General features: G+C 44.5%; 111 protein-coding genes, 8 tRNA genes, 1 rRNA gene, 1 pseudogene and 2 riboswitches (1 of these 123 running past the window's edge). Of the genes and pseudogenes, 25 read left to right on the top strand and 96 right to left on the bottom strand.

Going from position 1 to position 115343, the window contains the following annotated elements; translation table 11 throughout:
- The 5 genes from B5F53_RS08545 to B5F53_RS08525 form a co-directional block, all read right to left on the bottom strand.
- A protein-coding gene (locus tag B5F53_RS08545; protein ID WP_087222355.1) for a uroporphyrinogen decarboxylase family protein crosses the window boundary here: on the bottom strand, positions 1 to 780 show its 5' portion. Its footprint begins 408 nt before the window's first position; the window shows 780 of its 1188 coding nt (coding positions 1–780); its start codon is at positions 778 to 780; its stop codon lies beyond the left edge, outside the window.
- 62 nt (positions 781 to 842) lie between these two features.
- Positions 843 to 2117, bottom strand: coding sequence for a TRAP transporter large permease (locus B5F53_RS08540; RefSeq protein ID WP_087222353.1), 1275 nt, complete (start codon positions 2115 to 2117; stop codon positions 843 to 845).
- The gene (locus B5F53_RS08535) at positions 2114 to 2638 is read right to left on the bottom strand and encodes a TRAP transporter small permease (protein ID WP_087222351.1); all 525 of its coding nucleotides are present in this window, start codon (positions 2636 to 2638) and stop codon (positions 2114 to 2116) included. Before B5F53_RS08535 ends, B5F53_RS08540 begins: the two co-directional genes overlap by 4 nt.
- Positions 2639 to 2673: 35 nt before the next feature.
- Positions 2674 to 3726 (bottom strand): TRAP transporter substrate-binding protein, encoded by a 1053-nt coding sequence (locus B5F53_RS08530; RefSeq protein ID WP_087222349.1) that lies wholly within the window; start codon positions 3724 to 3726, stop codon positions 2674 to 2676.
- A 49-nt stretch (positions 3727 to 3775) separates the two neighbouring features.
- On the bottom strand, positions 3776 to 4897 hold the full coding sequence (locus tag B5F53_RS08525) for a tyramine oxidase subunit B (RefSeq protein ID WP_087222347.1): 1122 nt from the start codon (positions 4895 to 4897) through the stop codon (positions 3776 to 3778).
- 313 nt (positions 4898 to 5210) lie between these two features.
- Here B5F53_RS08525 and B5F53_RS08520 point away from each other — a divergent pair, with 313 nt between their 5' ends.
- Both B5F53_RS08520 and eno read left to right on the top strand, forming a co-directional pair.
- Positions 5211 to 6641 carry a glycerate kinase type-2 family protein gene (locus B5F53_RS08520; protein WP_087222345.1) on the top strand — a complete coding sequence of 477 codons (1431 nt, stop codon included), beginning with the start codon at positions 5211 to 5213 and terminating at the stop codon, positions 6639 to 6641.
- Positions 6638 to 7915 (top strand): phosphopyruvate hydratase, encoded by a 1278-nt coding sequence (eno, locus tag B5F53_RS08515; RefSeq protein WP_087222343.1) that lies wholly within the window; start codon positions 6638 to 6640, stop codon positions 7913 to 7915. Before B5F53_RS08520 ends, eno begins: the two co-directional genes overlap by 4 nt.
- A 56-nt stretch (positions 7916 to 7971) precedes the next feature.
- On the opposite strand, the gene B5F53_RS08510 is transcribed toward eno, so the two are convergent.
- Positions 7972 to 9555, bottom strand: a complete 1584-nt coding sequence (locus B5F53_RS08510; protein ID WP_087222341.1) for an ASKHA domain-containing protein — start codon at positions 9553 to 9555, stop codon at positions 7972 to 7974.
- Between the two features lie 73 nt (positions 9556 to 9628).
- On the bottom strand, positions 9629 to 11782 hold the full coding sequence (locus B5F53_RS08505; protein WP_087222339.1) for a Tex family protein: 2154 nt from the start codon (positions 11780 to 11782) through the stop codon (positions 9629 to 9631).
- 156 nt (positions 11783 to 11938) lie between these two features.
- Between B5F53_RS08505 and B5F53_RS08500 the strand changes: the two genes are divergently transcribed.
- Positions 11939 to 12502 (top strand): DUF4190 domain-containing protein, encoded by a 564-nt coding sequence (locus B5F53_RS08500; RefSeq protein ID WP_087222337.1) that lies wholly within the window; start codon positions 11939 to 11941, stop codon positions 12500 to 12502.
- Between the two features lie 28 nt (positions 12503 to 12530).
- On the opposite strand, the gene B5F53_RS08495 is transcribed toward B5F53_RS08500, so the two are convergent.
- Both B5F53_RS08495 and B5F53_RS08490 read right to left on the bottom strand, forming a co-directional pair.
- The gene (locus tag B5F53_RS08495) at positions 12531 to 12989 is read right to left on the bottom strand and encodes a GNAT family N-acetyltransferase (RefSeq protein WP_087222335.1); all 459 of its coding nucleotides are present in this window, start codon (positions 12987 to 12989) and stop codon (positions 12531 to 12533) included.
- Between the two features lie 18 nt (positions 12990 to 13007).
- Positions 13008 to 13415, bottom strand: coding sequence for a DUF2752 domain-containing protein (locus B5F53_RS08490; protein ID WP_087222333.1), 408 nt, complete (start codon positions 13413 to 13415; stop codon positions 13008 to 13010).
- Positions 13416 to 13501: 86 nt separating this feature from the next.
- On the opposite strand from B5F53_RS08490, the gene B5F53_RS08485 reads away from it, so the two are divergent.
- On the top strand, positions 13502 to 14287 hold the full coding sequence (locus tag B5F53_RS08485; protein ID WP_087222331.1) for a DUF975 family protein: 786 nt from the start codon (positions 13502 to 13504) through the stop codon (positions 14285 to 14287).
- Positions 14288 to 14350: 63 nt separating this feature from the next.
- Here B5F53_RS08485 and B5F53_RS08480 read toward each other — a convergent pair.
- The 6 genes and pseudogenes from B5F53_RS08480 to prfB all read right to left on the bottom strand — a co-directional run.
- A pseudogene (locus B5F53_RS08480) lies at positions 14351 to 14860 on the bottom strand (shikimate kinase); the annotation flags it as partial.
- A 9-nt stretch (positions 14861 to 14869) separates the two neighbouring features.
- Positions 14870 to 16078 (bottom strand): aspartate kinase, encoded by a 1209-nt coding sequence (locus tag B5F53_RS08475; RefSeq protein WP_087222447.1) that lies wholly within the window; start codon positions 16076 to 16078, stop codon positions 14870 to 14872.
- Between the two features lie 75 nt (positions 16079 to 16153).
- Positions 16154 to 17359 carry a cofactor-independent phosphoglycerate mutase gene (locus B5F53_RS08470; RefSeq protein WP_087222326.1) on the bottom strand — a complete coding sequence of 402 codons (1206 nt, stop codon included), beginning with the start codon at positions 17357 to 17359 and terminating at the stop codon, positions 16154 to 16156.
- Between the two features lie 9 nt (positions 17360 to 17368).
- Positions 17369 to 18586 (bottom strand): homoserine dehydrogenase, encoded by a 1218-nt coding sequence (locus tag B5F53_RS08465; RefSeq protein ID WP_087222324.1) that lies wholly within the window; start codon positions 18584 to 18586, stop codon positions 17369 to 17371.
- A gap of 25 nt (positions 18587 to 18611) precedes the next feature.
- On the bottom strand, positions 18612 to 19055 hold the full coding sequence (locus B5F53_RS08460; RefSeq protein ID WP_204246919.1) for an ACT domain-containing protein: 444 nt from the start codon (positions 19053 to 19055) through the stop codon (positions 18612 to 18614).
- A gap of 78 nt (positions 19056 to 19133) precedes the next feature.
- Positions 19134 to 20259 (bottom strand): peptide chain release factor 2 gene (gene prfB, locus B5F53_RS08455; protein WP_140398231.1). Its coding sequence is split into 2 segments (ribosomal slippage): positions 19134 to 20183 and positions 20185 to 20259, totalling 1125 coding nucleotides; the frame shifts between segments, so codons are not numbered across the junction.
- A gap of 149 nt (positions 20260 to 20408) precedes the next feature.
- Between prfB and B5F53_RS20565 the strand changes: the two genes are divergently transcribed.
- Positions 20409 to 21302, top strand: coding sequence for a DnaJ domain-containing protein (locus B5F53_RS20565; protein WP_162610562.1), 894 nt, complete (start codon positions 20409 to 20411; stop codon positions 21300 to 21302).
- Between the two features lie 89 nt (positions 21303 to 21391).
- Here B5F53_RS20565 and secA read toward each other — a convergent pair whose 3' ends face one another.
- Positions 21392 to 23959, bottom strand: coding sequence for a preprotein translocase subunit SecA (secA, locus tag B5F53_RS08445; RefSeq protein WP_087222316.1), 2568 nt, complete (start codon positions 23957 to 23959; stop codon positions 21392 to 21394).
- Positions 23960 to 24157: 198 nt separating this feature from the next.
- Here secA and B5F53_RS08440 point away from each other — a divergent pair, with 198 nt between their 5' ends.
- Complete coding sequence (locus B5F53_RS08440) at positions 24158 to 24865, top strand: YoaK family protein (RefSeq protein WP_087222314.1); 708 nt, start codon at positions 24158 to 24160, stop codon at positions 24863 to 24865.
- A gap of 72 nt (positions 24866 to 24937) precedes the next feature.
- On the opposite strand, the gene hpf is transcribed toward B5F53_RS08440, so the two are convergent.
- The 7 genes from hpf to B5F53_RS08405 form a co-directional block, all read right to left on the bottom strand.
- Positions 24938 to 25465, bottom strand: coding sequence for a ribosome hibernation-promoting factor, HPF/YfiA family (hpf, locus tag B5F53_RS08435; protein WP_087222312.1), 528 nt, complete (start codon positions 25463 to 25465; stop codon positions 24938 to 24940).
- A gap of 89 nt (positions 25466 to 25554) precedes the next feature.
- Positions 25555 to 26331: a phosphoribosylformimino-5-aminoimidazole carboxamide ribotide isomerase gene (hisA, locus tag B5F53_RS08430; RefSeq protein ID WP_087222310.1), complete on the bottom strand. Its 777-nt coding sequence runs from the start codon at positions 26329 to 26331 to the stop codon at positions 25555 to 25557.
- Positions 26332 to 26455: 124 nt separating this feature from the next.
- Positions 26456 to 26878 (bottom strand): hypothetical protein, encoded by a 423-nt coding sequence (locus tag B5F53_RS08425; protein WP_204246918.1) that lies wholly within the window; start codon positions 26876 to 26878, stop codon positions 26456 to 26458.
- A 151-nt stretch (positions 26879 to 27029) separates the two neighbouring features.
- The gene (gene dapB, locus B5F53_RS08420) at positions 27030 to 27785 is read right to left on the bottom strand and encodes a 4-hydroxy-tetrahydrodipicolinate reductase (RefSeq protein ID WP_087222309.1); all 756 of its coding nucleotides are present in this window, start codon (positions 27783 to 27785) and stop codon (positions 27030 to 27032) included.
- Positions 27786 to 27827: 42 nt separating this feature from the next.
- On the bottom strand, positions 27828 to 28718 hold the full coding sequence (dapA, locus tag B5F53_RS08415; protein WP_087222307.1) for a 4-hydroxy-tetrahydrodipicolinate synthase: 891 nt from the start codon (positions 28716 to 28718) through the stop codon (positions 27828 to 27830).
- Positions 28719 to 28826: 108 nt separating this feature from the next.
- A riboswitch (Lysine riboswitch) is annotated at positions 28827 to 28999 on the bottom strand.
- A 40-nt stretch (positions 29000 to 29039) separates the two neighbouring features.
- Positions 29040 to 29552 carry a cob(I)yrinic acid a,c-diamide adenosyltransferase gene (locus B5F53_RS08410; protein WP_087222305.1) on the bottom strand — a complete coding sequence of 171 codons (513 nt, stop codon included), beginning with the start codon at positions 29550 to 29552 and terminating at the stop codon, positions 29040 to 29042.
- A 104-nt stretch (positions 29553 to 29656) separates the two neighbouring features.
- Complete coding sequence (locus B5F53_RS08405; RefSeq protein WP_087222303.1) at positions 29657 to 30283, bottom strand: single-stranded DNA-binding protein; 627 nt, start codon at positions 30281 to 30283, stop codon at positions 29657 to 29659.
- Between the two features lie 189 nt (positions 30284 to 30472).
- On the opposite strand from B5F53_RS08405, the gene typA reads away from it, so the two are divergent.
- Together typA and adhE are read left to right on the top strand one after the other, a co-directional pair.
- A complete protein-coding gene (gene typA / locus B5F53_RS08400) occupies positions 30473 to 32302 on the top strand; it encodes a translational GTPase TypA (RefSeq protein WP_087222301.1) in 1830 nt (609 codons plus the stop codon).
- A gap of 353 nt (positions 32303 to 32655) precedes the next feature.
- Complete coding sequence (adhE, locus tag B5F53_RS08395; RefSeq protein ID WP_087222299.1) at positions 32656 to 35268, top strand: bifunctional acetaldehyde-CoA/alcohol dehydrogenase; 2613 nt, start codon at positions 32656 to 32658, stop codon at positions 35266 to 35268.
- A 90-nt stretch (positions 35269 to 35358) separates the two neighbouring features.
- On the opposite strand, the gene B5F53_RS08390 is transcribed toward adhE, so the two are convergent.
- The 20 genes from B5F53_RS08390 to B5F53_RS08295 form a co-directional block, all read right to left on the bottom strand.
- Positions 35359 to 36804, bottom strand: a complete 1446-nt coding sequence (locus B5F53_RS08390) for a sodium:solute symporter family protein (RefSeq protein ID WP_087222297.1) — start codon at positions 36802 to 36804, stop codon at positions 35359 to 35361.
- A 14-nt stretch (positions 36805 to 36818) separates the two neighbouring features.
- Entirely contained in the window at positions 36819 to 38132 is a 1314-nt protein-coding gene (locus tag B5F53_RS08385) for an MFS transporter (protein WP_140398230.1), read from the bottom strand.
- A 25-nt stretch (positions 38133 to 38157) separates the two neighbouring features.
- On the bottom strand, positions 38158 to 39570 hold the full coding sequence (locus B5F53_RS08380) for a trimethylamine methyltransferase family protein (RefSeq protein WP_087222293.1): 1413 nt from the start codon (positions 39568 to 39570) through the stop codon (positions 38158 to 38160).
- A 5-nt stretch (positions 39571 to 39575) separates the two neighbouring features.
- Positions 39576 to 40520, bottom strand: coding sequence for a sugar phosphate isomerase/epimerase family protein (locus B5F53_RS08375; protein ID WP_087222291.1), 945 nt, complete (start codon positions 40518 to 40520; stop codon positions 39576 to 39578).
- A 189-nt stretch (positions 40521 to 40709) separates the two neighbouring features.
- On the bottom strand, positions 40710 to 41372 hold the full coding sequence (locus tag B5F53_RS08370; protein ID WP_140398229.1) for a TetR/AcrR family transcriptional regulator: 663 nt from the start codon (positions 41370 to 41372) through the stop codon (positions 40710 to 40712).
- Positions 41373 to 41456: 84 nt separating this feature from the next.
- Positions 41457 to 42128: a V-type ATP synthase subunit D gene (locus tag B5F53_RS08365; protein ID WP_087222287.1), complete on the bottom strand. Its 672-nt coding sequence runs from the start codon at positions 42126 to 42128 to the stop codon at positions 41457 to 41459.
- Positions 42129 to 42159: 31 nt separating this feature from the next.
- On the bottom strand, positions 42160 to 43530 hold the full coding sequence (locus tag B5F53_RS08360) for a V-type ATP synthase subunit B (RefSeq protein WP_087222285.1): 1371 nt from the start codon (positions 43528 to 43530) through the stop codon (positions 42160 to 42162).
- 1 nt (position 43531) lies between these two features.
- Positions 43532 to 45301 (bottom strand): V-type ATP synthase subunit A, encoded by a 1770-nt coding sequence (locus tag B5F53_RS08355; RefSeq protein ID WP_087222283.1) that lies wholly within the window; start codon positions 45299 to 45301, stop codon positions 43532 to 43534.
- 24 nt (positions 45302 to 45325) lie between these two features.
- On the bottom strand, positions 45326 to 45646 hold the full coding sequence (locus B5F53_RS08350; RefSeq protein ID WP_087222281.1) for a V-type ATP synthase subunit F: 321 nt from the start codon (positions 45644 to 45646) through the stop codon (positions 45326 to 45328).
- A complete protein-coding gene (locus B5F53_RS08345; protein WP_087222279.1) occupies positions 45639 to 46610 on the bottom strand; it encodes a V0D/AC39 family V-type ATPase subunit in 972 nt (323 codons plus the stop codon). Before B5F53_RS08345 ends, B5F53_RS08350 begins: the two co-directional genes overlap by 8 nt.
- A gap of 33 nt (positions 46611 to 46643) precedes the next feature.
- Positions 46644 to 47237 carry a V-type ATP synthase subunit E gene (locus B5F53_RS08340; protein WP_087222277.1) on the bottom strand — a complete coding sequence of 198 codons (594 nt, stop codon included), beginning with the start codon at positions 47235 to 47237 and terminating at the stop codon, positions 46644 to 46646.
- A gap of 36 nt (positions 47238 to 47273) precedes the next feature.
- Complete coding sequence (locus B5F53_RS08335; RefSeq protein ID WP_087222275.1) at positions 47274 to 47750, bottom strand: V-type ATP synthase subunit K; 477 nt, start codon at positions 47748 to 47750, stop codon at positions 47274 to 47276.
- Positions 47747 to 49768, bottom strand: a complete 2022-nt coding sequence (locus tag B5F53_RS08330) for a V-type ATP synthase subunit I (RefSeq protein WP_087222273.1) — start codon at positions 49766 to 49768, stop codon at positions 47747 to 47749. Before B5F53_RS08330 ends, B5F53_RS08335 begins: the two co-directional genes overlap by 4 nt.
- Before the next feature lie 37 nt (positions 49769 to 49805).
- A complete protein-coding gene (locus B5F53_RS08325) occupies positions 49806 to 50207 on the bottom strand; it encodes an ATP synthase F0 subunit B (RefSeq protein WP_140398228.1) in 402 nt (133 codons plus the stop codon).
- A 102-nt stretch (positions 50208 to 50309) separates the two neighbouring features.
- Entirely contained in the window at positions 50310 to 51437 is a 1128-nt protein-coding gene (locus tag B5F53_RS08320; RefSeq protein ID WP_087222269.1) for a substrate-binding domain-containing protein, read from the bottom strand.
- A gap of 135 nt (positions 51438 to 51572) precedes the next feature.
- Entirely contained in the window at positions 51573 to 52610 is a 1038-nt protein-coding gene (locus B5F53_RS08315) for an AI-2E family transporter (protein ID WP_087222267.1), read from the bottom strand.
- Between the two features lie 48 nt (positions 52611 to 52658).
- Positions 52659 to 53339, bottom strand: a complete 681-nt coding sequence (locus tag B5F53_RS08310) for an RluA family pseudouridine synthase (protein ID WP_087222265.1) — start codon at positions 53337 to 53339, stop codon at positions 52659 to 52661.
- 1214 nt (positions 53340 to 54553) lie between these two features.
- Complete coding sequence (locus B5F53_RS08305) at positions 54554 to 57112, bottom strand: YfhO family protein (RefSeq protein ID WP_087222263.1); 2559 nt, start codon at positions 57110 to 57112, stop codon at positions 54554 to 54556.
- A 14-nt stretch (positions 57113 to 57126) separates the two neighbouring features.
- Positions 57127 to 59385, bottom strand: coding sequence for a hydratase (locus B5F53_RS08300; RefSeq protein WP_087222261.1), 2259 nt, complete (start codon positions 59383 to 59385; stop codon positions 57127 to 57129).
- A 103-nt stretch (positions 59386 to 59488) separates the two neighbouring features.
- Positions 59489 to 60151: a B3/B4 domain-containing protein gene (locus B5F53_RS08295; protein WP_087222259.1), complete on the bottom strand. Its 663-nt coding sequence runs from the start codon at positions 60149 to 60151 to the stop codon at positions 59489 to 59491.
- Between the two features lie 87 nt (positions 60152 to 60238).
- Here B5F53_RS08295 and B5F53_RS08290 point away from each other — a divergent pair, with 87 nt between their 5' ends.
- Positions 60239 to 60505 carry a hypothetical protein gene (locus B5F53_RS08290; RefSeq protein WP_087222257.1) on the top strand — a complete coding sequence of 89 codons (267 nt, stop codon included), beginning with the start codon at positions 60239 to 60241 and terminating at the stop codon, positions 60503 to 60505.
- A gap of 84 nt (positions 60506 to 60589) precedes the next feature.
- On the opposite strand, the gene B5F53_RS08285 is transcribed toward B5F53_RS08290, so the two are convergent.
- The 5 genes from B5F53_RS08285 to B5F53_RS08265 form a co-directional block, all read right to left on the bottom strand.
- Complete coding sequence (locus B5F53_RS08285) at positions 60590 to 61939, bottom strand: glucose-6-phosphate isomerase (RefSeq protein WP_087222255.1); 1350 nt, start codon at positions 61937 to 61939, stop codon at positions 60590 to 60592.
- Positions 61940 to 62054: 115 nt separating this feature from the next.
- On the bottom strand, positions 62055 to 62645 hold the full coding sequence (locus B5F53_RS08280; protein WP_087222253.1) for a hypothetical protein: 591 nt from the start codon (positions 62643 to 62645) through the stop codon (positions 62055 to 62057).
- A 134-nt stretch (positions 62646 to 62779) separates the two neighbouring features.
- Entirely contained in the window at positions 62780 to 63478 is a 699-nt protein-coding gene (locus B5F53_RS08275; RefSeq protein WP_087222252.1) for a 5'-methylthioadenosine/adenosylhomocysteine nucleosidase, read from the bottom strand.
- A gap of 81 nt (positions 63479 to 63559) precedes the next feature.
- Positions 63560 to 65140, bottom strand: a complete 1581-nt coding sequence (hcp, locus tag B5F53_RS08270) for a hydroxylamine reductase (RefSeq protein ID WP_087222445.1) — start codon at positions 65138 to 65140, stop codon at positions 63560 to 63562.
- 10 nt (positions 65141 to 65150) lie between these two features.
- Positions 65151 to 65801: an ATP-binding protein gene (locus B5F53_RS08265; protein ID WP_087222249.1), complete on the bottom strand. Its 651-nt coding sequence runs from the start codon at positions 65799 to 65801 to the stop codon at positions 65151 to 65153.
- Between the two features lie 100 nt (positions 65802 to 65901).
- Here B5F53_RS08265 and B5F53_RS08260 point away from each other — a divergent pair, with 100 nt between their 5' ends.
- A complete protein-coding gene (locus B5F53_RS08260; RefSeq protein WP_242970275.1) occupies positions 65902 to 66555 on the top strand; it encodes a Crp/Fnr family transcriptional regulator in 654 nt (217 codons plus the stop codon).
- An 8-nt stretch (positions 66556 to 66563) separates the two neighbouring features.
- On the opposite strand, the gene B5F53_RS08255 is transcribed toward B5F53_RS08260, so the two are convergent.
- Positions 66564 to 66815 (bottom strand): hypothetical protein, encoded by a 252-nt coding sequence (locus tag B5F53_RS08255; RefSeq protein ID WP_087222247.1) that lies wholly within the window; start codon positions 66813 to 66815, stop codon positions 66564 to 66566.
- A 103-nt stretch (positions 66816 to 66918) separates the two neighbouring features.
- Here B5F53_RS08255 and B5F53_RS08250 point away from each other — a divergent pair, with 103 nt between their 5' ends.
- Positions 66919 to 67164 (top strand): TIGR03905 family TSCPD domain-containing protein, encoded by a 246-nt coding sequence (locus B5F53_RS08250; protein ID WP_087222245.1) that lies wholly within the window; start codon positions 66919 to 66921, stop codon positions 67162 to 67164.
- A 70-nt stretch (positions 67165 to 67234) separates the two neighbouring features.
- Here B5F53_RS08250 and B5F53_RS08245 read toward each other — a convergent pair whose 3' ends face one another.
- The 3 genes from B5F53_RS08245 to B5F53_RS08235 form a co-directional block, all read right to left on the bottom strand.
- Positions 67235 to 68848: an MBL fold metallo-hydrolase RNA specificity domain-containing protein gene (locus tag B5F53_RS08245; RefSeq protein WP_087222243.1), complete on the bottom strand. Its 1614-nt coding sequence runs from the start codon at positions 68846 to 68848 to the stop codon at positions 67235 to 67237.
- A gap of 653 nt (positions 68849 to 69501) precedes the next feature.
- Entirely contained in the window at positions 69502 to 69999 is a 498-nt protein-coding gene (locus B5F53_RS08240) for a DUF6147 family protein (RefSeq protein ID WP_087222241.1), read from the bottom strand.
- 140 nt (positions 70000 to 70139) lie between these two features.
- Positions 70140 to 70976, bottom strand: coding sequence for a DUF4367 domain-containing protein (locus B5F53_RS08235; RefSeq protein ID WP_087222239.1), 837 nt, complete (start codon positions 70974 to 70976; stop codon positions 70140 to 70142).
- 93 nt (positions 70977 to 71069) lie between these two features.
- Between B5F53_RS08235 and B5F53_RS08230 the strand changes: the two genes are divergently transcribed.
- Positions 71070 to 72143: an undecaprenyldiphospho-muramoylpentapeptide beta-N-acetylglucosaminyltransferase gene (locus tag B5F53_RS08230; protein ID WP_087222237.1), complete on the top strand. Its 1074-nt coding sequence runs from the start codon at positions 71070 to 71072 to the stop codon at positions 72141 to 72143.
- Between the two features lie 5 nt (positions 72144 to 72148).
- On the opposite strand, the gene B5F53_RS08225 is transcribed toward B5F53_RS08230, so the two are convergent.
- From B5F53_RS08225 to B5F53_RS08215, 3 genes are all read right to left on the bottom strand, one after another.
- Complete coding sequence (locus B5F53_RS08225; RefSeq protein WP_087222235.1) at positions 72149 to 72673, bottom strand: RNA polymerase sigma factor; 525 nt, start codon at positions 72671 to 72673, stop codon at positions 72149 to 72151.
- A gap of 78 nt (positions 72674 to 72751) precedes the next feature.
- On the bottom strand, positions 72752 to 73273 hold the full coding sequence (locus tag B5F53_RS08220) for an RNA polymerase sigma factor (RefSeq protein ID WP_140398227.1): 522 nt from the start codon (positions 73271 to 73273) through the stop codon (positions 72752 to 72754).
- Between the two features lie 33 nt (positions 73274 to 73306).
- Complete coding sequence (locus B5F53_RS08215; protein ID WP_087222231.1) at positions 73307 to 73708, bottom strand: HIT family protein; 402 nt, start codon at positions 73706 to 73708, stop codon at positions 73307 to 73309.
- Between the two features lie 119 nt (positions 73709 to 73827).
- Between B5F53_RS08215 and B5F53_RS08210 the strand changes: the two genes are divergently transcribed.
- Positions 73828 to 74502 (top strand): sensor histidine kinase, encoded by a 675-nt coding sequence (locus B5F53_RS08210; RefSeq protein ID WP_087222229.1) that lies wholly within the window; start codon positions 73828 to 73830, stop codon positions 74500 to 74502.
- On the opposite strand, the gene B5F53_RS08205 is transcribed toward B5F53_RS08210, so the two are convergent.
- The 12 genes from B5F53_RS08205 to B5F53_RS08150 form a co-directional block, all read right to left on the bottom strand.
- Entirely contained in the window at positions 74483 to 75100 is a 618-nt protein-coding gene (locus B5F53_RS08205; protein WP_087222227.1) for a rhomboid family intramembrane serine protease, read from the bottom strand. The two genes, B5F53_RS08210 and B5F53_RS08205, sit on opposite strands and share 20 nt — an antisense overlap.
- 69 nt (positions 75101 to 75169) lie before the next feature.
- On the bottom strand, positions 75170 to 76459 hold the full coding sequence (locus B5F53_RS08200) for a DUF6382 domain-containing protein (RefSeq protein ID WP_162610561.1): 1290 nt from the start codon (positions 76457 to 76459) through the stop codon (positions 75170 to 75172).
- Between the two features lie 11 nt (positions 76460 to 76470).
- Positions 76471 to 76881, bottom strand: a complete 411-nt coding sequence (locus B5F53_RS08195; protein WP_162610560.1) for a TadE family protein — start codon at positions 76879 to 76881, stop codon at positions 76471 to 76473.
- On the bottom strand, positions 76869 to 77303 hold the full coding sequence (locus B5F53_RS08190; protein ID WP_087222220.1) for a hypothetical protein: 435 nt from the start codon (positions 77301 to 77303) through the stop codon (positions 76869 to 76871). The genes B5F53_RS08195 and B5F53_RS08190 overlap by 13 nt, the downstream gene beginning before the upstream one ends.
- 3 nt (positions 77304 to 77306) lie before the next feature.
- Complete coding sequence (locus B5F53_RS08185; protein WP_140398226.1) at positions 77307 to 78068, bottom strand: hypothetical protein; 762 nt, start codon at positions 78066 to 78068, stop codon at positions 77307 to 77309.
- Positions 78058 to 79482, bottom strand: a complete 1425-nt coding sequence (locus B5F53_RS08180; protein WP_087222216.1) for a DUF5702 domain-containing protein — start codon at positions 79480 to 79482, stop codon at positions 78058 to 78060. The genes B5F53_RS08185 and B5F53_RS08180 overlap by 11 nt, the downstream gene beginning before the upstream one ends.
- Positions 79483 to 79494: 12 nt before the next feature.
- Positions 79495 to 79671, bottom strand: a complete 177-nt coding sequence (locus tag B5F53_RS08175; RefSeq protein WP_204246917.1) for a Flp1 family type IVb pilin — start codon at positions 79669 to 79671, stop codon at positions 79495 to 79497.
- Positions 79672 to 79688: 17 nt separating this feature from the next.
- Positions 79689 to 80708: a type II secretion system F family protein gene (locus tag B5F53_RS08170; protein ID WP_162610559.1), complete on the bottom strand. Its 1020-nt coding sequence runs from the start codon at positions 80706 to 80708 to the stop codon at positions 79689 to 79691.
- Positions 80709 to 80740: 32 nt separating this feature from the next.
- The gene (locus B5F53_RS08165) at positions 80741 to 81484 is read right to left on the bottom strand and encodes a type II secretion system F family protein (protein WP_087222212.1); all 744 of its coding nucleotides are present in this window, start codon (positions 81482 to 81484) and stop codon (positions 80741 to 80743) included.
- Positions 81468 to 82667 (bottom strand): CpaF family protein, encoded by a 1200-nt coding sequence (locus tag B5F53_RS08160; RefSeq protein ID WP_087222210.1) that lies wholly within the window; start codon positions 82665 to 82667, stop codon positions 81468 to 81470. Before B5F53_RS08160 ends, B5F53_RS08165 begins: the two co-directional genes overlap by 17 nt.
- On the bottom strand, positions 82664 to 83674 hold the full coding sequence (locus tag B5F53_RS08155) for a hypothetical protein (RefSeq protein WP_087222208.1): 1011 nt from the start codon (positions 83672 to 83674) through the stop codon (positions 82664 to 82666). The genes B5F53_RS08160 and B5F53_RS08155 overlap by 4 nt, the downstream gene beginning before the upstream one ends.
- The gene (locus B5F53_RS08150) at positions 83671 to 84180 is read right to left on the bottom strand and encodes an A24 family peptidase (RefSeq protein WP_087222206.1); all 510 of its coding nucleotides are present in this window, start codon (positions 84178 to 84180) and stop codon (positions 83671 to 83673) included. The genes B5F53_RS08155 and B5F53_RS08150 overlap by 4 nt, the downstream gene beginning before the upstream one ends.
- A gap of 261 nt (positions 84181 to 84441) precedes the next feature.
- On the opposite strand from B5F53_RS08150, the gene B5F53_RS08145 reads away from it, so the two are divergent.
- A complete protein-coding gene (locus tag B5F53_RS08145) occupies positions 84442 to 84867 on the top strand; it encodes an Hsp20/alpha crystallin family protein (RefSeq protein WP_204246921.1) in 426 nt (141 codons plus the stop codon).
- A gap of 161 nt (positions 84868 to 85028) precedes the next feature.
- Positions 85029 to 85646, top strand: a complete 618-nt coding sequence (locus tag B5F53_RS08140) for an SGNH/GDSL hydrolase family protein (RefSeq protein WP_162610558.1) — start codon at positions 85029 to 85031, stop codon at positions 85644 to 85646.
- A 35-nt stretch (positions 85647 to 85681) separates the two neighbouring features.
- Here B5F53_RS08140 and B5F53_RS08135 read toward each other — a convergent pair whose 3' ends face one another.
- On the bottom strand, positions 85682 to 86251 hold the full coding sequence (locus B5F53_RS08135; RefSeq protein ID WP_087222199.1) for a folate family ECF transporter S component: 570 nt from the start codon (positions 86249 to 86251) through the stop codon (positions 85682 to 85684).
- Between the two features lie 88 nt (positions 86252 to 86339).
- Positions 86340 to 86447: riboswitch (THF riboswitch) on the bottom strand.
- 159 nt (positions 86448 to 86606) lie between these two features.
- On the opposite strand from B5F53_RS08135, the gene B5F53_RS08130 reads away from it, so the two are divergent.
- Positions 86607 to 86786, top strand: coding sequence for a hypothetical protein (locus B5F53_RS08130; RefSeq protein WP_087222197.1), 180 nt, complete (start codon positions 86607 to 86609; stop codon positions 86784 to 86786).
- A 30-nt stretch (positions 86787 to 86816) separates the two neighbouring features.
- Positions 86817 to 87959 (top strand): hypothetical protein, encoded by a 1143-nt coding sequence (locus B5F53_RS08125; protein ID WP_087222195.1) that lies wholly within the window; start codon positions 86817 to 86819, stop codon positions 87957 to 87959.
- A 17-nt stretch (positions 87960 to 87976) separates the two neighbouring features.
- Here the strand turns inward: B5F53_RS08125 and B5F53_RS08120 are convergent, their stop codons facing one another.
- From B5F53_RS08120 to B5F53_RS08085, 8 genes are all read right to left on the bottom strand, one after another.
- Positions 87977 to 88849, bottom strand: coding sequence for an amidohydrolase family protein (locus B5F53_RS08120; RefSeq protein WP_087222193.1), 873 nt, complete (start codon positions 88847 to 88849; stop codon positions 87977 to 87979).
- A 177-nt stretch (positions 88850 to 89026) separates the two neighbouring features.
- Positions 89027 to 89100 (bottom strand) — tRNA-Arg (locus tag B5F53_RS08115).
- A gap of 90 nt (positions 89101 to 89190) precedes the next feature.
- Positions 89191 to 90423 carry an ABC transporter permease gene (locus B5F53_RS08110; RefSeq protein ID WP_087222191.1) on the bottom strand — a complete coding sequence of 411 codons (1233 nt, stop codon included), beginning with the start codon at positions 90421 to 90423 and terminating at the stop codon, positions 89191 to 89193.
- A gap of 28 nt (positions 90424 to 90451) precedes the next feature.
- Complete coding sequence (locus B5F53_RS08105; protein ID WP_087222189.1) at positions 90452 to 92194, bottom strand: efflux RND transporter periplasmic adaptor subunit; 1743 nt, start codon at positions 92192 to 92194, stop codon at positions 90452 to 90454.
- Positions 92195 to 92226: 32 nt separating this feature from the next.
- The gene (locus tag B5F53_RS08100; RefSeq protein ID WP_087222438.1) at positions 92227 to 92925 is read right to left on the bottom strand and encodes an ABC transporter ATP-binding protein; all 699 of its coding nucleotides are present in this window, start codon (positions 92923 to 92925) and stop codon (positions 92227 to 92229) included.
- Between the two features lie 134 nt (positions 92926 to 93059).
- Complete coding sequence (locus B5F53_RS08095) at positions 93060 to 93548, bottom strand: hypothetical protein (protein WP_087222187.1); 489 nt, start codon at positions 93546 to 93548, stop codon at positions 93060 to 93062.
- Between the two features lie 182 nt (positions 93549 to 93730).
- Positions 93731 to 95110: an aminopeptidase gene (locus tag B5F53_RS08090; protein WP_087222185.1), complete on the bottom strand. Its 1380-nt coding sequence runs from the start codon at positions 95108 to 95110 to the stop codon at positions 93731 to 93733.
- 79 nt (positions 95111 to 95189) lie between these two features.
- On the bottom strand, positions 95190 to 96143 hold the full coding sequence (locus B5F53_RS08085; protein WP_242970274.1) for a carbohydrate kinase family protein: 954 nt from the start codon (positions 96141 to 96143) through the stop codon (positions 95190 to 95192).
- A gap of 69 nt (positions 96144 to 96212) precedes the next feature.
- On the opposite strand from B5F53_RS08085, the gene B5F53_RS08080 reads away from it, so the two are divergent.
- The 3 genes from B5F53_RS08080 (at position 96213) to B5F53_RS08075 (ending at position 98716) form a co-directional block, all read left to right on the top strand.
- Positions 96213 to 97031 (top strand): Cof-type HAD-IIB family hydrolase, encoded by an 819-nt coding sequence (locus B5F53_RS08080; RefSeq protein WP_087222183.1) that lies wholly within the window; start codon positions 96213 to 96215, stop codon positions 97029 to 97031.
- Between the two features lie 143 nt (positions 97032 to 97174).
- Complete coding sequence (locus B5F53_RS20560; RefSeq protein WP_275532199.1) at positions 97175 to 97309, top strand: hypothetical protein; 135 nt, start codon at positions 97175 to 97177, stop codon at positions 97307 to 97309.
- Positions 97310 to 97324: 15 nt separating this feature from the next.
- Positions 97325 to 98716 (top strand): glutamate synthase-related protein, encoded by a 1392-nt coding sequence (locus B5F53_RS08075; protein WP_087222181.1) that lies wholly within the window; start codon positions 97325 to 97327, stop codon positions 98714 to 98716.
- Positions 98717 to 98757: 41 nt separating this feature from the next.
- Here the strand turns inward: B5F53_RS08075 and B5F53_RS08070 are convergent, their stop codons facing one another.
- Positions 98758 to 99639, bottom strand: coding sequence for a DMT family transporter (locus B5F53_RS08070; protein ID WP_087222179.1), 882 nt, complete (start codon positions 99637 to 99639; stop codon positions 98758 to 98760).
- A 171-nt stretch (positions 99640 to 99810) separates the two neighbouring features.
- On the opposite strand from B5F53_RS08070, the gene B5F53_RS08065 reads away from it, so the two are divergent.
- The gene (locus tag B5F53_RS08065; protein WP_087222177.1) at positions 99811 to 100362 is read left to right on the top strand and encodes a TetR/AcrR family transcriptional regulator; all 552 of its coding nucleotides are present in this window, start codon (positions 99811 to 99813) and stop codon (positions 100360 to 100362) included.
- A gap of 3 nt (positions 100363 to 100365) precedes the next feature.
- On the opposite strand, the gene B5F53_RS08060 is transcribed toward B5F53_RS08065, so the two are convergent.
- Positions 100366 to 102093, bottom strand: coding sequence for a DUF4234 domain-containing protein (locus tag B5F53_RS08060; protein ID WP_087222175.1), 1728 nt, complete (start codon positions 102091 to 102093; stop codon positions 100366 to 100368).
- A gap of 179 nt (positions 102094 to 102272) precedes the next feature.
- On the opposite strand from B5F53_RS08060, the gene B5F53_RS08055 reads away from it, so the two are divergent.
- Positions 102273 to 102593: a helix-turn-helix domain-containing protein gene (locus tag B5F53_RS08055; protein WP_087222173.1), complete on the top strand. Its 321-nt coding sequence runs from the start codon at positions 102273 to 102275 to the stop codon at positions 102591 to 102593.
- A 2-nt stretch (positions 102594 to 102595) separates the two neighbouring features.
- Here the strand turns inward: B5F53_RS08055 and B5F53_RS08050 are convergent, their stop codons facing one another.
- The 10 genes from B5F53_RS08050 to B5F53_RS08010 form a co-directional block, all read right to left on the bottom strand.
- The gene (locus B5F53_RS08050; RefSeq protein ID WP_087222171.1) at positions 102596 to 102838 is read right to left on the bottom strand and encodes a hypothetical protein; all 243 of its coding nucleotides are present in this window, start codon (positions 102836 to 102838) and stop codon (positions 102596 to 102598) included.
- Between the two features lie 12 nt (positions 102839 to 102850).
- On the bottom strand, positions 102851 to 103156 hold the full coding sequence (locus tag B5F53_RS08045) for a hypothetical protein (protein WP_087222169.1): 306 nt from the start codon (positions 103154 to 103156) through the stop codon (positions 102851 to 102853).
- A gap of 91 nt (positions 103157 to 103247) precedes the next feature.
- Positions 103248 to 104207 (bottom strand): helix-turn-helix transcriptional regulator, encoded by a 960-nt coding sequence (locus B5F53_RS08040; RefSeq protein ID WP_087222167.1) that lies wholly within the window; start codon positions 104205 to 104207, stop codon positions 103248 to 103250.
- Between the two features lie 84 nt (positions 104208 to 104291).
- Positions 104292 to 104990: a gamma-glutamyl-gamma-aminobutyrate hydrolase family protein gene (locus tag B5F53_RS08035; RefSeq protein WP_242970273.1), complete on the bottom strand. Its 699-nt coding sequence runs from the start codon at positions 104988 to 104990 to the stop codon at positions 104292 to 104294.
- A gap of 49 nt (positions 104991 to 105039) precedes the next feature.
- Entirely contained in the window at positions 105040 to 105720 is a 681-nt protein-coding gene (locus tag B5F53_RS08030; protein WP_087222163.1) for a hypothetical protein, read from the bottom strand.
- Positions 105721 to 106125: 405 nt separating this feature from the next.
- Positions 106126 to 106707 (bottom strand): helix-turn-helix domain-containing protein, encoded by a 582-nt coding sequence (locus B5F53_RS08025; protein ID WP_087222161.1) that lies wholly within the window; start codon positions 106705 to 106707, stop codon positions 106126 to 106128.
- Positions 106708 to 106803: 96 nt separating this feature from the next.
- Positions 106804 to 107589: a helix-turn-helix domain-containing protein gene (locus tag B5F53_RS08020; protein WP_087222159.1), complete on the bottom strand. Its 786-nt coding sequence runs from the start codon at positions 107587 to 107589 to the stop codon at positions 106804 to 106806.
- 350 nt (positions 107590 to 107939) lie between these two features.
- Positions 107940 to 108113 carry a hypothetical protein gene (locus B5F53_RS20095; RefSeq protein ID WP_204246916.1) on the bottom strand — a complete coding sequence of 58 codons (174 nt, stop codon included), beginning with the start codon at positions 108111 to 108113 and terminating at the stop codon, positions 107940 to 107942.
- An 86-nt stretch (positions 108114 to 108199) separates the two neighbouring features.
- Positions 108200 to 108760, bottom strand: coding sequence for a GrpB family protein (locus B5F53_RS08015; RefSeq protein ID WP_087222157.1), 561 nt, complete (start codon positions 108758 to 108760; stop codon positions 108200 to 108202).
- Positions 108761 to 108786: 26 nt separating this feature from the next.
- Positions 108787 to 109242, bottom strand: coding sequence for a GNAT family N-acetyltransferase (locus B5F53_RS08010; RefSeq protein ID WP_087222155.1), 456 nt, complete (start codon positions 109240 to 109242; stop codon positions 108787 to 108789).
- A gap of 268 nt (positions 109243 to 109510) precedes the next feature.
- Here B5F53_RS08010 and B5F53_RS08000 point away from each other — a divergent pair, with 268 nt between their 5' ends.
- The 3 genes from B5F53_RS08000 to B5F53_RS07995 all read left to right on the top strand — a co-directional run bounded on the left by B5F53_RS08000 (position 109511) and on the right by B5F53_RS07995 (position 111442).
- Positions 109511 to 110194 carry a rolling circle replication-associated protein gene (locus tag B5F53_RS08000; protein WP_242970272.1) on the top strand — a complete coding sequence of 228 codons (684 nt, stop codon included), beginning with the start codon at positions 109511 to 109513 and terminating at the stop codon, positions 110192 to 110194.
- On the top strand, positions 110187 to 110543 hold the full coding sequence (locus tag B5F53_RS20305; protein WP_242970271.1) for a hypothetical protein: 357 nt from the start codon (positions 110187 to 110189) through the stop codon (positions 110541 to 110543). Before B5F53_RS08000 ends, B5F53_RS20305 begins: the two co-directional genes overlap by 8 nt.
- A gap of 68 nt (positions 110544 to 110611) precedes the next feature.
- Positions 110612 to 111442, top strand: a complete 831-nt coding sequence (locus B5F53_RS07995) for a tyrosine-type recombinase/integrase (RefSeq protein WP_242970270.1) — start codon at positions 110612 to 110614, stop codon at positions 111440 to 111442.
- 83 nt (positions 111443 to 111525) lie between these two features.
- On the opposite strand, the gene B5F53_RS07990 is transcribed toward B5F53_RS07995, so the two are convergent.
- The 8 genes from B5F53_RS07990 to B5F53_RS07955 all read right to left on the bottom strand — a co-directional run bounded on the left by B5F53_RS07990 (position 111526) and on the right by B5F53_RS07955 (position 115195).
- A tRNA-Leu gene (locus B5F53_RS07990) sits at positions 111526 to 111611 on the bottom strand.
- A gap of 15 nt (positions 111612 to 111626) precedes the next feature.
- Positions 111627 to 111699, bottom strand: a tRNA-Val gene (locus B5F53_RS07985).
- A 27-nt stretch (positions 111700 to 111726) separates the two neighbouring features.
- Positions 111727 to 111800 (bottom strand) — tRNA-Asp (locus B5F53_RS07980).
- 25 nt (positions 111801 to 111825) lie between these two features.
- Positions 111826 to 111899, bottom strand: a tRNA-Ile gene (locus B5F53_RS07975).
- 4 nt (positions 111900 to 111903) lie between these two features.
- Positions 111904 to 111976, bottom strand: a tRNA-Thr gene (locus B5F53_RS07970).
- Between the two features lie 69 nt (positions 111977 to 112045).
- Positions 112046 to 112117: transfer RNA gene (locus B5F53_RS07965), tRNA-Glu, on the bottom strand.
- A gap of 39 nt (positions 112118 to 112156) precedes the next feature.
- Positions 112157 to 112229 (bottom strand) — tRNA-Asn (locus tag B5F53_RS07960).
- Positions 112230 to 112310: 81 nt separating this feature from the next.
- Positions 112311 to 115195 (bottom strand): 23S ribosomal RNA (locus B5F53_RS07955).
- Positions 115196 to 115343 lie beyond the last annotated feature (148 nt).

The raw sequence follows: 115343 nt of genomic DNA, 5'->3' as shown, positions 1-115343 counted from the left end.
AAAGTCCCGGAAAAACCTGGGGTTGGTAGACATAGAATCGTAATTTGCCCCCACATATAAAATCTCACAGGGAGAGTCGGCCATCACCATCAGAATCTCCCTTAACAGTTTCCGGATGCTCTCACAGGCGCCCTCCATAAGCTCCGGACAGTCCACTGTATTGTACCAGAAGGTTTCAAAGGGCGTCATCTCCTTTAACAGCGCGTGCATGGGGGAACCTCCCTCGTACTGGAATCCCACCACAGGCCCCCGGTCACCGATTTTCTCTTTCAGCCGGTCGTAGTATTCATATCTGGGTTTCACCCTTCCCCGTTCAAAAATATAGGCCAGCTTTTGGTAATCCTCTTCCTCCTGAATAGCAAACTTAGTCACCAGAGGCTGGGTAATTCCCGAAAGCCGCATTTGTTCGTCATAGTGAATCTGGGTCGTTAAATCTCCGTAAGGGGTGTGATAAACGGTGTTGATTTTCGGTCCGTCCTGTTCCACTTTTCTTTCCACATCAAATTCCACTGTGTAAAACACAGATTGGGTCCGGTGAATCCCCAGTCCCACATCTGCATAGTCTTCCAGGGACTCTACCGTACTGAAATCAGGTACCACACAGTGATAACCCAGTCCCAAATCATCCAGAATTTCCACTAAAGAGGCATTTTTATATTTGTCCGGGAGGGTATTCTGCAGTTTATTTCCCTGATACCACAAATCCAGTCTCGGTACGAAGGGCAACTCCTTTAAGTCTTCTCCCCGAATCGCCCGGTAAATCATTTCCTCATGCGTCATATCCGCTCTCCTTTCCTTTCCTTATTTCTGCCCAATGGCATCCAGGCCCTTAGGGTATTTCCTTATCCGTGAATAACGGAAGGCAGCAGGGTTACCATCTGGGGAACCAGCCCCATCACAAGGGCAATCAGCGCCAGCGTCACCGCAAAGGGTACAATGGTTTTATACAGTTTTGCCAGTTTAATCTCCGCAATGGAACTTGTAATAAACAACAGCATTCCCACCGGAGGAGTCACGCATCCAATGAGCAGAGTCACAACGGTAAAGACGCCGAAATGAACAGGATCAAAGCCATAGGATGCGGCGATAGGCGCCAGAACCGGCGTTAAAATAATCATTGCCGCCGTATCCTCCATAAAGCAGCCGATGAACAGATAAAAGGCCCAGATAATCAGAATAAAAATACAGGGGTTGGTGGTAATGGAACTTAAAAGATTTCCGGCCATTACCGGGAAATTATTGCGGGCCAGTATCCATCCGAAAACCGAAGAGATTCCTATCAGAAACATGGGCGTTGTGGTGGCGTAAGCCGCCCGTATTACAATGGGTTTTATATCTTTCAGTTTAATGGTTCTGCTTATGAGTCCCACCGCAAGGGCATAAACCACAGCCATAACTCCTGACTCCGTAGGAGTGAACATTCCTGATAAAATTCCGCCCACAATAATCACCGGAGTCAGCAGCGCCCAGATCGCCTTTCGGAAAGCTGCCCAGATTTCTTTCAGGGTGGCACGTTTTTTCTTCGGAATATTTCTCTTTCTGGAAATCAGATAGGTAATCACCATCAGGGCAAGACCGAAGCAGATTCCCGGAACTACGCCTCCCACAAACATATCTCCAATGGAGACGCTGGTCATGGAACCATAGATAATCATCATAATACTGGGCGGAATAATGGGGCCGATTACATTGGAGGAGGCAATCACTGCCGCCGCAAAATCATCATCATACCCTTCGTCCTTCATAGCCGGAATCAACATTCCCCCGAGAGCAGAGGCATCGGCCGCTGCGGAGCCGGAAATCCCGGCCATCAGCATGGCTCCCAGAATACTGGTCTGAGCCAGGCCGGCCGTTAAATGACCTACCAGGGAAGAAGCAAATTCTACAATTTTCTTGGTAATTCCGGCAGAGGCCATTACCTCTCCTGCCAGAATGAAAATCGGCACCGCCATCAGAGAAAAGGCGTCCAACTGCACAAACGTCCGCTGGGATAAAAGGATCCCCGGCAGATCTGCCGACAAAAGAGATAAAATGGAAGAAATGCCAAGGGCAGCTCCAATGGGCATTCCCAGGAACAGAAAAACAAAAAATACAATTACCAGAATTGCTATGGTCACCTGGTATCCCCTCCTTCCTCTTCTGCCTCAGATTTTGGGTAAAAATAATATTTCACTGCCGAATAAAGCAGAAATACAATAGAAAAAATCCCGCACAAAACCAGACAGAGATAAATAATTCCCATAGGCACTCCCAACGCAGGAGATGGCGTTGTTCCCGTCCCCTGTATCATGACAATGGTGTAGTAAGAAAACCATCCCATAGTAAAAATCATAACCACATAGTTTACCAGCATAATGCACTTCTGGACTTTTTCCGGAAATTTCAGAAGAAAATAGTCCAGACAAATATGAGAATCACTCCCGAAAAGCACAGCGGTTCCCAGCATAACAAGCCAGACCCCGGCATAACGGCACAGTTCTTCGCTCCAGATAAACGACTTGTGAAGAAACTCCCGGCCGATTACCTGCACAAAACCGGAAAGTACCACAACAATAAAAAGCAAGAAAATTATCCACTCTATGGCCTGCTTCAGCCTGAGCATGCCTTTATCAATCCTTTTCATGGCAGCTTCACTCAACAGACATCCCTCCTAACTACCGTCTTCGTTCTTTCTCAGGCATCCAGTTTCTCCAGTAAATCCTTCGCGTCGTATTTCTCTGCATATTCCTCTTTCATAGACGCACATGCATCCATAAACTCCTGACGTTCCGGATAGGTAATCTCAATTCCTTCCGCCTCCATCTCTTTTAACGCTTCCGCATCCGCTTCCATAAAGTACTCCCATTCCCAGTCAGTGGCTTCACTCATGGCCTGATCCAGGATTTCTCTTTGCTCTTCCGTCAGCCCCTGATAAACATCCTCATTAATGACCGGAATCTGGGAACTGAAGATATGATTGGTAACTGCTATGTATTTTCCAACCTCATAAAACTTCATGGTATACATTTCTTCCGCACATACCTCTACGCCGTCAACGACTCCTGTCTGTATGGAAGTATAAACCTCGCCAAAGGGTATGGGTGTGGCGTTTGCTCCCAGAGCCTTAAACATATCCACATAAACATCTACTTCCGGGGCTCTCATATTTCTTCCTTTTAAATCGGAGGCTGAATGAATAGGGGCGCTTTTGGTCATCATCACACGGAACCCGGAATTCCAGTAATCCAGGACACGAATCCCCTGTTCCTCAACCATTTTTTCCTTCAGTTCTTCTCCCGGTTCCCCTTCCAGTTTTGCTCTGACATCCTCATAATCTTCATATAAAAATGGAAGATCCAGCATACCGAACTGAGGAACCAGATTAGAAAGGTAGGCGGAAGTATTCATAGCCATATCAATGGTTCCAAGCTGCACGCCTTCAATTAAGTCCCTCTCATTTCCAAGCTGACCGCTTCCGTATACTACAATTTCCATTTTTCCGTCTGACAGTTCCTTTACCCGGTCTGCAAAACGGGCAATGGCCTGGTCTTCCGCACCGCCTACCGCCACATTATGGGCAAAACTCAGAGATACTTCCGCATCGGACGAAGTTTCCGTTTCACCAACAGCAGCCGTTTCTTCGCCTTCCTCACTTCTTTCAACCCCACAGCCGGCCAGGCCGGATGCCAGAATACAGAAGATAAGCAGTCCTCCTGTTATGATCTTGTTTTTCAACTTTTTCTTCATAGGTCCTCCTCCTTTTCCTTTCCGTTAACCTTCTTTCCAGACTCTTTCCTTATGCCTGGAAAGGGGAATCCCAGAGTAATAATTTCGTTCCGATTCCTTTCTCCAGAGCTTTCTGATACAGGGCATATCCAAGCCCAACATCGAAAGCAGCCATTCCGCATGCCACAAAAGTCACTCTTTCTTTTTCTGATTTCCTCCCTTCCTTCTGTCCCAGGATCACATCCCCGAGACTTACGGAATCCTGCAGTTTCGGCATTTTTCCGGCGTCAATGAGACGATATATAGGCCCTCCGATAACCCCGTCATAATACTGTTCCTTATCGCCGGACTCCACCGCTTCCTGCACATAGGTTTCATGAAGCTTTGTATTGTCATAAATTAAATTGGTGCTCATCCAGTAAGAAGCATCGGTCTGCACCGGACCGGTAATCAGAAGCGTCACCCCTTCTTTCAGCCACTCATCTTTTATATAAAGAGGTTTCAGGCGGGAGGCAGCCACTGTAACCACATCCGCGTCCTTTAAAGCGTCCTGCACGTCCATTGTGGTACGGCCATCCACCTTCAGCTCCTCCCTGGCCCAGTCCAGATACTTTTTGGATGCAGTTTCAAAAATATCGTAGCAGACAATATTCTTCACCTTCGGAAGCTGGGACAGGATATTTCTCAGACAGGAGCGATTGATCTGTCCGCACCCCAGAACCGCCACCGTCTCAGAATCTTTTCTGGCCAAATACCGGGCCGCTACTCCCGGAACAGCTCCTGTCCTTGCCGCGCTCAGCAGATTCGCTGACAGAAAGGCCAGAGGTTCTCCTGTATCCTTATCATTTAAATTCAGAGTCAGTACAGAACGCGGGAGACCCTTTTTCGGATTGGCGGCGTTGGATCCATACCATTTGTTTCCGCAGACATCAAAGTCGCCTCCCAGATACGCCGGCATGGCCACAAAGCGGCGATCCGGACCTGCCAGAGGCATATTGGGGAAGGGAGACTCTTTCGGAAAAACCAGCCCTAACCCATGACTGTTATGGCTGCTTCCTCCCATGAGATAATCGCCAATGCTTAACAGCTTAAATACTTCCTGAGCATTGTCGATACACATTTCCACATCCAGAACCCCGGCTTCTATGGTATCTTTCTCTGACAAATATAAAAATTCCGTTCTTTTCCCCATGGGCATTCTCTCCTTTTCGTATTTTTTCATTCTTCTTCTGTACGTTATGTATTATTTAATACATTTTTAATCTTATAATATATTAGAATACTCGTCAAGTATTCTTTTTATTTTTTACTTATCGCACAATTTTATAACTATTTTTCGTTTATAATGCTATTTTTTTATTATTTTTCGCTCATCCATTGACTTAAGCAATATATTACAATATACTAAACTCACATTTTTGTATCAAATAATACACATTGTACAATCATTCTTCTTTTCTGTATATTTCTACTGTGCACTATTTGCTGAGAATGGAGCGTAAAAAATGAGAAAAATACGTAATTATGAGGAACTGCTCTCACACGGAGACGTGAAATCCAGAAAAATTGTATTAGATATTACAGAAAAAACACTGGAAAGGCTGGATGCCTCCCTGAGAATCAAAAGCATCATGTCCATGGAAGGCTCCTGCCTTCATATCGGAACGAAAACCTGGGATCTTTCCAAAAAACGCCACGTGTATCTGCTGGGGGCCGGCAAAGCCTGCAATCATATGGCCATGGCAGTGGATGAAATCCTGGGAGACTACCTGACAAAAGGTATCGTTATTGTAAAAGTTCCGGAGGAAACGGATGTTTTCCATCATACGGACGTGTATGTGGGAGGACATCCTCTTCCTAATCAGGAAGGCTACCGGGCCTGTCAGAAAATACTGGAACTGGTGGATCAGGCCGGGCCGGAGGATCTGTTCCTGGTGGTTATCAGCGGAGGCAGTTCTGCCTTAATGAGTTGTCCTATAGAGGGTATTACTCTGGAAGATGAAATCCAGACCACTGACGTTATGTTAAAATCCGGCGCCAATATTTACGAAATCAACGCGATCCGCCGCCATATTTCCGCTATGAACGGCGGTATGCTGGCTAAGCGGATTCAGTCTGTGGGGGCAGAACTGATTGGTTTTGGCATCAGCGATGCCGTGGGGACTCCCGCCACCGGAAATATCGGAATCCCTTATGAACATTACGCCAGCACTCCCATGGGGCCGGATAAAACCACCCTGGAGGACGCACGCAGAGTCATAAAAGATTATCACGTGGCTGACAGGCTTCCGAAACGGGTGGTGGAATACTTAATGCAGGCAGGCCCGGAGTGCGAAACTCCCAAGGAATTTCCGGAAAACACCTATTTTCTATTAAACACTTTACTGGATTCCTGCATTTACGCAAAAGAAATTGCCGAAAGCATGGGGATTCCTGCCTTCATCCTCACTTCTTTTCTGGAAGGAGAGAGCAGGGATGCCGGTACTTTCTTCGCTTCTGTCGCCCGGGAGATACAGGCCTACGGAAATCCTTTTCCGGCCCCCTGTGTTCTTTTAAGTTCCGGAGAGGTTACGACCCGGATTTTGGACAACCGCCTGATAACCGGCCACGGAGGCCCCTCCCAGGAGCTGACCGCCGCCTTTGCCATTCTGGCGGCCAAAACAAAGGGCGCCTGTATGCTCTCCATCGACTCTGAGGGAACAGACGGTACCACTCCCGTTGCCGGCGGGCTCACAGACTCAGCCAGCCTCCAGAGGGCTCTTCAAAAAGGGGTGGATCTGTATGCCGCTCTTCGCGGACATTCCTGCTATGAAGCATTAAAAGAAATAAACGATACGGTTTTCACCGGAAATACAGGAACCAATTTATGCGACTTTAATATTTTATACGTTCCTGCAATAGAAAGCGAAAACCAACGGAAAGGAGAATTCCTATGAATTCCAGAATACAGGCAATCCATGCGCGGCAGATCATCGACTGTAAATGCCGTCCCATGGTGGAAGTAGACGTTATCACAGAAGGGGGATTTTCAGGTACCGGCTGCGCTCCCACCGGTTCTTCCGTAGGGATGTATGAATCTTTTGTGCTGAGGGATCACAACCCAAAAGAGTATCACGGAATGAGCGTACATAAAGCCGTGGAAAATGTAAACCGGCGGCTGGCTCCGGCTTTAATCGGAATGGATGTGCTGGATCTTCCTGCCATTGACCACAGAATGATAGAACTGGACGGAACAGAAAATAAAAAAAATCTGGGCGGCAATGCCATCTACTCTGTTTCTATCGCCGCTTTTCGGGCCGCCGCGGCCTGCTGCCGTCAGCCCTTATATTCCTATATCGCTCAGAAAGAAATTGAAACTGTCCCCATCCCCAGCTTTAACATCATAAACGGAGGCCGCTATTCGGATCTGGTACAGCCTTTCAACGAATTTCTGATTCTCCCTTACGGAGCCTGCGATATTTACGAGGCTGTGGAAATGGGGGTAAACACGTTCCAGGAACTAAAGTCCGTCCTCACCCGCTTTCTGGGAGGAAAGAGTCCGGAAATTGCTCCCTCTTACGGCTATGCGGCTCCTTCAGAAGATCCGGAAATCGTCCTGGAACTGATGCAGGAAGCCGTTGCAAGGTGCGGCTACTCGGAAAAAATGGCCTTTGCCCTGGACTGTGCTTCCAGCGAAATGTACAATCCAGTTTCCAGAACCTATCTGCTGAAAGGAGATCAGGTTTCCTCCGGGCAGCTAATCCGGTATGTAAAAAATCTCACAGAGAAATTTCCCTTCGTCTTCATCGAGGATTTATTAGACGAAAACGACTGGGACGGCTGGCAGAAAGCCCACCAGGAGATTACAGGCGCTTTGCTTCTGGGAGACGATCTCATTGCCACCAATCCGAAACGCCTGCAGAAGGCCTGCCGCCTTGCTGCCATCGATGGTTTTATCCTGAAACCCAATCAGGTGGGAACCATCACCGAGGCTCTAAAAGCCTATGACTTTGCCAGGAAAAACCACCTGCTCGCCACCCCGTCCGGACGTTCCGGAGGCGTAGTTGGCGATGTGGTTATGGATCTGGCCGTGGGACTTTCTGTTCCTTTTATTAAAAACGGAGCTCCCCGCTCCGGCGAGCGCATCGACAAACTCAATTTTCTGATGAGGGTCTGTGATGCCAGCCCCGGCTGCAGACTCTCAGATATATCCCCTCTGCTGCGATTTTAAGACAATCGCAGAAAGAAAAAGGGCTTTCAAAGCTTCCGCTTCGAAAACCCTTTTTCTCATTCTTCTTCATAATCAGGAAATTCCAGTTCGTCCACAAACACATCCTGAAAATCTTTCTCTGCAGCCAGTTCCAGGAAATCCACCTTTTCATAAATGGAAGCGGCATGCTGAAATTCTTCCCTGTTTATCACGGCCAGTTTGGCCCCTTCGCCTGCCGCGTTTCCCACCGGGCGCACCCTCTTTAGCAGAACCTGGGGAATCAGTCCTATGGCGCAGGCGCTTTTGGGATCCATATAATTTCCAAAGGCTCCCGCCACCAGCACCTCCTGAATTTCTTCCTTCTGAATTCCCAGATACCGACACATCAGGGTAATTCCCGCCGCCATCGCACCTTTGGCAAGCTGCACTTCCCGGATGTCTTTCTGGGTCAGAAATACCTGGCCTCCCAGAAAGAAAGCTGGTTTCCCCTCCACCTCTGTTAAGCGGTCTGCCTGCTTGCGCGCGAACTCCGTTTCCAGCTCCTCCCGATCGTAGAAACGGCCGGAGGATTCTACAATTTCTTCTTTTAAGAGCAGAGCCACCGCATCCATCAGACCGGAACCGCAGATTCCTTTGGCCTCTCCTTTTCCAATAACCGAATATCTCAGTTCTCCATTCTCTTTCCAGACATGATCAATGGCTCCTTTTGCACCCCGCATCCCACAGTGAATCTTCGCTCCCTCAAAAGCCGGACCGGCGGCGGTGGAACAGGCCACCATTCTCTCTTTGTTCCCCAGAACCAGCTCCCCGTTGGTTCCTATATCAATCATTAAAGCAATCTTTTCCCGGTGATCAAAATCCGTAGCCAGCAGACAGCCTACCGTATCCGCTCCTACAAATCCTCCGATGTTTGGCAGAACCAACAGCCGTCCCCGGGGGTGGATTTCAATTCCGTATTCTCCGGCTTCTGCTGTTACAGGCTCTTTCATGGCCGGCACGTAGGGCGCCTTCACCACAGAATCGGGGCTCAGCTCCAGAAACAGATGATGCATACAGGTGTTTCCCACAAAGGAAACCTGGCTGATCTGTTTCTTATCAATGGATGCATCTTTCGCCAGCCGTTCCAGAAGCTGATTCATAGCTGTTCGAATGGCATGACTTAAAGCCTCTTTCCCCTTTTCGTTCTGGAGCACGTAATTGCAGCGCATAATTACATCAGCTCCATACTGAGACTGAGGATTCAGCATACTGGCATGGGCAATCTGTTTTCCGCTCTCTCCGTCCAACAGATAGCCCACCACTGTTGTCGTCCCTACGTCAAAGGCAGCCAGATACCGGTTGTCAAGCCCCTCTGCTTTCATAGGATCAGCCGGCACCAGACGACTCTCCCCGTTTTCCAGAATTGCTACCCCTTCTTCCCGCACCGAGGAATCCACGGTCAGATCTTCTGTCACCTTCACACAGCAGGCTTTCTGAATCCCCGGATGGCTCCCGTTGAGAATGTGGACTTTACATTTACCGCAGGTTCCCATCCCTCCGCAGGGTGCATCCGGCTGAAGCCCTCCTTCAATTTCCGCCTGCAGCACCGTTGTGCCTTCTTCCACAGTTACACTGCAGTTTTCTCTCAGAAAGGAAACCTGAAATTTTCTTTTTTCTCCCATTACAGCACCTTCTCTTCCCATTTTCTGTCTTTTATTCTCAGTATAAAGAAAAATCGGGAAAAAGGCAACATTCTCAGGAAATTCCCCGCATACTCAGGCCAATTCTCTTCTTCCTTACATCCACGCTGAGAACTCTTACCTCTACCACATCCCCCACGCTTACAACTTCCAGAGGATGTTTCACAAATTTGTCAGAAAGCTCGGAAATATGTACCAGTCCGTCCTGATGAACGCCTATATCCACAAAGGCGCCGAAATCAATCACATTTCGCACTGTGCCTTTGAGAATCATTCCCTCTTTCAAATCTTCCATCTCCATAACATCTGTCCTCAGGATGGGTTTGGGCATCTCATCTCTGGGATCTCTGGCAGGCTTTTCCATTTCCTTCACAATGTCCTGCAGGGTAATTTCTCCGATTCCCAGTTCCTCAGCCAGTTTTTTCTCATTCTTAATCTGTCTGGAAATCCCTGTGAGTTTGCCGCCGGTAATGTCTTCTTTCGTATAGCCCAGCCTCTCCAGAAGTTTCTCTGCCGCTTCGTAGCTTTCCGGATGGACGCTGGTTGCATCGAGGGGATTGTCGCCCTGCAGAATCCGCATAAACCCGGCGCACTGTTCAAAGGCCTTCGGTCCCAGTTTTCCTACTTTCAACAGCTCTCTGCGGCTGCGGAAACGGCCGTTTTCTTCCCGGTAAGCCACTATGTTTTTAGCAATCGTTTTGGAAACGCCGGAAATATATTCCAGCAGAGAAGCAGAAGCCGTATTTAAATCAACTCCCACCTTATTTACACAGTCTTCCACCACGCCTTCCAGGGCCGCCCCCAGTTTTTTCTGGTTCATATCATGCTGATACTGGCCTACTCCGATGGATTTGGGATCAATTTTCACCAGCTCCGCTAGGGGATCCTGAAGTCTTCTGGCAATAGAAGCTGCGCTTCTCTGTCCCACATCAAAGTTGGGAAATTCTTCTGTGGCCAGTTTGCTGGCGGAATAAACGGAAGCTCCCGCCTCATTGGTAATCACATACTGGACTTTCTGGGGGATTTCTTTTAAAAGTTCAATAATAATCTGTTCTGACTCCCGGCTGGCCGTTCCGTTCCCCACGGAAATCAATGTAATCTTATAGGTTTCAATCCACTCTTTCAGCTTTGCCTTGGCCGCCTGAATTTTTTTCTCTGTTGTGGGCGCTGTGGGATAAATTACGGTGGTATCCAGAACCTTTCCTGTGGCGTCTACCACGGCCAGCTTACATCCGGTCCGAAAAGCCGGATCCCATCCCAGAACCACCTGTCCCACAATAGGAGGCTGCATCAGAAGCTGTTCCAGATTCTTTCCAAATACGGAGATTGCTCCGTCTTCCGCATTCTCCGTCAGTTCGCTGCGAATCTCCCTTTCAATGGCCGGGGCAATTAAACGGCGGTAACTGTCTTCCGCCACCGCTTCCAGAACAGGGCCTGTATAATGATTTTCTCTGCTGATCACCTTACTCTTTAAGTAGCGGAGAATTTCCTCTTCCGGAGCCTGAATTTTCACCGTCAGAATTTTTTCCTTTTCCCCTCTGTTTAAAGCAAGCACCCGGTATCCTGCTATCCTGGAAATTTTTTCTTCAAACTCATAATACATCTCATAGACAGAAGATTCCTCCGGCTTTTTCGCCGAAGAAACAATCGTCCCCTTTTTCATAGTTAATTTGCGGATATAAATGCGGAAATCTGCCTCGTCTGAAATTCCTTCGGCCAGAATATCTCTGGCCCCTGCCAGAGCTTCTTCTGTGGTTTCCACCCCTTTTTCCGCAGATAGATAGGCCTTCGCCTCCTCTTCTAAGGGCTTCTCCGTTCTCTGAAGCAGAATCAGAGCAGCCAGCCCTTCCAGCCCTTTCTCCCTGGCAATGGTGGCCCGTGTCCGCCGTTTGGGGCGATACGGACGGTATAAATCTTCTACCACCACAAGGGTCTGAGCCTTCTCAATCTGCTTTCTCAGTTCTTCTGTCAGCTTTCCCTGTTCTTCAATACTGGAAAGTACCTGATTTTTCTTCTCCTCCAGATTCCGGAGGTACTGCAGACGTTCGTGCAGTTTACGAAGCTGTTCATCATTTAAAGATCCGGTTGCCTCTTTTCTGTATCTGGAAATAAAAGGAATGGTATTCCCCTCGTCAATTAATCCAACGGCAGCCTCTACCTGCCATTTCTGCACCTTTAGCTCTTCTGTCAAAGCTTCAATAATTTGCATGTGTTTGTCTCCTTTATGAAAGTTCTTACGTGTGTTTAAATGTATCAATCCCCCTTCTATTTGTCAAGTAAGGACCTTTTGTTTGGAATCTGCTTGTCTCCTGCATGAGAACGTGGTACAATAAAATTCAGAATTTTAAGAAAGGAAGGAACTGTTATGGAAAACAATAACTTTGAAGACACAACCAGCAATTCCGGCAGCTCTCCTGTACCGGAAACTTCTGCAGATACATATAACAGCCAGACAACTCCGGAGCAGAATACAGCAGATACCTATCAGAACGACGGCAGCCAGAACTATTCCCAGGCCAACACCTATTCCTACGGACAGAACGGCTATTCCTCCTACGGACAGGCAAACAACGGTTATAGTTCATCCGGCGGCTATCAGCCTCAGAACGGAAAGACCCCTGCAAGTCCTATGGCAATCGCTTCTCTGGTAATGGGTATCCTTTCCCTGGTACTTTGCTGCTGCATCGGAATCGGCGGCATCGTTTTAGGCGCCTTAGGTATTATTTTTGCTATTCTTTCCAGAAAAGGCAAATCCATGGAGACCATGGCCAAAGTCGGACTGGGTCTCTCCATCGCAGGCGTGGTCTTAGGCCTCATTACCGCTGTTTTCTTCTTTATAGGCATGCTTGCCAACGATGAAGCACAGTCAGACTACGGATTCCCGGGCGAAAGCAGCCTGGAATATTATCTGTACGATTATTACGATTAATCCATACAAAAGACGGATGAAGCACCCCTCATCCGTCTTTTTCCTTTCTCATGCAGTAGTTGGTCAGAAAAACACCCTGCCTTTGTACCTGCTGTTCTTTTATTACCCGGTATCCCATTTTTTCAAAAAAGGGTTTTGCCGTGATGGAGGCTTCTGTTGTCACCAGCTGCTCCTTCACCGTCTCTTCCAGCCTCTGACACAGAGCCCTTCCCACGCCTTTGTTTTGATAATCCTTATGGACAAACAGACGATCCAGGTATCCGTTCTCATCTATATCCCCGAAACCTGTGATTTTTCCGTCCTCTTCTGCCACCAGTGCATAATGTTCCAGTAAAGAACGGTTCCATTTCTTTAAATCTGAACCTCCGGCTGACCAGGCATCCCGTTGTTCTTTCGTATAATCTCCGGCATTTATCGTATGTATGGTTTCATAAAAAAGTTTTCTCGTCTCTTCACAGTCTGAAGGTTTGTATTTCCGGATTTTCACAATTGTCTCCTCCCTTTCTTACAGTGTAATACCCCAGACAGCCAGCAGCAGATTTTTCACCACCCAGTTTCCCATAACCAGAATCACACAGAGATACAAATAAATATTCCGGTACTTCATTCCCATCTTCCATTTTCCCCGTGAAAGGTACTCAATGGTATGGCTGAACAGATACCAGGCCGAAAGGACGCATACATAAGGTACCAGGGGATGGTACCAGAGGGATTTCAGCAAATGCCCGTGACACAGTTCCCAGAAGGCTCGTGTCCCTCCGCAGCCCGGACAGTAAAAACCAGTGACCCTGTAAAAAAGACAGGGCATGTAGGAAAGGGCTTTTATATTTTTCAGACTGAAATACGCCGCTGTCCCGAGAGCCGCCAGCGCCCAGAGCATTCCATATATGACTTTCTCCATCTTCTTTCTCATGGCTCGTCCTTTCTCTTTCCATTATCTTGTATATTCTTTCCAATGTTGCTATAATATTTGTATTTATTAAATCAGGAGGTTTTTCTATGCGTCGTAAATCCAAAGACTTAAAAATTCTGGCCCTCTCAGCTTTGCGCGGCAATTATATGATTCCCATTCTGGCATCTTTAACCATAAATATTCTGGTAGGTATGCTGACTACCCTTTCCACCTATCTCTTCGGCGGAACTTCTTTGTTTGCAGTCCTTGCAGACCATGCTTTCAGCTTTATCCTGTCCCTGATTCTCACTGTATTTACCGCAGGACTGAATCTGATTTTCTTAAATATTGCGCGGAAACAGCCCTATTCTTTCAGCAACCTGACGGCTATGTTTTCCCGGAAGCCTGACCGGATTATCATTGCAGGTTTTTTCCTGACTCTGATTAATCTGATCACTTCCATTCCTTACTATATCATCCTGTACCGTATGCCGGAACAGCTCACCATCGAGGAACTGGCCGAATACAGCCTGCCCCTGTTACTGACTCTGGAACTTAGCGTACTGCTGGATTTCCTGATTACGCTTCCTCTGTGCCAGGTTTACCTGCTGTTAATCGACTACCCGGATCTGGAAGCCATGGCCGCTTTCCGGGAGAGCGCCCGTCTGATGAAAGGAAATAAGGGACGCTACATCTTCCTGCGCCTCAGCTTCCTTCCCCTTGTGTTTCTCTCTGTCCTGACCTGCGGAATCGCCCTTATATGGGTAACTCCCTATATACAGATGGCAAATACCATGTTTTATCTGGACATCACCGGAGAACTGGACGCTGTGAGAGAGAATCCGCCCATGGATTCCCCATACCCACAGGACGATTATAATGCAGAAGCTTAAATTTCTTATCACCGTGTAAAACGGGCTGACCGGGACAATTCCCGGCAGCCCGTCTTTCTTTTCTCAGAGATTTTCCAGAATCTCCTTCCCTATCTGTTCTATGGTTTTTCCATCGGTAGCTATCAGAATGTCTGACGCACTTTCATACTTCTCTCTGCGCGACTCCATTAACCGGGCAATACCTTCCACACTCATTCTGTCTTTCAAAAGGGGACGGTTCTGATCTTCTTTCACCCGTTCATAAATGGTTTCTGCAGAAGCAGTCAGCCAGATAACGGTCCCGTTTTTCTTCATTTCCTGCACGTTTTGTTCCCGTAAAGGAACACCGCCGCCGCAGGAAATCACCACATTGGTTTTCTCCTGCAGTTCTTTAAGCAGTTCCGTTTCCAGATCCCGGAAGTACTCCTCCCCGTATTTCCCGAAGATTTCCGGAATACTCATCTGCTGCCTTAGGGAAATCACCTGATCCATTTCCACAACCTCCATTTCCAGAAGGCCGTGCAGATATTCTGCGACAGTAGTTTTTCCGCTTCCCATAAAGCCAATCAGAACCAGATTAAAATCTAATTTTTTCATATGCCTTTATTCTCCCAGGCCGAAGGCATCATGCACGGCACGAAGGGCTCTCTCTGCATCATTGACGTCAATCAGTACGGTTACGCGAATCTCAGAAGTGGCAATCATGTTAATATTCACCCGTTCGTTATAAAGGCTTTCAAACATCTTGGCAGCTACGCCCGGATTGCTCATCATTCCTGCGCCCACAATAGAAACCTTGGCCACATTGGTCTCAGATAAAAGTTCCTGGTATCCGAGACGGGACTGATTCTCTTTTAAAACACGAACCGCTTCATCCAGTTCCGTGTGATCCACCGTAAAGGTTATATCTTTGGAACCGTGGCGTCCAATGGACTGGATAATCATATCCACATTAATATTCTTCGCAGCCAGGGTGTCAAATAAAGCAAAGGCAACTCCCGGCTCATCCTTTAATCCGATTACAGAAATTCTGTCTGCATCTTTATCCAGCGCTACTCCGCTGATTAACATTCTCTCCACTTTTACTTCCTCCTTCACAACGGTTCCTTCTGATTCATTTAAACTGGAGCGCACCACAAGGGGTACATTGTATTTCTTTGCCATTTCCACAGAACGGTTATGGAGCACGCCGGCTCCCAGGGTAGCCAGATCCAGCATCTCATCATAAGTAATTTCTTTCAGTTTTCTGGCATTGGGAACCAGGCGGGGATCCGCTGTATAGACTCCGTCCACATCTGTATAAATCTCACAGGCATCCGCCCTGAGCGCAGCAGCCAGGGCCACCGCCGTGGTATCGGATCCTCCTCTTCCCAGGGTAGTGTAATCATCGTATTTGTTGACTCCCTGGAAACCGGTAATAATTACAATTTTACGGTTTTCCAGTTCTGTCTGAATCCGCTCCGTATCAATTCTTTTCAGTCGTGCATTTCCATATGCGCTTGTGGTATGCATAGCCACCTGAAAAGCATTCAGGGATACAGCCGGAACTCCCAGCTTATTCATAGCCATGGCCATCAGGGCCACGGACATCTGCTCTCCGATGGTAAACAGCATATCCATCTCTCTCTTCGGCGGTTTCTCATGAATGTCCTTCGCCATACGAATGAGCTCATCCGTATATTTTCCCATAGCGGACAATACCACCACCACATCGTTTCCCTTTTTATATTCCTCAATGCAGCGTCTGGCCACATTGAAAATTCTTTCTTTATTGGCCACTGACGTGCCGCCAAATTTCTTTACTATCAGCATATTTTCCTCCCCCGGCAAAAAACAGCCTCTTTTCATTTTATGAAAATCGCGCTGTTTTTGCCTGGTATTTCTCTTTTATTTCTGTTGTAACAAATGATTCATCAAATCCCATCCGCAGACCGTTTCGCCGGAAGCCGCCCGCACTTCTCTCTCATTATAATTCCAGGTATGGTTCTGCGGATTTTTACTGTCGTATAAAAGGTAGGGAACCGGATCGGAAACATGGGTTCTTGCTGCAATGGGCGTGGGATGATCCGGCAGTATCATCATCCGGTAGTCTTCTCCCGACGCATCCAGTCCCGCTTTTACCCGGGCAATCACCCGGCTGTCCAGAAACTCAATGGACTTTATCTTTTTGTCAATATGTCCCTGATGCCCCATTTCGTCGGGAGCCTCCACATGAACATAGACGAAATCATAACCATCCTCAGTTAAAGCCTTAACTGCGGCGTCCGCCTTCCCTTCATAGTTGGTGTCAAACCCGCCGTTGGCTCCCTCCACGGTAATATTATCCATAGAAGCTCCCACAGCGATTCCTTTCAGCAGATCTACCGCTGAAATCATGGCGCCCTTCTTCTGATGTTCTTCAAAGAAAGAACTCAGAGCCGGTTTTGTCCCGGCTCCCCAGAACCAGAAGCTGTTGGCCGGGTGCAGCCCTTTTTTCTTTCTTTCCACATTAATGGGATGATCTTTTAATATCTCATAACTTTTTTTCTGCATGGCAAGAAAATCTTCATTATCCGGCAGATACTGTCCTATGGTCTGCCCCAGTACGTCATGGGGCGGCGTCAGGCGGGGCTTTTGTCCCTTTTCCCAGATCATGCAGTGACGGTAGCCCGTTCCCGGATAAAAGACGTATTCCGGATAATCCATCTGGCTTAAAACTGCTTCCAGCAATACTCTGGAATCCTCCGTACAGATCTCATCCGAACAGTGATCCAGAATCACCTGCTCCTCGTAGGGAGCGTCTTTTTCTGTCAGAGTCACAATATTGCAGCGGAAAACCATATCCTCCGGCTTCATATCAATGCCAATGCTTAAAGCCTCCAGCGGAGAACGTCCCGTATAATATTTTCTGGGATCATATCCCATCACCGACAGGTTTGCCGTATCGCTTCCCGGGCTCATTCCCTCCGGGATCGTCTGCGCCATCCCCACCTCGGATCGTTTTGCCAGTTCATCCATAACCGGCGTATGGGCATATTCCAGAGGCGTCTTCTGTCCCAGTTCTTCCAGGGGCCAGTCAGCCATTCCGTCACCCAGAATAACAATATATTTCATATCCTGCTCCTATTCTTTGATTCGGATCATGCCCAGAATCTTGTCTGTCTGTTCTGCCTTTTTGTGATATTCGCCCTCTTTCATCGTAGAGGTTACGAAACCGAATTCTCCTTCCAGACCCGGAACTTCCAACGGTTCAACTTTGCCGAAGAGTTCTTCTGCCTTTGCCAGATCGTCCGCCAGATTTCCCTTCATACGAACGAAGAATCTGCCCTCGGCATCGTTCACATCCATGATTTCCAGTTTCTTACTGGACCAGTTCATCATGATATTTCGGTTCAGATGTTTCGCCTCGTCTACCACATCGGCTACCACGGCGCTGGCGGTAGGAAGCTTTCCTGCGCCGCTTCCGTAAAACATAGCGTCTCCCAGTACGTTTCCGTGAACGAAAATGCCGTTAAACACATCGTTTACAGAGAACAGAGGGCTGTTTGGTCCCAGAAGGAAGGGAGCCGTCATTACGTAGAAATCATCGCCGACTTTTTTGCTGCTGGCCAGCAGTTTAATGGTTCTACCCATCGCTTTGGCATATTTCATGTCTTCTGCCGTAATTTTGGTAATTCCCTCCGTATAGACTTCTTCATAATTTACAAACTGTCCGAATGCCAGTGAGGAAAGGATGGCAATCTTTCTGCATGCATCGTATCCTTCAATGTCGTCGGTGGGATCCGCTTCCGCATATCCTTTTTCCTTGGCTTCTTTTAAAGCGTCTTCAAACTGGCATCCTTCCACATCCATACGGTACATCATATAATTGGTGGTACCGTTTAAAATTCCTGTGATCTCGTCGATTTCATCGGCAGTCAGAGAGGAATTCAGAGCGCGGATAATGGGGATTCCGCCGCCGCAGCTTGCTTCAAATAAGAAATTGATATTCTTATCCTTTGCAATCTGCAGCAGCTCAATACCATGTTTTGCCACCAGGGCTTTATTGGAAGTAACTACGGATTTCCCTGCATTCAGCGCACGTTTCACAAAGGTATAAGCCGGCTCAATACCGCCCATTACTTCTACCACGATTTTTACTTCCGGATCATTTACAATTTCTTCGTAATCATGTACCAGAATCTTCTGCACCGGATCTCCCGGAAAATCTCTTAAATCCAGCACATATTTAATATTAATATCCTCTCCCGCATTTTTATTGATGCTTTTATGGTTTGTCTCAATTACTTCTACCACACCGCTTCCCACAGTGCCGTAGCCCAGTACCGCAATCTGAATCATACGTCTCTCCTCATCTTTCTCCTGATTATTCTCTTCCTAAAATTTTCAGATAATGAATCCCCTCTTTTTGTTCAATCACTTCTACCATCGCCGCCGCGTCCCCGTCCCCGGGCAGAATATCCACGCTCAGAGTCAGCGTCGCGATTCCGTTAATGGGAATACTCTGATGAATCGTTAAGATATTCCCGCGAAAATGTGCAATCGTCTGTAAAACTGCTGATAAAATTCCAGGCTCATCTTCCATCTGAATAATAAATGTGATAGTTTTTCCTTTTGTTTCCTCATGGAATGGAAAAATATCATCTTTATACTTGTAAAAAGAACTTCTGCTGATCCCCACCTGCTCCGCCGCATCCTGAACGGTATCGGCTTTTCCGGTATCCAGAAGTTTCTTGGCTTCTACCACTTTTAAAAGCACTTCCGGAATCGCTTTTTCTTTTACAACATAGTAATTCTTCTTTTTCTCCATATTCTCCATTTACCAACCCTTTACTGTACGTTAGCAGGAAACATTTGTTTTCCATACAGAGATATTAGCATACAACCCTTAGCTCTGCAAGTTTTTTTTGGATAAGGTTATCCATTTTAAATAGCCGTTTATGAAAAGATCAATCTCTCCGTCCAGTACCGCATCCACATTTCCGGTTTCTTCTCCGGTACGGTGATCTTTGACCATGGTATACGGCTGCATGACATAAGAACGGATCTGGTTGCCCCAGCCAATCTCTGTCACTTCTCCCCGAATGCCGGAGAGTTTCTCTTCGTTCTCCTGCTGCTTCAGAAGATACAGCTTGGCCTTCAGCATCTGCATCGCCTTATCTTTATTCATATGCTGAGAACGTTCATTCTGGCACTGTACCACAATTCCTGTGGGGAAATGGGTAATACGGATGGCCGATGAGGTTTTATTAATGTGCTGGCCTCCGGCTCCGCTGGATCGATAGGTATCAATCCGGATGTCCTCGTCGTTAATCTCCACATCCAAATCTTCATCAATATCCGGCATAACGTCGCAGGATACAAAGGACGTCTGCCTCTTTCCGGCTGCATTAAACGGAGAAATACGCACCAGACGGTGAACTCCCTTCTCTGATTTCAGATAACCGTAGGCATTCTCCCCCCGGACTTCAAAGGTCACAGATTTAATTCCCGCCTCTTCTCCGTCCAGATAATCCAGGACTTCCAGGGCATAGCCATGCTGGTCGGCCCAGCGGGTATACATACGGTACAGCATGGAACACCAGTCGCAGGCTTCCGTTCCGCCTGCTCCCGCATTCAGTTTTACAATAGCATCATTTTTGTCATATTCTCCGGACAACAGCGTCTTAATACGAATACTCTCGAAACTCTTCTCAAACTGATCCAGCATCTCCTGGATTTCCGGAATCAGCTCCGGATCGTTTTCCTCGTATCCCATCTCAATCATCGTCTCCATATCTTCCATCTGAGACTGAAGATTCTGATAGGTTTCCATATCGTCCTTTAAATATTTCAGCTCTTTCATCATGTTCTGAGAACGTTCAGGATTATCCCAGAAATCCGGAGCCTCCATCTCTCTTTCTAATTCCTCGATTCGCTTTTCCTTGTTAGCCAGGTCAAAGTGAATCCCTCACTTCCACCAATGGTTCTGTATAAGAGCTTAAAATACTCTTAAACTGATCTAATTCAACCATAGCTTCACCTCTTTCTTCCTATAAAATTCTATCCTATACAATATCATAACCCACCCAAAAAAACAATCTCTCTTGCATGTTCCATGAAAATGAGTTACAATCAGTTTATAATATTAAACCTTTTTTGTCCACTTTCAGGAGGTCAGATTATGAAAACCTATTACGAAATTCTCGGTGTAAAATCCTCTGCCTCCCAGGCAGAGATTAAGGCAGCTTACCGGAAACTGGCAAAGCAATACCATCCGGACGCTATGCCTGATAACCCCAAAATCAAAGAACAATTCCAGGAAATCTCCGAAGCCTATGCGGTTCTTTCTGATCCGGATAAACGAAAGCAGTACGATTACTACGGACATGCCGCCTACCGTCAGAGCGCCTATGCCCGTGGGTATTCTGACTCTGCATCCCGGGACGGCCACTGCAAAGCCTGTGCCCGTCGCAAAGAGGACTCCGAAGAAACCATCCCTCCCAGAAGTATCCGCATTGCAGTGACTCTGGAACTGGAAGAAACTCTGAAAGAAGTAATAAAAACGGTTTCTTATACGGAAAAAGCCTCTTCCTCCTCCCCCGGTAAAGTCTGGGAGTTTCAGATAAAGCTTCCAAAGGGAACCTACGAACATCAATTCTTCTATCTGAAAGACATTCTGAAAAACGAAACCGATTTTTTTAGGAAACAGGAAGATTCCCTTTCCCCCAAAAACTATATCGTCGTTGTACTTCTGCGGGAAAAACCGGGATTTATCCGTCAGGGCTACCATCTGCACACAGACGTATCCGTGGACTATCCTACCCTGGTTCTCGGGGGAACCATTGAAGTTCCCACTCTGGAGGGCACGCTCTGTGTTTCCGTTTCTGCCGGAACTTCTCCGGAGAGAAAACTCCGGATTCTGAACCAGGGACTGATCCGTCCCAGGAAAATGGGCGGCCGGGGCGATTTATATGTAAAACTGCATATCCGAATTCCTGACAGCCTCAGTCCCGGACAATGGGAGGCCCTGGTACAATACCAGAAAGCGCTTTGCGAAGACGGGTGCTCCTCCTGACAGCCTGACCGATACTTTTCCCCAAAAAGAAAAGATGCCTTTACGCCCGGTCAAACGGGGGGGGGGTAAAAGCATCTTTTTATTATTTCTTATTTCTTTCTTCCGCAGCACTGTTTGTATTTTTTGCCGCTTCCGCAGGGGCAGGGATCGTTTGGATAAACCTTTTCCTCTTTTCTCTGAACCGGTTTTCTGGGACCGCTTTCGTCCTTATTGGTTCCGGTCACCTTCGCCACCTGTTCTCTTTCCAGTTTCTGCTGTACATGTACATGATACAGCATACGTACCGTATCTTCCTGGATATTTTCTGTCATGGCGTTGAACATTTCGTAGGCGCTCATCTTATATTCCACCACCGGGTTCTTCTGGCCGTATGCCTGAAGTCCCACACCCTGGCGCAGAAGTTCCATATCGTCAATGTGATCCATCCACTTATTATCAATCACCTTCAGTAAAACCACGCGCTCCAGCTCTCGAATCTGCTCGGCCTCGGGAAATTCTGCTTCTTTGGCTTCATACAGTTTCACCGCTTCTTCTTTCAGCTCGTGTTTAATTGTATTTTTCTTCTTCCCTTTTACTTTCTCCAAAGTCAGCGGCTTCAGAGGTATAATCGGCAGCAATACAGAATTCAGTTCATTTAAATCCCATTCTTCGGAATCTACGTCGTCGGAAAGACACATATCCACACGGCTGTCTACAATATCTGTAATCATGCTGAAAATAGCATCCCGCATATTGTCTCCGTCCAGAACTTTTCTTCTTTCCTTATAGATAATTTCCCTCTGCTCATTATTCACCTGGTCATAATCCAGCAGATTCTTACGAATACCGAAGTTATTGCTCTCAATCTTCATCTGGGCTTTCTCAATAGCGCTGGAGAGCATCTTATGTTCAATCTGCTCATTCTCTGCCACACCCAGAGATTTAAATACATTCATCAGACGCTCGGAACCGAACAGACGCATTAAATCGTCTTCCAGAGAGATGTAGAATTTAGATTCTCCCGGGTCTCCCTGACGTCCGGAACGTCCGCGGAGCTGATTGTCAATACGTCTGGATTCATGACGTTCTGTACCGATAATCTTCAGACCGCCCGCAGCTTTTGCCACGTCGTCCAGCTTAATGTCCGTACCACGGCCCGCCATGTTGGTAGCAATGGTAACCGCATCCGCCTCTCCCGCATGGGCGACAATTTCTGCCTCCTGCTCATGGAACTTGGCGTTCAGCACATTATGGGGAATTCCTTCCCGGCGCAGCATTTTGCTGATTAATTCTGAAATCTCAATGGTAATGGTACCTACCAGAACTGGCTGATGCTTTGCATGTGCCTCTTTTACCGCTTCCACTACCGCGCGGTATTTTTCCTTCTTGGTCATATAAACGGCGTCGTCCAGATCCTTACGCTGAACAGGCAGGTTCGTAGGAATTTCCACTACGTCCATTCCGTAAATATCGCGGAACTCTTTCTCTTCTGTCAGCGCAGTACCTGTCATACCGGATTTTTTCTTATATTTGTTAAAGAAGTTCTGGAAGGTAACTGTAGCCAGTGTCTTGCTCTCCCGTTTTACCTTCACATGTTCCTTGGCTTCAATGGCCTGATGAAGTCCGTCGGAATAACGGCGGCCGGGCATAATACGTCCCGTGAATTCATCGACAATTAATACTTCGTCGTCTTTTACCACATAATCCTGATCCCTGTGCATCAGGTTATGGGCGCGCAGAGCCAGGATAATGTTATGCTGGATTTCCAGATTCTCCGGATCCGCCAGATTTTCAATGTTAAAGAATTTCTCAACCTTTTTCACACCCTGTTCGGTCAGGTTTACAATCTTGTCCTTTTCATTTACGACGAAGTCCCCGGTCTCAATAATTTCCTCGCCCATGATAGCGGCCATCTTGGTCATTTCGCCGCTGGCCTCGCCCCGCTCTAACTGCTGAGCCAGAATATCGCAGACTTCATAGAGTTTTGTGGACTTTCCACTCTGTCCGGAAATAATAAGAGGCGTACGCGCTTCGTCGATCAGAACGGAGTCCACCTCGTCGATAATCGCATAATGGAGATCTCTTTGTACAAGCTGCTCTTTATAAATAACCATGTTGTCTCTCAGATAGTCGAAACCATCCTCGTTATTGGTTACATAGGTAATATCGCAGGCGTATGCCGCACGACGCTCTTCGCTTTTCATGCTGTTTAAGACACAGCCTACCGTAAGTCCCAGAAACTCGTGGACTTTCCCCATCCACTCCGCATCACGGTGAGCCAGGTAGTCGTTGACCGTAATAATATGAACTCCCTTTCCTTCCAGGGCGTTCAGATAAGCAGGCAGGGTAGAAACCAGGGTCTTACCTTCCCCGGTTCTCATCTCGGCAATACGTCCCTGATGGAGGATAATTCCACCGATAATCTGTACCCGGTACGGCTCCATTCCCAATACACGTTTCGCTGCTTCCCTTACCGTTGCAAAAGCCTCCGGTAATAAATCATCCAGTGTTTCCCCCTGTTCCAGACGCTTCTTAAACTCTCTGGTCTTCTCTTTCAGCTCTTCATCTGTCAGTTTCTGCATCTGAGGGCGCAGAGCTTCTACTTTATCAACTGTCCCTTTTATTCTCTTTAGCTCACGCTCACTGTGAGTTCCGAAAACTTTTGATATTACGTTCATTTATCAATACTCCTATTATTTCATTCTATTCCTTAAAACAGTACTGCTCTATTTTAGCACTTTCTAAGAATGAAAACAATGAATTTTTATTGAATATTCTATGGACAAATCCTCTCCTTTCATTTATTTTGTTGAATTTTAAGATTTTCTCCCTTTTCAAATGGTGCTATAATAGCAACCAGTGAGGAGGCGTTTTTATTGGAAAAAGAAAAAGTATTTGATGTTCCCATCCATTATCTGATGGCCGTATGCGGCGGTTTTCTGGGCGCTTATGCTCTGCTTAGCCGTATGGATATTTTCGGTTCCGCTCAGACGGCAAACTTAATTGAACTGGTATGCGATATTCTCGGCCGGGATTTGTCCCAGGCAGCCATACGTCTGGGCGCCCTGTTGATTTACGGCGGTTCCATGGTTCTCTCTGCTGTACTGGCTAAGAAAACCTCTTTGAATTTAAAATATCTGACCATTGTTCTGGATGCCTGTGTGGTGATCGCCATCGGCTTTTTTCCCGTTCACATGGATCCTCTGATTGCTTTATATCCGGTTTTCTTTGTTACCGCTTTTCAGTGGTGCGTATTTAAAGGAGCCAAAGGGTATGTCAGCTCCACTATTTTTTCCACCAATAATATGAAACAGACCGTTCTGTCTGTGACCGAATATCTGTTATGCGATGCCTCTGAAACAGAGCAGAAACAGCAGCACGCCCGAAAGGCGGCTTTTTTCGGCGGAACCATTCTCAGTTTCCACACCGGAGTAGCTCTGGAATACCTGGCATGGAAAACCTCCGGTATGCACAGCATCTGGTTTTGCATCCTTCCCTTATCTGCCAGCCTCGGACTCCTGTTACTGCAGGAAGAATCTCTGAAAAACCTTCTGGGCATCCGAAAGGCAGGGCAGCTTTCTTAATCTTTTAACACAACGTTTTTTTACATAAAACGACCGCTTCAGCATAAAACTGAAACGGTCGTTCTTCTTTTTTTAACATTCCGGCTCTATCAGGCCATAGGTATTTCCTTTTCTTTTATACACCACATTGACTTCTTCTGTCTCCGCATTTCTGAATACGAAGAAATTATGTCCCAGCAGTTCCATCTGTACACATGCATCTTCAGGATACATTGGTTTAATACCGAATTTTTTGGTACGAATAATCTTTACTTCTTCATCTTCCTCGTACTCTTTTTCTATAAATGCCTGCTGGAAACTGCCTGCCGCCTGTTCTTTATCAATGATTTTCTTTTTGTATCTGCGAAGCTGCCGTTCAATCACCTCTTCTACCAGATCAATTGATACATACATATCATTGCTGACTTGTTCCGATCGGATGATATTCCCCTTTACAGGAATCGTTACTTCAATCTTCTGTCTTTCTTTTTCTACACTTAAAGTTACATGAATGTCTGTGTCAGGAGTGAAATACCGTTCAAGCTTACCCAGCTTGTCCTCAACTGCTGTCCGAAGTCCATCAGTCACTGCAATGTTCTTTCCGCTAATTATAAAATTCATGTATCCATCCCCTTTACTGTTTGATGTAGTCATATTATACCACATTATCAGAATTATGAATACACTTTTATTAATTTTTCATAAATTTCTCATTTTTTCCCAAGGAGACAAAGCTCCTCAAAAGGAAGGGACCCGCCGAAAATGTCCAGGGCGCTGCCCACAGTCACATCGATTCTGCTTTCTCCCCATCTTTTCAGTTCCTGCAGATCTTCCATTGTACCCACACCTCCTGCATAGGTAACAGGTTTTTCCTGATAACGGGTCAGTATTTTTACCAGCTCTCTCTCTATGCCTCTTGCCTTACCTTCCACATCTACGGCATGAATCAGAAACTCTGCACAGCTTTCTCCCAGTTCCTTCATTACCTCCGGCGTCACCTCCACTGCAGTAAATTTCTGCCAGCGGTCGGTAACGATATAATATCTGCCGTCCTTCTTCCTGCAGCTTAAATCCAATACCAGATGTTCTTTCCCCACGGTCCGAACCAGACGTTCCAGGTTTTCATAAGAAATTCTTCCATCCTTAAATACATAGGAGGTCACAATCACATGACTGGCTCCTTCTTTTAAAAATTCCTCTGCGTTTTCCGGAGAAATCCCTCCTCCAAGCTGAAGTCCTCCCGGGTATTCCCTGAGAGCCTCCATAGCCTGCTCTTTCGTATCCTGATAAAATTCCGAACCGGACGGATTCAGCAGAATGATATGCCCTCCCGCCAATCCTTTTTTCCGGTACAGATTTGCATAAAACCCTGCGCTTTGACGGGATACAAAATTTTCCTCCGCCTGATTTCCCTCATCTTTCAGGCTTCCGCCTACAATCTGTTTTACTTTTCCATTATGTATATCAATACATGGCCGAAATTTCATAGCGCATCTCCTTATCTCTTTCTTCATACAAATTATATCTGCTTTTTCTGTCTGAGACAAGGAACTCTTTTCAACTATGTAGTGCCGCATAGCTTCCTTTATGCGGCGTGTCGTCCGACATTCTCTATTCCTGTACGTTATTTCTTTCTGTAGCCGTAGATTTCTCAGACGTATTGTTGCTATTTCCTGTCATTTCATCCGTAGCGTCTTCCACTGCGTCTCCTGCATCCTTCACAGCATCGCCCACTCCGTCGCCTACGTCTCTGACTCCTTCTCCCAGATCTTCTGCCACGCTGGAGCCATCGTTGTCGGCGCCGGAATTATCCCTTTCATTATCTGTGGTGCTGTCTGTTCTGTCATCTGCCTTATTATCCATATTATCGGTCGTATCCGTATTGGTATCTGTGCCGGTATTCGTGTCAGTATCCTTCTCCTCCACAACAGTGCCTGTATCTTCTTCTGAAGTATTACTGTCACCGCATCCTGTCATCATACATAAAGCCAGAACTAACGCAGCTCCCATAAGAACATTTCTTCTTTTCTTCATATCCCAGTCTCCTTTTCTTTAGAAATTTCTCGATGCTATTAATATATACAGTTTTCTCTTTTTTAAACATTTTTTTAATTACTGCGAAAATTTTTTCCGGCTTCTGACAAAGAAAAAAAGCCAGCAAACGCTGACTTTTTTAATAATTCTTTTATCCAATCACATCGCTCATATCATATTTTCCTGCAGGTTTTCCTTTCAGGAACTTAGCAGCCTCAATGGCTCCCTTACCAAACACAGCCTTTGAATAAGCCGTATGCTTAAATTCGATGACCTCATCCGGTCCTGCGAAGATTACTTCATGATCTCCTACAATGGTTCCGCCTCTAACTGCAGAAATTCCGATTTCCAGGTCTTCCCTCTGTCTGCGTTCCTGGCTTCTGTCAAAGACGTAATGATATTTGCCGTCCATAGCCTCATTCAGACTGTCTGCCAGAGCCAGCGCTGTTCCGCTGGGAGCGTCCAGTTTCAGACGGTGGTGTCTTTCCACAATTTCCATGTCAAATCCTGCTGTGGCAAGCACTTTTGCCGCATCCTGGATTAATTTTAACAGGGTATTAATCCCCAGAGACATATTCGCTGATTTCAGCACCGCCACCTTCTGGCTGGCTTCCTCCACTTTCTTTAACTGCTCCTCACTTAAGCCTGTGGTGCAGACAACCACCGGAATCTGTCTGTTTACACTGTAATCCAGCAGGGCATCCACTGCTTTTGCAGAAGAAAAGTCTACAATGACATCTGCCTCTTCCTGACAGTCTTCTGCCTTCGTATAAACAGGATATGAATTATTTCCGTTATCTGCTATATCAATTCCGGCTACAATCTGAGCGCCGGGGTCTTTTTCCACAAGCCCGCTGATAACCTGCCCCATATAGCCGTTACAACCGTGCATTATAATTTTTACCATCATTTCCTCCTTCTGACCGTTCAGATAAAGTCAGACTGTCCTCTAAGCCAGTTTGATTCCAAAGTCAATCATCGCCTTACGAAGCCGCTCCAGGTTGGCCGGTTCCATCTCTGTCAGAGGAAGGCGAAGAGGACCAACTTCCATTCCCATTAAATTCAGGGCTGCTTTCACCGGAATCGGATTCACTTCACAGAATAAGGCTTCAACCAGATCAATTGCTTTTAACTGAATCTCACAGCTTCCCTTTACATCTCCGGCCAGGAATTTTGCAACCATGTCATGGGTTTCACGTGGCGCTACATTGGATAATACGGAAATCACTCCGATTCCTCCCAGAGCCAGAATCGGAACAACCTGATCGTCATTTCCGGAGTAAAGTTCCAGATCACCGTCTGCCAGGGACATGGTTTTTGCAATCTGGGAAATATTTCCGGATGCTGCTTTCAGACCTACAATATTATCCACGTTCTTTACCAGATAAGCCACTGTTTCCGGCTGAATATTACATCCGGTACGGCTTGGTACGTTATACATAATAATCGGGGCGGATACTTCTTTTGCCACTGCGCTGTAATGAGTAATCAGGCCTTTCTGTGTCGCCTTATTATAATAAGGAGTTACCAGCAGAAGTCCGTCTGCACCATAGCTGTCCGCTTCTTTTGACATCTGGATTGCCGTCTCCGTAGAATTGGAACCAGTGCCGGCAATAACCGGGATGCGCTTCGCTACTCTGTCAATGGTAAATTTAATTGCTTTCAGATGCTCTCCGTGACTTAATGTGGAAGACTCGCCCGTAGTTCCGCAGATAATAACCGCATCTGTGCCGTTTTTAATCTGAAATTCCAAGATTTCATCTAATTTGTCATAATTTACTTCCCCTGTTGGCAGCATCGGGGTTACGATAGCTACACCTGCACCTTTAAAAATTGCCATTTGATTTCCTCCTTCATAAATAAGGCTTCCGCCCGTTTTTGAGTAAAAGAAAGAGGCGGACGATCTGTCAGCCTCCAAAGAATACGAACATCCCTGCTATTACTATATCCTTCAGATAGCGCACCATCGTTTTGATGACAGTCATACAGTTCTTCACTGTATGCCCAAGCAATAAAACCGCAGGAGTCTTATCCTTTCGGCGTTTTTTCCTTTCACCGGCCTTCTCCTATCCCTGCATATCCAGCCGTCTACTGATAAAAAACGCATCCTCTATCTTTCCCTATCAGTTATTAGTAAATATACCATTCTTCTGCAATGTTGTCAATCTGTCTCTTCCTGTTCTGCCTCATATTCTGTTTCAATCCGGGTAACTCTGTCCACACTTTCATTCAGTTCGTCATAAAAACGACGGCCCGTCAGAATAATATCCATATCTTCGTCCTTCATTTTTAAAAGTTCTTTTACTTCCTGAATATCTGTGATACAGTAATCCACCAGTCCTAAAATTTCATCCAGAACAAGGAAATCACATTCCTGGGTGGCAATCACTTTTCTTGAAAAGTTAAGACCATTTATAATATTTCTGTTTTCTTCCACTTTTTCATAGTCTTTCAGCTTTTCATAACAGGTATCGTATTTCTCGAAACGGAAGATTTTAATATCCAGGCCTTCCATTTCTTCCAGAAAATCCAGCGCCCGGCGCTCTTTACCTTTTAAAAACTGTATGATGATTACGCTTTTGCCCGCTGCAGAGGCTCTGATACTTTTTCCAATCGCCAAGGTAGTCTTGCCGACACCGCCGCCGCAGAGTACTTCTGTCATTCCTTTTCCCATAGACATATCCTCTTGTATTTCTCTTACCTTACTTCCTAATATACCAACATATGCCACCTGTAAATATGGTATATCTTACCTCAGTTTACAGGGAATTGCAAGCCCTATTCCGTATATTCCAGCTTACTCACAGAAACTTCATAAGCCGTCCTTTTCTCCGTCTCGTTTTCTCCAATCCGCTTCATATATTCGCGGCTTTGAATTCTTCCCCAAATCAGCACATGTCCGCCCACTTCAAAGGCCGATGCATACCGGGCGTTTCTCCCCCAGCATATGCAGGGTATGTAGTCTGATTTTCCATACGGACGGTTCACAGCCAGCAGCAAATCTGCAATTTCTCTTCCCAGAGGTGTCTTTCTGTAAACCGGAGGTTTACAAATGTACCCGTCAAGGAATATCTGGTTGACCGGGATAGAATCGTCTTCCTCTTCCACGAAGCTGACCTCTCTTGCAAAAACAGACAGCACCAGCCGGTTTCTCTTTTCCTCATGACGGTTATAAGAGCGGAACTGTCCATTCACCTGAATGTACTCTCCCTCATAATCCTGCGTCACGTCTATCAGCCGTTCGGAGACCATAAGCGGAATCCGGTCTTCGGAATCACTGAGTCTTTTCACAATTAAATCCAGTGTGTAGAATCCCTCTCCGAATACCTGATGACTGAATGTGAAGTCTGATGCAATCTTTCCCATAATAGATACCTGGTTGTTTTCAATAATCTTATCTGCCATAGTTAACGTTCCCCTTCCTCTTGATGGTATTTTGTCTATATCATATGTATTCGTGAAAGAATTTATTTAGAACTAAAATTCTAAAAAATTTTTTATTCTCCTTGTATTCTTTTCAAAATGTGGTAAACTTGTACAGGCGTTTAAAATTCCAATGAATGATATAATAATAAGAAAGGATTCTGATTTGTTATGAAAATCAAGAGGGAAGATATTCGTAATGTAGCCATCATTGCACATGTTGACCATGGAAAGACCACTTTAGTGGATCAGCTCCTGAAACAAAGCGGCGTTTTCCGGGAAAATCAGGAGGTTCAGGAACGTGTCATGGACTCCAATGATATTGAACGGGAACGCGGTATCACCATCTTATCAAAAAATACAGCCGTTTACTATAAAGATACAAAAATTAATATTATTGATACCCCCGGCCACGCAGATTTCGGCGGAGAAGTGGAACGTGTCCTGAAAATGGTCGATGGTGTCATCCTTCTGGTAGATGCCTTTGAAGGGGCAATGCCTCAGACGAAATTCGTATTAAAGAAAGCCCTGGAGCTTGACCTCCATGTGATTGTCTGCATTAATAAAATTGACCGTCCGGAGGCCCGTCCAAACGAAGTCATTGATGAGGTTCTGGAACTTCTGATGGATCTGGACGCCTCCGACGAACAGCTTGACTGTCCGTTCTTATACGCTTCTGCCAAAGCAGGCCACGCCGTTTTAGATTTGAAAGACACCCCGGAAGATATGGAGCCTCTTTTTGAGACCATCTTAAAATACATTCCCGCCCCGGAGGGAGATCCGGACGCCGATACTCAGGTTCTGATCAGCACCATTGATTACAATGAATACGTGGGAAGAATCGGTGTGGGAAAAATTGAGAACGGTTCTCTTTCTGTCAATCAGGAAGTCCTTCTGGTAAATCACCACGATCCGGAAAAACACCAGCGTGTAAAAATCAGCAAGCTTTATGAATTTGACGGATTAAATAAAGTAGAAGTAAAAACTGCTTCTGTCGGCTCCATTGTGGCAATCTCAGGAATCGCTGAAATCCATATCGGGGACACTCTGTGCTCCCCTGAAAATCCCCAGCCCATTCCCTTCCAGAAGATTTCCGAGCCTACCATCTCTATGAATTTCATGGTAAACGACAGCCCCCTTGCCGGACAGGAAGGCAAGTACGTAACCTCCCGTCATTTAAGAGAGCGTCTGTACCGGGAACTTAACACAGATGTCAGCCTTCGTGTGGAAGATACAGATACCACAGAATGCTTTAAAGTCTCCGGACGCGGGGAGCTTCATTTATCTGTTCTCATCGAAAATATGCGAAGAGAAGGCTACGAATTCGCTGTCAGCAAGGCAGAAGTTCTCTATAAAGAAAATGAACGGGGACAGAAACTGGAACCTGTGGAGCTGGCTTATGTGGATGTTCCGGAAGAGTTTTCCGGCACGGTCATCCAGAAATTAAGCGAAAGAAAGGGCGAACTTCAGGGAATGAGCACCGCCAGCGACGGATCCGTACGTCTGGAATTTTCCATTCCCGCAAGAGGACTGATTGGATTCCGGGGCGAATTCCTTACCAGCACCAAAGGAACCGGTATCTTAAATACCAGCTTTGAAGGCTATATTCCTTACAAAGGAGATCTCCAGTACCGGAAGCAGGGCTCCCTGATTGCTTTTGAGGCCGGTGAAACGGTTACTTACGGTCTGTTCTCCGCTCAGGATCGGGGAACCTTATTTGTGGGACCGGGAGAGAAAGTTTACAGCGGTATGGTCATCGGCCAGAACGGAAAAGCAGAAGATATCGAATTAAATGTTTGTAAAACCAAACACTTAACCAATACCCGTTCCTCTTCTGCCGATGAAGCATTAAAACTGACGCCCCCTAAAATTCTCAGCCTGGAACAGGCTCTGGAATTTATCGACCGGGACGAGCTGTTGGAAGTAACCCCCAAAAGCCTGCGTATCCGCAAGAAAATACTGGATCCGAGAGAACGAAAACGGGCCAATTTAAAAAAATAAACCTTACTGAGAGTCGTGTCATCCCACAGTAAAACGGGATGAAACACGGCTCTTTTTCTTTCTTATTTTACCTTAATTTTACTCGACAAATCCCCCAGAATACCTTATAATTAATTATACAATTATTTCATTTCAGAGAGACTTTTCTCTTCTTTTTGTTTTAAAGAGTTCCTTTCTGACATTTCTACCAATTCGTACCTCCAAATTTTGTTAAATTTTTATCAAAAAAATCATTGACAATTTTTTAACACATGATATAATGAAGGCAAATAGAACTTGTCAATAATTTAACAAACTTGAGGGGTAGTTCTTATTTTTCCACTATTAATTTTATTTCATGAAGGAGGTTTATCATGGCAACAAAGAAAGAAAACACGATTCCACAGGTGATTGACACTGCTGAGGCACTGGAAGCGAAAATGAAGGCAATGAAAGAGGCTCAGGCCATTTTCGCAACCTACACCCAAGAACAGGTTGATAAAATTTTCCTTGCTGCTGCTACGGCTGCTAACAAAGCCCGTATCCCTCTTGCAAAACTGGCAGTAGAAGAAACCGGCATGGGTGTGGTAGAAGATAAGGTAATCAAAAATCACTACGCTGCTGAGTACATTTACAACGCATATAAAAATACCAAAACCTGCGGCGTTCTGGAAGACGACCCTGTATATGGCATTAAGAAGATTGCAGAGCCTATCGGTCTGGTTGCTGCGGTTATTCCTACTACAAACCCCACTTCCACTGCAATTTTTAAGACATTAATCTGCTTAAAGACCAGAAATGCCATCATTATCAGCCCGCATCCCCGTGCGAAAAAATGTACCATCGAAGCTGCCAAGGTTGTTTTAGAGGCTGCTGTTGCCGCCGGCGCTCCGGAAGGTATTATCGGATGGATTGATGTTCCTTCTCTGGAACTTACAAACCAGGTTATGAAAGAAGCTGATATTATCCTTGCAACCGGCGGACCGGGAATGGTAAAAGCAGCATATTCATCCGGAAAACCAGCCGTTGGCGTAGGTGCCGGAAATACTCCGGTAATTATTGACGAGACAGCAGACATTAAAGTAGCGGTAAACTCCATTATTCACTCCAAAACTTTTGATAATGGTATGATTTGTGCATCGGAACAGTCCGTAACAGTTCTGGATAAAGTTTATAATGAAGTGAAAAAAGAATTCCAGTACAGAGGCTGCTATTTCTTAAAAGGGGATGAACTGGATAAAGTTCGTAAAACTATCCTCATCAACGGAGCTTTAAATGCCAAAATCGTGGGACAGCCTGCTGCAAAAATCGCAGAAATGGCAGGGGTAACGGTTCCTGCTGAAACCAAAATTCTGATCGGAGAAGTAGAATCTGTAGATATTTCCGAAGAATTCGCCCATGAGAAACTTTCTCCTGTACTGGCTATGTACAAGGCGAAAACCTTCGACGAAGCTCTGGAAAAAGCAGAACAGTTAGTTGCCGACGGCGGCTATGGCCATACTTCTTCTTTATACATTGATGTAAGAGAAAAAGAAAAAATGGCAAAACATGCGGCTGCTATGAAGACCTGCCGTATCCTGGTGAATACTCCTTCCTCTCACGGCGGTATCGGTGACTTATACAACTTCCGTTTAGAGCCGTCTCTGACTCTGGGCTGCGGTTCCTGGGGCGGAAACTCTGTATCTGAAAACGTTGGAGTAAAACATTTAATTAATATTAAGACCGTAGCTGAAAGGAGAGAAAATATGCTCTGGATGAGACTGCCGCAGAAGGTATACTTTAAGAAGGGCTGTATGCCTGTTGCCCTGGATGAACTGGGAACCATTATGCATAAGAAACGTGCTTTCATCGTAACAGACTCTTTCCTTTACAAAAACGGCTACACCAAACCAATTGAAGATAAACTGGATTCCATGGGAATTGTACATACCTGCTTCTATGATGTACAGCCGGATCCTACCCTGGCATCTGCAAAGGCCGGCGCCGCTGCTATGCGCGCATTTGAACCGGACTGCATTATTGCACTGGGCGGTGGTTCCGCTATGGACGCCGGTAAAGTTATGTGGGTACTTTACGAGCATCCGGAAGCTGATTTCTCTGATATGTCTATGGACTTTATGGACATCCGGAAACGTGTTTACACCTTCCCGCAGATGGGTGAGAAAGCTTACTTCGTAGCCATCCCGACCTCTTCCGGTACAGGATCTGAGGTAACTCCTTTCGCTATCATCACCGATCAGGATACCGGTGTAAAATGGCCGCTGGCTGATTACCAGTTAATGCCGAACATGGCAATCGTGGATACCGACAACATGATGAGCCAGCCAAAAGGTCTTACCTGCGCTTCCGGTATCGACGTTATGACTCACGCTATTGAATCCTATGTATCTATCATGGCTTCTGATTATACAAGAGGACTGTCTCTGCAGGCTATCAAGCTGGTATTCGATTACCTGCCGCGTGCTTACAAAGACGGCACCGATGTAGAAGCCAGAGATCATATGGCAAACGCTTCCTGCCTGGCCGGTATGGCATTTGCCAACGCGTTCCTGGGAGTAAACCACTCACTTGCCCATAAATTAGGCGCGTTCCATCACCTGCCTCATGGTCTGGCAAACGCAGTGGTTCTGACAAATGTAATCCGCTACAATGCTGCTGAAGTTCCGGTGAAGATGGGAACTTTCCCACAGTACGAATATCCGAACACTATGGCACGTTATGCAGAAATCGGCCGTTATGTTGGATTAACCGGAAAAGACGATGCAGAAGTTCTGGAAAAATTCATTGCGAAACTGGAAGATTTGAAGAAGGAAATCGAGATCAAAGACTCCATTCAGGCTTACGGTGTGGATGAGAAATACTTCCTGGAAACTCTGGATGAAATGTCTGAACAGGCATTTAACGACCAGTGTACAGGCGCAAACCCGAGATATCCACTGATCGCCGAACTGAAAGACATCTATTTAAGATCTTACTACGGAAAATAAGAATTAAGAAACTTCACTTAACTTCCAAATAGAAAAGCCGCATATTCCCGGTCGGTTAAACGACCGGAGAATATGCGGCTTTTCCGTTTATCAGAAATCCTGATTCTGTTTCCAGGTCTGATCCTTACAGAAGCAATTTGATACCAGCATTCCTATGGAAGTTACTGCTATAGCAGGAATCACTCCTCCTCCGAAAATACCTTTTAATGCCGGAACCAATTCAAAGGCCATTGCCGCAAGAATTCCGGCTGACATGCCGATTTTAGCGGCAGTTACGCTCATCCTGGAACGGTATTCTTCAGACTTTCTGTCTCTTGCCAGAAATCCAATTACAAACGCCGGTATTAAAACACCTCCGCAGATGGTATATCCGTAGGTTCCCAGTGCATAAATAAAAGAGCCAAACAGTCCGGAAAGGATTGCCACAATTCCCGCCAGAAGAGTTGCAATTTTCGCATAACGAACACTGACAGACGCTTCCAGCCTGTTTTCCGGATCCAGTATATCCGATACCACGTTGGCCGCAGCACAATTTAAATGGGTATCGGCGCAGGACATACAGGCCGCCAGCACACTTTCTGCCAGAATAATGCTGCACAGAGGCGGCATTTTATTCTGTATCAGCCATACCAGAGCCTGATCTCCCTGATTACTGAACATAAGAGAAACAATCCCCAGCAAAATCATAAGGAATACCAGAATAATATTCAAAAAGAACGTAAGTCCGTAGGCTTTCTTTGCAGTATTTACATCTTTTGCAGCAAATGCCCGGTTCCAGAATATGGGATTCGAAACTGCCCCTACTAATCCCGTTAAGAAGCTGGAAATAATCACAATAGGTTTGTCCACAAATAAATTCCATTTATCCGGATCCACCTGAATAATCTGTTCCCTTAAATAGCCGAAATCAGAATGAAACAGTCTGAGGCCGAAAACGATTACGAAAATGGCAAAAAACATCTGAATCGTTCCGTGCAGTGCGTCAGCATAAATAACCGCTTTCAGTCCTCCGCTTACTGTGTAAAATACAAAAATAATTCCACATACAATAACCGCAATCCGATAGTCAATTCCAAAGACCAGTTCCAGTACGTAAGCCACCCCCATAATCTGCGCTCCCGGCCAGACTACATTTGGCATTAAGGCTGCAACTCCGCCCACTCTCCGGATCTGAGGATCGCCGCCGAATAAATAATCTGCAATAAAATGGGGCATAGAAAAATACTTAAATCCGGACAGATAAGGAGCCAGAAGATAGCCCATGAGAATTCCTCCCAGAAATCCCTCTCCCAGCCAGAGCCAGTAGGCGCTGATTCCCTGCATAGCCCCTCTTCCGGCCTGACCGATGAAATTTCCTGCGCCGCTGAAACTGGCCCAGGCGGTCAGAAATAAAAGTACGGTTCCCGTCTTTTTCCCGCCGATAAAATATTCCTCCGCACTGTCGGACTTTCCTCTGGTTTTCAGGCCAATCCCAAAGCAAAAAATAAGATCCGCAATTACTAATATGGCTGCAATCAGCTTATAACTCTGGGTCATTTTCACACCCCCGTTTACTGCTCTTTCTGTTCCTGGTTTCTCTGCAGTTTTCTGGAATACCGGTAAGTAATCACAGCCGTTACAATTCCCAGAATTCCGCACCCAATCGCCCAGAACCAAATCGCATCGTATCCTTTGTTTCCATAAGCATCCAGCCAGGTTCCCGCCAGCTTGGCAAAATAAACATCAGGCAGATAACAGAGCATGGAAATGATTCCGGTGGCAATCCCTGTCATAGAAAGGGGAATCCCTACTTCATTAAGCGTCGCGAAATAAATCCCCCGCATTCCCGAGTATACAATGGCAAATGCAAATGAAATAACAAGGCACAGGATAAAGGCGCTCTTTGTAAATATGAGAGCCGCACAGAGAACAGAGGCAACAGCCAGATAAATCCCCAGTGTTTTCGCCTTGGATCCGATTTTATCAGAAATAAAACCAATGGCAAAAGTCATTGCCGCTGCAATAATGTAATTCCTGATAATAGCAAAGGTACTTGCCGTTGTCTCAGAAATGCCCAGCACATTTACTGTATACGCTCCCAGATAACCGTTTCCCGCCGAAGTAAAAGAAAAACAACAGAAAACCAAAGCGGAAATCATCCAGGTTCCCGGAAGTTTCAGTACACGGATGACATTTCCCAGACTGAATGCTTCCTGGGGTTCATCTCCCCTCTCTTCAGCTCCCGTAACCCTGGCGGGGATAAAGAGAAGCACCAGAAGAGCAAACAGAAAGAACAGCCCGCCGCTTATGAACATCAGATTTCTCCACTGAACTCCCAGAGCCGCCGGTTCGAGCTCTCCGGAAGGGAGTACCGCCTTCCCGAGAAAAGCCACTCCCGCAAAGCCAATCAACATTCCGAAAATTCCACGGACAAACTCTGACGTGGAGAACATCCGTCCCTGTTCCCTGGCGTTCCCCATTTTTCTGGTTAATTTCAGGTATGCAGACCAGATTAAGAAACTGGTTCCCACACCATACAGAAGATGTATAATAATAACCGCTGTCTTTCCCGGCACGATTCCAAACCAGAAGGAACAGACACCCATCAGAATTCCGCCGGCAATTAAAAGCCACTTTTCTGAAAAGCGGTCGGCAAAAATTCCGCCAAAAGGATAACCCAGCATGGAAACAATCCCAAATGCCATACCAAAGTCACCAATAAAACCATTTACGGAATCCGCCGGGACCACCTGCTTATATTGGGTAAATAATACGCACATCTGGTCGTAATAGCTGTACCGCAGAAATGGCACATAGACCATAATCCCGGCCATCAATGCACACAGCGCCACAACAAACCAGCGTTTCGCACCTGTTATTCTCATATTTTCCCCCTTTTCCTGCTTCCGTTTACATAGCAGCAATCTTTTCCATCTCCTCAGGCTGAATACCTGCTTTTTCCATTACTCCTTTTAAAACTTCCAGATCCGCTTCCTGCAGTTTCGGACATTCCCTCTCATAAACGTTCAGAAGTCTCTGGATTTCCTTTTCAATCTCTTCCCGGAAGTATGCAGGATCTGTGGCGTTTCTTGCTCCGATATGGGGATCATACAAATCCTTAAAATTATCCAGGGTATAATCTGCCGTCACAAAACTGCCGTCATGGCCGATTTCTTTTATCTCTTCCAGATTTAACGTTTCCTCATTGACTTCAATAGGCGCAAAGGATGCTTTCACCTGACGAATAATCTCAAAGTCTATAATCATCTTTTCAAAAGACGTGGCATTTACGCTGTCCATAACTCCTCCGGCCTCCATTATCAGGTTAATCCCGTGGCGGTAAGCTGAGGAAAAGGTAAGCATGGATTCGTAGCCTGCCTGACAGTTAATGACCGGAGCGTCTGTCTGACAGCCGCCCCCTCTGGAAGGCATTCCATAGAATTTTCCCATCCGGGCTGCAAAGCCCTGCATTTTCGTACCTTCCGGCGCCGCGCAGGCAAAGGTAATGCCGCCACGCATGTCTGCTGCCGTGGACTGGATTCCGAATACGACCGGAGTTCCGGGACGTATCATCTGAGCCAGAGCAATCCCTGCCAGATCCTCTGCTGTTCCGCTTGCAAGGCTTCCTGCCATGGACAGAGAACCTGTTGCTCCAAGCATAGTGGCCGGACACAGAATCACCGGCTGTCCATATTGGGCAAGCAGCATCAGACAATCCAGCATCCGTTCATCCAGAGTCAGCGGGGATACGGTATTTATCAGAGCTATCATCCGCGGTTTTTCCAGCAGCGCCTCTTTTCCTCCGAAGATTCCTTCCGCTGCTTCCATCATCAGCTCCATCTCTTTCTTAAATCCTGTGGGAAGCATAATGGCTTTATCCGAATGTAAAAGCGTAGCGCAGAACATCCGAAATGCTGCCGTTTCCTCCGGCACATCTCCTGGGTGGACCAGGATCCCTCCATTAATCGAATAATTTTCTTCTGCCTGAATCAGTTTTAAGCACTTTATGTAATCTTCCATCGTTCCCGGACGCCGGTTTCCTTCCCAGTCATCCAGAAAAGCACATCCATACGTAGGCGCCGGATTGATATGATTATCTCCCATAACTACATTGTATCTGGGATTTCTGGCATAAATGGTAAAGGATTCCGGAGCCATCTTTACCCAGTGCATCACCTGTTCTTCTGTGAAGTACGCAGTGTTTCCTTCCACACGAATCCCGTTTTCCTTCAGAATCTCCACTGCCTTTGTATTCAGAATCTTAATTCCCACATCCTGCAGGATCTCCATTGCCGCATTATGAATCATTTGCTCTTTTGTCATTTTTCCTACCCCCTGTTTCTTACACCCAGTTTTAACACGTTCCGAAGATACTGTACGCTTTCTTCACAGGCCTGAAGTTCTCTCGCCCTTGCATTTTCAATAGGTTCATCCAGACTTTCAAAAGCGATTTCATTTTCAAAAATAATTTTATCCATAGAAGATTTTTCCCGTATCTGGGAAATCATTTTCGGGCAGTCCATAGAGCCCTGTCCATGGGCTGCGCCCACATCATGTACGCCCAGTGGATCCACCACGATTTTATCGTCGCTGAAGTGACAGCAATACGCCTTCGGCAGCATTTTTTCCATCGCTTCATACGGATTTTCCATTACCTGCAGAGGATTCATGGTATCCACACAGGTTCCAATCAGCGGATGGTTCAGCTTTTCCACCATCCATAAGATCTCATCTGCAAAGGTATCTGTATGATTTTCAATGGCGATCTGCATTCCGTATTCCTCTATTAACGGAATGGCATCCCGGAATTCTTCATACCGCTGCGCCATCTGTCCCATAATCTCCGGATGCATACAGGAACCGTATAAATTTTTCGGACGTTTAATATCCAGACTGAATTTAACCAGTTCCGCATCCAGCCAATGCCCAATCTGAAGCGCTTCCCTGACTGTACAGTTTACCCTGGAATCACTGCCTGCCTGAAAAGAGGAGTTGAATTCCAGAAACAGTCCCAGTTCTTTCGCCTTTGCAGCAACTTTTCTCAGGTTTTCTTCTGAGAATGGCTCAGCAGCGCCAGCAGCCAGCAAATCCACCTTGGTAATCTGAAGTCCGTCCAATTCCCACTGCGCTGCTTTTTCCATCAATTCATCCAGAGACATAACCTGGTCAAAATAGTAATCCTTCCCAAAACCCCAGCTTTCCCCAAACCCGAAGAAATGCAGTGTATAGGTATGCATTCCCAGTCTGAGAGGTCTGTTCTTCTTCCCCGTCATCCTTTATCTCCTTTTATCCCACAATACTTTCCTAAGTTTCCGGTTTCCAAAAGTGAACATGTTTACATTTTTATTTATTATAACGTTATCTTCTCATTTAGTCAAGTGAACACGTTCACTTTTTTTAAAAAAAAGAAAAAGCCGCTGTATTTTACAGCAGCTTTCCACAACAGCCCGGAGGCAGTCTCTCTATGAATTTAAAATTCTCTCCATATTTTTTCTGAGAAGTTTATTACAGAACTTCTCTTTTTCCTGTTTCTTTTCATCGGGCAGATCCATGGCGTCCCTTAGCATTCCGCGTGCAATAAGGGGGTTTGTATAACTGAAATACAACGCATCTTCACTGCTGATCAGGCCCATATTTTCCATACGGCGCAGCATCATAAAATCCCGCTCCTGCATATCTTCGTTAAACAACAGAATATAATAGTGGGCCGTATATTTCTCCGAGCCCTTAAATGGAAACAGCTCGAAATATTCCTGAAAGGCGGTGCCGAAAATGCTGTTGTCTTTTCCCCAGAATAACCGGTAATAAATATCCGGGCGGGCAAAGGCATAGTGGTTAAACAGTTCCCACCCTTCTATGTATATTTCCCTGAAATCTTTGTCGCTGTCCAGTAAATTGGCATATTGTTTCATATATTCATCCAGAAACCGGACAGAAGCCACGGTTATTAAATATTCCAGACTATCAAAATGACGGTAAAGAGCTGCTGCCGAACATCCGTTTTCTTTTGCAAGGCTTCTTACTGTCAATTCAGAAGTTTCGTGATTGCAGAGTTTATTATACGTCAGTATGATAAATTTTCGTTTTGTTTCAATTCCTTTACTGTAAACCGGCATATTATCCATCGTCACTTTCTGTTGATTTTTAACGCAAAAAGAGGCTGGTGAAATCAGCCTTTTTCTTTCATCACCCTCTTCTTGCAAGAATTCTCAGGCTTCCCTTACAGGTCTTTCGCTGTAATGGTGCGCCTCTTCCAGCATCATATCTTTTACCTTCATCAGACGAATCTGAGTACTTCTCTCACTTTCATCCAGCTTCATGGTAATGTATTTGATATTCTCCTGTGCTTCCGGAATAATTACGTGCTCCAGAGCATTTACACGTCTCCGCGTTTTCTCAATTTCTGCTGACATTAACTGACAGGCCTTTTCACTCTCTGCAAGCTTCAGCATATCCGGCAGAATATCTGCCAGAGATTTCACCGCGCCGTCCAGATCACTGGAAGTAAATGCAAACCCGTAAGAATAAATATCATTTGCGTCAGAAGTCCTGGTTTTATATTCAAAAACGGGAATATCCACACTCATTACATTCTTCTTATCGGTTTCCAGATATACTTCCTGTTTGGGCGCCATCAAAGCAGTGTTTAACGTCTCCTCCGACATCCCTGCCTTTGCAATGACAAAGTTGGTATTGGCCGAGCGGATACCGGCTTCTACTTTCACACGGAGTCTCATATTTTCCCGTACCAGATCCAGAAACTGACGCATCAGCTCATCTCTTTTATCCTTTAAAAGCTTATGGCCTCTCACGGCAGTTACCAGCTTTTTCTTCTGCCTGGTCAACTCCATTCGGGTCGGATTTACCTGGGTAGATGCCAAATCCTTCACCTCCTACTGTCCACGGTTCTCCTTATTTCCCATAATACATATCCAGGAATTTATCGTCAATACGTTTCAGCTCGCTTCTCGGTAAAATGGAAAGCAGTTTCCAGCCAATTTCCAGAGTTTCTTCAATATCACGGTTAGCGTCGTAACCCTGAGATACGTATTCCTTCTCAAAGGCATCTGCAAATTTTGCATAAATCAAATCCACATCGGAAAGAGCTGCCTCTCCCAGAATGGTCATCAGCTCTTTTGCCTCTTTACCACGGGCATAAGCGGCAAACAGCTGATTCATGGTATTGGAATGATCCGCACGGGTCTTTCCTTCTCCGATTCCCTTATCCTTCAGACGGGACAGAGACGGCAGAACGTCGATGGGCGGTGTTACGCCTTTTCTGTATAACTCACGGCTTAAGATAATCTGACCTTCCGTAATATAACCAGTCAGGTCAGGGATAGGATGCGTCTTATCTTCTTCCGGCATGGTCAGAATCGGAATCATGGTGATACTTCCGTCCTTGCCTCTCTGACGACCGGCTCTCTCATAAATGGAAGCCAGGTCTGTATACATATAACCGGGATAACCGCGGCGTCCCGGAACTTCCTTACGGGCTGCAGATACTTCACGCAGAGCGTCTGCATAGTTGGTAATATCGGTCAGGATAACCAGAACGTGCATTCCTTTTTCAAAAGCCAGATACTCGGCTGCGGTCAAAGCCATTTTCGGTGTGGCGATACGTTCTACTGCCGGGTCGTCAGCCAGGTTAATAAAGAGAACGGTTCTGTCAATCGCTCCCGTCTCTCTAAAACTTTCCACAAAGAAGTTGGATTCTTCAAAGGTAATACCCATAGCTGCGAAAACAACGGCGAACTGTTCGTCTTTTCCCCGTACCTTTGCCTGTCTGGCAATCTGTGCCGCCAACTGTGCATGGGGCAGACCGGAAGCAGAGAAAATCGGAAGTTTCTGTCCACGTACCAGAGTATTCAGACCGTCAATGGCAGATACACCTGTCTGAATAAATTCTTCCGGGTAACTTCTGGCCGCCGGATTCATTGGCAGACCATTTACATCTCTTCTCTCATCCGGAAGAATTTCAGGACCATCGTCGATAGGACGGCCCAGACCATCGAAGACACGACCCAGCATATCTGCAGATACACCCAGCTCCATGTTTCTTCCCAGGAATCTTACTTTACTGTTAGAAAGGTTAATACCGGTGGAGTTCTCAAATAACTGAACCAGAGCGTCCTGTCCGTTAATTTCCAGTACTCTGCAGCGGCGGGTTTCCCCATTGGCCAGTTCAATTTCGCCCAGTTCATCAAAGGCTACGTCTTCTACCCCTCTTACCAGCATCAAAGGACCTGCAACTTCCTGTATGGTTCTGTACTCTTTTGGCATTTTACTGGTCCCCCTTTCCTAATACATTTGCAATTTCTGCTGCCAGCGCGTTGGAAACCGCTTCGTATTCGCTGGTCAGATTCTGTTCTTCCGTATATTTATAACGTCCGATTTTTTCTCTTACATCCATTTTCACTAAATCATTGATCTGTGCTCCCTGTTCCAGTGCTTCCCGGGATTTTTCATAGAAAGCAAGTACAAGAAGCATCATATAATGCTGTTTTTCCAGAGAAGTATAGGTATCAATCTCGTGGAAAGAGTTCTGATGAAGGAAGTCCTCACGGATTGAGCGCGCCGCTTCCATTTTCAGTCTGTCCTGGGGAGACAGAGCGTCCATACCTACCATCTTTACGATTTCATCCAGTTCTGCTTCTTCCTGCAGAAGGGTCATCATCTTCTGGCGCAGTTCCATCCAGTCTTCCGCCACATTTCCATTGAACCAGGGGCCTACATTATCCAGATACAGGGAATAACTGGTCAGCCAGTTAATCGCAGGGAAGTGGCGCTTATAAGCCAGGTTGGCGTCCAGTCCCCAGAATACCTTTACGATACGCAGGGTTGCCTGGGATACCGGCTCGGAAATATCTCCGCCCGGAGGAGATACGGCGCCGATAGCGGTCAGGGCACCTTCTCTTGCATCCTTGCCGCTGCAGATAACATGTCCTGCACGTTCATAGAACTGAGCAAGACGGGAACCCAGATACGCCGGATAACCTTCTTCACCCGGCATTTCTTCCAGACGACCGGACATCTCTCGAAGAGCTTCTGCCCAACGGGAGGTGGAGTCTGCCATCAGCGCTACGGAATACCCCATATCACGGAAGTATTCTGCAATGGTAATTCCTGTATAAATGGATGCCTCACGGGCAGCCACAGGCATATCCGATGTATTTGCAATCAGAACCGTTCTTTCCATCAGGGACTGTCCTGTCTTGGGGTCTTTCAGTTCAGGGAACTCATTCAGAACGTCTGTCATTTCATTTCCACGCTCGCCGCAGCCGATATAAACCACAATATCCGCTTCCGCCCATTTTGCAAGCTGATGCTGGATAACCGTTTTTCCGCTTCCGAATGGTCCCGGAACGGCAGCCACACCACCCTTGGCAATCGGGAACATAGTATCTACGACTCGCTGTCCTGTAACCAGAGGCATCTGGGGAGGCAGTTTTCTCTGATAAGGACGGCCTTTACGTACCGGCCATTTCTGCATCATGGTCAGTTCTTTCTCTCCGTCTTCTGTGGAGAGAACCGCAACTACTTCTTCTACAGTAAATTCGCCGCTTTTAATTTCTTTTACAGTTCCTTTCATTCCCGGAGGAACCATAATTTTTTGTGTTACTACAATCGTTTCTTCTACGGTACCTAAGACGTCTCCGCCTTCCACCTGATCTCCTGCTTTGGCAACCGGGACAAATTTCCATTTTCTATCCCGTTTCAGAGAGGGAACTTCCACGCCTCTCTTTAAGCTGTTGCTGTTGGATACTTTCATAATATCATCCAGAGGACGCTGAATTCCATCGTAAATACTGGTAATCAGTCCCGGTCCCAGTTCTACGGATAAGGGAACTTCCATGGATTCTACCGGTTCACCCGGTTTCAGTCCGGAAGTCTCCTCGTATACCTGTACGGAAACTTCATCCCCGTGAATTTCGATGATTTCACCGATTAATCGCTGATTACTTACACGAACCACGTCGTACATATTCGCATCTCTCATGCCCTCAGCGATAACCAGCGGTCCTGCCACTTTTTTAATTGTTCCTACGCTCATTTGGACAAATCACCTGCTTTCCTGTCATTGATTACTAAAGAGAATATCTGAGCCAACTGCCTGTTCCACGGTTTTCTTAACTCCTTCCACACCCGCTTTGGTGTTTCCGGAAATACCCGGAATCTGTATAATGGCCGGCAGTAATTCTCCCCGGAATTTCTCAATTTCCTTCTCCAGCTTCGCTGCCAGAGATTCTGTAATATAGATTACCGCATAATCTCCTGCCGTAATCCTGTTAAATTTCTGTTTTGCTTCCTCCTGGGTCTGTACAGGAAATGTGTCCAGCCCCAGTGCAGCGAAACCATAGATACTATCGTAATCGCCAATCACTGCAATCTTATACATACATCTCCCTTACCCTTTCCCGGATGGATTCCTCCGGCAGTTCGTTGAGCTTGCCGGATAGAATAATTCTTACCGTTTTAATTTCGTTTTCCCGTGCCAGTACATAGGCAACCAGAGGACCTATTGTAAATGAATTATAAAGCTGCGGATGAATCGTCTGAATAATCCGGTTATCGCACCAGCGTTCAAATGCGGAAGGAGATTCTGCCAGAGCCTGAGCCCCTTCTGCATAGGCGGTTCCCGATAAGTATTCTCCGATGGCGTCCATGCCGCTTAGTGCAGCCCGCGCCAGTAGTTCCACACTGACAGAATCGCATTCTGCCATTGCTTTTTTCATAAAGTCCATTGTTTTTGCGGTTTTCTGTGAACGCACTGCAATCTTAATATCAGCCACTGCCACAGTTGACTCCGCATAATCGCGGATAATCTCGTCTTTCGATTCTTTCCCGGCCTGATAGATGGCATCCAGCGCAGCCCGGTCAATAATAATATCACAAAGCTGCCCGTCTCTGGTATGAAGCAGTGTCTCATAAGCTTCTTTTGCCGCCTCCCTCATATTCTCGGGAAGCCTGGAAAAATCTTTGGCAGAAATGATCTCCATCATTTCCTCTCCGCTGACTGCAGTATCTTTATAAAAAATATTTGGATTTTTTTCCTCTGTGGCAATTTCTTTAATGGCTGCTTTCAGGTTATGGAACAGATCCGGATAAGTAAGCACGTCAAACACTGACATATCTTTCACAAGCTCCCGCATCAGTTCCCAGGTTTTCTCTTTTTCCCGTGTTAAGATTGCTTCCGCCTCCATAGGAGTATCCGCTTCTCCCCAGCCCTTTTCCACTAAAAACTGCAGACACTGCTTCTCGTCTTTACACGCCAGAAGCTGTTCAATTGTGGCCTGTGAGAATAAGGAAACCTCCTTGGCTCGAATTCGCGCTACCGCGTAGGTATATTGATTGTCCGACATAGTATCATAACCTCCTTTTCGCGGATCTGCGCTTTATGCAAACAATACCTTATGCACCCTGTCCTGTAATTCCTCTTTTCTGGAATCAAACATGGCTTTTATGGAACAATTTTCCTCAATTCCTCCATAAACCAGAATAAATCCGCCGTCTATCTTTCTGGCTGTTTCAGACAGAGAAAGCTGACCGCCCTTTTCCCGGGCAATCTCTTCCATCTTCTTTGCAAATCCGGAAGGCATCCTGTCTAAGTCTTTCTGAGAGAAGTAAATTTCCCCTTTCTGAGCCAATACAAATTTCTCAAGCATTTCTTCTACACATTTAAAGTACTGACTTTCTTCCTGGGAGATAAACTTTTCATATGCCTGGGCTAATACCTGTGAAATAATTTCCTGTTTTGCCTCCAGCAAAGCCGTTCTTCTCTTCAGGTCTGCAGAAGAAGCTGCTCTTTCCTTATAGGTTTCAATTTCATCCTGAGATTTTTTCAGGATCTCTTCTTTTTTCTTATTGGCCTCTTCCCTTGCCTGGTTCATGATCTCTTCCGCTTTTTCGCGGGCCTCTTCCAGGGTTTCTTTGGCGGAGTTATTCGCTTCATCCAGAATCTGGTTAATCATTTTATCTAATCCTGTCATTGAAAGCTCTCCTTTTCCTTATGGTTACCGCCTGATTTAAACTGGAATTGCATTTACCGCCAGAATAGAAATCAGAAGGGCTAAAATTGCATAGGTTTCAACCATAGCCGGGAAAAGCATTGCTTTACCGAACTGATCCGGTTTCTTTGCAATAATTCCAATGGCTGCGGCAGAAGTCTGTCCCTGAGATTTACCGGAGATCAATCCGACTACACCGATAGGAAGACATGCTGCTAAAATTAACAGACCCGTTTTCGGATCTAAAGCGACCGGAGTTCCTCCTAAAAGACCGATTTTAGAAAGAGTAATAAATCCAACCAGCAGTCCGTAAATACCCTGAGTACCGGGAAGAAGCTGCATGATCAAAACTTTCGCAAATTTACCGGGGTCTTCTGTAACAACACCGGAAGCTGCCTGTCCGGCAATTCCTACTCCAATGGATGATCCCGCGCCTGCCAGCAATACCGCAAGAGCTGCTCCCAACAATGCATAAACTAAACCTAATTCGCTCATAAACTCGTTTCCTCCTTAATATCTACATATTTCGTTTTTGATTTAAATGGCTGGAACGGTCTTCCGCCGCCTTCATAGAATTTTCCGAAAAACTCCACAAACTGAAGACGGTTGGTGTGTACGTAAGCTCCCAGCAAGTTAATCGCCATATTAAAGATATGGCCGATAATAAATACAATAATAAATACGATTGCGCCAATAATTCCTCCGCCCATCATACTTCCCATTTTGTTGATAACGGAAGCAATAACTCCTGTTGCCAGACCCAAAGCCAGCAGACGGGAATAGGAAAGCACATCGCTCAGCCAGCCGGTAACATTATAAATATCGTATGCCCCCAGCGCCAGACGGAGAGCCGGATTCTTATTGTCCCTGCCGGACATCAACAGCAGCCCCAACGCACCGATAATCGTCAGCGCTTTAGCCAGGGTATTGGCCCATGCCGGAAATACAATATTCATCTGTGACATGGATACGAAAATCTGACTTGGAAGAAGCATCAGAATCAGTCCAATTAAAAAGCAGTACCAGAGTACCACATCGCAGAAGAAATCCAGATACTTCTTATCCCGAATACACAGGTATCCTTTGATTCCCAACCCGGTAAAAAGATGAATCACACCGAACAGCATACAAAAGATTAATAACTTCATAGGATTGCTCAATGGCTCAAACCAGAGCGGTTTTAAAACTATTTCATGTCCAAAGAATACTCTGGATACCACCGCTATGGCGTCTCCGAAAAATCCTCCGAACATCAGTCCCCAAAACAGTGTGGATAGTCCGCAGTACATAAACATGCGAAGTGTTTTCTGCATGCTTTCTTCCATTCTCGGGAACTTCTTCAGTGCAATGGCGCATCCGGCGAATACCAGAATCCCATAAGCCGCATCCGAAAGCATAAGTCCAAAGAAAAAAATATAAAAGACTGCCATGATGGAAGACGGATCAAATTCTGAAATCTGCGGTAAGCCATAGGAACTTAAAACGCCTTCCACAGATCCTGCCACCTTATTATTTTTCAAAAGAATCGGCGGCTCTTCCTCTTCTTTCAGGTCTTCAATATCCACTACTAAATCAAATTTCTCAGTCAGATGATCTTTCAGGGCCTGCGCCTGTCTGGCCGGAATATAACCGCTGAGAACGAAGGTCTGTCTGGACTGAGGCAAATCCCCCAGCACCTCATATTTCTGCGCTCTCATTCGGTAGTAGTCGGAAAGGATTTCCAGTTCTTCCCTTTTCGGGGCGTAACTGATAATTTTTTCTTCTATCTGCTTGATTTCTCCCTGCAGATCTGCAATCTCCTGTTCCAGTTCTTTCTTCACTGCTGCCGGCTCCCGGCGGGTACTTAATGCAGGTCTTGCAAATCCTGTGGTTCTGAGAGCTTCCTCCAGCCGGGCAGCCTCAGAGCGTATACAGACAGCCGCAATACAAATCTGATCTTTGTCCTTTGAGATACACTGAATATCAAATGCCTCCAGCTCAGGATCTTCCTTTGCCAGATTCTGATAGATTTCATCCAGCGTAACTTCTCCCCCGATACTGCCGATAATAACAGCCACCTTCTCAGTTCCACTGAAGGACAGGGGTACATCCAGATTCATCCACGGAGCCAGAGCCTCAATTTGTGTTTCTTTTTTCACAATTGACGCTTTGTTTTCTGAGAGTTTTTTCTTCAAGCTTAAAAGCTGATTTGCCGTCTTTACAAGTTCTGCCTGACCGGATACCACCGCTTCATACTTGCTTTTTTCTACCAGCTCTTTTCCTGCCAAAGAAGAAAACATGGACTTCTTCTGAGGACTGTATTCATCCAAAATTTCCAGAGCGTGATCTGCCAGTGTTGAATTTTTTTCAAATTTCTGTCTGGCTTCCGTCGTGTTCATCTTGTTCAGTCCACTCTCTTCCAGATTCGCAGTATTAACTTCCATAACTCCCAATGACTGCAGCTCCTCTAATATGGCTTTACGGTTTTTCTTCATCGCGCAGATACTAAATCGTTGCATCTGCAATATTGCCATATCCACATTCCTCCTTTACTGTCAATTTCCTGATGGCTCAATACAATCCCGCAAGAACCTCCAGAATTGCCGCCTCACTCTTCTGGAAAGCCTGATTCTTCAGATCCTCGATTTCTTTTTCGACCTGTTTCTCTGACTCCTCCTGCATATTTAAGGCTTGGTTTCTGGCTTGTTCCAAATCAGATGCTGCTTGTTTACGGGCGGTCTGCTCTTCGCTTTCTATCAAAAGCCGGGCCTGCTCCACTGCCTGTTCTGTCAGTTTTTCGGCCTGTTCTTTTGCTTCTTGTAGAATTTGCTCGGCTTTCGCTTCCGTTTCCTTCACAACTTGTATCGTTTCCTGTACCATCTGATCACCACCTTTGTCGTTATATAGTAAAATCTTACCATAAATATTTTTAGTAAGCAACGATTTTGGACGAATTTGATAATTTTTAATCAATCTTTTTCAGTTTCTCTGAATATTTTTTCTTTCAAAAGAAAAAGCAGGAACTTTTTCTTAATTTTAGTTCCCGCTTTATTTTCTCCAAATTTTCTGATTCTATTAATATAAATATTTCTGATATTCTTCCAGCCCCAAACTGTCCGCATCAATCCAGGCAGTATCTACATAAACATTCTTTTCCTCCAGTCCTTTTGTTCCCGCATCCAACGACTTCAGCGCCATACAGATTGTCTCCACGCCCATCTGGAAGGGCTGCTGGGAAACCATGCCGATTTCCGTTCCGTCTTCCACTGCCTTCTGCTGACCGGAATCCCCGTCAAAGCCTGCCACTTTCAAATCCAGATCCGGATATTCTCCCAGAACTTCCAGAAAGATATCCGCAATCTCCATGTTCGTGCAAAATACTCCTTTCAGATGGGGATACTGTTCAATAATCCCTTTGATAACCGTCTTAATATCTCCGCTGCGAAGTTCGTCCTGATAAACCGTCTCTACAACTTTCACGCCGGAATGTTTCCCGATTTCTTCTGTGAAACCTTCTACTCTCTGTTTGATATTCTGTGCCTTCCCCAGTTGGGAAAATACAGCGATCTGTCCTTCTTCTTCCAGCTCTTCACATAATTCTTTCGCTGCCAGAGCTCCCGCCGCTTTATTATCGGTACCGCAGTAGCCTGTAATCCCTTCACTGTTTACACCGGAATCAAACAGGATCACCGGAATTCCGTTTTCTCTTGCTGTATCAATCTGAGCCTCACAGGAATCCGCATCGATTGCCGACAGACACAGTACCGAAGGATTCTCTGCCAGAACAGCATCGATAATATTAATCTGGTCCGTCACATCCGCCTCATCGTCCGGACCCTCGAAGGTCAGTGTTATCTTTTCGTCTTTTTCCAGTCCGTTCTCTGTGTTTATTTTCTCAACAACGGCTTCCATCCCCTCTTTTATCCGCTCCCAGTATTCGCCTTTTTCCGATTTTGCAACTACTGCAATCTGTGCGCCTTTCTCCACAGGCACTCCTTCCAGAGACAGAACTGCTTCTTCCTCCTCTGTTTCCGGAGATGCCGAAGGGGTAACTGCCGTCTCCTGTTTCGCCTCTTCCTGAGTCTGTACCGCACTTGAAGAAACCTGTGTGCTGCTCCTTTCCGCCTTCGCACTCTGTACACATCCTGCCATCGTTCCCAATAATACTGCGGTACACAGAATTACTGCCAATTTTCTCTTCACTGTTTACCTCTCCTTTATCCGGTAAAAATCCGACCACAGCGTGGGTGTACACCGACGCCTCTATTACTTTTTTCATTATACACAAAAAATAGAATCCGTCTATAGTTTTCATACTTTTTTCATTTTTACCTGTTTTCAGTCCCACACGTCCCATTCTTTGCCAACTTCATAAACCACAGATAAAGAGAGCGGTCCCAGTATAAATCCCAGAGGACCATAGATCCAAAAGCCCACATATACAGAGGCAAGAATCACTACAGGAAAGATCCCCAGGCGTTTCCCCAACAGCCTGGGCTCCATAAATTCCCGAATAAGGCTGGTCACCACATCCAGAGCCACACATCCTATGGCAATGCCGTACTCGCCCCGAACCAGAAAAAGAAGGGCCGCCGGATAGAGAAAAGTTCCTGTGCCGATTACCGGCAGCGCGTCCAGAAGTCCGATCGCGCACCCCAGCACCAGATAATAGGGGCTTCCCATCATCCAGAATCCCACACAGCAGACAGCGGCCACCGAAATTATAATCAGAAACTGGGCTTTTAAATAGACTACCGTAGTCTTCTTCAGCCTTCTTACCACCCTTCGCGCTCCCCTAAGCATAGAGTATTCCTGTATCCTGCGCTTCATCACTTCCATATCCCCAAGGAATAAAATTCCGCTTATCAGTGTCACCACCACTGCAGACAAAAGAAGCAGAACGGATTTCAGGCAGGATACCGCCCGCAGAAAAGCCTCCGGCCGGAAACTCTCTGTCATTTTCTTTTGCACTGCTTCCATGCCGCCAAGAATATACTCCCGGCTAATTGAGCTGGATATTCCCAGCAGGCTCTCCAGACTTCTGCAGCATTGATCCAGCAGATTCTCCAGCCAGTCTGCCATCCGGTCATAATTGGCCACCGCCGTCTTAATCTGCTGGAAAAAGATCCCGGCCCCTTTCCAGAACAGCAGACCCAGGATGCCTAAAACCGCAATCATCAAAACGGTTCCCGTAACATTTTTGGGGATATGAGTTCTTTTTTCAATTTTTGCACACAGAGGATATACCCAGGATGCCAACGCCCAGCCAATTAAAAAAGGAATTAAAACTGGCAGTAAATACCGAAAGGATAAATAAACGCCAATTATAATTCCTGCAATACACAGTCTCCGTTTCCATTCCACCTGCAATCTCATCACCACACCTTATGACATTTGCTTTTAGTATGAGAGGATGGCAGAATTTTATTCCATTTCTATAACAGTAGCGAACTTCTGAAAAATTTCCATTTCCGGTTTTTTCCGGAAACACAGTTTCTTTCCTGTTGCAGGATGGGTAAACTCCAGCTTCCAGGCGCAAAGTGCAGGGAAAATTTTTCGTCCAAACTCTGCTGTTGCCAGGGGGTTGTACTTCTGGTCTCCCCATAGGGGAAAACCAGCATGTGCCGTCTGCACACGAATCTGGTGATGCCGTCCTGTCCCCAGCTTAACCTGAAGCAGGGCCTTTTCGTCCTTTTCTTCCAGAACCCGGTACTCCAGATATGCCCTTTTGCTGCCCCGTGTTCCTTTTTTTACAACCTGAGACGTATTTCTGTCTCTGGATTTCATCAGATAATCTTCCAGTTTCCCTTCTTTTTCGGAAGGAACTGACTGGGTTACCGCCAGATAGTATTTCTGAATTTTCTGCTCCTGCATCTGTCTGTTTAATCCTTTGGCCGCTTCCGGACTTTTCGCAAAAACCAAAAGTCCCTCTACAGGCTGATCCAGTCTCTGGATAATTCCAAGATAGGGAGATCGCAGATAGTTTTTCAGCATGCTTTCCAGGTCCTGCACCTGAATATTGGCACTTTGTACCGGGATTCCGGCTTCTTTATAACACACCAGAATTTCCCTGTCCTCGTAAATAATCATATCTTCCGGTTTCATCTTCTTCGCTCCTTTTCAGACTTAGTATACCCTATGGTTCACAAAAGGGAAAGAAAAATATCCGAAAATCCTTTTACGCACAAAAGACGACCATCATTTTCTTCTTCAAAAATGACGGCCGTCTTAAAAATCTTCATTATTCAATTTATTTTTCCTCTTCTTTGGCTTATTGATATAAACTCAGAAACTTCCGAAAAATTTAACTTAAACGTTTCTTCCCTTTCTTTTATTTATATGTAGTTTCATTCTATATTCAATTATTTTTCAATAATCTTTTTATAAAATTTTACCATTCCTGCTCATAACGATTTGATTGACATCTTCTCATTATTTAGAAAGTTCTATAGATTTTTTAAATTATAACTCACGATTTATAATTTAAGTTTTTGTAAAGGTCTCCATCCTATAAGATATAAGCAATTCCAAATCCACTCTTCCGATTTGATACTGCCTCTCTTTTTTGGTATGCGCCTTTCTTCTTACTGTCCTTCTGACAGCTTCTGATGCAAAGTTTCGATTCATATTTTATATGGATCTCAAAATATCTTGCTTATATTTCTCTTTATCTTCTGTCGAATTTTCTTATTTTAATCATTACAGAATGTGTAAGACTTTTTATCTTTACGCTTCTAAATCAATCATAAAATCTTTTTCTCAATCATTGATAAAGGTACACTCTATATAAGTAGTTATACTTTCTGAAACGATATTTCTTTACATATCTTTCAGATCCTTTGTATCAGCTTTGTGATTACTATTCAATATGAGTACCAGCTTCTATAACCTATCATACACTTCTAATCTTCATTTAAGATTTTTCTCCTACTGTTTCTCTTGTATCAGGTCTTTCTTGCAGGAACTGCCAGGTATAATCACTCTCATATTGATAATTGTTTTCTTACTTTCCCACTGGAATCTACCTCCTATCCATTTACTTTCATCCTCTTCATGTAACATATATACTATGAATGGAATGTTTTTCTTTTGTATAAGCTTGTTTCTTTTGATAGTTGTATCATACCAGACCCCTTTATATTTGTCAATACATTTTTTAAATATTTTTCCAATAAATTCTCTTTGTATATTATTTCATTGTTTAAACTGTTTATTTATTCAAATTTTCCTTTCTTTTCTGATAATTTATTTTTCTTTAATATTCAGACTCCTTTTAAAATAACGCAGGACTCCTTTTCAGGAACCCTGCGTTATATATTTTACTTCCGTTTTTTTCTGTGACAGTGCACAAGACAGAATCCCAGGATTCCCAGACTGCATGCACTCGTCAGGATTCCTCCTTTCCACCCCGCCGGCTGATACCTGAGTTCTATCTTATGCGTTCCCTTGGGCACTTTTACGGTCAGGAAGGTATCAAAGGCTGTCTCCGTCCCGGTTTCTTCCCCGTCTATACAGACATGCCAGGAAGAATCTGAAGGAATGGTAAAGAGCATGGTATCTCTGGTCCCGTCATTTTCCACGGTTCCTGTGATCTTCGTATCCTCTCCCTGAATATCCCGTAGAAATCCGCCCTTCAGGGAATCATAATACTGCTGCATTATGTCCATGTTCTGGCTGTAAAATTCCGGTTCACCCATAAACACCTCTTCCTCCTGCAAAGAAAAGGTCAGCGTTACCTGTTCCCCTTTTTCAAAACTTCCCAGACGCATAATGTCATACTGATACACGTCAAAGTAAGCTCCCAGATACCTTCCGTTTACGGCTGCCGTTACCTTTTTCATCTGAGAACAGGGAATGTACGCAAATACGGGATCTGTATTCTGAGCCGTAAAAATATACTGGATATAGCCTGGCTTTTGCGGGTCTGTTTTCCGGTAATGAGTTTCCCCGTTCTCCTCTGAAGGAATCACATTCACCGTTTTTATCCCGAAGGCTCCTTCCGGCTCAAACAATTCTTCCTCTGTTTCGGGACTCAGGGCCTTCCATATCTGATTTTGCAGTTTCAGTTTCTTTTCTTCATCTATTCCCGTTTTCGTAACGCCGCTGTCGGCCAGAAAACCTATAGGAAGTGCATACTGATTTTCATAAACAGAAATCCCCTGATACTCCTGCATCTTTTCATATCCCTGTCCGAGCGTGTCCCTTGTAAGCACATATTTAACCCCCAGCAGAGCATCCATTGCATAAGTACTTCCCCGGTTATAATAGCTCCAGTTTCCGTTATTACGAAATCCGGTCTGGCCCATAAAGTACTTTACAAAGTCTTTTTCCGTAGAGCTGTAATGGGAAAGCCCCCGGTATCCGAAGAGCATGGGATCGTTCTGGCCTCTGGAAAAGGTCTTCTCCATCCGGTAAAATCCATAGTCCTGTTCCTTCACCAAATCCACTGCTGCCTGGGGATCTTTCACTTCCTGTGCATAGGTCTCGGTTCCCTGATAGTGAAATTCCTCCAGGCAGTACCGGCCATTAAGAAAAAGTTCTCCAAGGCATAAAAGCGCCAGCAAAATTCCTGCTGCCTTCTGAGATTTTTTCTCCCGGTAAACGAGCCACAGCAGACCGCTTCCTGCAAATATTCCTGCACTGAGAAGAAGTTTTTCTTTGGTCAGGAAGGTGGCGTTTTGGTGAAGAGCCCAGTAAGCAAGCCCTGAAAACAGCGCCAGAAGTACTCCTGTAATCAGCAGAAGACGTTTGCCGTGTTCCTTTTGCAGTACGCCGGCAGCCTCCCGGGCCAGCAGGATAAGGAAGGCACAGAATACAAAGCTGTACCGGTAGGGAAACCAGGCCGGATAATTCAGACCGTGCCAGATTAAATTGAATCCGTCTATATAAAAAGACAGATATAATACTACCATCACCAGCGCAGCTGCCAGTTTCTTTTGCAGGGAAATTCCTTTTACCAGAAAGAAAAGACAGGCCAGAAACAAAACGCCCATTCCGCAGAAAACATTGGGAAGTCCTGTCTGAATCTCCCTATAATCGAAACTTCCAATAAAAAGCTTCAGGAAAAAGTCGCTCCAGTGGAAACTTTTTTGTAAACTTAATACATCCAGAGAAAAACCGGCCTTTCCTCCCTGCAGAGAGAAGAACACGGGAAGAAGCAGAAAACTGCTCAGTCCCGCCGCCAAAACAGAACCTCCCGCAAATTTTCCCAGGGTTTTCCCCACTTTTTCCTGTCTCTCTCCTGCCAGCAGCAGATAACAAAAATAAATGGCGGAAAAGATACAGATCATAAATCCAATATAATAATTGGTTAAAATAGATCCGGTCAGGGCAAAGACATACAGAAGGAAAGGTTTCCCTTCCATAATCTTATGAATCCCCCACAGTACCAGAGGAAGAAGTAAAACTCCATCTAACCACATCAGGTTCTGCTGATACACAATCCCATAGGACATCAGAGCATAGGAGACAGAAAAGAGCACCGTCATCCAGGAAGATTTTTTTCTGCTTAGAAACAGATTCATGGTCAGTCCGCAAAGTCCCAGCTTTAACAGGGTAAGAATCTCAATTCCCACCGGAAGCATCTCTGTAGAGAAGAAACACAGAACCACGTTCAGAGGACTTAATAAATAATAAGCGGAAAGTCCTGTCATATCTCCACCCAGAGTTTTGGAAAACGTGTAGAAGAAACTGTGTTCTCCCTTCAGAATTTCTCTTAAGTAAGAAAAGAAGGTCACATACTGGTTGTTCATATCAATGGTTAAAATATAAGAAGGGCCAAAGGGGTAAATCCCCCTGGCCCAGTAAATACCTAACATAACAACCACAGGGAGGCAAAAGGCTCCCAGAGAAATAACAACTGCTTTTTTCTTATCCATTATTATCTCTTTTCTTATTTTCGATTATAGTTAATCAGGCATCCTTTTAAAATAATTTCTCTTTCATCGTCGGTCAGCTCACCTAAAGTAACCGTAAATTCTTTCAATCCGTTTTCTTCTGCCACATAGCCGGTAATGGTCTCTGCCTTTTCTTCCACCGCTTTGCGAATCTGTGGGAAGAACAGATAGTCGCCGTTCTTAAAGGGCAGTTCTCCTTCCGGAATTAAGAAAGGAAGCATACCCCAGTTAATCAGGTTGGAACGATACCGTTTCGTCGCATACTCATTGGCAATATTTGCCCAGCCGCCCAACACTTTCTGACAGGACGCTGCCTGCTCCCGGGCAGAACCGTCTCCCGGTTTTACTGCAAAGATGGTGCTTCCTACACCTAAATTGCCTTTGCCTGCTTCCGGGAATTTCTGATTTATCACTTCCATAACCGGTTTCAGTTCTTCTAAAGCATCCAGCGGACACTTTCCTTCCTGAATGGCATGCTGTGCTTTCTGCACTTCTTTGGCTCTTCCCACGTAAGCCGGGTCTTTTCTGGAGAGGGTAAACTCTGCCAGTCCCAGAGGATTGGAACGGTAAGAAGAAGTCTCTCCGGAGGGAATCAGTTCGTCTGTGGTGGTCACCGGATCATGAATCTCAGAAACCACTTTCAGCACCAGATTCTCTGCCAGGCTGGGCATCTGGGGCCAGTCTTTGATGTTTGGTCCGAACTGGATTTCCACTGAAGGATCTGCCACACCATGGCTGTCAAATATACGGTTCTCATAAATCGTCTTATCAAAGAAATATTTCTGGTTGGTATAATCTCCCGTAAATTCCTCTGCGGAAGTAAGGAAGCCTTTGTTCGCTGCTGTAGCGGCAATAGAACGGGCATCCATTAAGGCAACAGAAGAAATCTGGCCGTTCTGAATCTTAGATCCTTCACGGTTCGGGAAGTTTCTGGTAGTGTGACGGATACTGAAGGCATTATTTGCCGGAGTATCTCCTGCGCCGAAGCACGGACCGCAGAAAGCGGTTTTCACTACTGCGCCCGTAGCCAGAAGATCTGCTAAGACGCCGTTTTTCGCCAGTTCCATATAAATCGGCGTACTTGCCGGATAAACACTTAAAGTAAAGGCGTCTGCTCCGATGCTGCTGCCCTTTAAGATGTCTGCTGCCGCACAGATATTTTCAAATCCGCCGCCGGCACATCCTGCAATAATTCCCTGATCCACATAAAGTTTTCCGTCAACCACTTTATCCTGAAGGCTGAAGTCGATCTTTCCGTCCAGGCTGATCTGGGCCTTCTTCTCTACTTCATGTAAAATATCACCCAGGTTTGCCTTTAACTCATCAATGGTATAGGTGTTGCTTGGATGGAAAGGCATTGCGATCATCGGTTTAATCTCGCTTAAATCGATCTCAATCATGCCGTCGTAGTAAGCAGTCTGTCCCGGTTTCAGCTCTTTATAATCTTCGCTTCTTCCATGAATTGCATAGAATTCCTCGATTTTGGAATCTGTTTCCCAGATAGAAGACAAACAGGTGGTCTCTGTAGTCATAACGTCGATGCCGATTCTGAAATCTGCACTTAAGTTCGCCACGCCCGGACCTACAAATTCCATTACTTTATTCTTTACATAACCGTTGTTAAAGACTTCTCCGATAATGGCCAGAGCTACGTCCTGGGGGCCTACGCCCGGACGCGGTTCCCCTTTCAGATATACAGCTACAACTTTCGGCATATTAATGTCGTAAGTCTGCTCTAAAAGCTGTTTTACCAGTTCCGGTCCGCCCTCTCCCATAGCCATGGTTCCTAAAGCGCCGTAACGGGTATGGCTGTCGGAGCCCAGAATCATTTTTCCGCCGCCGGCCAGCATTTCACGGGCATACTGGTGAATGACTGCCTGATGAGGAGGCACATATACGCCGCCGTATTTCTTTGCACAGGTCAGTCCGAACATATGATCGTCTTCGTTGATGGTTCCGCCAACTGCACACAGAGAGTTATGGCAGTTTGTCAGCACATAGGGCACCGGAAATTTTTCCAGTCCGGATGCTCTGGCTGTCTGAATAATTCCGACGAAAGTAATATCGTGGGAAGTCAGTTTATCAAATTTAATCTGAAGCTTTTCCATATTGCCGGAGGTATTGTGTTCTTTCAGAATCCCATAGGCAATGGTGTTTTTTGCAGCTTCTTCTTTGGAAACCGGAAGAGGCGCCTGTCCCTCTTCTATGATCTCGGTTCCATTTACAAGATATACACCGTTTTCATATAATTTCATAAATCTATATCCTCCTCGTTTCGTTCACAGATCCGTTTCGGGCCTTAATGTTTTTCATTATAGTAGATTTCTCTCTTTATGTAAAGCTCGGACGCTCTTTTTTCTACAGAATCAGCGCTTCTTCAAAGCTTTCACTGCCGCAGTAAATTCTCAGCACCCGTTTCATCTCTTCCATCTCTGTCTCCAGACTGAGGGCTCCCAGACCATAGATACACATAAGAACTTCTTTGGTCTCTTCGCGAATCATGGCTCTCGTGCTGTCGCTGGTTGGATTTCCAAAAGGTCCCTGTTCATCCTCCAGCACCGGAAGAAACTCCACATTAATCTCTTCCTTTCCGATTCCCCTGTAACAGCTACCCGGTTCTGCCACTTTCCAGACAATCTCCTCTCCAATCTGAGCCGTATCGTAAACTCCCATGGAATAGCCTGTCTTCAGGGATACCAGATTGTTACAGTCTACTACGTTATTAATATAGTAGAGTCCCTTTCCCTGGCGGATTCTTCTGTGCATGGCCTCAGAGGATCCCCGGTATCGTCCCGGCTCTTTCCCAAAGGCCTTGTAGGCTTCCCTGGTATGGGCAATGGGTTCTCTTTTTGCAATTTCACTGTTTGTGGGACAGGTCTCCTGTATCCTGTCTTCTGTCTTTTTTAATTCATTTAATAACTCTTTTGGGCTTTCTTTTACCTGTACCCGACACTGTACGCAGGCCAGGACTGCCTTGGGATATAATTCCTTTAATCTTGAGTCTATCCTGATGTTTTTCATCTTTCCTATCTACTTCTCCTTTACATTTGCATGCTTTGCGTCTATACTTATAGACATTCGAAATTCCATGAAGGGCAGGTTTTTAAAATGTTTCGACTGTGGGGTAAAATTTTTAAAGATAACCGTCTTCTTACGGATACGGTCGCCTGTGATGACACCGACAATAACCGGACGAAAAAAGTCTTTGACTGTCTGGAACAGATTTGTTATGACCTGGATCTGGGGAATCCCATCTGGCTGGATTCTACAGTCAATGAGTTTAAGCGTCATGCAAAGGCCCGTTTCTTCCAGGATAACTTTATCGAACACATTGATTTCGATTTTCTGGAGATTCAGGTAATTGAAGAAGACTGACGGTATATACAAAGGATGCTGCAGAAAAGAACTTTCCCTTCTGCAGCATCTCTTTCTTTTAAATTTCTATATGAATTTATCGGATTATAATCTCTTTAATAATTCTTCTCTTTCCTTTTCGAATCCAGGTTTTCCAAGGAGGGCAAACATATTCTTCTTATAGCTTTCCACTCCCGGCTGATTAAAGGGATTAACTCCCAGCAAATATCCGCTTACGCCGCATGCAAACTCAAAGAAATAGAACAACTGTCCAAGATAAAATTCATTTCTTTCCGGAATATCTATCCGCAGATTGGGAACGTTACCGTCTGTATGCGCCAGAATCGTTCCGTTCATTGCGCTCTTATTTACGAAATCCACACTCTTTCCTGCCAGATAATTGAGGCCGTCTAAGTCTACCGGTTCTTCATTAATAAGAAGTTCATGTTCCGGTTTCTCCAGATTCAGAACGGTTTCAAACATAATTCTGGCTCCATCCTGAATAAACTGTCCCATAGAGTGCAGATCTGTGGTTAAATCCACAGCGGCCGGGAAAATTCCCTTCTGATCTTTTCCTTCGCTTTCTCCATAGAGCTGTTTCCACCACTCATTTACATAGTGAAGGCTTGGCTCATAATTTGCCAGAATCTCCACGTTTTTCCCTTTTCTCAGGAGAATATTGCGTACTGCCGCATATTTCACTGCGTCGTTTTCTTCAAAGTCCTGATTCAGAGCCATTTCTCTTGCGGAAGCTGCGCCTTCCATTAATTTGTCAATGTCTGCGCCGCTGACCGCGATAGGCAGAAGTCCTACGGCCGTCAGTACGGAGAAACGTCCCCCTACATCATCCGGCACTACAAATTCTTCATAGCCTTCTTCATCCGCCACTTTTTTCAGAGCTCCTCTGGCTTTGTCTGTGGTAGCATAAATTCTGGCTGCAGCTCCTTCTTTGCCATATTTCTTCTCCAGGATTTCTTTAAACACACGGAAAGCAATGGCAGGTTCTGTGGTAGTTCCTGATTTGGAAATCATGTTAATGGAGAAATCTCTGTCTCCCACAACATCTATCAGCCCTTTGATATAATCCGTGCTGATACTGTTTCCTACAAAGTAAATCTCCGGCGTTCTGCGCGCTTCTTTGGAAATATTATTATAAAAACCATGTCTTAAAAACTCGATGGCTGCCCGTGCTCCCAGATAGGAACCTCCGATTCCGATTACCAGGAGTACATCGGAGTCTTCCTGAATCTTCTTCGCCGCTTTTTTGATTCTGTCAAATTCTTCTTTATCGTAATCCACCGGCAAATCAATCCATCCCAGGAAATCATTCCCTGCTCCTGATTTACTTACCAACGTCTCTTTCGCAGCCTGTGCCAGCCCTTTCATGGCTTCCATCTCATGGTCTGCGATAAAGCATCCTGCTTTTGAATAATCAAATGTAACTTTGCTTCCCATACCTCTCATCGCTCCTTTACCTTTTTGCGCCTATTTGCGCTCTGAGAATAGTATAGCAAATTTTGTCAGTTACCACAAGCAAATGACCACGGAATTCCTTGTTTTTGTACAATTTTCATGTCATAAACTCCCGTATAATTTCGCGCATAATCTCTTCCTCCTCCGGAGACAGCATTTTGCTGAAGTGGCTGCCCGCGGCTGCCGTTTCACGGATACTGGCTGCAATCTGTTCTACCATTTCATTTTGCATTTCCACACTCATGTTCTCACCCGGATCTTCCTCTATCCATTTTTTCGTCTTGTCCACGTAATCTGCAAGGGAATCTGTCAGCAGCTCTTCCTTATACGCAAAATCCAGTCCCTGCCTGCAGACTAGCAGAAGCAGCGGAACAAAGGCCCCCGCGTACACATACCACAGGGAAATTCCTTCCTCCATTTTCAGGGATGCGGAAAATGCAATGGCCGCTCCCAGACATAAGAAGTTTATCAGAGACGGATACCATACCCACCGGTTCATCCGGCGCATCAGCCGATCCCGGCTTTTCCATAAATTAAGCCACTTTTCTTTTAAATTCGATAAGTGGCCGGTGCTTTTTAATCTTCTTCTGTAGGTAAGGTGGGTGGCTGCCATCCCCAAAACCCCCAGGGTTCCTGCTGCCACCATACAATAGAGTAAAATGTGCATGTCCATGAGTTTGTCTAACATAATACCCTCCTTTTACATTCGTACTGATATTATATCGCCGTACCTGGTATTTGAAAATAAAAATCGTTCGACAAATTCCTGGAAAAGCTGCAGTTTTAAGGGATTTTCGCCGCCCTGTCCTTCAAGTATTCTCTTTACATTTCTTCTATCATGGCAAGGGTTAAGTTCACGCAGTGTTCAATGGCTTTCTTCTCAAAAGTACTGTAATCCACTGTGGCGCTGTCATCTGCCTTATCAGAGATTGCGCGGATAATCAGAAATGGAATCTGATTCAGGTAAGCGGCCTGTCCGATTGCCGCTCCTTCCATTTCCACACAGAAGCCTCCGAACGTCTCTACAATATCTGTCTTTACTTCTTTAGAGGAAACAAACTGATCACCGCTTGCAATTCTTCCTTTAAATACGGAAATATCCGGATTTACTTCTTTACACTTTTTCTGTGCAAGGTCTGCCAGTTCCTCATCTGCTGCAAAAGACAGAGTCTCCATTCTGGGAATCTGACCCCTCTCATACCCGAATCCTGTGGCATCCATATCGTGCTGCAGCACATCCTGAGATACCACAATATCTCCTATATTAATCTCATTATTTAAGGAGCCTGCAATTCCGGTATTCAGTACGGCATCCACCTGATAATCATCTGCTAAAATCTGGGTACATACCGCCGCGTTTACTTTCCCGATTCCGGAACGTACAACTACCACCTGTTTTCCCCGGAGGATCCCCTCCTGAAATTCCATGCCTGCCTTCTTTTTGCAGGTTACCTGCTCCATCTTTTCCTTTAAGCTGGCAATCTCTTCTTCCATTGCTCCTATAATTCCGATACGATGCATATTTCTAACCTCTCTGCTTTTCATTTTTCTTCATTATAGCAAATCTGTTTCCCGAAGAAAAGCAGTACCTGGACGGAAAGATTAGCCCAGAATTGTTTTCAGGTCCTCTTCCGGGGTTGTAGTAGGATGGATCTGGAAGTTTTCTACCAGGTATGCGGCCACTTTCGGGGAAAGAAAGGCCGGAAGAGTTGGTCCCAGGTAGATATTCTTTAAGCCCAGATGAAGGAGAGTCAGTAAAATGCAGACTGCTTTCTGTTCATACCAGGAGAGCACCAGGGTAAGGGGAAGTTCATTTACCTCACACTGGAATGCCTGAGAAAGAGCCAGAGCTACCTGGATCGCGCTGTAAGCATCGTTGCACTGTCCCATATCCATCAGCCGGGGAAGTCCCTGAATGGTTCCCAGATCCAAATCATTGAAGCGGTACTTTCCACAGGCTAAAGTTAAAATCACGCTGTCATCGGGCGCCTGTTTCACAAACTCCGTATAATAGTTTCTTTTGCTTCGTGCTCCGTCGCATCCCCCCACCAGGAAGAAATGGCGGATACTGCCGTCTTTGACTGCCCCGACTACCTGATCAGCCACACTGAGAACCATATCCCTGGCAAATCCGGTGGTCACCTGAACTCCTCCGTTTACTCCGTAAAATACCGTATCCTCTTCATAGCCGCCAAGTTCCAGCGCCTTCTCAATGACAGGCGTAAAGTCCCTGTCTTTTCCAATATGAACGGCTCCCGGATAACGTACACAGTCAGAAGTAAATATCCGGTCTTCATAACTTTCTGCCGGAGGCATCAGACAGTTGGTGGTAAAAAGAATGGGGGCCGGAACACTGGCAAACTCTTTCTTCTGGTTCTGCCATGCAGTTCCGAAGTTTCCCTTTAAATGGGAGTATTTCTTTAACCCGGGATAGGCATGGGCAGGAAGCATTTCTCCGTGGGTATAAATGTGAATCCCTTTTCCTTCTGTCTGTTTCAGAAGCTCCTCCAGTTCCAGCAGATCATGTCCTGATACTATGATGAAGGGTCCTTTTTCTACTGTCATAGAAACTGTCTCAGGTCTTGGATGTCCGTAGGTTTCCGTATTGGCCCGATCCAGAAGCTCCATACACTTTAAGTTCACGGCCCCGGTTTCCATTACCACAGGAAGGAGTTCTTCCATGCTCAAATCTTCTCCCAGGAGGAACAGCGCCTTTGCAAAGAATGTATCCACCTCTTTCTCCCGATACCCCAGTATCCGGGCATGATACGCATAGGCTGCCATTCCCCTCAGTCCGAATAAAAGCAGGGATTTCAGACTGCGGATGTCTTCCTCTGCCTCCCAGATATTCTTTACATCATAATCTTCCATTCGTCCACAGGGAGAATCACATTCCTGACAGTTTTCTCCTGTCTGGCTCTTGCAGATACGAACCCGCTCTATCAGTTCCTTCAGGGATTTATCATCGAAGTTCACGTTGGTCAGCGTCGCAAACAACCCTTCCTGCATCAGTTCCAAAGCTTCTGAGGAGGCTTCCTGTCCTTCCCATACTCTGGCAAGCCCGATTAAAGCTCCAGTAAGTTCATCCTGAAGATTGGAAGTTTCTTCCGTCTTCCCGCAGACACCGGCGCACCCGCTGCATCCCGTCCCGTTTGCTGTCTGTTCACACTGAAAACAAAACATTTTTTCCATTTTACTCTTCTCCTTTTCTTATTGATACGATCTTTCCCTTTGCTGACAGGGTCGCTATCCGGCAGGGAATCTCCCTTTTGCTCATTTGAACTGCCCCCAGAACCGCCCTCTCCAGACCGCCGCAGCACGGAACTTCCATACGTGCGACCGTTACACTTTGAATGGCATGCTTCTGAAAAAGAAGAGCCAGTTTTTCCCGGTAATCCACAGGATCCAGTTTGGGACATCCGATTAAAGTTACGCGTCCTTTCATAAACTCTTCATGGAAATTCCCATAGGCATAGGCGGTGCAGTCTGCTGCAATCAGAAGATGTGCCTTCTGAAAACAGTCCGCCTCCGGCGATACCAGACGAATCTGTACCGGCCACTGACTCAGACAGCTTTGCCCCTGACCGGATTCCGGGGAAGTTTCCGGCTGTTTCTTCTTTTCCATAACCGCTGCTTCATCATAAGCTTTCGCTTCTCTTTCAACAATTTGAATGGCATCTGTGGGACAGACCGGAAGACAATCCCCCAAGCCGTCGCAGTAATCGTCTCTGAGAAGTTTCGCTTTTCCGTTTACCATGGCGATTGCCCCTTCATGGCAGGCGCCGGCACATAAGCCGCAGCCGTTGCATTTTTCCCGGTTTATCTCAACAATCTTCCGTATCATAGCTTCCCTCCTACTTGTATTTTCTTGACCTTTTAAGGGCATTATAATAAAATAAATCCAACAAGTCTGTTGGATTTACAACAAAAAGGAGGAAAATTTTTTGATTGATTATACGAAATTAAGACACACGCGCCTCTTTCAGACCATGACCCCTGAAGAAATTGCTTCTATATTAGACTGTCTTCATGCCCAGTACCGGGAATACCCCAGGGGTTCTCTCATTTTTCAGAGAGAGGATATTCTTCTGGAGATAGGAATTGTAGTAAAAGGCAGCGTTCACCTTTTAAAGGAGGATTACTGGGGCCGCCAGTCCCTGCTCACTCACATAGAGGAATACGGGATGTTCGGAGAAGCTTTCGCTGCCCTTGGCGCTCCTTTAACCTTTGATGTCCTGGCGGCTAAAGATTCCTCCATCCTGTTTCTGAATGTACGCCGTATCTTAAAGAGCTGTTCTTCCGCCTGCCGGTTTCATCAGCGTCTGATCCAGAATCTCTTTCTGCTTCTGGCAGAGAAGAACCTGGAACTTTCCGGCAAGGTTTCCGTTCTGGCTCAGCGTTCCATCCGCAGTAAGCTCATGGAATATCTGTCCTCCCAGGCAGATTTGCATCATTCTTTTTCCTTCACTATTCCCTTTAACCGCCAGCAGCTGGCAGACTATCTCTCTGTAGATCGCAGCTCCATGACCGTAGAACTGCGTAAAATGGAACAGGAACACATCCTGAGGTTTGATAAAAACAGGTTTGAGCTTTTGTGAAATGTGGTTTATTCTTCATCCATCAATATACGGTACAGCCGCTTTCCTTCTGCTTCATCTGATGTCCTTCTGTTGGTATTAATTATTTCGACTGTTAAATCTTGCTGCATTCTCTGGGCTGCCTGCTTCGTAGAAGTACTTTCATTCAATTTTAATACTGCTATTTTATAAGCCAATTGCGTCCCCGCTGAAAATAATAGTGGATTTTTCTTAATGTCCAAATCTAATATAAATGACCACCTCCCTGTCTTAAATGACATTTTTCCTATGTCTCTGCATTGTCAAAAGCCCGTATTCTCTGTTATAATAACTGCCTGATGAATCTTTATATAAGAAATGTTTGTTTGAAAGGAGGAACCCGACATGATTTATAAAACTAAAGGTGTTTGTTCACAGGCCATTGAAGTGGAAATACAGGATCAGGTAATTAAAAAGGTGAATTTTATCGGCGGATGTCCCGGAAATACTTCCGGAATCGCTAAACTTGTAGTGGGTATGTCTCCCCAGGAAGTAATCGACAAGCTGGAAGGCACAACCTGCGGTCACAGAAAAACTTCCTGCCCGGATCAACTCTCCCTGGCTTTAAAGGAAGCCTTAAAGGAACAGTAATTATAACAACCACCAGGCTGCTGCCGGGAAAACATTCCTGCAGCAGCCCGTTTTTAGAGACTCTTTTCTATTACTCTTCCCTGTCCCATTTATCGCAGACAGATTGAATATCCCTCGTAAATTTAGCCAGATCTTTGTTTGCACAGCCTTCATTTTTGCGAATGACTTTAAGCAGTCGCTGTCCCATATTCCAGAGTTTATCAAAAGCCGTAACCGCCCGGAGATCTTTTTTGCCGCTCTTTTTCTTAAGCCGGATTCCTTTTGCCTCATGGATACATACATTACCGGCCAAATCATAAATCGTTCCGCTGAAAGGCGCCATAGCCGAATAGCCAAATTCCTCTTTCAGCCGTCCGGCAAATATTTCTGTTACCGCATCTTCGCCGTGGGTCACAAACACCTGTTTCGGAGGATTTTCTCTGAAAGATCCTGCCCACTTTAAAAGTCCATCCACATCTGCATGTCCGCTGATTCCCGGAAGCTGGCAGATTTCCGCCGCCACATGAATTTCCTCTCCGAACAGTTTCACCTGCTCTGCACCTTCAATTAATGATCTTCCCAGTGTTCCAACTGCCTGATAGCCCACAAACAGGATGGTATTATTGCGATCCCATAAATTATGTTTCAGATGGTGTTTAATTCTGCCGGCATCACACATTCCGCTGGCAGAAATTATAACTTTTCTTTCTTCATCAAAATTAATGGCCTTAGAATCTTCACTGGTAATAGAAGTTTTCAGCCCCTGGAAACTGATCGGGTTAATCCCCTGTTGAATCAGACGTGTAGCCTCCTCGTCATAACAGTCTAAATGATGTTCCCGGAAGATAGTGGTCGCTTCATTGGCAAGGGGACTATCCACATAAACCTTAAATCCATCGTATCCATGAACCAGTTTCTCTTCTTTAATCTGCCGGATAAAATACAGCATTTCCTGTGTACGTCCTACTGCAAATGAAGGAATTACCACATTGCCGCCCCTGTCAAAGGTTCTCTGAATTACTTTTGCTAATGCTTTTGCATAGTCCGGACGTTCTCCATGGGTCCGATCTCCATAGGTAGATTCCATTACCACATAGTCTGCCTGCGTCAGATACGTAGGGTCTTTAATTAATGGCTGGTTTATATTTCCAATGTCGCCGGAAAATACGATTTTTTCTTCTTTCCCGTCTTCCAGCATCCACAGTTCAATGCTTGCAGATCCCAGCAGATGCCCTGCATCAATGAACCGGACTTTTATTCCTTCCGATAAATGAATCGTCTGCCCGTACTCACAGGAAACAAAATTTCTTAACACGCCGACAGCGTCTTCCATGGTGTATGCCGGTACGAATTCCGGCTTACCGGAACGACGTCCTTTCCTGTTCCTCCATTCTGCCTCGAACATCTGAATGTGAGCGCTGTCCCGAAGCATTATATCACACAGATCGCAAGTAGCCTCTGTAGCATAAATAGGCCCCTGAAACCCTTTTGCGTATAACGCCGGAAAATTGCCCGAATGATCAATATGTGCATGGGTTAATAGTGCGAAATCCAAATCTGACGGATTTACAGGAAGTTCCTCGTTTTCGAAATTGTCCGGCCCCTGCTCCATGCCGCAGTCAACAAGAAACTTCTTGCCCGCTGCCTCCAGATAGTAACAGCTTCCGGTCACTTCATGAGTTGCTCCAAGAAAGGTAATCTTCATATCACTGCCCCCTTTTTGTATCTTCTAATCAAAGCTGCACTTATAATTATTATACACGATTCCCTCTTTTTTTACACTATTTTCCGAAAAGTCCGGATGAAAAATAAATTTTTAATTTACAAAATTGTCCTGGAAATAATTCTGAAAAGATTAAGATATGAGACTTCCTTCCCCTGAAGATACAAAGAACTTTGAAGGATAGAAATATCTGCAGTTACAGCCCCTTTATCGGACTGTAACTGGCAGATATAATTTTGATGTATGGCGACAAAAGGGGGCCCAATCCCTCTGTCTTATCATTTTGTTTACAAGTTACATTTTTTACATTTCATTTTTACACTTCTGCTTAAGCTAAAAGGTAATGTAAGCTCTTTTGTATTTTTTTCTTTTATCTTTTTGCATCTGTGTGGTTCCATATTCAATTTTTCTTAATTTTTTTGACAAATCGCATGTCACATTATTGTACAAAATACGCTTGAGATTTTTAGGTAAATTTTAATAAAACAAAAAAATAACAATATCCATCCATCGACTTACAAAAAACATCAATGCCGACTTAATATAAAATGCCCACTCTTTTAAATTACTCTTGTTTTTACGATATAATAAGTTTTTATAGTGCAGTTTACACCAAAAAGGAGCCGATTAACCGGTTAGTCAATCAGAACACCATTTGTCAACGTCTCTACAGATTCTATATTACCATCGTCCATTGTAATATGTGCCGCACGTACCCTGTAAAACGTTCCGCTCGGTACTATCACGTCAATACTTTTACTTAAATTGCTTACATTATTCGCAGAAAAATCCCAATATTTATACGAATAGTAAACTCCGTCTTCCTTACGTTCTAAGCTAATACTTAAATAAATGGTATCGCATTCGTGATGTCCCTGGGTCAGACTATAAATACTTACCTTGTTACTGGCCAGTTTTTTTACTGCAGAATATCCGAAGTTTAAATCATTTCCTCTTGTTTTGGAATACTCGGTATCTTCTGCAAAGTCTCCTTCTGTCTCTGTTTCTGTGATCGCCAGATCTTCCAGAAGGCTGGCCGCCTGTACATCCTCCTTCAAGCCGAAGAAGGTCGCGCCGATTCCTAATATACATAACAAAGTAATTTTCGCCCATATTTTCTTAAACTCTATCACCCCTTTTCTCTTTGCCTACATTACAATATAGATACGTATTAAACGCCATAAAATTACAATTTATTTATTACTTTTTTGCCTTTTGTTATGAGCCGTTTACTTTATTTAGCTATCCAAAATGAAAAAACTTCTTTTTATACTTAATTATAATATATCTTTTCTACAACTCTAAAAAACTCTTCTGTATCTAGCTTTCCCGAAAGTTGATAATAACAGTTGTTATATTTCCACGACGCAGTGTAACTTGCTTTTTTGTCTGTATCCTCTTTGTTCTCGGTTATATCAACTTTGATCCCATCCAGAAATGTTTCAACTGTATAGCTATGTATCTCTTCGCCGTGCAATTTTGCAGTTGCTTTCATTGCGCCTACATTATTTGATACTAATAATAGCGTATTTGTCCCCTCGAATTCGTATTCTATATTAGCAACTCCTAATTGTGTATTTATCTCATAACTCGAATATTGCATCTCTTTAGGTCTATAGTTAAAATTAGGAACTTTCACCCCTATTTTCTCTTCTATTCGCTCTTTGACCTCATCTTCTGTTAAGTCTTTCATATCATCCCCTTTTTCCATTCCTATATCAATTTGCGTATCGTTCCCAATCAGATAATTTACCGTATCCATAAAATACACTCTGTTGGCTTCGCTTCGCATGCTTAAAGCAAAGAGACTTCCTCCACAGAGTATTGCAATTACTGCGCATTTTGCTAAAAAGCGCATTGCCTTTCTGCTTCTGGAAGACCCGGTTGCAGTATTTGTACTCCTGTGAGCCGGGCCGTCTTCTTCATATACGCCGCTTTCCTTTAGGTAGCTAATCATTCTTTTGTAGGCTTCTTCCAGTTCCTCAGGAGATTCCTGTAAAGTTTCTCCATGAGGAAGAAGCACTTTTTCTATCTCTTTTGACTGTTTAATAAATTCTTCTCGTCGGATCTGCTTTTCTTTCGGATCCTGCTGCGTATTTTTAACTTTCATTTTTTCTATTGAGAACTCCTATCTTTCCTTGACAATTTCTCTGCAAGGGTTCATATTTAAGGATAGTAAAATTCTTTTACCAGGAGGAACCCTATGAAACATATTGTACTTACCGGCGGCGGAACTGCCGGACATGTAACTCCTAATATTGCCTTAATCCCTAAACTGCAGGAGGCAGGCTATGATATTTCTTATATCGGATCTCTTGACGGAATCGAAAAAAAACTAATCGAAGAACTGGGTATCCCTTACTATGGCATTGCATCCGGTAAACTCAGAAGGTATTTCGATTTAAAGAACTTTTCTGATCCTTTCCGTGTACTTAAAGGATACGCACAGGCGAAAAAACTTCTGAAAACCTTACATCCCGATGTTATTTTCTCCAAAGGGGGATTTGTCACCGTCCCTGTGGTTCTGGCTGCAAAAAAATATAAAATTCCGACGATCATTCACGAATCGGATATGACCCCGGGTCTGGCCAATAAGCTCTGCATTCCTTCTGCCACAAAGGTCTGCTGTAACTTTCCGGAGACTGTTAAAAATCTTCCGGAACAGAAAGCCGTCCTCACCGGAACCCCGATCCGCAAAGAATTATTGGAGGGTGATTCCAGGAAAGGGCTTGATTTCTGCGGATTTACCGAGAGCAAACCTGTTATTCTGATTATCGGAGGAAGCCTTGGCGCTGCATCCGTGAATGAAAACATTCGTAAAATACTTCCGGATCTTCTGAAGAATTTTCAGGTGATTCACCTCTGCGGCAAAGGCAAAATAGATGAAGCCTATCAAAACCTTGAAGGATATGTACAGTACGAATATATTAAAAAAGAACTGGCTGATTTATTTGCAGCTTCAGATCTGGTCATCTCCAGAGCCGGCGCCAATGCCATCTGTGAAATCAGCGCTTTGCATAAACCGAATCTTTTAATTCCTCTTTCTGCGAAAGCCAGCCGCGGGGATCAGATATTAAACGCCCGCTCCTTCCAGAAACAGGGATATAGTATGGTTCTGGAAGAAGAGGAGATCACCAGCCAATCCCTGCTAAATGCGATTCATGAATTATATGCCAACCGGGATTCCTATGTAAAAGCCATGGAAAGCAGCGCACACTTTGATGCAATTTCAAAGATTGTGGGATTAATTGAAGACTGCGCTTCTTCCTCAAAATAGTCTCCCTATTCTTCTCTGTGTTTTAGCTCATTTTGTAACTGGGTTCTGGCCCTGTGTACCTTAACGCGTAAGTTGTTGACGGTAATTCCCTTTTCACGGGCCAGGATCTCCTGTTCTTCTTCTCCCGTAGAACTTTTCATAAGCAGCTCATATTCCAGGGGCTTTTCCTTCCGGAATTCTGCCAGTATTTTTACTTTTTCTTTAATTTCTTCCCGTCGTTCCAGTATTTTCTCCGGACTCTCTCCAATGAGAAGATGTTCTTCCCTTCCGTCTTCATGAATTCCAAATTCATGATGCCGATATGCTTTTCTGGCAAAGTCGATGGCTTTACGATAACTGGCATTTATAATCCAGGCACGAAGGTGTTCTTCGTCTGTTAAATCAAGTGTATCCATCTTTTCATAAAATTTTTTAAATACCTCTTGGGCAATATCCTCTGCCAGATCCAAATCCTGTATTGTTTCACAGGCAATGCTCCTGGAAAGGTTGCGGTATTTTAAATAAATAATTTCGTATAATTCATTTCTCATCTTTCGTATCAACCTTATCCAGATCGTATTTTTCTGTTTGTTTCTGAGTTCATTTTTCTTAACTGCCTCAGATCCTATTTACTCTTCCTCTTCCATTTCTTTTCTAAGCTGACACCTCGCCCGATGAATCTTCACTCGTAAATTACTGATAGTAAGTCCCTTTTCCCGAGCCAGAGCTTCCTGACTTTCCTCTCCAATCGACGTACGAATCAGAAGCTCGTATTCCAGTGGATGCTCTTCTCTGAATCTGACGAGGATTTCCACCTTTCTGCGGATCTCTTCTCTGTTTTCCATAATCGTTTCCGGGCTTTCTCCTATCAGATACCGTTCTTCTCTGTTATCTTCATGGAACCCGTACTCATGATGGCGGTATGCTTTTCTGGCAAAATCAATGGATTTATGAAATGTCACATTGATGATCCAGGCCCGCATATAGTCCTCATCTGTAAGATCCATCTCATCCATTCTTTCATAAAGAATTTTGAAAACTTCCTGAGCGATGTCTTCTGTCAGGTCATACTCCCGTATTGTTTCATAGGCAACATTCCTGGACAGGTTACGGTATTTTAAATAGATAATCTCATATAATTCATTTTTCATCTTTTGTACCAACCAAATCCAGCGGGATTTTCTTTATTTCATTTTCTCCAGAATTTCCTCTTTATCCTCATCGGTAAGTGTTCCCGGTTTCCATGTCAGTCCTACCTGATCTTTGTCATACCGGGGGATAAGATGCATATGAAAATGGAAAACCGTCTGTCCTGCTGCTTCTCCGTTATTCTGCACCAGATTAAATCCGTCACAGGAAAGGGCCTTTGTCATTTTATCTGCCATTTTTTTAGCCAGAATCATTGCGTCTGCCGCCAGCTCATCCGGAATCTCGTAGAGATTTGCCACATGCTGCTTAGGTAATATTAAAGCATGTCCCTTACTGGCCGGGGATAAATCCAAAATCACCCGAAATTTGTCGTCCTCATATAAAGTAGCTGAAGGTATTTCTCCATTTGCAATTTTACAAAAAATACACTCTCCCATAATCGTCTCCTCCTATTTGTTTTTCTTTTTATTATTTTGTCGCATTTTGTCGAAATTTGCAATACGATATTCGTTGATATTTTTTATATTGAATGATAAACTTCCTTTGAGGTGATTTTATGATAAAACCCAACGAAATAGAACAATTAAAACAACAATTCCAGTTTACTATGTCGAAAGTTTCCCACGAAATCAGAAATCCCGTGCATTTAATCAATAATCAGCTTCGGCTGTTAGCCCAACGCCATCCTGAAATAACAGATTATGAAGACTGGGATGATATCCTGGATAGTATGGAATATCTGATTTCCCTTTTAAATGAAATCTCCAGTTATAATAATGCAGAAAAACTCACCAAAGAAGAAATCTCCTTTTCCGATTTCTTAGAGCAGGTACTTACTACTGTCCGCCCAACACTCACTTATCTGAATATTGATTTGGATGTGGATTTTCCTGAGGAATGTCCTTCTCTTCCAATCGATCGGATTAAAATGCGCCAGGCACTCATTAATCTCCTTCGAAACGCCCAGGAAGCTATCGGACAGGATGGACGTATTGCCATTTGCGGGCAGATTCAGGACCAAACCCTGATACTCACCATTTCCGATACCGGCTGTGGTATCTCTGAAGACAAATTAAAAGACCTGTTTACTCCGTTTGTAACCTTTAAGAAAAACGGAACCGGATTGGGACTTGCCATTACCAGGCAGGTTATTGAAGCCCACCGGGGAACCATTCAGGTAACCAGCAAAGAAGGGGAAGGAACTACTTTTACTATAACTCTCCCCCTATAACTCTTTTCTTTCTTCTGTAAAAAAGAAAAGCGGCAAAAAAACCAACTAGGAGGCCTCCCACGTGGGCTGCATTGTCAACGCCATGGCTGGTATAGCCAAAATACAGAGAGAACGCTGCCATAATGGCAATCTGACGAATGGTCAGATTTTCCACTCTCCCTTTATTTACCAGCAACACATAAATCATGGCTCCCATAGTCCCGAATATTGCTCCCGATGCACCGGCTGATATTGTCATAGCATCCTGAGTATAAGAGAAATAGCAGGAAACCAGGTTTCCTCCCAGGCCTCCTAGCAGATAAATAATCAGATAACGGATTCCACCGGCCGCCCGTTCTAAATTTTCCCCTATTACAAATAAAACCAGCATATTGTTTGCTAAATGAGCCATTCCAAAATGCAGAAACATACTGGTAAAAAGACGATAATATTCTCTCTGCTCCACGATCAGTAAAGGGTTTGCCGCCCCCAGATCAAGCATATGCATTGCGTTTTCTGTCCCGCCCGTAATCTCCGCAATCAGAAAAACCAGGATATTGATTACAATCAGACTGCTGTTGACAGGCGCACGATGAAAGATTTCTTTCAAAGAATCCATAAGTGTCCTACTTCCTGATGTTTTGTTCCATTGTAGCAGTTTTCTTTCCCTTATACAAGAATCCTTCCCCTATGTTTTCCAAAATATATAGTCTGCATCTGCAAAACTGACTTGATCCTGATGCTTTAACAAATATTCCTCTTCTCCATTGAGAAGTACGCCATTAACAGAAGTTCCGTTCCTGGAATTTAAGTCTGTAAGATAATACTCTCCGTTTCTTTTTCGGACTTTTGCGTGGACTCTGCTAATCGTCGGCAGGGGAATAACCACATCCGATGCCGATTTCATCTTCCCCACAATGGTCAGTTCCTGTTGAAGATATATGGTTTTATACCGCTCCGGCTGACTGCTGACAAAGGATGCCCTGTCCGTTTCTCCTTCATATAAAACAGTGGTCTGCAAAGAATCTTCCTCCTTTGTTATTTCTTTTTCCTGCGGTTCCTCTTCCTTTGGCTCCTTCTTTATCGTTTCTTCTGTTTCCCTGGTTTGCAAAGATTCTGCGTTTTTTCCTTTCTTATACGTTCTGTAAAAAAATGTCCCGGCCATTGCAAATATCCCGGCCAGAAGCACTGCCTCCAATATCATGGTCAGATTCATCCAGGGCAGGTATCCGTTTCTCTGCAAAAACGCCATTCCAATAAAAACCGCTGTCGACACAGCCAGAATGCACAGATAAACAATTCCCGGAAACAACGGAGATTGCTTTTTCTCTGGTTCTTCCCATTGGGATGTTACATCTTCTTCTCTCAGAAAAACCCTCTCTTCCATTTCCTCCTGAAGTGCTTCCTGACTTTCTTCCCTATGACATGTACCAGACTCATACAGTGTCTGTTTCATCTGATCCAGCGTGAAGTCTGCCTCCATAGCCTGCCGGTAAACTGTATAGCCCAGAGTAACTGCTTCATTATCTTCATGATCAATTTTAGGAAGAAGGTATTCTGTCAGTCTCTGTATCTGTTCCCAGATGCCCCTCCGATATCCCGGAAAATAGCAGAAATAAAATGCTCCGTCCTGCGCCGATCGGTAAATAAAGCCCGGATCCATTACCAGACTGTCCGGATCCAGCAAATATTCTTCCAATGCATCTAATACCTGAATGGATCCCGCGAAAATCTCTCTTAAATCTTCCTGACCCAACTTTTTCTTTTCAAAAGAAACGGTAATCGGCTGAAGGGAAGTAATCTCATAATAGAACAGCATCTCTCCGTCCATGCCCCGAAGCTGGCAGGGAAGTAAATGCGGAATGCTGTTTCCAATCAGCATTCTTACCTGGTAACAGGTGGTTTTTATTTTCTCTTCCCCCTGCTCCTTCAGAATCATAAAGTTATGATTCATATCCTTTTTATACTCTGCCTCCAAACACATCCCTCCTATTTTTCTTTTAGTGCGTGTATTTTCCGTATGAAAGCCGGAGGATCCACTGTTTTCGTCTGTCCTTTTTCTTTTAATTTCCAGTTCATCCCCGGAAAAAACACTTGAAATTCCCCACAGTACTCCACAGTAATCTCTTCTTCTCCGGTAACTTTCCATTCCGTATTTTCCAAAGGGTAATAAAGACTTTCCACCAGCTCTTCTGCTTTTGTATTTACCAGGGGCTTTCTTACAGCTTCTTCTCCTGGTTCCATTGTACCTGTAAGCGCTGCCTCATAGGCCGCCTGACCCAGCCAGACCCGATGATGAACAAATATACAAAGAGAAACTGTCAGAAAAAGAACTGTCAGAATCATCGGACTCAAAAGGGCAATCTCTACTGTTAAACTTCCCTTTTTTACAGTTTCCATAACCATAAACCTCCCAGATAGCCGGCAAATAAAAAGGGCACAAAAGGAATTCTGCTGTTTTTCCCTGCTTTCCTTGCCACTAGTAAAATCCCTGACCAGAAAGAACAGAGAAGCAGCCCCATTCCCAGAACCAGAAACACTTCCTTTATCCTCATAAAGTTGCCCAGGCTTAACAGAATCAGACCGTCTCCCATTCCAATCTTTCCTTTCGTCAGTATGCTAAGGCCAATCAGGGCAATTCCCGGAACGTATCCCAGCGCCAGTTCTCCCCATTGGTTTTCCCTCAGAGTATTTCCCATGCACAGTCCCATTCCCATCAGATTAATGAAAAGAAGCGACCACAGGGAAATCTCCTTTAATTTCCAGTCTTTCCAGGCATTGTATCCTAATATTCCAATTACACAAACCACTTTAACATCCATGTTCTATCCTCCACATCTGCTGCATGCTCTCCATCCGTCAACGCTGGAGATTTTCACTGCTTTTACGGAACGTTTTAAACCGCTGCAATTTCTGTCTTTATGATAACGGGTTCCTGTTTTTGTAATAAATACACGGCCGCTTCCTCCATGACATTTTTCACAGGGATAATACCTGCACCCATACTGATTCCTTCTTGTATCCAGGGAGCTCTTACTGACTTCTTCTACTGAAAGTTTCAGATAAGAACATTCTTCTTTTTTGTGATAAACACTGCCGCTGATTTCCGTGATGTATACAATTTCCTCATTCGTATCTGCCTTCTCTGTCTCCCTTTTTCCCGTCCAGGTGTGAACTTTTACTGAGTTATGTAAAACAACTCTGCGGATTCCCAGTCCGTTTACAGCCGGCGTATAATTATAGACATCGGGAATTGTAATTTCTTCCGGTGCATCAGAGGAAACACTGATATACATCCCTGTCTCTTTCGCTGTCTGACACAGATGCGTCAGTTTTTCTGTCTGCAACTGATACACTTCCATAAAGCTAATCATAACAGTCATACAAAGGAAAAATGCCGTCAGAATGAACGCACATTCTACGGTAAAGCTCCCACGCACGATTCCGGTCTTAAAGGAAGCGCGGGCAGATGCTTTTCCGCTTAATTTTTCTGAGTTCTCCGGGGTATAAGAACTCCTGTTGTCTGAAAGAGAGTCTTTTTTATTTTTCCGGAAAAGCACCTGCCTGCGCCTCCTTTCAATTTCCATATCCATAGCTTCTGTTAATCTGATACGTTTTTATATCTGACTCAACGGCCGCCTCTGCCTCCAGCGCACCAATACAGCAATCCAGCCGAAAAGTCTCTTTTCCGTCCCTATTCCGGATCTCCATTTCCACCACATCCATGGCTCTTATTGTCATTTTCTCCCGGGACTGTAAAAGTAAAAGAATTTTCAAATAATCTTCATAACCGATTCCCTCTTCCCCGGTCTTTTCTTCTCCCCAGTTTCCCAATAAGCCTGTTAATCCTTCCAACGAGGTCTGCCAGGAAGCAGAAGACTTAACTGCGGGTACTTTTTGTCCCTGAAACAGCATCCGCATATCCACAATACTTTCTGCAAATGCCCAGCACAACAACAATGCCGCCTCAATGACCGGCTCTGCCGGCGGAAACAGAATCGCTGCTGCTAAAGAGGCAGCCAGTGCCTGTGCGGCTCCTTTCTTAGCCGGATCCCCCAGTAAGTATGCGAAATTCAGTCCTTCCCGTATAAGTAAAATCCTGTTTGCCGCTGCTTTTAAGTTTTCTATATCACTTTCCCTGCCAAACAGAATATATTCCATCTGATAATCCAGTTTTCCCTGTCCGGGTGACAGATAATCTCCGCAGATCTGAAAAAGATATTCCTGAAAAAGCATTTTATCCACAGCGCCGTCTTCTGCTTCTGTCTGGGGATTCATCCCTGTTTCCTGCTCTCTGGCAGAAAGCAGTTCTTCATCTGTCTCTTTCCGGGAAACCTGCCCGGGATCTTTTAAAACCAAATCTAAAATTCCCATATTCTGGATTTCCCGGATAACAGGAATGGGGTTTTCTACCGGCTCAGCAGGAAGTGTTGTCTCTTCCTGCGGCTCTTCTTCCTCAGCCTGGGCAGAGTCCGCTTCCTGCATCTGTATTTCATATTCCTCCATGGTCTCATTTTCATTGGCACTCTCCCACAGCTCTTCCCCTTCCAGCGAACTCTGTGTCTCTTCCCGGGCTTTTTCCCATAATTTTTTTACTGCCTGAATTCCCGCTGTTTCTTTCATATATTCAACTGCCTGCTGATAAAAAGGCTGCCCGTTTTGATCAGAAGCAAGGGTATATCCTGTAAGACCCAGGGAGGAAATCTTCATAGAAGCATGATTTTGTTTTAATACAGGCTCCATATAACTCTGAATTTCATCGCATATTCTGCCTATATTCAACTGACTCCCACCCCAGGTTCCGTCTATAAATAACAGGTGGTACTCTTCCAGCATATCCTTATCATACTGGGCAAACAGAGAATATAAACCTATGTCCATTCCGTTTAGAATCTGCACCCTGTAAGCCGCGTTCTTCACGGATTGAATACTGGCTGCCGTAAGAGCCAAAATGACCGTTGTAATCAATGCCAGAAACACGGTAACACTTCCTGTTTTCACGCAATCCTCCTTTTAAATGCTGTTGCTTTGCTTGGTAATTTTAGCGAGAATATTGGATACCAGGTCGTTTAACTGCTCTTTAAAAATGATAACAAGGCCTATAAGCGTGACTAAGATCAAAATAATTTCTACTACACCAACGGCATCCTCTTCCTGCCAGAATTCTCTGCATAAACTCAAAAATGTCATATCATTTTACCTCCTTTTTAAGTGCTGTAAAACGTCAGACAGGCGGGAATCAATAATAAAGCAAACACCACTAAAAGCATCATTATCATGGGAATAATAAGCTTTGTAGCTGCTGTTTCCGCCATTACTTTCGCTGTTCTCTTTCTGTCTTCCCAGGCCTGAATGGATTCCACTTCCAGCATCTTTAACAGATTTTGATTTCCTTTCTTCAGGTTCTGAATTAATAAGACAGAAAAAGTTTTATATTTCACCTGTCCGCATCGTTTTCCAAATCTTTCATAGATTTCCTTTTCCGGTATTCCCTGTTCCATTTCTCTGCTGCAGATTAAGATTTCTTCATAGGCATACCTCTTTTCTTTCTCTTTTCCCATAGCCTGATAATCTTCCGCCATTTTCTGAAATGCCTTTCTCACAGACATTCCCGCCTGAATAAATAAAGTCAGTTTCATAATCAGCCCCGGATAATCCATCATCATTTGTTCTCTTCGTTTCTTTCTTTTTTCTTCCTCCTTTTTCTGTTTTTGTATCAGGAGCGCCGCCCCTGCCGCTATTCCCAGAAACGCCAGATACCTGCCTGAAAAATCCGGTGTCTGCTCCCATTGCATATCTTTTCCGTCCAGTTGAGAGGGAAGATAATATTTATCTTTTTCATTCCGCTTTTGGTTATAGGTTTGCAGCGCCTGCTGTATTTCCTGCTCCAGAATCTCCTGCCGGGATAACGGCTCTTCTTTTTCACTTTCCTGTTCCGGCTCATCTGAAACTTGCTCCGGGACGGAAATCTGCACTTTCTGCTGTTCTTCCCCCTCCACTGAAACCAGAAGTTCTCTTGTATAGTCGCCTTCACCTGCCGGCTTCCTCTCCAGATAGCTGTTTTCCTGGTATATCCGGTTCTGGTTTTGTGTATAAGTCAGAAAAAGTCCCATAAAATTTGCCGCCAGCATAATGAAAACAATCTTTTTTCGGCTGTTTTTGGGCCAGCGTTTACCCGCTGCCGCAAATACTGCGATGCCTGCAAAAATAACTCCATGTATCCACATCCTGTCCTCCTCTTCCTTTTTATTATTCACATTTAAACCTGAATCTCCACAATCCTTCTCCCCATCCACCAGGCCGTCCCATACACAGCCAGGCATATGGTCATTGCTGTCATTCCAAAAAGATTTCCGTACAGTACGTCTAAAAATCCGGGAGAAGTCAGCCGCATATACATGATGATTCCGCAGGGCATAAAACTCATGATCATCTGTTCCGATTTCTTGGCTGCAAGTGTGGCTTCTATCTCTTTTTGTACTTCTATTTTTTCTCCCAGCATCTGAGCGGTTTTCTCTATGGCTGTTTTCATATCTCCGCCTGTTCGTTTGGCTGTCTGAAATATAACTGCAAAGTTTTCAATATCCTCTACCCGGCTGCGCTTTCCGAAATCCAGAAACAGCTTTTCCAGCGGTACTTTAAGGTTTAACTGCACCCCAAAATACCGGAATTCCTTTACTATATCTGCATCTTCAGAATAGATTTTCTCCAGTTCCTGACAACACGCAAAGATTGCATTTTCTGCGGAATACCCCGCCTGAAGGGCCACATTAAGCGCATCCAGAGCATCTTTGAATTGATGGTTGAGAACCCTCTTCTGGTTTTTTACCAGTTGTCTCCGTTTCCATTTCAAAAACAGAAACGGAAGAGGAAACATACAAAGCAGCAAAATCCAGGATTCATAGAACAAATAGTTGATTCCGGCACATATCAGGAATCCTTCTCCCCAGTACTTTATCCATTCTCCTTTTGTGAAGAAATAGCTGTTATAATCTTTTTTCACTTGAACCTTTCCTTTCCATTTTTTCACAGTTTATTAAAGAACCTGTTTTTTGAAGACCTGTCTTTTGGCTGTATTTAAATAAATTCTCCGTTCGGATTTCTCCTTCCCTGTAATCCAGAACTTCCGTTATTTCCAATACCTTCCGGCTGCCATCCCCAAGCCTGCCAAGATAAACCAGCAGGTCAACCCCTGACACCATTTGTCTTCGTATGGCTTCAAGAGGCAGATTCATCCCCATTAGAATCATTGTTTCCAGGCGACTTAACATATCGCGTCCGCTGTTGGCATGGATCGTGGAAATACTCCCTTCATGCCCTGTATTTAATGCCTGAAGCATATCTACTGCTTCAGCGCCTCTTACTTCTCCCACGATGATGCGGTTTGGCCGCATACGCAAAGAAGCTTTTATTAAGTCTCGGATAGACACTTCCATCCCTCCTTCCAGATTAGCCATCTTAGCCTCCAGGCGAACCAGATTTTCAATTCCCTGAATCTGCAGTTCTGCGCTGTCTTCGATTGTAATCAGCCTTTCCCCCGGACTGATAAATCCGCATAGGGCTCCTAAAAATGTGGTTTTCCCGCTTCCCGTTCCGCCTCCGATTAGTATGGTGTAGTGGGCTTCTACTGCTTCTTTCAGAAAACAGGCCGCCTCCTGTGTAATACTTCCTTTCCGGATGAGCCATTCCATGGTTATGGGAGTAGCCGGAAATCTACGAATGGTCAGAATCGGCCCGTTTAGAGCCACCGGAGCAATGACTGCATTTACTCTTTCTCCTGTTTCCAGTCTTGCATCTACAATCGGTCTGGATTCATTTACCACCCGGTTGCACTTCCCGACAATCTGCTGAATGACATCTTCCAGTTTCTCCCTGGAAGCAAAAGTTCTGTCAAACGGCTGAATCCTCCCGTACCTTTCAATAAAAATATGCTCCGGGCCATTGACCATTATCTCTGTGATGCTCTCATCCTCCAGTAAATCCTGAAGTATATCCAACTTCCGGATGCCGTGGAACAATTCCATCCGAAGGCTTGTTTTTTCTTTAAAGGAAACTCCGTAATTTCTGCACTCTTCAATTATCAGTTCATCAATAAGTTCCAGAATTTCCTCATCTTTGTATTCTCTGGCAGAATCCAGCCGCTCTCGCAATTTCTCCCTTAATATAGGTAAAATCTTACGATTCATCCCATCTCCCTTCTTACCAGTTCCTTCGTATAGTCTCCCAGTTCGCTCCACATAAGCTGTTTCACATACTCCACCCCTCTTTCTTTGCTAGTATAATAAGGAAGTTTCAATTTCTCGATCTTCCCGAGGATTTCTTTCATATCCCAGATCCGCATTAATTTTTCAAACTGTTCTACTTTTGCCTGGGAAATCCAGTCTGTTAAAACAGGCATATAGATCTTTTTGCATTTTTCCAGAAGCTGGTATGTCTGGCAGGCGCTCTCTCCTATATCCAGAAGCAGAACCTCATAATTACTGTGAAGGGCAATCTCTCTGAGAAGTCGTTCCCATTCCTCCTGGGTTGTTTCGTGGAGATCCACAGGTGAGAGAACGGGAGGGACATAATCCAGATTCTCAATGCTGCATACTACTGTGCTTAATTTGTGAATCAGATTGGTGTTTTCCTGTCTCACGTAGTAAAGTAAATCGCTTAAATTAAACTCATAGGCTGTTTCAAAAAGGCCTTCAAATCCCGCATAGGACTCTAAGTTCAGATACAAGACTACTTTATTTTTCGCCAGAATCTGTCCGAGAGTAAGGGCAAAGGTAGTCTTTAAGGCTCTGTTTACAGGAGAATAGATTCCATAGATCTCCATGGGCCTTTTTTCTGCCAGGGATTCTTCCTCCTCTTTGGTCTCTGTTCCATAGCAGGCCATAACTTCACGCAGTACTTTCGCTGAAGACTGATACTTATAAACACTGGGATACTGATCCAGTCTGGGGTCGTGTACCCCTTCAGACAGAATCATAACCTTATCAATATCCAATTCCTTTACCTGTGGACACATGGCTTTATCTGAAATCAGTAAAATAGCTATTTTATTCTTCTGCGTGAAGGAAGCCAGTTTCTCCACGCTGGTGAATGCCTGAATCTCAAAGGGAATGCTTCTTTTCTGGTTCAGATATTCCATAAAATTATGGGCATAATCCACTTCCAGATCACAAACTGCAAAAATATTTTTCTTCAATAGACACCTCCTGTATAAAGCATGACACTCATTAAAATCGGGATGGTGAAATGAAAATTTTCCTGCTGCATGCCTGGAAGGCGATAAGGAATTCTCTCTTTTTTCCTGAATAATTCTCCTATATAATTCATAAAATACTGAAATCGCTGGAAGATATTTCCACAGATACTAAGAATTGCAATAGAAAACAGACTTCCTATAAAAAAAGAAATAAAGATACATGTCCATATGTCCGTGCTTCCCATGATACCGCCAAGGCAGGATAATAATTTCACATCGCCTGCCCCCAGCATATGTAATGCGAAGAGCAGGAACAGAGCTATAACAGGAATTGCGGATCCCCACAGAAAAAACAGAACCCCTTCTCCATGCCGGCTGAATGTATGCCAGGCAAAACCCGTCAGCCAGGAAATCCCGATCCACCAGTTGCTGATTTTTTCCTTTTCCAAATCCATCGCAGCCGATACTGCAGCAAAACAAAATGCCAGTATCCTGCACGTATTCAAATACAACTCACCTCTGATTTCTATTCTTCCTATTTTATTATCTTTTGCTTGAAAATTTGTCTGAATCGACAGGAATCGTATCTCGATTGAGATATAAGATTGATAGTGTTTATTATAATCGTTCTTTCTCTTTTTGTCTACCCCTAATTTCAATCTTACAAGAAAGAAAAATTCAAAAAATTAGCACTCAACACTTGACAGTGCTAACAACACGTGTTATAGTTCTTATAGAACGAACAAAGAACTTCAAGGAGGATGTTAATTATGTTAATACCAAGAAACCGTAATTATGATATATTTGATGAAATATTTAAAGATCCGTTTTTTACTAATACCTTTGACCGCAGCGATGCTTCTCTGATGAAAACAGATATTCTGGATCAGGAAACCCATTACCTGCTTGAAATTGAGCTTCCCGGCTACAAAAAAGAAGATGTCCAGGCTCAGTTAAAGGATGGCTATCTGACTGTAACAGCCAAACGCAATGAGAACACCTCTGAGGCCAGAACTCATTTTCTTCGCAAAGAAAGATTCAGCGGAACCTGTAAACGGACTTTTTATGTAGGAGATGAAGTTCGCCAGGAAGATATTAAAGCAGGATTCCAGGACGGAATTCTCCGGCTGGCCATTCCAAAAGAACTTCCAAAGAAAGTAGACGAAACACCAAAATACATTACCATTGAGTAACGTATCAGAAACATACGCCTCAATCCCGTAATTTGATCGTATAGATTTTCTCCCCCTCTGGAGGGTTTCCAAATGCAGGCCTGTCCCGCTTTGGAAACCCTCTTTTTTTCTTGAAAATCAGGACGGTTCTGTATATAGTTATAAAAAAGGAGATGTTGCAAATGAAACATATCGTCTGTCTTGGAGACAGTATTACCGATGCCCAACGGCTTTTTTCCCCGGATGGATTAGGTTACGGCTATGTTAAAATTTTATCCGACCAGATGCCGGATGACGTTTTGATTACCAACCGGGGTGTTGACGGATTTACCGTTCTCCGTCTTCTGGAAAACGTAGAGCGGGACTGCATTTCTAAAATGCCGGATTTGGTCACGATTTTAATTGGAATTAATGATGTCGGTCTGATCATGGGGGAGGAGGGACGGCCGGAGCGGCAGAACGCTTACGTGGAGCGTTTCCGCATGACTTACCGCCAACTTGTGAAACAGATTGTGGAAGGAACAGATGCCCCTGTTATTCTTATGGAACCTTTTCTCTTTCCCTGTCCGGAAAAATATAAGAACTGGTTTCCTTATGTAAAAATTTTATCAAAAGAAGTTAAAAAGATTTCCCGGGACTATCAGACTGCTTTTTTATCTCTTCATGAACCTCTTAACAGTCTTGCGTCGGAAATCGGTATGGACGCGGTAACCTCTGACGGGATTCATTTAACGGAAGAAGGCCATGGTTTTCTGGCCCGGTTATTACGGCAAAAAATGAAAGAGCTTCAGAAGCATTAGCTTCTTTGGCTCTTTTATTTTTCGGGAGTTTTCATTTATGCCCTCTGCTGAATTCCTGCATGAAAGGCAATTTTGCTAAAGGCTCTTACAATTATGTACAGCATGGCTGCTTCAATAGGAAACGTAATCGCGCATTTTACCAGTCTGGTAACAAAAAGTACCTGTAAAGGCATTCCGTACATTAAGTGCAGCCAATAGGTATGCAGCGTAGCTGCAATCAAAACATGGAAGAGTTCTGCACATAAAATCCTGGGAACGGTAATCTGCGCTTTGTACAATACCAGACCGAATAAGAATCCAATCAACGCATAATCAATGGTAAAACCAAAGTTAAATGCCGCGCCCTTTCCTCCGGTTAAGAGCATACTCAGAATATCGCTGGCAGCCCCTACCGTCAGTCCCATTACCGGCCCGCCGTAATAGCCTGCCAGAGCCAGAATCAGAAAGGGAAAGCGGATTTCCAGGTTATCTGTTATCCTGATGTTCATATAAGTCAGAACAATGTACAGGGCAATAAACAAACCGCAGACAGCAATATTTTGTACTTTTGTCATATCCTGCAGTTGTTTCTTAAACTGAAAAGCTTCTTTTGAAAAAATCTGCATAATAAAAACACCTCCATCATGTGCTTTCTAAAAATAGAGTACCATAAATAATAATCCCTCCACACTATGAGAAGATGTCCTCATATGTAGCAACGGGTGCGGAAAATATATCGTAAGCTACTTACTTCTGTAGACTTTTCGTTTCACGGCAACTCCCCAGCCTGTGAACACTTAACGCATAAATTCCTACTTCGCTATTATTTATTTACGCAAATTATAGCACAATACATAGAAATTTCAAGTATAATTTGTTATAATATAAACAATCATTTCCGATTTTCGCGAAAAGTTTTTTGAATATTTTACGTGTTTTTTCATATGCTAATATATCATATTCTTAAAAGGAGTTTTTTATATGAAAAAAACGCGTGACAGTGACAAAAAATATAACATTTATTACGATAATTACCTGCATACCAATGCCTGCACCGAAAGTACCGGTCTTCAGGCTACACCGGCGAAAACACGTGAAGAATGGGAGCTGTACCGGGAGGTATTTGATTTTGCTCCCACTGCAGGGAAACATCAGAAGTAAATCGGAAGTTTTATCCGATGGAGGTTTTGAATGAAAAAATTGTTTTCTGTTTTTTCTCTTTTTTTCCTTATCACTGCTGTGGGCTGCGGAGCGAATCGAACAGTTACCGACTCCGGCGGTGATACGGAAATGAAGAAACCATTGCCCACCCGCACATTTATGGACGAGCTTTCAGGAACCCTTGTTTCTTATCAGGGAAATTATGTGTATTTAAAAGCAGCGTCCGGAAAACTTTATAAATTCGACGTCAGTCAGGCGCAGCTTCAGTGCAAAAACGGGATGCTTTCCGGTACACCTGTCAGCATTATATATGAAGGTCAGTTATCTGGTCAGGACGGTTCTACGGTAAAAACTTTAAAAGTAATTGATCAGTATGGTACGGACACAGAATTAAAGGAGCAGACTGCCTATGGCAAGCTTCGTCAGATAACCAGTAATACTATTACAGTGGTGCAGAAAGACGGAACAGAAATCCAGTTTCCTTCTATTGGAACTCCCCAGTATTTCCAGAATGGAATAAAATCCGGTTCCTGGGTATACATACATTATCTTGGTTCTCTGCATACAGAAACCACTCAAAAGAATAAAACCATACGGCCCGAGAACATTAAGGTTCTCAGCATATCAGAGACGGATCCTTTTATGGCTCCTCAGCCCACACCTACCCCGACTCCCCCTGCCGACCCGAAGCAGCCTGTTCCTCACTCCATAACCGGGGAAATTCAGTCCGTAAACGGAAATCAGATACAGATCCGGCCGAAACGTACCAATCAGCTTTATTCTTTTAATCTCCGTTCAGCTTCTACGTTTCTGTACAGCGGACTTGCCATTGGAAATGAAGTAACCCTGGACTACATGGGGGAAATGAAAGGCACAGACACTTCCGCCGTCCAGGTTTTATCCATCCGGGACCGAAATCCGGCTTCTGTAAAAGATAATGATTTTCAGAACCATATATCCGGAGAAATTCAGGCTATGACCGCCAATACCCTGACCCTTCGTCTCAATGAGGGAATCGATGTAATCTGCGACATTCAGGATGCACAGAATTTTTCCGGCCTTCCGCTGGAACCGGGTACTGCCTTAAGTCTTATTTTTAATCCGGAAAAGTCAAAAGAAACCAATCTTTATAAAATTATTTCCATTGAAAAGCCCCGCCGGCAATCTGTATAAGATTCCGGCGGGACTTTTTATCTGCATCGGCGAAATTTTTCTTTTATTCTGTCCTCTCCCTGTTTCAGCCAGTCCTTTAATTCTCTGTTTTCTCCGAAAATCGTACAAAATGCCTGGTATTCGTCGCAGATCCCCTGTCCATGGTAAACACAGTGGGCGCCTGCGTCGCTTCCCAGAGCCGCCTGTCCCCCTGACTTTCTGAAGTATCTTATATTTTCGGCTCCGCTTTCCCGGATTCTTTCTATCTGTGAATCCTCATATCTGCTGCATCCTATCAGATTTCTTACAGTTACTAACGTGGGAACCCATACCGTAGAACTGTCAGCCAGAGCTTCTACTGCTTCTTTGTTTAAATAGTTTCCGTGCTCCAGACTGTCCACCCCTGCTTCCGCTGCATCAATGGCTGCCTGGGAACCGTTGGTGTGGCTCATAACTGCCATCCCTTCCTGATGGGCAATTTTCACCATTTCTTTTACTTCTTCTCTCTTTAGAGCTTCTCCGGTAATTACTCCGTAGGTATGAAAATCTACAATGCCGGTGGTCATTATTTTAATAAAATCTGCTCCCTGCTTTATGGCTTCTTTTACCAGGGCTCTATACTCTTCCATAGTGTGAAACCCCCGGCCCACGATTCTTCCATAATGCCCCACTTTATGAATGGCAAATACAGGGGTTCTGTAATCTATTCCATAGTCTCCTGCAATTTCCTTTGCCCGCCTGGAAACGCCCAGGGCGTCTCCTCCGTCCCGGATAAAGGAAACTCCTTTTTCCCTGTATTGCTCAAACCGGCGGCGCAGAACTTCTTCCTGTACCTTATTTTGATGCTGTGCTACCGCTTCTCTGTAATTCACCCCATCCATGATCATATGCGCATGACATTCTCCAAACATATTTCCCCACCTCTGTTAAAAAGATACTTCGCTGCAGACTTCCGCAGGCAGTCATAATTCCGCATGCATCTGGCCGCATCCACAGCGGAGCGTTTTTTATGTAATAGGAAATCCAACGGAATTTCCTGTTACATGAAAAAAACCGGAAATCTCAGGACAAGATTTCCGGTTCTGTTACGTGCGTTAGAGGATTCGAACCCCCGACCTTCTGGTCCGTAGCCAGACGCTCTATCCAGCTGAGCTAAACGCACTCACCGTCGCTTCTCATTCGCGACAACAAATACTATACCCTATCTGGATACATTTGTCAAGCATATTCCTCAATTTTTTGTATTTTATCTTTAATTTCTGCGAAGCGCCTCGATAGGACTCAATTTCGCAGCTTTTCTGGCCGGATAAATCCCAAAGAATAGACCAACGGCACAGGAGAAAAGAGTTGCCCCGATAATGACCGTAGGACTGATTCCCGGGGTAATGGTCATTCCCTGGGTGGAACTGATTACCGAGCAGATTCCAAAGCCCGCCGCAATTCCCAGGATAATCCCCACGATTCCTCCTATAACTGTAAGAATCGCCGATTCCGCCAGAAACTGCATCATAATGGATGATGTCTTAGCTCCCAGAGATTTTCGGATTCCAATTTCCCTGGTTCTCTCTGTAACGGAAACCAACATGATATTCATTACGCCGATTCCTCCTACCAGCAGAGAAATTCCCGCCACGAAGGATATAAACGCAGTTACAATTCCCATCATATCATTCATAAGTTTTAAGACATCCTGGAAATTCTGAACCTGGAAATAATCTTTTCCGGAACTTGCATGCCTCTGTTCCAGAAGATTGACGACTCTCTGAGAAATTTCCTGAGAATCCATCTGCTTATTGGCCTGCACTGTAATACTGTAGAATGTATCCATGCCCTCTGCCATATCTTCCACAGAGGTATAGGGAACCGTCATCGTTACCGGAGCTCCTTCGTAAGTATAACTTACAAAAGTTCCGTTTTCTTTCTGTGTACTCACTCCCATAATGGTGTATGTTTTTGTCATTTCATAACAGGTAACGTCCACCTGCATTCCCACCACATCATCGGTTCCGAACAGACGCCTTGCATCTGTATCAGAAATCACACACACATTCCTTCCTTCCGATACATCTCCTTCGGTAAAAAATTTTCCCCGCTTCATATCTACGTTATTAATAATCTGGGCGTCCTGGGTATCGGCTGTCAGGTACAGGGAGAAATTTCCCTTTCCTGTTACAACATCACCCATCAGTGTGCTGGCTATGGAAATTCCTTCCACACCTTCCAGTTTCCGGATTGCTTCTACGTCCTCTTCTGTAATATATTCGTCTGCCTGTTCCGCGTCGGTGCTGCAATAGATATAAATCTGCCCGGCGCCCACATCGTTTACTTCTTCATTCATCTGATTGGTCGTTCCTTCTCCAATAGAAACAATGGCGATTACAGAAGCAATACCGATGATAATTCCCAGCATTGTAAGAAAAGAACGGCCTTTATTGGCCATAATGTTCTGTATGGCCATTTTTACATATTCTGCAAATTTTCCCATCTATCTGCTCCTTCCTGCTTACATCGGCTTATTCTTCTGCCTCTTCGGAAGAAACATCATTGGAGACTGCTTTATCCCCTTCTTCCAGAGTTCCGATGTCCTTAACCACATCGTCTCCCTTTTTCAGTCCCTGCACAATTTCCGTTTCTGTATCGGAAGAAATTCCGGTTTTTACATCCTGTTTCACAATGATGCCGTCCTGAACCACATAGCAGAAGGAACCGTCTTTTCCAATATTCACCACATCGGACGGAACCACAACTACATTGTGGGCGTCTCCCGCCTGAATAGTAACTTTGGCATCTACTCCCAGGAAAATATTTTTATCCGGGTTATCTATTTTGACAGTAGCTGAAATCAGCGTACTTCCTTTCTCATTGGTTTTTGCAAGATGGCTGATTCTTGATACGGTACCTTCGTATTCGTTATCTGCCAGTGTGATTTTGGCTTTCTGGCCGACTTTTACCTTATCATAATCATATTTGGAAATGTTTACATCCACACTGACGTCATCCAGACTGGAAATTGTAAATAACTCCATGCCCTGTGTCACAGTAGCTCCCTCGCTGACGGAAACTCCTGTGGGAGATGTAATAACACCTGTGAATTCTGCCTGAAGGCCCTTCTTACCTTCCAGTACCAGCTCTTCTGCTGTTTTCGCCTCCAGTTCGGAAAGGTTGGTGGCGATTCTTAACTTTCCTTTATCTTCTTCCGAAAGTTCGGCACTGTCCGCCTCTGCAACGGCCTTCTCAGAAGCCAGCTCAGACTGCAGCTCCGCCAGATCAGAACTTGCCTGCTCCAGCTCCGCTTCCAAATCGGAGGTGTCTACGATCGGAGTTTCACTTACCCCGCTTCCTGCGCTTTCTGTCATATAGCTGGTGTCTGGCTGTGGCGCCACGGGAGCATTGGCTTTATAGTCATTATATGCCTCTTCTGCCTTCTTCAGATTATTCTCGGCATCTGTCCTGGCTGTATCGGCTTCATCTACTTTCTGGCTTAGCAGTTTTTCCTGTGTTTCATCAGTACAGTTTTCCCATTTTGTTAAAGCCATTTGATATTTTGTGTCTGCAGCGTTAAATTCACTTCTGCATTTATTTACTTCGGCCTGCAGTTTTCCCAGCTCTTCCTCATATTTCGGAAGTTCTTCATTTTTGTATTTTTTCAATGCCGCATCATATTGCTCCTGCGCTTCTTCTCTCTTCTGCTCCATCTCGCTTTGTGCATCTTCTGCCGCCTGAATGGCCTGATTCTGTGCATCAATCTGCGCGTTGATGGTCTCCTGAGCCAACTGTGCCTTTAAATCTTTTACATACTGTTCCTGGTTCTCGATCTGCGCTTCCAGAACCTCAACATTATCTTTTGCTTCATTCTGTTTGCTGACCGCTTCCTGAGATTTTTTTACTGCGCCTTCATAATCATACTGGCCGGACTTTAAACTGAGTTCCGCCTTTTGATTGTTTGTTTCCAGATCTTTTAAATCATATGTAACAAGCTGGGTTCCCTGTTTTACCGTGTCCCCGTCTTTATAGCCCAGTTTATTGATTTTGGCGTTTACCGGAGAATAAAATGTTTTGGTTTTCTCGCTGACCACTGTCCCGCTGACATCCACTTCCTGAGATACGTCCCCTGTTTCTGCGCTTACCGTATCTACCGATGGAATTACTTCTGCCTGCTTTCCTCCGCTAATCTTTGAAACGCCTGCTACAATCACAACAGCCCCAACAACGCAGCCAAGGATGATAATCATCCTTTTATTCCCTTTCTTTTTCATAATTATTTCACTCCTCCCTTTCTGTGCTGCATTTATTCCTGAAAATGTTCATTTATCACATCAGATTCTATTTTTCCATCCATAATCCGAACCACTCGTTTTGCCTGGTCTGCAATTCCATTATCATGAGTAATCAAGATGACGGTACGTCCTCCTTTATGCAGTCCTTTCAGGATCCCCAGAATCTCTTTACTGGAAGCGGAATCCAGGTTTCCCGTTGGTTCATCCGCCAGTATCAGAGGCGGCTTCGCGGCAATGGCTCTTGCAATTGCCACTCTTTGCTGCTGTCCTCCGGACATTTCATTGGGCTTATGGGTAACACGCTTTTCCAGTCCCACCATTTTAAGGGCCTCCATGGCAAGCTCTCTTCTTGTTTTTCTGTCAATTCCCCGATAAATCAGCGGCAGCTCCACATTTTCCAGAGCCGTCAGATTGGAAATCAGATTAAAACCCTGAAAAATAAAGCCAATCTCTTTATTTCGCACCACAGAAAGTTCATTGTCCTTCATTGTGGAAACATCCGTTCCATTCAGAAAATATTCCCCGGATGTGGGAACATCCAGACATCCAAGCATATTCATAAAGGTTGATTTCCCGGAGCCGGACTGTCCGATGATTGCTACAAATTCGCCTTTATCAATTTTCAGGCTGACATGATCCAGAGCCCGTACTTCATTTTCTCCCGGATTATATATTTTGCAAATATCTTTTACTTCAATTAACGGTTCCATAATTTCATCCTTTCTGTCCATGCCCGATATTCCCGGAAAAAGTTCCCAATTCTGACTTTATATGGAAAACAGAGTCAAGAACGGCCTGGCTGTCCTTCTTCACCCTGTTATCTCATCGTTTCCTTTATTCATCTTTACTGAACGTTGCCTGAGTTCCCTGCATTCTTTTCTTCTGCCTGTTTCAGATTTTTATTGGCTCCGTTTACAAACAGTACAGGAAGGATTAAATCCAGAATCAGTCCCACGATTCCGAAACTTCCTGTTGCAGCTGAATAAATATGCGCTGCAAATACGGCTACAATCGCCACAATCCCTGCAATCATGCAGAACTTCGCTTTTCCCAGTTTATTACAAAAAGCAATTCCCATAACAGCTACAACTGCTTCAATTATGTAAACTGTCATACTGATACCTGTGCTGATCTTCAATGTACCCAGGCTTGCCTCTGTGATACCTGCTGCTTCTAACGCAGTCTTTGTGAAATCATCAATGGTACCGTTCTGTAACGGTATAATTGTAAAAAAGATACTGAAAACCAGTGACAGAATCATGAGAATACTAATAACCAGCATGATAATTCCACATACCTGCAACCATCTCTTTCCTGCACATCTCTCGTTCATATTTCTCCCTCCACTCCTTTTACTAGACATATATTTTCTCTTTCCTGTAATTGTATAATCATATCAATCTTTTGTCAATTTCTACGTAATTGGAAATTCTTAAATTTTCAGAAAATAAATCGAAAATTTTTATGTAGAAGGACCGTGGAGAGGGTATCCTTCTCCATCCGGTCACCTTTCTTTCAGGCTTCTTTTAAGAATGCCAGGTATCCTTTCTTTGCTTCGTATAAGTCTGCCTTGCTGATGATCTCCCAGGGAGCGTGCATACTTAATACGGCTACACCGCTGTCAATCACTTCCATCTCATATAAGGCCGCAATATAAGCAATGGTTCCGCCTCCTCCGAAATCAACCTTTCCCAGTTCAGAAGTCTGAAATGCAATCTCATTTTTGTCAAATATCCTACGGAGTTTTCCGATATATTCCGCATTGGCATCATTGGAACCGGATTTTCCTCTTGATCCGGTGTATTTATTTAACACCAGTCCCCGTCCCATATAGGCCGCATTCTTCTTTTCATAGGCTTCGCTGTAGGAGGGATCGTAGGCGGCGCTTACGTCGGAAGAGAGCATCTGAGAATTTCTCAGAATCCGGCGCAGGGATAGATCGGAGTATTCTCCCATGGCTTCCAGCAGTTCTGCCACCGCATTTTCAAAGAAACGGGAACGCATTCCTGTCGCCCCCACACTGCCGATTTCTTCTTTGTCCACCAGGAGACAGCATCCGGTTTTCTCCAGCTCCTCTGCTTCCAGAAGAGCCACTAAGGAAGGATAAGCGCAGACACGATCGTCATGTCCATAGGCGGCAATCATACTTCTGTCCAGTCCGCAGTCTCTGGCTTTTCCGGCCGGCACGATTTCCAGCTCCGCTGACAAAAAGTCTTCTTCCTCGATTCCGTAAGTTTCTTTCAGCAGTTTCAGAATGTTTTCCTTAACCGCATCCTTTTCCTGGTTCTTTAAGGGACGGCTTCCAATTAAAATATCCAGCTTTTCTCCCTCGATGACCTCGTGAGCCTTTTTTTCCATTTGCCTCTGTGACAAATGAATCAGAAGATCTGTAATATATACCACGGGATCGGATTCTTTTTCTCCGATTTTAATTTCTACTACTTCTCCGTCTTTTTTTGCAACCACGCCATGGATGGCCAGGGGAATGGTTACCCACTGATATTTCTTTACTCCTCCATAGTAATGGGTATCCAGAAAGGCAAAATCCGTGTCCTCATATAAAGGATTCTGTTTAATATCCAGTCTGGGGGAATCAATATGTGCGCATAAGATATTCATTCCCTCTTGAATGGGTGCCTTTCCTATCTGAAAAAGCGCCACAATCTTTTTCTTTCCTACAACGTATACCTTGTCTCCGGTCTGCAGTTTTCTTCCGGATTCCTGCCAGTCACTCAGGGGACGGTACCCTTTCTCTCTGGCTTCTTTTATAATCTGCTCTGCACATTCCCGTTCTGTTTTTCCTTCATTCAGGAAATTTTTATATGCCTCTGACAGGGATTCCAGTTTGATTTCATCTTCTTTTGTATAAGTCTCCCATACATTTTTACGTTCCATTTGATGTCCCACCTTTCGTCATTCTCATTATTCTCTCCATTATAAGGTAAAAATATGAAAAGAAAAAGTCCCCAATTTGTTAAATCTGACCATCTGCATTGTTTAATATTTCTTCTATCTGCTCTCTGCTTTCAATTCCTTCCGTGGCTCCCACCTTACGGACAGCCGCCGCCCCGCAGGCATTTGCAAACCGGGCGCAGTCTTTCAGTGTTTTTCCCTGTAAAAGGCTGTACAGGAACCCTCCGACAAAGGAATCCCCCGCTCCGGTGGTATCCACACAGTCTTTCTGGACAATTGCCGGAACCCAAAAAAGCTCCCGGCGGTTTCCCACAAGGCATCCCCGTTTCCCGCATTTGATAATTACATTTTTTACTCCCTGACGCAGAAATTCCTCCACCGCTTCTTCAGGAGAAGTTTTCTGAGTAACCAGCAAAGCCTCTTCTTCATTGGGCATCAGATAATCAACAAAAGCCAGAGCCTCTCTTAAATCTTCCGCCGTTTCCCCCTGTTTACATTTGGTCATATCCGCACAGACGATAATATCCTGTTCCTTTGCCGCCCGGAAAATTTCTGCCATTTCCTTCACTCCCAGAAGGGGCGAAACAAAAATACTTGCAAATCCCAGTATCTTAACTTCCTCCGGAAAAGGGAGAGGAATATCTTCTCTGGAAAGTTTCCGTAATGTTCCATTTCGGTTTGTGAGAAAACTCCGGTTTCCTTCTTCATCCACTAAAACCACATTCATTCCTGTGGGAATCCCTGCTCTTTTCCTGGAATACTGCAGGCTGATTCCCTTTTCCTTACAATACGTTTCAATGATCTGAGCCGGTTCATCTTCTCCAAGCAGGGTACAAAGCAGAGGGCTCTCCCCCAATTTCGCCAGGACACCGGCCTCATTTAGGGCGTCGCCTCCTGTGGACATCCGGATTTCTTCAGCAGGATAGGATCCTGTCTGAAATACCTGCGGACCTGCAGGATGTACCAGAACATCTAATATGGCAGCCCCGATCAGCATAATTTTTTCTTTTTTCACTTTTCTGCACCTCCTGTTTTCATGCTATAATGAAGATACTCTAGAATCCATTTACGGAAAGGAACGATTATGCAAACTTCAAAAATACTTTTTACCGATTTAGACGGTACCCTCCTCGATGATGAGAAAAACATTTCTCAGGAAAACCGGCAGGCAATCTCCCGGGCTCTGTCTCAGGGACACCGGATTGTGGTTGCCAGCGGACGGCCTTTAGTCAGCGCCAGAGCCCAGTCGGAGAAACTGGGATTAAACACCGACGGATGTTATGTGATTTCTTATAACGGAGCCTGCATTTATGATTTTGGCCGAAAACAGATCCTTTTCTCCAAAGCGGTTCCCTTAGACCGTCTCCGGGAAATATTTGACGCCGCCTATTCCTACGGGATCCATGCACAAACCTATTCAGATACCAGGGTTTTATCAGAACGGGATAATGCCTGTATTCAGAACTATTCCCGGACCACCGGCGTTCCCATGGAAATTGTTCCTGACGTACCTGCCGCTCTTTCTCATTCGCCTTACAAAGTACTGTTTATCCATGAGAGCGACAGAAATCTGCTGGAACGTTTCCGCCGGGATATGCAGAAACGCTATCTGGATCAGTTCCACCTTTTCTTTTCTGATAAACTCTATCTGGAATTGGTCACAGCCGGCGTCTCCAAAGGTGCTGCCGTTGAAACCCTGTGTCAGCTTTTATCCGTTCCTATTGCAAATTCCATTGCCGTAGGAGATGCGGAAAACGACATTTCCATGATCCAGGCTGCCCATACAGGAGCCGTTATGGCAAATGCTTCTGACCGGATAAAACAGTTTGGCAGCTACATTACCGAAGCGGATAATAATCACAGCGGCGTGGCGGAAGTTATCCGGAAATTCCTGCTTTCCTGAAAACCTTTTGCCTGCATTATAGCACAAAGGAACTGCTTTTGGCATACCGAAAATCTCTCCTTTTTCGTTGAATCCCGAGCTCTTCCCTGGTATGATTAGAATATCAGAAACCGACGTTCTCAGCGAACAGGGAGGTGTTCTTTATGGGCGGAGTTATCATTTTAATACTTTGTTTTCTCGCCGTTTGTGCAGCCATGCTCCTGAAGGGAAACGCATGGCAGTCTTTTCTGGATGACCATCTGGAAAAAGATAAGGAGGAAAAGAAGAAAGAAAAATAAGAAGGAGGAACTGCTATGGCCAAATACAGATGCAGTATCTGCGGATACATTTACGATGAAGAAAAAGAAGGAATTCCCTTTTCTCAACTGCAGGAATGTCCTGTCTGCCACCAGTCCACGGAGAAATTTTCCCAGGTTCAGGAAAATTCTCCTCTCCCCGTTTTGGATAAGGAGCCGGAATTGAAACTGGATTATCCCAAAGAATTTGTCCGGCAGGACGAAAGCTGCCGCTATATGAAAGAAATTCACCAGATGGCCGTTTCCGGCAAAAGTATTTACGCCGCTATGGGAACCTCTCTGCCTGTGCCCGGCTGGGACGATATTCTCATTCTGGGCGCCCAGTTAGATCCCATGCCTCTGGATGAGCACGCCCCGGTTAATACCCGGACAGTGATTGGTAAACATGCGAAACGTCCTCTGATTTTAGAGAATCCTGTTTACATTTCCCATATGTCCTTCGGCGCCCTTTCCAGAGAAGCCAAGGTTTCCCTGGCCCGGGCCAGCGCCATGGCCAAAAGCGCTATGTGTTCCGGAGAGGGCGGCATCTTACCGGAGGAACAGCAGGCCGCCGATAAATACATATTTGAATATGTGGGAAATCTTTACAGCGTAACTCCTGAAAATCTGAGGAATGCAGACGCCATTGAGATTAAAATCGGACAGGGAACAAAACCCGGAATGGGCGGCCATCTTCCTGGAGAAAAAGTTACAAAGGAAATCAGCCTCATCCGTAATGCTCCCATGGGAAAAGACGTCATCGCCCCTTCCCGTTTCCCTGGGATCCAGACAAAAGAAGACCTGAAAAATCTGATTACGCAGCTTCGGTATGCTTCTGATGGAAGACCCATCGGAGTAAAGATTGCAGCGGGACACATCGAACAGGATCTGGCTTTCTGCGTCTATGCAGAACCTGATTTCATTACTATCGACGGACGGGGCGGAGCCACAGGTTCTTCTCCCTTGCTGGTACGGGATTCCACCAGTCTGCCTACGATTTATGCTCTGTCCAGAGCCAGAAAATACCTGGACAGCATCGGTTCCGACATCAGTTTGATTATTACCGGAGGACTTCGCGTCTCTTCTGATTTTGCCAAAGCAATTGCCATGGGCGCAGACGCCGTTGCCATTGCTTCTGCCGCACTGATCGCCATGGCCTGCCAGCAATATAAAATCTGCGATTCCGGTATGTGTCCTATGGGAATCGCCACGCAGGAGGAAGGGCTTCGGGAGCGGCTCCATGAAGATGTAGCTGCAGCAAGAGTTGCCAACTTCCTCAACGTCTCTCTGGAAGAGCTGAAAACTTTTGCCCGCATTACCGGGCATGAAAATCTTCACGATTTATCAGTGTCTGATTTATGCACCATTAACCGGGAAATCAGTGAATACACCTGTATTCCTCATGCCTGAAAAACCTAAAGGGGCCGGCGTTTTCTACGCCGGCCGTTACTTTATGCTTTTTCCGCCGCCAGATACACGCCCGCCAGCATCAGGCCGAAAGCCGCCCAAAAGGTACATGCCGGCAGTTCCCGAAAAATCAGCAGGGAAAGAAAAACGCCGATAAAAGGGGAAAAGGCATAGTAGGTACTGGTTCTTGCCGCTCCCAGATACCTCTGGGCTTTAATATAGAACAAAATGCTCAGACCATAGGAAACGAATCCCAGCACCAGCACAGGAATCACCAGGAAGAGAAAAGGCGCCCGCTCTCCCAGACAAACTCCCAGAAGCAAAGAGCCAATGCCGGATCCGAACCCTTTTATTATAACTGTCTGCGCCGGATCCTTTACGGACAGCATCCGGGTACAATTATTTTCCATTCCCCAGCAGATACAGGCCCCCAGAACCAGCAGAGAGCCCACGGAGAAAGAAAGACTTTGGGCGTCTTCCAAAGTCAGCAAAATACTGGCAAAGGAAACCAGGGCTATCGCCAGCCAGAGCCGCCGGCCGATTTTCTCATGGAAGAAAATCAGCGCAATTACCGCAGTTGCCACAATTTCAAAGTTATTCAGCAAGGAGGCGTTTGCCGCGGTTGTCCTGGAAAGCCCCGCCATCAGCAGAATCGGCGCCGCTATATCCAGCACTACCATACCGATTACATAAGGCAGTTCTTTCCGTTCCAGACTTTTCTCCCTCTTCTTTTTTCCCAGGGCTTTTTCCACTATATTCATAATAAAAATCCCTATACCGGCTCCCAGATACAGAAATCCTGCCATAAGCGCCGCCGGAATCTCTTCCAGAAAAAGTTTAGCCAGAGGCGAATTTCCTGCATATAACGCTGCGGCTAAAATGGCGTAAAAAATGGCTTTCCTCTTCTCTTCCATGGTCTTTCTCATCCCGTTTCTGCTCTCTTGACTTCCCATTATAATTACCGTACAATTTATTCGATAACGAATTTCTTGTTCTGTAATTACATTATAGAAAAGGGGCCTCTGTCTTACAAGAAACAGTTGCCCCCATATGTCAGATACGGAACATTTTTCTTCATTTGTTCGGGAGGATACAAAATGGACAGAAGACAGAAAAAGACCCGGCAGGCAATTTTTGACGCCTTTGCCTCTTTGCTGGAACAGAAAAATTATAATCTCATTACCGTACAGAATATTATCGACCGGGCCAATATTGGAAGAAGCACTTTCTATGCCCATTTTGAGACGAAGGACGAACTTTTGCAGGCTCTGTGCTCCAACATCTTTTCCCATGTGTTCTCCGAGCCTCTTCACTCCGAAAAAAGCCATGATTTCTCCGGCATGAATTACGATTTGGATGAGCGAATCACCCACATTTTTTACCATCTGAAAGACAATCAGACAGAAATCATCCGTCTGCTTTCCTGTGAAAGCGGCGAACTGTTCCTTGGCTGTTTCAAAGACTGCCTGCTCCCTCTCTTTCACGATGCCCTATCGCCTGCCCACAGGGAAATTCCTCCTTCTTTTCTGGAAAGTTATCTGGCAGACAGTTTTGCAAATGCTGTAAAATGGTGGAGCAGGGAAGGAATGAAAACCTCCCCGGAAAAGATGGCCGGCTATTACCTGACCATCCTTCGGGAAGGCATCTGACTTTCACTGTTTTTCGTACCACCCATCTGCTTCCGATGCATAACGATGTTCCACGGAAATTCCCCCGTCTCCCGGATAAATGAGGGCTACAACCTTTGTGCCGCCGGGAACCAGCTGGTAATAACTGCCCTGTAATTCTGTCATATATACTGTAGAGTTTTGACCTTCCGATGAGAATATGTCCACAACAGCTATGTAGTCAATACCTCTCGGATTGGTTCCATAGCTTTCTGTAATCTGAATGGTATTTCCATTTCCGTCTGCATAAGTTCCGTAAATGCCAGAGGAGGTATCTTCCTGTTCTTCTTCTGCTGTTGCATCTACTCCATAATCGTATTTATCTATGACGGTGGGATTACTTCCGGTCAGCTCCGGCTGCATCCAGTAACTTAACGTATCAATATTTTCTTTCTCTACGTCGCTTAATACACTTTCATCGAAGGCATCCGGCTCAATGGTCCCCGCATACCAGCTTTTACTGTCAAAATATGCCTGTATCCCCTCATTTCCAAACCTTCTTCCATGGCGCGCATAGATTTCATTAATGGCCATCTGCATATCATTAATGGAAAAATCTCCAAACTCGGAGGGATCAATGACCCGGCTGGAGCTGTCCGGCAGAATATACTCCAGTGAATTTGTGGTACCGTCTGTTCCATTCGCGGATGCTGTTTCCGGTTTCCCGCTGTCATATCCAACTGTACTCTCAGGCGCTGCGGATGCTGTTTCCGAAATCTGCGGGGAGGCATTTTCTCCCGTCTGATCCACTTTCTCTACAGAGGAAATCAAAAATACCGGATAGGCGTTCTCATCATTGCTCACTCCCAGATATTCAAAATCTCCGGTATAAGAAATCTCGCCCTGGGTATCTTCTCCTATCCACTGCCAGTTTTTCACCGGTTCCTCATCTTCCTGCATAATGATTCCAATATCAGTGGAAAGGGGACCCATTAAAACTGCAAAATTATTTGCGTCTCTATTATTCAATGGATAGGTGACCTTAAAGTCTGCCCTTGCCGTTCCCGGAAATCCCTCCTCTTTCCAGTTGGCATATGCCTCCAGACTCTGTACCGTATTTACGGTCTGGGAGGAACCTTCCACAGTATCTGTCAGAAGGAATTTTATTATCAGCCCTAGGATTATCGAATACAAGATAATCCAAAGAAGGTAAAAGCCCCCGATAATCCACAAGGGTCGCCTGTCTTTCTTATAACTGGACGGCACATAATCCTGTTTTATTTTTCCCCGGTTATAATTTCTTATTAACGGATTTATGCAGTTGAACATTTTGTACCAGGCAATAAACGGCCCCGCCAGAAGAAGCATTCCGAAAGTCGCCCACAGTAAAATACCGGTGCTTTGTTCCTTCATCCGATACCCGTATCTGGGAGCAATCATCTGAAGACGGGTTGCCTGCTTATACATCCAGCAATAAGGATAAATCCCCAGGGTAACCAGCCCCAGTAAGATGACCACAATATAATTCGGCGTCTCTCGTCTGTCGCCTGCACAGAGTTTATTGACTGTCTCGTTAAACCGGTACAGGGTAACAATGCTGTAAATCCCCAGTGTCAGAATAGAAAACAACAGATACTTTCCAAAAGAAAAATATGCCAGTTTCTCTCTCTTTGCCACTCTTTGTTCCCTCCCGGCATTATCCACAGACGCTCCGCAATAGGGACAGATTTTCCACCTGTCCTGCAATTCTTCCCCACAATTTCCACAAAGCATTTTTTTCTTCTCCTCCTGTATTTCATTTTTCAAATCTTTTCTGCAGTCTCATTCCCCTGTGTCTTTCACTAACTGTATAGCTATAATTATATTATTTCTAACATATTATATCATTACTATAAAAACATTACAATTATAACATCTTATAGGATATAAATTTAAGGAAAGGACACGGCCGTATGAAAGACCTTAATTTTAAACGAATCGCCCACAAGCTTAGAGAGACCCGTCTTGCAAAGGGATTGACTCAGGAATATATTGCCAATATGGCCGACGTCAATACCAGCCATATCAGTAATATTGAAAACAATCGGGTGAAAATTTCTCTTTCCACCCTTGTTCAGGTATGTAATGCTTTAGGTGTTACTGTGGACTATATTCTTTCTGATGAATACCTCTCCCCTTCCCTTGGGCTTGAGCAGGAAATCCTCCGGGAACTTCAGGACTGCAGTCCTCAGGTAAAAGGGCAGGTTCTGAAAATCATCCAGGTTCTGAAATAGTTCTATCTCCCCGACATAAAAAGGCGTACTGCGTATTGAAACCCTTTTATAAATCCACATTTCTCTGCTTCAAAGGCAATCCGAAAGGCTTTTTCTTTCTGCCTCTCCTGTTGTTTTTTCTCCATCTCTTTCCATTCTTCCCCATAGGTGGCATCGATTTCCCGTTCTACCTTTGTTGTTAAATCTCTGCGGAACTGTTTCTCCTGCACGAAATATTTATAAATTTCTTCAATTGCTTCATCCATGTAGAACCTCCTTCACTTCTGAACCAGATCCTGAAATCTTCTGGCCAGTCTTACAATCTCATACTTCGTGAATTCCCGGCAGTCGAACTCTTTTGCCACATCCCAAAAAGCACGAATCTCATAAAAATGCTCTGTTTCTTTGCCACCGCTGGCTTCATGCGGCTCTAAAAAATATAAAACATGCCCTATGGGCGAATTTATCTTCTGTAATCGTTCCTCCAGATTTTTCTGACAAGCTTCCATCGCCTTTGTTACGGACTCCCTGGAATAATCGAAATTCAGTTCCGTCAGAAAAACCTCTGCTAAATGCTGGCTCATATAATTACCTCCTTATTTTGATACATCCATGATACCAGCAAAAGGTGACACTTCCTGTCAGTCTTTATAGGAAATCCAATAGAATTTCCTATTACACATGAAATTTAATATCATGTACAAAGTCTCCCTGGCTTTTTAGCCACATCTCGATTCCCTTTCCAAATACTTCCGCCCTCAGCGTATATATGCCATCTTCTTCATGAAGAATTTCCGCCGTAGGCAAGCGATCCAGAATCACATCCACATCATATCCGGAATATTTGAATTCCACCTTCTGCAGCTTCCCGCCATACATAAACTGCACTCTTTTCCGGAATTCTCCTTCCTGAAACTTATCTTTATAAGGTACGATAAAGTCTTCCTTCAGCTTCTTTAACTTCTTAATCCGATCTATCCGGTAAATGGTCGGATATTTATCGTTATATACCTGGAATTTTTCCCGTACTTTATCCTTATCGTCAATATAAGCAGCTAAATAAAAGTAATACTCTGAAAACATAATGGCCACCGGTTTTAATTTCCGCTTTACAATTTCTTTATCTTTTGAACGTATATAGTCGATTTCTATATACTGCTTCTTCCGGATGGATTCCCCGATTTCCCACATCATTTCCATAAATCTGGTTTTATGTCTTGGTTCTACGTAGCAGTGCATCTCATTTAGAATCAGCTCTTTTACACTGTTTTTGTTTTCTTTTGGTACGCAGCAATACATCAGCTTATTGATAATCGTTTCCATATCCTTTTTGCAGAATGCTCTGCTGTCAAGAAGTATCTTGCATACTGCCAGAATTTCGCTGTTTGTCAGCTGCTTCTCGAAACCTGCAGCAATACGGTACCCCTTATTGGCATAGTCATAAACCACACTGTTTTCACAGCCATCCTGAGCTGCTGCCTGATCACTCAGATAATTCCGAATATCATCCAGATCCCTTTGAATACTTCGTTCATTCACACCGTATTTCTGAACCTCATGGGATTTCTTTATTAAGTGCCCGTTCATTAAATTGGTATATATATCGAGAATCCGGTTTATTTTTCCCTTTTTCATCTGTTTCTCTCCTCAGCTTTTTCTGCTATTGTAAGCTTCTGCATAGACATATTTTGTCATTTTCTCAGGAAAAACAAAAAGTCGTTAAATAGATTCTGCAAATGATTTTATAATTTTTCTGCTGTTTTCATCTGTTTTATAAGAAAATTCCGGATGCCACTGTACCCCTGCAACGAATTTACGGGCTGGCATATAAATTCCTTCAATCAACCCGTCTTCAGAAACTGCCATTGTCTCAAATACAGGTGAAAGGTCTTTAATTGCCTGATGATGGTAGCTGTTTACGCCCATTTCTTCCTTATTCAAAATATCATAAAGGGGAGTTGCCTTTTTTATGGCGACTTGATGTGCTTCCCTGTCGTAAGGAGGACTCATATGATGATTTATACCGCTTTCATATTCTCTGTCCAGATCCTGATACAGCGTTCCTCCAAAACAGGCATTCATAAACTGAATCCCTCTGCAAATCCCCAGAACAGATTTATCCTGTTCCACAGCCTTTTTCAGAATGTACGTTTCCATCTCGTCCCGAATTTCACAGCACTGGCCGCACCATGGCTTTCTCTCTGATTGATAAACAGCGGGGGAAACATCATGTCCGCCCGTAAATAAAAAACCGCCGCAGATTTCAAGAAAATAATCCAGCTCCTCTCCATCTGTGGTAAGAGGAAGCATCATAGGAATTCCTTTTTCCGCCTCCAGCATTTTCATATATCCGGGCAGCATCCAATAGCTTTTTCTTTCCTCATCATAAAGCGGCATAATACCAATTACTTTTTTCACAATACTTCACCTCAGTTTTGTAACTTTCTCTTTTTCTTCCGGCTGAATATTACAGCCCTCTCAGCAAGGTTATAATTGACGTTCCCACAACTATACAGACTGCAAAAAACAGAAGCCCGAAAAGTGCTGCTACCGTGACCGTCAGCTTTCTCCATCTTTTTTCTTTCCATGATAACACCATAATGAATACAACATCTAAAACAAAGATAAACTGCGCAATCTTTGCAAAGGTTGTCAAACCCCTTGCATGTACTTTCTCCTGTCTGGATTTGGTAAGATAGGCAAAGGCAAACGGCACAGAACCAAGCAGGAGAATATACCCTAAAAAGCTCAGTCCCAGCGCTCCCATGGGGCCTGCAAAAATCATAAAAGGAACCGGAATGAATGTAATCAGGATCAAAAAAACTACCAGCAGTCCACCAAAGCAATAAAGAGGCAGCAAACCATACTTAATTAATATGGTGCAATTCAGAAACTGATCTCTGCTGATTTTTTCCTTTTGTGTCCCAACCACAACAAAATTCAAAACAATAAAGATAAGGGGCAGAAATTCCAATAGCAACGCCCCAAAAAGAAGTATCGGGGATCCACCGGCGCCGGCATGCAGCCCATTTACCCCTATTGATACGCCCGGATCCGGACAAAAAAGCCATATGTACGGACTGATTACATAGGCGAACGCCCAGCCGTATATCCATTTTGATGTGAAACCCTTCTTTTTACTGTACATGTTTTTCCCTCTCTGTTTTTTATCAGATACCTGTTGCTTCCCGTTGCTATTTCATCCCTTTCCGGTTTACTTAGCTACTATACAGTATAATCTATGATTATAAATCGTACAAGGAAAAAGGTATCCGGCCGCATCCACAGCGGAGCGTTTTTATGTAATAGGATTAAGGTGTCAAAAGCCCTCTTTTTTCTATACTTGGCAAAAGCTGAGTCTCATCTCCATTGTGCACAAAGTCGCGACGTCCGGATGATTTTGTGTATTTTACCGAAATATAATTCCAGAAGAGGATTTTGACACCTTAATCGTAATAGGAAATTCCGTCGGATTTCCTATTACACAAAAAAGAGAAACGCTGAAATTCAACGTTTCTCTTTTTTCATTCACCGGAATTTGAATAGCTAATTTTTAAATATTTTTTCTGAATAATCCATGCCTATTGCAATAAGCATAAAGAAACCCATGTCCTTTCTTTCTAAATCGGATAAAAACATCTTGTTCAGGATATAATTTAACTATTTCCACAGAACCAGATGTAACATATGCAACAAAGGACACATAATGTTCTTTGTTCATAGGGTGCAGCATTGTAATTGAATATTCATCATCAATAGTTTCGATAAAAACCGAATGTTCCAAATTCATTGATTCGGACTCCTGTTTGGGTAATGTAATTCCACAACAAGAAAAATGTCCCTCTCCCACAGCTGTGATAACATTTCCGCAAATAGGGCAAACATAGAATTGTATTTTTTTCATGTTTCCAGACACATTCTCATTTGTTTTCAAATCGCCAGTGAAAAGTTCCGGCAAAGACACTCTGAGAGCTTTTGCTAATTCTTCGATAATTCCAATGTCCGGAAGTCCTTTATTTGTTTCCCATTTAGAAATTGTTTTATCACTTACACCAATAATTTCCGCAAGTTCTTTTTGTGTAATTCCATTTTTTTCTCTCAATGTCCTTATTGTATTCCCTGCTATATAACTCATAATTATTGTCTCCCTTTCTGTTATGAGTCTATCTTATGAGAAAGTTCACTTTTAGGCAACCTACGTTAAGTAGAGTACTTATAATTATCTTTAAACCTACATATTGTCAATTTTTCTTTTTATTTTTCTCTTTAATTTGAAAAAGAAATGTGTGGAATATTGTTCATTATTTATCAATAGTTCATATGCTTCCATAACTCCTGCCGAATATACAAAGCCTAAAAAACCAACACCGAATCCAAGAAAAACAAAAGAGTGATATTCAGACCATGCAAAATATCCTCTTACAGTTAAGACAAGGATTATAAGTCCCAGTATAAATAAAATCGTACAAGGAATGGCCACAGAAATATAGCCTTTCTTTTTTAAAGTGTATTCGCTTGTTAATTCTTTCTTATATTCGTAATCTAATAATAAAGGCTCGTTTTTTAAAATGCTGTACTGTTGCTGCTCAGCAAATATTCCAAGAACAAAAGAAATAATACCTGCAACAACAAAAATAGCCATACCTAAGTAACGACATGTAGTATTGTCATGGAACATAGTATAAGGTATGCCTGCTAAAGCAAAAGACATAAATCCTATACCAATATAACGGCTTATGATTTTTTGATTAGTAATATATCCTTTTGCCAATTCTTTGCTTACATAATATCCTCGCTCATCGGCCATACCTTTTACAGATTTTTCTTCTTTTAACAAAAAATCTGTTGATACTTCAAAGATATTGGATAACTGTAATAGTTTTTCTGTTTCCGGAAATCCTTGATTATTTTCCCATTTGCTAATTGCCTGTCGGGTAGTTCCGATTTGTTCAGCCAAAGCCTCTTGAGATAATCCTTTTTCCTTTCTTAGTTTATAAATCTTTTCTCCGAAATTCATTTCCTGTACCTCCTGCGATTTGATGAGTAAATCTTATCAAACCCCATTGTTATTTTCTATATTTTTTGAAATACAGATTGTCAACTTCAAGTTGCACCAGGGAAAATATCCCTTTTCATACCATTAGCCGCTTGTGCTAATATGACAGCAGATAAGTATTCAAACTTTTTGAAACAAAAAGAAGAGAAACGCTGTAAAATCAACGTTTCTCTCACTTTTACCTACTGCCGCAGACCGGAATCGAACCGTTTTAAGTAATCAAAAATACTGATAGAAAGGGGCTTTGAAGACTTCATCAAGTCTGCGGTGTTCAAAAAGTGTTCAAACGCCTGTCACTCACAAACTGGGATTTATCTTTCTTTATGCTTATCTTTCCCTAATGCAATAAATCCAGCAGTAACAGCAAGAGCAAGCATAATATCATGTTCGCCTAATGGGTCTGTTACTATGGAATAAATTAAAAATGCCGTACAAATCAGCAATATTGCTAATATAATCCCACTAACAATTTTTCTTTTTTCCATTGTATAAATCTCCTTTACAACTCCCAGTTTGATGAACTGAATAAGTATGAATATAAACCAGATACTGATTTGAAAACAAAAGTTTTTTAATATCTATCTCCATAAATCAACTTTGCTTTTTCTGTATGCTTTTGAATGAAATCCGTTTTAGCATTTGTATATCCATCTCTGTTAAATTCATATTCTTTCCATAATTTCAATTTCATTTTCTCGTATTCAACTGCAATATCTATATGCTCGATGAGATAATCTCTAAAATATAATTCATCATTATCCCCAACATACCTTAAGTGCAGATGAAATACTCTCTCGGCAAATCCTTTCTCTGTATATCCCTTGTTAAAAGAAATTCTGTCGGGAGTTTCAGACATACAAAGATAACCACTTTTCACAATCAATTCTTTGTAATCTGACAACTTATAATTTGAGGGAATTTCCATAAGAATATCAATAATTGGTTTTGCACAAATAGAACTAATCGCTGTGCTTCCTATATGACTTATTCTCTCTATTTCAGGAACTCTATTTTTCAAAAAATTTTCTTCATCCGTGTACCATTCTTTCCAATAAGGCTGATGCTCTGTCAAACAGATGGGAAATAGCTTCCATAATTCTTCTAAACTCATTTCGGATAATTTCTTCTCCATTTTTCTCTCCGTTAAAAGCTAATTTATCACTCTGGTAATTCCATTTCATCATTCATTTTTACAAATCCATACTTTTCATACAATGGTCGCCCCATGTCAGTTGCTTCTAATGAAATGGCTGTAATACCCTTGCTTTTAGTATCTCTAATCAGCATATCTAATGTTTTATAAGCAATTCCCAGTCTTCTATATTCAGGATTCGTATACATATTCATGATATAAGCCTTGTTTCCACTTGAATTGTGGTAAGTCGGCATTACTTGAAAAAAACTAACACCACCAGACCCTACAAAACGATTTTCATCAAAAACCAAATATGCAATATGAGATCCGTCACAAAGAGCTTTTTGATAATAATGATAAGATTGTCTTTCAACTTCACTCATATCAGTATCAGCAGAAAGTTTATTAGCTGCTCTTAATACCTCTATTCTTGTTTCTGTCAATATATTTTCAAATTCATATCGTATTCTCTCCTGCAAATTTCAATTTGCTTAACTATTATTTATTTTAAATCATATATGTTCAACGCACAAGAAAAAAGTATGCAAGACTTTCACATCTCCACATACCCTTTTCCGCACTGTACCGACTTTAAGCATAGTCTGCCGTCCATATTCCCTTGTTCGTGTTTTTCTGCTAACCAGCGTCCCGCAGGGTGCCCAGAGCGACGGTTCCTAACAGGGCGGCGGGTCGGCTGGGCAAGCGGACGGCTTAGAAATCATTCCTATTCGGCAACATACTTCATATTTGATTCTCTCCGCCCCTCATATTTCTCTTTTGCTAAGAGTTTGTCGAGGAACTCCGACACTTCTTCCATATCATCACTGTCTATTAAATCCAGTTTCATCAGCACGTCAAGGTCGGTCTGGTTCTTCGGCTGGACAGAAACTTCAAGATATTACCGTAACCAACAGAGAATTTAAGTATTTTATCCAGCGATTAAATTATTACCTGTATCAAACCAAAAGACAATTATTAAAGTATATTGCAACGTGGGAGAAACAAAAACGTGGTGCAATCCACTACCATGTTATTTTCTTTGATTTTCCGTACATAGCAAAAGAAAAATTACAAGATTTATGGTCGCATGGTTTTATTAAGATAAACCGTATTGATGTAGACAGCAAGGAGAACCGTGGTCGCTATCTCAGCAAATATTTTGGGAAAGAACTTGATGTAAAGGAGCATAAGAAAAAGGCGTTCTTCAAATCACAAAATCTGAAAATGCCGAAAGAAACAAGGCTCATGCTGACTGATGATATGATTCACGAATTACAGAATGAAACTATCATCTTTCAGAAAGAATACACACGGCAGATATATGATACAAAATCCTTTTTAGCTACTGGCTCTTATTTAAGGGACAGCAGTGTTACCTACATCAAAATCAAAAAAGAAACTACGGGTGTAAGGGGGGATTCTGATGAATAACCCTGTTACATCTTCCGATATTACATTATTGAACACATTAGCCGCTTGTGCTAATATGACAGCAGATGAAGTCTTCAAAAATTTTGAAATTATGGCAAATAAGAAAATCTTGGAGAATCACAAATATGAAATTTATTACTCGGAATCTGAAAAAGCTGGCGTACCTATTTACCAGATGACACCAAACCCAACAACCGCCGTCCGATTAAGAGGAAGAGTAAAGAGAACCTTGAAAAAGAAATCATCAGATTTTATATTGAGAAGCAAAAAATTGAAAACCATGAGAATATCACACTGGAAGAACTATATACAGAATGGCTCTTATACAAGAGGGATTACACTTCTGTAAAGGCAAAGACGATTCAAGAGTATGTTTCTGAATGGAACAGATTTTTTAAAGACACGGCTCTTTCCAAAATGAAGATAGGAGAAATCAAACCGATTACCCTTATCCGTTTTTTCAGAGAAGCCACAAAAGAACGTCAGCATACCCACAAGAGAATCAGCAACGCCCGTTCTGTCTTAAATGGAATCATGAGTTATGCCATTGAGGAAGAAATCATCTCCCACAAGCCTGTCTCTGATGTGAATTTCAAGCAGTTCACCTACAAGCCTGTGGAAGTACAGAGTGACAACGTATTTTCCCGTGACGATACACATAAGCTACTGCATTATCTTAGCTGTATCACAGAGCCTTATTCCCTTGCGATACAACTATCCTTTTATCTGTTTATCCGTATCGGGGAAACAAAGGCAATCCGCTGGGAAGATATTGACTATGAAAACAGAATGGTCTATCTGCACCGACAGGCTACCTGTGAGCGGACATTGAATGATGATTTAACCTTTTCCAAAAAAGAAGTAAAGGTAGGCAACCAGATGAAAGGAAATACCTCTCATGGTTTCCGAAAACAGTTCTTGACTGATGAAGCAATCAAGATTCTTCAGAAAGCCAGAGAATTAAATCCTCATGGAGTGTATGTCTTTGAACCCAATGGAGAAATCATGACAACAGACAGCTTCAACCGCCGTTTAAAGAAGTATTGCAAAGAAGCTGGCGTTCCTTACCATTCCAGTCATAAAATCCGTTTCTACAACGCTTCCACAGCCTTTGACGGGAATAATCTTACAACCTTGGGTTATTTAATGGGGCATAGCGAAACGGCAACCACGCTTCACTATTTACGGAACATTAACAAGAGGAAAAATGACCGCTTTGCTTTTCAAAAACTGGGGATTTCCTCATAAAGTGTTCAAAGGTGTTCAAACTTTTGAACGCAAAAAAAGAAGAGAAACGCTGTAAATTCAACGTTTCTCTCACTTTTACCTACTGCCGCAGACCGGAATCGAACCGGTACGGGTATCACTACCCACGGGATTTTAAGTCCCGGGCGTCTGCCAGTTCCGCCACTGCGGCATATTTAATTAGATATGGGGCCTATAGGGCTCGAACCTATGACCCTCTGCTTGTAAGGCAGATGCTCTCCCAGCTGAGCTAAGACCCCATAGCAACTCACAGTTTCCTGTGAAAACGACCCAGATGAGACTCGAACTCACGACCTCCGCCGTGACAGGGCGGCGCTCTAACCAACTGAGCCACTGGGCCATATAATCATATTTATGAAAAGAAATGGACCTTCGGGGACTCGAACCCAGGACCGTCCGGTTATGAGCCGGATGCTCTAACCAACTGAGCTAAAGGTCCAAAAAGCCGATGATCGGACTCGAACCGATAACCTGCTGATTACAAATCAGCTGCTCTGCCAATTGAGCCACATCGGCACACAATCTTTTGTTATTATACATCATATCACTGGAATGAGTCAACCAAAATATTTTTTCTTTTCGAAATGACTCCAAGGGGATTTGAACCCCTGTTACCGCCGTGAAAGGGCGGTGTCTTAACCACTTGACCATGGAGCCTTACTCTCTTTTCGCCTTCCGGCTTCTCTTCTTCCTCAACTCCCCCTGTTGGACTCGAACCAACGACACTGCGGTTAACAGCCGCATGCTCTACCGACTGAGCTAAGGAGGACTATTCTTCCCTGTACCTTCAAAACCACATACATGCTGCAACAAATCCACTTCTTCTGCATAAGGCCTCTCCCTTATGCCTCCAGGTCAAGCCCTCGACCGATTAGTAACAGTCAGCTCCATGCATTGCTGCACTTCCACCTCTGTCCTATCTACCTCGTCGTCTCCAAGGGGTCTTACTCTTTTCAGATGGGAAATCTTATCTTGAGGGGGGCTTCACGCTTAGATGCCTTCAGCGTTTATCCCTTCCCGGCTTGGCTACTCTGCCGTGCACTTGGCAGTGCAACAGATACACCAGCGGCCAGTCCATCCCGGTCCTCTCGTACTAAGGACAGCTCCTCTCAAATCTCCTACGCCCACGCCGGATAGGGACCGAACTGTCTCACGACGTTCTGAACCCAGCTCGCGTACCGCTTTAATGGGCGAACAGCCCAACCCTTGGGACCTACTACAGCCCCAGGATGCGATGAGCCGACATCGAGGTGCCAAACCACTCCGTCGATGTGAACTCTTGGGAGTGATAAGCCTGTTATCCCCAGGGTAGCTTTTATCCGTTGAGCGATGGCAATCCCACTTTCATACCACCGGATCACTAAGTCCTACTTTCGTACCTGCTCCACCCGTCGGTGTCACAGTCAAGCTCCCTTCTGCCTTTGCACTCTGCGAATGGTTTCCGTCCATTCTGAGGGAACCTTTGAGCGCCTCCGATACCCTTTCGGAGGCGACCGCCCCAGTCAAACTCCCCGCCTGGCATTGTCCCCCCGCCGGGTCACGGCGGCAGGTTAGAAACCCAATATCACAAGGGTGGTATCCCAACAGCGACTCCAAAAGGACTGGCGTCCCTTCTTCCTCGTCTCCCACCTATCCTGTACATGCAATACCGAATCCCAGTACCAAGCTGGAGTGAAGCTCCATGGGGTCTTTCCGTCCTGGCGCGGGTAGCCAGCATCTTCACTGGCACTTCAATTTCACCGGATGCATTGTCGAGACAGCGCTCAAATCATTACGCCTTTCGTGCGGGTCGGAACTTACCCGACAAGGAATTTCGCTACCTTAGGACCGTTATAGTTACGGCCGCCGTTTACTGGGGCTTAGATTCAAAGCTTCGCTTGCGCTAACCTCTCCTCGTAACCTTCCAGCACCGGGCAGGCGTCAGCCCATATACCTCACCTTCCGGTTTCGCATAGACCTGTGTTTTTGCTAAACAGTTGCTTGAGCCTATTCTCTGCGGCCATCTTTCGATGGCGTCCCTTCTCCCGAAGTTACGGGACCATTTTGCCGAGTTCCTTGACAATGCTTCTTCCGCCGGCCTTAGGATTCTCTCCTCATCCACCTGTGTCGGTTTCCGGTACGGGTACCGTATAAACAATAGCGGCTTTTCTTGACGCATGGCTCACATACTTCCCTACTAACCTTCGGTCCGCATCACGTCTTCCCATTGCCCCACGGATTTTCCTATGAGACTGGTACCTCGCTTGCACCGGGCTTTCCATTCCCGGCTTATGCTTTCCACACGTGTCCCCACAGTTCTGTTATACGGTAGTGCAGGAATCTCCACCTGCTGTCCATCGACTACGGCTTTCGCCCTCGCCTTAGGCCCCGACTTACCCAGAGCAGATCAGCTTTACTCTGGAAACCTTGGATATTCGGCCATAAGGATTCTCACCTTATTCTCGCTACTCATTCCGGCATTCTCTCTTCCATAAAGTCCACAGCTCCTTCCGGTACTGCTTCGCCCCTTATGCAATGCTCCTCTACCAACCTTGCGGTTCCTCAGCTTCGGTGTCGTGTTTCAGCCCCGGACATTTTCGGCGCAGGACCTCTCGACCAGTGAGCTATTACGCACTCTTTGAATGTATGGCTGCTTCTAAGCCAACATCCTGGTTGTCTTTGAAATCCCACATCCTTTTCCACTTAACACGTACTTTGGGACCTTAGCTGGAGGTCTGGGCTCTTTCCCTTTTGACTACCCAACTTATCTCGTGCAGTCTGACTCCCGATAAGCAATTACGCGGCATTCGGAGTTTGATATTCTTCGGTAGGCTTTGACGCCCCCTAGGAAATTCAGTGCTCTACCTCCGCAAATCTCTATCGAGGCTAGCCCTAAAGCTATTTCGAGGAGAACCAGCTATCTCCGGGTTCGATTGGAATTTCTCCCCTATCCACACCTCATCCCCACCCTTTTCAACGGATGTGGGTTCGGTCCTCCACTGCCTCTTACGGCAGCTTCAACCTGGACATGGATAGGTCACCCGGTTTCGGGTCTGCTCCCACTGACTTAAGGCCCTATTAAGACTTGGTTTCCCTTCGGCTCCGTCCCTTGAGGACTTAACCTTGCCAGTGAGCGCAACTCGCCGGACCGTTCTACAAAAAGTACGCGGTCCACCACATATGGGTGTCCCACAGCTTGTAAACACAGGGTTTCAGGTTCTCTTTCACTCCCCTCCCGGGGTCCTTTTCACCTTTCCTTCACAGTACTATGCGCTATCGGTCACTAAGGAGTATTTAGCCTTGGAGGGTGGTCCCTCCGACTTCCCACAAGGTTCCTCGTGTCTCGTGGTACTCTGGATCCTGCCGCTTGCTTTGGTTTTCGGTTACGGGGCTTTCACCCTCTCTGGCCGGCTTTCCCAAAACCGTTCCCCTAACCTTCCGCTTCACTTCTGCAGTCCGTAACCCCGGTATGCACGCACACCGGTTTGGGCTCTTTCCATTTCGCTCGCCGCTACTTTGGAAATCGATGTTTCTTTCTTCTCCTCCGGGTACTTAGATGTTTCAGTTCCCCGGGTTCCCCTCCATACGTTATGGATTGGCGTATGGATACCTGAGGTTTGCTCAGGTGGGTTTCCCCATTCAGACATCTCCGGATCATCGGATATTTGCTCCTCCCCGAAGCTTTTCGCAGCTTATCACGTCTTTCATCGGCTCTTAGTGCCAAGGCATCCGCCCTGTGCTCTTTCTGCTTGACCTCGCTTCCCCCTGCCTGTAGCGTCAGGCATGGGTGCTTCTTTGTTGCTTCTCTCTTCCTGCTTTCGCAGGTTCGATGTCTTCCTATCTCTTTACGTTTGACGTTTTTAAATCAAGGATTATCTTTCATGTATGCGGTTTTCAAGGTACA

The organism is Blautia sp. An249, assembly GCF_002159835.1.
In the GTDB taxonomy this organism is placed as follows: domain Bacteria; phylum Bacillota; class Clostridia; order Lachnospirales; family Lachnospiraceae; genus Blautia_A; species Blautia_A avistercoris.
Note: the sequence above shows the minus strand (reverse complement) of the source record. Positions and strands in the feature narration are given on the sequence as shown.

Excerpts from the sequence above, each read along its gene's own strand:
- B5F53_RS08110 (WP_087222191.1), bottom strand. The coding sequence starts at position 90,423 with ATGGGAAAATTTGCAGAATATGTAAAAATGGCCATACAGAACATTATG.
- B5F53_RS08405 (WP_087222303.1), bottom strand. The coding sequence starts at position 30,283 with ATGGCAGATAAGATTATTGAAAACAACCAGGTATCTATTATGGGAAAG.
- B5F53_RS08020 (WP_087222159.1), bottom strand. The coding sequence starts at position 107,589 with ATGAATTTCGGAGAAAAGATTTATAAACTAAGAAAGGAAAAAGGATTA.
- B5F53_RS08305 (WP_087222263.1), bottom strand. The coding sequence starts at position 57,112 with ATGGATAAGAAAAAAGCAGTTGTTATTTCTCTGGGAGCCTTTTGCCTC.
- B5F53_RS08245 (WP_087222243.1), bottom strand. The coding sequence starts at position 68,848 with ATGAAGATTACCTTTCTTGGAGCAACTCATGAAGTGACCGGAAGCTGT.
- B5F53_RS08065 (WP_087222177.1), top strand. The coding sequence starts at position 99,811 with ATGGACAGAAGACAGAAAAAGACCCGGCAGGCAATTTTTGACGCCTTT.
- B5F53_RS07995 (WP_242970270.1), top strand. The coding sequence starts at position 110,612 with ATGAAGATAGGAGAAATCAAACCGATTACCCTTATCCGTTTTTTCAGA.
- B5F53_RS08485 (WP_087222331.1), top strand. The coding sequence starts at position 13,502 with ATGCGTCGTAAATCCAAAGACTTAAAAATTCTGGCCCTCTCAGCTTTG.
- B5F53_RS08520 (WP_087222345.1), top strand. The coding sequence starts at position 5,211 with ATGAGAAAAATACGTAATTATGAGGAACTGCTCTCACACGGAGACGTG.
- B5F53_RS08500 (WP_087222337.1), top strand. The coding sequence starts at position 11,939 with ATGGAAAACAATAACTTTGAAGACACAACCAGCAATTCCGGCAGCTCT.
- B5F53_RS08130 (WP_087222197.1), top strand. The coding sequence starts at position 86,607 with ATGAAAAAAACGCGTGACAGTGACAAAAAATATAACATTTATTACGAT.
- eno (WP_087222343.1), top strand. The coding sequence starts at position 6,638 with ATGAATTCCAGAATACAGGCAATCCATGCGCGGCAGATCATCGACTGT.
- B5F53_RS08070 (WP_087222179.1), bottom strand. The coding sequence starts at position 99,639 with ATGAGAAAGACCATGGAAGAGAAGAGGAAAGCCATTTTTTACGCCATT.
- B5F53_RS08295 (WP_087222259.1), bottom strand. The coding sequence starts at position 60,151 with ATGAAAAACATCAGGATAGACTCAAGATTAAAGGAATTATATCCCAAG.
- B5F53_RS08095 (WP_087222187.1), bottom strand. The coding sequence starts at position 93,548 with ATGAACGAGAGATGTGCAGGAAAGAGATGGTTGCAGGTATGTGGAATT.
- B5F53_RS08315 (WP_087222267.1), bottom strand. The coding sequence starts at position 52,610 with ATGAGATTGCAGGTGGAATGGAAACGGAGACTGTGTATTGCAGGAATT.
- B5F53_RS20305 (WP_242970271.1), top strand. The coding sequence starts at position 110,187 with ATGAATAACCCTGTTACATCTTCCGATATTACATTATTGAACACATTA.
- B5F53_RS08055 (WP_087222173.1), top strand. The coding sequence starts at position 102,273 with ATGAAAGACCTTAATTTTAAACGAATCGCCCACAAGCTTAGAGAGACC.
- B5F53_RS08100 (WP_087222438.1), bottom strand. The coding sequence starts at position 92,925 with ATGGAACCGTTAATTGAAGTAAAAGATATTTGCAAAATATATAATCCG.
- B5F53_RS08350 (WP_087222281.1), bottom strand. The coding sequence starts at position 45,646 with ATGTATAAGATTGCAGTGATTGGCGATTACGATAGTATCTATGGTTTC.
- B5F53_RS08210 (WP_087222229.1), top strand. The coding sequence starts at position 73,828 with ATGATAAAACCCAACGAAATAGAACAATTAAAACAACAATTCCAGTTT.
- B5F53_RS08385 (WP_140398230.1), bottom strand. The coding sequence starts at position 38,132 with ATGAGAATAACAGGTGCGAAACGCTGGTTTGTTGTGGCGCTGTGTGCA.
- B5F53_RS08105 (WP_087222189.1), bottom strand. The coding sequence starts at position 92,194 with ATGAAAAAGAAAGGGAATAAAAGGATGATTATCATCCTTGGCTGCGTT.
- B5F53_RS08135 (WP_087222199.1), bottom strand. The coding sequence starts at position 86,251 with ATGCAGATTTTTTCAAAAGAAGCTTTTCAGTTTAAGAAACAACTGCAG.
- B5F53_RS08075 (WP_087222181.1), top strand. The coding sequence starts at position 97,325 with ATGGCCAAATACAGATGCAGTATCTGCGGATACATTTACGATGAAGAA.
- secA (WP_087222316.1), bottom strand. The coding sequence starts at position 23,959 with ATGAACGTAATATCAAAAGTTTTCGGAACTCACAGTGAGCGTGAGCTA.
- B5F53_RS08015 (WP_087222157.1), bottom strand. The coding sequence starts at position 108,760 with ATGGAGAAGAAATTATCCGAAATGAGTTTAGAAGAATTATGGAAGCTA.
- B5F53_RS08160 (WP_087222210.1), bottom strand. The coding sequence starts at position 82,667 with ATGAATCGTAAGATTTTACCTATATTAAGGGAGAAATTGCGAGAGCGG.
- B5F53_RS08525 (WP_087222347.1), bottom strand. The coding sequence starts at position 4,897 with ATGGGGAAAAGAACGGAATTTTTATATTTGTCAGAGAAAGATACCATA.
- B5F53_RS08220 (WP_140398227.1), bottom strand. The coding sequence starts at position 73,273 with ATGAAAAATGAATTATATGAGATTATCTATTTAAAATACCGTAACCTG.
- B5F53_RS08300 (WP_087222261.1), bottom strand. The coding sequence starts at position 59,385 with ATGAAATTATATGAAAACGGTGTATATCTTGTAAATGGAACCGAGATC.
- dapB (WP_087222309.1), bottom strand. The coding sequence starts at position 27,785 with ATGGTAAAAATTATAATGCACGGTTGTAACGGCTATATGGGGCAGGTT.
- B5F53_RS08190 (WP_087222220.1), bottom strand. The coding sequence starts at position 77,303 with ATGGATGTTAAAGTGGTTTGTGTAATTGGAATATTAGGATACAATGCC.
- B5F53_RS08360 (WP_087222285.1), bottom strand. The coding sequence starts at position 43,530 with ATGCCAAAAGAGTACAGAACCATACAGGAAGTTGCAGGTCCTTTGATG.
- B5F53_RS08470 (WP_087222326.1), bottom strand. The coding sequence starts at position 17,359 with ATGAAATATATTGTTATTCTGGGTGACGGAATGGCTGACTGGCCCCTG.
- B5F53_RS08170 (WP_162610559.1), bottom strand. The coding sequence starts at position 80,708 with ATGTGGATACATGGAGTTATTTTTGCAGGCATCGCAGTATTTGCGGCA.
- B5F53_RS20560 (WP_275532199.1), top strand. The coding sequence starts at position 97,175 with ATGGGCGGAGTTATCATTTTAATACTTTGTTTTCTCGCCGTTTGTGCA.
- B5F53_RS08375 (WP_087222291.1), bottom strand. The coding sequence starts at position 40,520 with ATGACGGGGAAGAAGAACAGACCTCTCAGACTGGGAATGCATACCTAT.
- B5F53_RS08060 (WP_087222175.1), bottom strand. The coding sequence starts at position 102,093 with ATGCTTTGTGGAAATTGTGGGGAAGAATTGCAGGACAGGTGGAAAATC.
- dapA (WP_087222307.1), bottom strand. The coding sequence starts at position 28,718 with ATGGCAATTTTTAAAGGTGCAGGTGTAGCTATCGTAACCCCGATGCTG.
- B5F53_RS08050 (WP_087222171.1), bottom strand. The coding sequence starts at position 102,838 with ATGGATGAAGCAATTGAAGAAATTTATAAATATTTCGTGCAGGAGAAA.
- B5F53_RS20565 (WP_162610562.1), top strand. The coding sequence starts at position 20,409 with ATGAAAACCTATTACGAAATTCTCGGTGTAAAATCCTCTGCCTCCCAG.
- B5F53_RS08505 (WP_087222339.1), bottom strand. The coding sequence starts at position 11,782 with ATGCAAATTATTGAAGCTTTGACAGAAGAGCTAAAGGTGCAGAAATGG.
- B5F53_RS08265 (WP_087222249.1), bottom strand. The coding sequence starts at position 65,801 with ATGATACGGAAGATTGTTGAGATAAACCGGGAAAAATGCAACGGCTGC.
- B5F53_RS08030 (WP_087222163.1), bottom strand. The coding sequence starts at position 105,720 with ATGTACAGTAAAAAGAAGGGTTTCACATCAAAATGGATATACGGCTGG.
- B5F53_RS08510 (WP_087222341.1), bottom strand. The coding sequence starts at position 9,555 with ATGGGAGAAAAAAGAAAATTTCAGGTTTCCTTTCTGAGAGAAAACTGC.
- B5F53_RS08090 (WP_087222185.1), bottom strand. The coding sequence starts at position 95,110 with ATGGAACGTAAAAATGTATGGGAGACTTATACAAAAGAAGATGAAATC.
- B5F53_RS08175 (WP_204246917.1), bottom strand. The coding sequence starts at position 79,671 with ATGACATTTTTGAGTTTATGCAGAGAATTCTGGCAGGAAGAGGATGCC.
- B5F53_RS08140 (WP_162610558.1), top strand. The coding sequence starts at position 85,029 with ATGAAACATATCGTCTGTCTTGGAGACAGTATTACCGATGCCCAACGG.
- B5F53_RS08215 (WP_087222231.1), bottom strand. The coding sequence starts at position 73,708 with ATGGGAGAGTGTATTTTTTGTAAAATTGCAAATGGAGAAATACCTTCA.
- hcp (WP_087222445.1), bottom strand. The coding sequence starts at position 65,140 with ATGTTTTGTTTTCAGTGTGAACAGACAGCAAACGGGACGGGATGCAGC.
- B5F53_RS08380 (WP_087222293.1), bottom strand. The coding sequence starts at position 39,570 with ATGACAAAAGAGCAAATGATTCATAATGCGGCAATGGAGATCCTGCAG.
- B5F53_RS08290 (WP_087222257.1), top strand. The coding sequence starts at position 60,239 with ATGTTTCGACTGTGGGGTAAAATTTTTAAAGATAACCGTCTTCTTACG.
- B5F53_RS08235 (WP_087222239.1), bottom strand. The coding sequence starts at position 70,976 with ATGAAAGTTAAAAATACGCAGCAGGATCCGAAAGAAAAGCAGATCCGA.
- B5F53_RS08045 (WP_087222169.1), bottom strand. The coding sequence starts at position 103,156 with ATGAGCCAGCATTTAGCAGAGGTTTTTCTGACGGAACTGAATTTCGAT.
- hpf (WP_087222312.1), bottom strand. The coding sequence starts at position 25,465 with ATGAATTTTATAATTAGCGGAAAGAACATTGCAGTGACTGATGGACTT.
- B5F53_RS08120 (WP_087222193.1), bottom strand. The coding sequence starts at position 88,849 with ATGTTTGGAGAATGTCATGCGCATATGATCATGGATGGGGTGAATTAC.
- B5F53_RS08255 (WP_087222247.1), bottom strand. The coding sequence starts at position 66,815 with ATGTCATTTAAGACAGGGAGGTGGTCATTTATATTAGATTTGGACATT.
- B5F53_RS08185 (WP_140398226.1), bottom strand. The coding sequence starts at position 78,068 with ATGGAAATTGAAAGGAGGCGCAGGCAGGTGCTTTTCCGGAAAAATAAA.
- B5F53_RS08205 (WP_087222227.1), bottom strand. The coding sequence starts at position 75,100 with ATGGATTCTTTGAAAGAAATCTTTCATCGTGCGCCTGTCAACAGCAGT.
- B5F53_RS08025 (WP_087222161.1), bottom strand. The coding sequence starts at position 106,707 with ATGAGTTATATAGCAGGGAATACAATAAGGACATTGAGAGAAAAAAAT.
- B5F53_RS08195 (WP_162610560.1), bottom strand. The coding sequence starts at position 76,881 with ATGGAAACTGTAAAAAAGGGAAGTTTAACAGTAGAGATTGCCCTTTTG.
- B5F53_RS08250 (WP_087222245.1), top strand. The coding sequence starts at position 66,919 with ATGATTTATAAAACTAAAGGTGTTTGTTCACAGGCCATTGAAGTGGAA.
- B5F53_RS08370 (WP_140398229.1), bottom strand. The coding sequence starts at position 41,372 with ATGGATAATATGCCGGTTTACAGTAAAGGAATTGAAACAAAACGAAAA.
- B5F53_RS08230 (WP_087222237.1), top strand. The coding sequence starts at position 71,070 with ATGAAACATATTGTACTTACCGGCGGCGGAACTGCCGGACATGTAACT.
- hisA (WP_087222310.1), bottom strand. The coding sequence starts at position 26,331 with ATGAAATTTCGGCCATGTATTGATATACATAATGGAAAAGTAAAACAG.
- B5F53_RS08425 (WP_204246918.1), bottom strand. The coding sequence starts at position 26,878 with ATGAAGAAAAGAAGAAATGTTCTTATGGGAGCTGCGTTAGTTCTGGCT.
- B5F53_RS08465 (WP_087222324.1), bottom strand. The coding sequence starts at position 18,586 with ATGATTCAGATTGCGGTACTGGGCTACGGCACTGTGGGAAGCGGTGTG.
- typA (WP_087222301.1), top strand. The coding sequence starts at position 30,473 with ATGAAAATCAAGAGGGAAGATATTCGTAATGTAGCCATCATTGCACAT.
- B5F53_RS08490 (WP_087222333.1), bottom strand. The coding sequence starts at position 13,415 with ATGAGAAAGAAGATGGAGAAAGTCATATATGGAATGCTCTGGGCGCTG.
- B5F53_RS08530 (WP_087222349.1), bottom strand. The coding sequence starts at position 3,726 with ATGAAGAAAAAGTTGAAAAACAAGATCATAACAGGAGGACTGCTTATC.
- B5F53_RS08275 (WP_087222252.1), bottom strand. The coding sequence starts at position 63,478 with ATGCATCGTATCGGAATTATAGGAGCAATGGAAGAAGAGATTGCCAGC.
- B5F53_RS08335 (WP_087222275.1), bottom strand. The coding sequence starts at position 47,750 with ATGAGCGAATTAGGTTTAGTTTATGCATTGTTGGGAGCAGCTCTTGCG.
- adhE (WP_087222299.1), top strand. The coding sequence starts at position 32,656 with ATGGCAACAAAGAAAGAAAACACGATTCCACAGGTGATTGACACTGCT.
- B5F53_RS08285 (WP_087222255.1), bottom strand. The coding sequence starts at position 61,939 with ATGGGAAGCAAAGTTACATTTGATTATTCAAAAGCAGGATGCTTTATC.
- B5F53_RS08410 (WP_087222305.1), bottom strand. The coding sequence starts at position 29,552 with ATGGGAAAAGGAATGACAGAAGTACTCTGCGGCGGCGGTGTCGGCAAG.
- B5F53_RS08280 (WP_087222253.1), bottom strand. The coding sequence starts at position 62,645 with ATGTTAGACAAACTCATGGACATGCACATTTTACTCTATTGTATGGTG.
- B5F53_RS08355 (WP_087222283.1), bottom strand. The coding sequence starts at position 45,301 with ATGAGCGTAGGAACAATTAAAAAAGTGGCAGGACCGCTGGTTATCGCT.
- B5F53_RS08225 (WP_087222235.1), bottom strand. The coding sequence starts at position 72,673 with ATGAGAAATGAATTATACGAAATTATTTATTTAAAATACCGCAACCTT.
- B5F53_RS08330 (WP_087222273.1), bottom strand. The coding sequence starts at position 49,768 with ATGGCAATATTGCAGATGCAACGATTTAGTATCTGCGCGATGAAGAAA.
- B5F53_RS08040 (WP_087222167.1), bottom strand. The coding sequence starts at position 104,207 with ATGAAAAAGGGAAAAATAAACCGGATTCTCGATATATATACCAATTTA.
- B5F53_RS08340 (WP_087222277.1), bottom strand. The coding sequence starts at position 47,237 with ATGACAGGATTAGATAAAATGATTAACCAGATTCTGGATGAAGCGAAT.
- B5F53_RS08460 (WP_204246919.1), bottom strand. The coding sequence starts at position 19,055 with ATGGAGAAAAAGAAGAATTACTATGTTGTAAAAGAAAAAGCGATTCCG.
- B5F53_RS08390 (WP_087222297.1), bottom strand. The coding sequence starts at position 36,804 with ATGACCCAGAGTTATAAGCTGATTGCAGCCATATTAGTAATTGCGGAT.
- B5F53_RS08080 (WP_087222183.1), top strand. The coding sequence starts at position 96,213 with ATGCAAACTTCAAAAATACTTTTTACCGATTTAGACGGTACCCTCCTC.
- B5F53_RS08345 (WP_087222279.1), bottom strand. The coding sequence starts at position 46,610 with ATGTCGGACAATCAATATACCTACGCGGTAGCGCGAATTCGAGCCAAG.
- B5F53_RS20095 (WP_204246916.1), bottom strand. The coding sequence starts at position 108,113 with ATGGAAAAAAGAAAAATTGTTAGTGGGATTATATTAGCAATATTGCTG.
- B5F53_RS08125 (WP_087222195.1), top strand. The coding sequence starts at position 86,817 with ATGAAAAAATTGTTTTCTGTTTTTTCTCTTTTTTTCCTTATCACTGCT.
- B5F53_RS08310 (WP_087222265.1), bottom strand. The coding sequence starts at position 53,339 with ATGAAACCGGAAGATATGATTATTTACGAGGACAGGGAAATTCTGGTG.
- B5F53_RS08475 (WP_087222447.1), bottom strand. The coding sequence starts at position 16,078 with ATGCTGATAGTAAAGAAATTTGGCGGCACGTCAGTGGCCAATAAAGAA.